This window comes from Thioclava sp. SK-1, from assembly GCF_001705665.1.
GTDB lineage: Bacteria > Pseudomonadota > Alphaproteobacteria > Rhodobacterales > Rhodobacteraceae > Thioclava.
This window is the reverse complement of record NZ_MDHA01000025.1, coordinates 1-115343: the sequence shown is the minus strand read 5'-3', so window position 1 is coordinate 115343 and position 115343 is coordinate 1. Positions and strand designations below refer to the sequence as shown.

The following is a 115343-nucleotide window of genomic DNA, read 5'->3' as shown; positions in this document are numbered from 1 at the left end:
ACGGCCAGATGCGTTGGAATTCACCGGACAATCCTCCAGCTTTGATTTGTCGATTGCGGTGCTTCTGACCGCGCTTTCCAGCGCGCGCACACGGGTGCAGGTGGGCATAGACGTGCGTCCACGCACGCTGGGAGCACGGCTGATGTTGCAATCGGCCAAGCTGGGCCGGGCCAGCCTGGATCGCAAATTTGATCGCCGGATCGCCGCCTACGCGCGCGAGATAGAGGCGCGGCATCTGACGGCATTGTCGTAAGACAAACGCTGTTAGGGCCGGGGCCTTGCACGGCCCCGACCAGCGAAATCACCCGATTTCGGCGCGACGAGGATCTGCCGGATATGTGCCTAAAATTTCAAGGTAATCAGTGAAATATCCCAGCTCCTCTAAGGCGCGCTGAACCGCGGCATCGTCTGGATGGCCTTCAATATCGGCATAGAATTGTGTCGCGGTAAAATTGCCCTTCACCATATAGCTTTCCAACTTGGTCATATTCACGCCATTGGTTGCGAACCCGCCCATCGCCTTATACAGCGCGGCAGGAATATTGCGCACCCGGAACACAAAGCTGGTCATCATCCGCTCCGCCCGGCGTGACATATCCGGGGTCGGTGACATCACTAGGAAACGCGTGGTGTTATTGGCCTGATCCTCAATATGGCGGGCCAAGACCTCAAGACCATAGATCTCTCCGGCCAATTCAGAGGCCAGCGCGGCTGTGGACGGATCACCCAATTCTGCGACAATTTTGGCGGAACCCGCTGTATCGGCGCCCACGCGGCGCTTCAAATCATGCTTTTGCAGAAAGCCCCGCACCTGACCCAGCAAGACAGTATGGCTCATCGCGGTTTTCACCTGTGAAAGCTTCGTGCCGGGCAGGGCCAGCAGGTTCACATGCACCCGCACGAATCCCTCTCCGATGATGTTCAAACCAGATTCGGGCAGCAGATGATGGATGTCTGCGACCCGGCCATAGGTTGAATTCTCCACCGGCAGCATCGCAAGATCTGCGTCATTTGCGCGCACAGCTTCGATCGCGTCCTCAAAGGTCCGGCAGGGCAATGCCTCCATATGTGGATACGAATCATGGCAGGCCTGATGCGAATAGGCCCCTAATTCCCCTTGGAAAGCGATCCGGTTGGTGCTCATTTTTTGTTCCCCGATATGCGTCAATCGCGTGGTTTTACGGACAAGACTGCCTAACCCGTGTCTTCACACAAGAAAAGGCCGAAGGTGGGGGGTGACGTTTCCACATGTCCGCGCCATAATACAGCAAATACAGCAAATACGGCGGGGAGGCCGTAGAGGAGACCTTCAGGAGATTGCATCTGGTCCGCCAGAAAAATCACGTTTGTCAAACTTTTCTTGAAAGAAAGCTGACAAGCTGACTACATGCGATCAACTGAACAGCCAATCAGGGACGAGCCATGTTCAATTCTACCAATTTCCTCAAAGCAGCGGGTGCGTTTCTGAGCGCTTTCCTGTTCTATCTTCTAAGCAGCTGGGCGGCGAGCGCGCTGTTCGCCGTAGGTGGTGGTCATGACAGTGGCCACGAAGGGGAGGACCATGCCGAAGTTGCCATGATGACGGATGCACCGGGCGATTTATTGGCCGTCGCAGATGATACCGCCGAGGCGGAGGACGAAGGACCGCAAATCGCACTTGGGACCGGCGATGCTGCCAAGGGTGAAAAAGTGTTCAACAAATGCAAAGCCTGCCACAAGATGGATGGCAGCAATGGCACCGGGCCGCATCTGGACGGTGTTGTGAACCGTGCAATCGGCGGTGTGGATGGCTTCGCCTATTCCGACGCGATGGCCGGGCATGGTGGCACTTGGGATTATGCAGCGCTGGACGCATGGTTAGAAAAGCCGAAAGACTTTATCCCGGGCAATAAGATGTCTTTTGCAGGTCTGCGTAAACCCGAAGATCGCAATGACCTGATCGCCTATCTGGAAAGCGTGCAGTGACATCGTCCCTGATTTAGGGAGGGGATGCACCGCGATTTTGGGCCATGCCGCAAGGTGTGGCCTTTTTTCCATCGCCAAGCTTTGGTCGCAGCTGCGGCCAAAGATCGAAATTTCATAGAAATGTCGCGATCACGGGCCTGTTCACGCAGAAGCAACTTGAAGCTTTGGCCATTGGGCCTTTACCTATTCCCGACAAGCGGAAACGCGTGCAGTTACAATAGGGGACGCCAAGGATGACATCACAGGCAATCGCGACGGCCAAACAGCTTGACCATTCCGCAAGACGACAACGGATGGGGCTGGGCCTTCTGGTTTCTGTGGGTCTGATGGTGGCGGGCGGACATGTTTGGGCGCAAGACACCACTGTGGCCTCTGGCATCGCGACGCTGGGTGAACCAAGCTACGCCGATGATTTTGCGCATCTGAACTATGTGAACCCTGATGCGCCCAAGGGCGGTGAACTGTCGGAATGGACCACTGGGAATTTCGATACATTCAACCCCTATACCGTGAAGGGGCGTCCTGCCGCCTTGGCCACTCTGCCCATCGAAGCGATGATGGAGGGGACCGCTGACACGGTCGGTGAAACCTATTGCCTGCTGTGCAAAACCCTGGAATATCCTGACAGCAAGGATTGGGTGATCTTTACCCTACGCGACGGCATTACCTTTTCAGACGGCACGCCGATGACCACTGCCGATGTGCTGTTTTCCTATGAACAGTTGCGGGACAAGGGGCTGTCATCTTTCCGGCAGGTCATCACTCAGATGGTCGATACGGCCGAGGTTCTTGATGATAAGCGGATCAAATATACTTTTCACGAGGGCTATCCTCGGCGCGATATTATTCAAACGGTGGGCAGTTTGCCGGTATTCTCTCAGGCGCAGTTTGAAGCCGAAAATATCGATCTGGAAGACAGTCTGAATACCGCGTTTATCGGCTCTGGCCCCTATGAATTTGACAGCGCGCGCGATGGCCGAATGGTCGCATGGAAACGCAATCCAGAGTATTGGGGTGCGGATCTACCGATCAATCAGGGCCGGTATAACTTTGACCGGATCCGGATTGAATATTTTGGCGATTATAATTCCGCCTTTGAAGGGTTCAAGGCGGGCGCCTATACGTTCCGTAACGAAGCCAGTTCGATCAACTGGGCGACCGGGTATAACTTCCCCTCCTTTGAAAAAGGGCAGGTGGTGCGTGCAGAATTGCCTAATGGCAATGTCGCGTCGGGTCAGGCCTTTGTGATCAACCTGCGCCGGGAGAAATTCTCGGATCCTAAAGTCCGCGAGGCGCTGGGCCTGATGTTCAATTTCGAATGGTCGAATGAAACGCTGTTTTACGGCCTGTATGAACGCGTTGAATCCATTTGGGAAAACTCTGAGCTAGAGGCCAAAGGCGCGCCATCCCCGGAAGAGCTGTCCATTTTGCAACCTTTGGCCCAGGAATTGCCCGAAGGCACGCTGGATGATGCGCCAGTGATGGCGCCCGTGTCAGGGGCGCGGCAGCTGGACCGTAAAAACATGCGTAAGGCGGCCGCGTTGCTGGACGAAGCGGGCTGGAGCGTGGGCGATGACGGCCTGCGCCGCAATGCCGATGGCCAAACCCTGCGTGTAGAGGTGATTGACGACAGCCAAAGCTTTGACCGTGTGGTGAACCCCTATGTTGAAAACCTGCGCGCCATCGGCGTGGATGCGGTTTACAATCGGATTGATGATGCTGAACTGGAAAACCGCCGCCGTAGCTTTGATTTCGATATGATGACCACGCAGTTGGGGCAGGGGCTGTTGCCCGGATCCAACCTGCAGCAATATTTCGGGTCGAAATCGACCAATGACGTTTTCAATTTGATGGGCTTTGCCAATGAGGGCGTGGATAAGCTGATCCGACTGGTTGAAGAGGCACATACGAAAGAGGAACTGGTTCCACGCGTGCATGCATTGGATCGGGCGTTACGCGCAGCGCGGTTCTGGGTGCCGCAATGGTATAAAAACACCCATACCGTTGCCTATTACGATATGTATGAGCACCCGGAAACCTTGCCCCCCTATGCGTTGGGTGAGATGGATTTTTGGTGGTATAACGCTGATAAGGCTGAAAAATTGCGGGCGGAAGGCGCGCTATAATTGCGCCGAGCTGATGTCATGAACCTGCACTAACAAGAAGGGCAAAACCCCCATGGGCGCCTATATCCTCAGGCGATTGCTGCTGGTCATTCCGACCTTGATCGGCATCATGATCGTCAATTTCACCCTGACACAATTTGTTCCCGGCGGACCAATTGAACAGATTATCGCCCGTGTTGAAGGCGGCGCGGACAGTTTGCGCAACATCGCAGGCGGCGGTGATGCCGGCGGCGGACAGGGCGGTGTAGATGACAGCGGCTATGAGGGGGCGCGCGGGATCAGCCCTGAACAGCTGCGTCAGCTAGAGGTTGATATGGGCTTCTCGCGGATCGTCTGCGAGACAGGCTTTACCGGGGCCCCATCGGTGCGCGCGCCCGAATGCACCACGGAAAAGATCCCGGCAGTCACACGATTTTTCATCATGATGGGCAATTACCTGACATTCGATTTCGGTGAGAGCTATTTCCACAGCCAATCGGTGATGTCGCTGGTTATGGATAAAATGCCCGTATCGATCACTTTGGGCCTGTGGTCGACGCTGCTGGCCTATCTGGTGTCGATCCCCTTGGGCATCCGCAAGGCGGTGAAAGATGGAACGGCCTTTGATACATGGACCTCTGGCGCGATTATCATCGGCTATGCCATCCCCGGCTTCCTGTTCGCGGTTGTGCTGATGGTCCTGTTTGCGGGGGGATCCTATTGGAAAATATTCCCTTTGCGCGGGCTGACCTCGGATAATTTCGATCAGCTTTCGCTGCTGGGTCAGGCCAAGGATTACCTGTGGCACATTATTTTGCCGGTGGTCGCCACGACCATTTCCAGCTTTGCGACGCTGACGTTGCTGACCAAGAATTCATTCCTGGATGAGATCAACAAGCAATATGTCACCACCGCGCGCGCGAAGGGCCTGACCGAAGGACGGGTGCTGTATGGTCATGTGTTTCGTAACGCGATGCTGATCGTGATTGCAGGCTTTCCAGCCACATTCCTTGGGGTGTTCTTTGGTTCATCCATCATTATCGAAACGATCTTTTCGCTGGACGGGCTGGGGTTGTTGGGCTTTCAGGCCGCGGTAGAGCGCAACTATCCGGTGATTTTCGGCACGCTTTATGTGTTTGGCCTGATCTCACTGGTCGTGGGGATCTTGTCAGATCTGATGTATATTTTTGTTGATCCCAGGATCGACTTTGAAAAGAGGGCAGGTTGATGGCGCTCTCCCCGCTGAACCAGCGTCGCTGGGACAATTTCACCGCCAATCGCCGTGCTGTGTGGTCGCTTGGGATCTTCATCGTGATCTTTGCGATTTCGCTTCTGGCAGAGGTGGTGGCGAATGATAAGCCGATCGTGGTGAATTATCACGGTAAGTATTTCTTTCCCGCCTATAATTTCTATCCTGAAACTGCCTTTGGTGGGGATTTCAAAACCGAAGCTATTTACCGCGATCCGGCGGTGCAATGTCTGATCATCACCGGCGGGCGCGAAGAATGCTGGGATGACCCCGAAGCCTATATCCAAGAGGCCGAGACCAAAGGCACGGTTGAGGGTGAGAAAATTGACAAGGGCTGGATGATCTGGCCGCCGATTCCCTATCATTATCGCACGATCAACAACGTTGGCACCGCGCCATCGGCCCCTGATGCGGCGCATTGGCTGGGCACGGATGATACGGCACGCGATGTTTTGGCGCGGGTGATCTATGGGTTCCGAACCTCTATTTTATTCACCTTGATTGTCACTACCGTGGCCTCTGTTATCGGCATTGCGGCGGGTGCGGTGCAGGGCTATTTCGGTGGACGGACGGATATCATCTTCCAGCGCGCGTTAGAGATATGGGCCTCTACCCCATCGCTTTATGTCATCATCATCCTATTTGCGATTTTGGGGCGCGGTTTTTGGCTGCTGGTGTTTGTGTCCATCCTGTTTGGCTGGCCTGCGCTGGTCGGTGTGGTCCGGGCCGAATTCCTTCGGGCGCGTAATTTTGAATATGTGCGCGCCGCGCGGGCCTTGGGCGTGTCTGATAAGGTCATCATGTTTCGGCATATATTGCCCAATGCGATGGTCGCGACATTGACGATGCTGCCCTTTGTCATCACCGGCACGATTTCGATGCTGGCTTCGCTTGATTATCTTGGTTACGGCCTGCCGTCTTCCGCCCCATCCCTGGGGGAGCTGGCGTTGCAGGGCAAACAAAACCTTCAGGCGCCTTGGCTGGCATTTTCGGCCTTTTTCAGCTTTGCGATTATGTTGTCCTTGCTGGTGTTTATCTTTGAAGGTGTGCGCGATGCCTTCGATCCCCGAAAGGTCTTCAAATGAGCGATGCAATTTTAGATGTGCGCGATCTGAAGATCTCCTTTCAGCAGGGCGGCGCAATATCACCTGCGGTCAAAGGCGTGACATTTTCCGTTCAGCGGGGACAGACCGTTGCCTTGGTTGGTGAATCTGGGTCCGGGAAATCCGTCACCGCTTTGTCGACCGTGCAGCTTCTGGGACCCAATGCGCGCATGGAAGGCTCTGTGATCTACGAAGGTCAAGAGATGGTTGGCGCCAGCGACAAAATGCTGCGCAAGGTGCGCGGGAATGACATCAGCTTCATCTTTCAAGAGCCGATGACGTCCCTTAACCCGTTGCACACGTTGGAAAAACAGCTGGGCGAAAGCCTGGCCTTGCATCAGGGGGTGCGCGGATCCAAGGCGCGTGGCCGGATCATTGATTTGCTGAACAAAGTCGGCATCCCTGACCCCGAAACGCGGTTGGATGATTATCCGCATCAACTCTCGGGCGGCCAGCGTCAGCGCGTGATGATCGCAATGGCTTTGGCCAATGGGCCAGATCTGCTGATCGCAGATGAACCGACCACCGCATTGGATGTCACGATCGAGGCGCAGATCCTGGAACTTCTGGCCGATTTGAAACGCGAAATGGGCATGAGCCTGTTGTTCATCAGCCATGATCTGAACGTCGTGCGCCGCATCGCAGATCATGTCTGCGTCATGAGCCAGGGCGAGATTGTGGAACAAGGCCCGGCAGAGGAAATTTTCTCAAACCCGCAGCACCCTTATACCAAGAAACTGCTTAATGCCGAGCCGCAGGGCCTGCCTCAGCCGGTGGATGCCAGCGCGCCAGAGCTGGTCCGGACCGACGATCTGAAGGTCTGGTTCCCGGTGCAACGCGGATTGCTGCGCCGCACTGTGGGCCATGTGAAGGCGGTTAACGGCGCAAGCCTGTCTGTCCGTGCGGGGGAGACGCTGGGTATTGTGGGCGAATCTGGATCGGGGAAAACGACGCTGGCATTGGCTATAATGCGGTTGATCCAATCGGATGGCCCGATCCTGTATCAAGGCGATGATATTTCGCAATGGGGATCGGGGAAGCTGCGCGATCTGCGCCGCGATATGCAAATCGTATTCCAGGATCCCTTTGGCTCGTTAAGCCCGCGTATGACGGTCGAGCAGATCATTGCAGAAGGTCTGACGGTGCATGGTGTTGAACCTGGCCGCGACCGCAGTGAAATGGTCACTCAGATCATGCAAGAAGTCGGCCTTGATCCACAGGCACGCCATCGTTACCCGCATGAATTTTCGGGCGGTCAAAGACAGCGGATTGCCATCGCGCGGGCGATGATCTTACGGCCCAAAGTGGTCGTTCTGGACGAACCGACGTCGGCGTTGGATATGACAGTGCAGGTGCAGATTGTTGATCTGCTGCGCGATTTGCAAAAACGCTACGGTCTGGCCTATCTGTTTATCAGTCACGATCTGCGCGTGGTCCGGGCTTTGTCGCACAAGGTAATGGTGATGAAACGCGGCGATGTCGTCGAAGCAGGCGCCGCCGTACAGGTCTTCAATTCGCCACAAACGGCCTATACCCGGGAGCTATTGGCCGCCGCCCTCGGAGAGACCGTTTGAAGATCTTATTCGTGCATCAAAACTTTCCCGGTCAGTTCCCACATCTGGCCCCGGCACTGGCGCAGCGTGGGCATGATGTTGTGGCATTGACGGCAGAAACCAATATGCGTCAATCTCCGGTCCGGGTCGTCAAATACCGGACACCGGCCGAGGTCACACTGTCCTCCCCGCTGACAAACATGTATGCCAAATCTTCGGAACGCGGTCTGAAGGCGGCACGGGCCGCACGTCAGATGCGCGACACGCATGGCTATCATCCAGATGTCATCTTCGGCCATTCCGGTTGGGGCGAAACGCTGTACCTCAAAGAGGTCTGGCCGCAGGCCAAACTCCTGGTCTATGCTGAGCTGATGTATCAGACCGCCGGGTTGGATACAGATTTTGATCCTGAATTTCGCCGTAAAAACCCGCTCGATACGCGGATTTCAACGACGGCACGCGCGGCCCATCTTATCCAATCCATGGTACAGGCGGATGCCGCCCTTTCGCCCACCGCATTTCAGGCCAGTACCTTTCAGCCGGAATTTCAACCCAAGATCACCATCTGCCACGATGGCGTGGATACAAATGTGGTGTGCCCCAATCCCAACGCACAGTTCACCGTACCTAACGGCCCGACCTTTCACACAGGCGACGAAGTGCTCACCTTTGTGAACCGCTCTTTGGAACCCTATCGCGGCTATCACATCTTCATGCGGGCGCTGCCCCAGGTTTTGAAAAGCCGCCCCAACGCGCATGTGTTAATCGTGGGCGATGAAGGTCAAAGCTACGGTGCCGCCCCGCCTGGCGATAAAAGCTGGAAGCAGATCTTTCTAGAGGAGGTCCAACAAGACCTCGACCTGTCACGCGTGCATTTCCTTGGCCGTATCCCCTATACAGACTACGTGTCGATGCTCCAGGTCAGTCGCGCACATGCCTACCTAACCTACCCGTTCGTCCTCAGCTGGTCGCTGATGGAAAGCATGAGCGCAGGCTGCGCGGTCATCGCCTCGAATACCCCCCCGGTGCAAGAGGTCATCAACCACGGCCAAACTGGTCAGCTGGTGGATTTTTTTGACATCAATGGCTGGTCCCAGGCACTCAGCCGCGCATTGGCAGATCCCAAATCCTTTCAGGCAATGCGCGGCGCAGCCCGGCGCAAAATCGTTGACACCTATGATCTGAAAACGATTTGCCTGCCCAAATTGATCGAATTCGTTGAATCCGCTGGCAATGCCGCGCCAACGCGCCCTATTCATCTTGCCAAAAATATCCCGGGGTGAATGGGGCCAAAGGCCCCAAAGGGGCAGCGCCCCTCGTGTCCCCGACACCATCAGATTGCCAGGCTATGACCAGCCTGCGCCATATCATAACAATCGAAGTGCTGTGCAATGATCCGGGTCAAGGGGCGCGCTTTGGGCGGGAGTATCAGACGCCTGTTACTCAATACCACGTAGTCGCCAAACCGTGCTTGACACTGTTCGAATATCCGGCGCAGGCGTATAGGGTCTGCGTTAAACCGCGCCTGTAGCTCGTCCAGATCCACGGCGAAATCACACATCAAGGCTTCGATAATCCGCCCGTGGATATGGTCCGCAGGCGTGAAAATATGGCCCTTCGTGGTTGAAAATCGTTGCTGCTCAATGGCGGTGATATGTGCCCCGGTGGCGGGCGCATTTTGTGCATATCCGTGTGGAAAACGGGAAATGGCGCTTGCTCCCAGCCCAATCAGCACCTGCGATTGATCATCAGTATAGCCTTGGAAATTGCGCCGTAACTGCCCCGCGTTTTGGGCGTGCATCAGCGCATCTTCGGCAAGGGCGAAATGATCAATACCAATCGCGTGATATCCATCGGCGTGAAACAGGGCCGCGGCGGTGTCAAACAGGGTCAATCGATCTTGTGCGCTGGGCAAATGCTCTTGCGGGATCATCACTTGGCGCCGCGCCATCCAGGGCACATGGGCATAGCCATACAGCGCCACACGATCAGGTTCTAATGACAACAGCTTTTGCACCGATTGCGACATCCGATCCGGGGTCTGATGCGGCAGCCCGTATAGAATATCGGCGTTCAAACTGGTGATACCGCGCTCTCGGATCAGATCTACGGCGCGGCGTGTCATTTCATAGCTTTGGCTGCGCCCGATCACGGTTTGGATCTGGGGATCAAAATCTTGCACACCGATAGAGGCCCGCGTTAGCCCGCAGTCGGCCAGAACATCCATACGCGCGGCGTCAATCTCATTCGGATCGATTTCAATTGAAAATTCGGCGCCTCTGGCCAGCGGAGCGGTCTCTAACAGTGCTTCCGTCAATTGGCGCATCAGGTCTAGGGGCAATAATGTTGGTGTTCCACCACCCCAATGCAACCGCGACAGCTGCACCCCCGCCGGAAGCCGCGCGCGCAGCAATGCGATTTCCGCCAAAAGCGTTTTGGCATAGGCTCGCACGGGGGCGTCGCTTTGCGTCCCTTGGGTACGACAGGCGCAAAACCAGCATAATCGGCGGCAAAATGGCACATGCAAATATACCGAGATTTGCGCCCCTGCCGGGATCGCCTCAACCCATTGTTCAAATTGCGCCGGACCGACCGCATCACTGAAATGCGGCGCGGTCGGGTAGCTGGTGTAGCGGGGCACCCGTGCATCGAAAAGTCCAAGCCGGGTCAGTTGCGAATGAATGTCCATGGGGCTAGGATATAGGAATATATCCCCGCGGAAATTGACCCAAATCAAATGCCCATGGTTCCTGATCTTGCCGCTGCTGCACCGCCTGCCTGTGATGAGTGCCCGATCCGGCACCGTGCCGTATGTGCACGCTGCGAAGCGGCCGAACTTACCCAGCTTGAGACGATCAAATATTATCGCAGCTATGAGGCGGGGCAGACCATTATCTGGTCAGGGGATCAGATGGATTTCGTGGCCTCGGTTGTGACGGGGATTGCGACACTGACGCAGACATTGGAAGATGGGCGTACGCAGATGGTTGGCCTGTTGCTGCCATCGGATTTTGTCGGGCGCCCGGGGCGCGACCGCGCGGCCTATAATGTTACGGCGACCACAGATGTGATGATGTGCTGCTTCCGGCGTAAGCCTTTTGAAACGTTGATGGAAACTACCCCGCATATCGCCCAGAGGTTGCTACAGATGACCTTGGATGAACTGGATGCCGCGCGCGAATGGATGCTGCTTTTGGGGCGCAAGACCGCACGGGAGAAGATTGCCTCCCTATTGTCAATTGTCGCGCGCCGTGATGCGGCATTGAAAACCGAAGCTGCACAGGTTGTCGCCTTTGATCTCCCCCTGACACGAGAGGCGATGTCAGATTACCTGGGGCTGACCTTGGAAACCGTCAGCCGCCAGATTTCCGCCCTTAAACGCGACGGTGTGATCGTCTTGCAAGGCAAGCGCCATGTGACCGTACCAAATATGGACCGCCTGTTGCACGAGGCCGGGGACGATTCGGATGGCGGCTATCTGATGTAGCCCCAATTGGGGTGGAAGCGCTGCGCTGACTGCCCAGCCCCCCAAAAAAAGCCCTGTCACACAAGTCCCACCACCCAAAACCGTGATCCTTGGGTGGTTTAATGCGCCATCAGCACCGGCACTTCGGCCATTTCCAACATATGCCGGGTTGCGCCGCCCAAAATCGCCTCGCGGAAGCGCGAATGGCCATAGGCGCCCATGACAACCATATCGGCATTGGTGTCGCGGACATGGCGGTTCAAAATATCCGACACGCGCGGCATGGTTTTGGCAAGGACCGAAACATCTGCCGCGACACCGTGGCGAACCAGCATTTGACACAGCCGTCCGCCGGGGTCTGACCTTTCTGGCCCATGTGCAGGCGGATCAATCACCGTCAGGTCCACGTGTTCGGCAGCTTTCAACACAGGCAAGGCCTGGCGCAGCGCGGTCAGGGCCTCATCCGACTGGTTCCAGGCGGCAACGATGCGCCGTCCACCCAGTTTTCCGTTGAATGTGTCGGGCACGATCAGCACAGGGGCGCGCCCTTCAAATAGCGCCGCTTCGACCACCGCCTCGTCTTCTTGGTCGCGGCCGATGCCATAGGGGCGGGCCTGCACGATGATGTCGCAAAACCGTGCCTGCATTGCTACCGCAGGGGCCAAAGCGCCAAGCTGGGTCACAAGGCTATCGCAAGACCAGCGGATATCTTCGGCCTGTAACCGCTGTTTGACCATGGCTGTGATCGCCTCCGCCTCCGCTTGCGCATGATCAAGCGTTTCTTGCTGCACAAAGGCCGTGGCCCCGGCGTAGTAGTATCCCGCCTGAGTGCGATCAAGCCCAAGGCACAGAACCTCAAGGTGGGCATTCCCATGACGGGCCATTGCCACAGCCGCATCCAGCTGTGCGGTGGGTGTCTCGACCTTGGTCAAAATGGTCAGAATGGATTTATAGGACATTGTGTCGCCTCATATGGTCATCACCTGCCATCAGCCTAAGCCGCGCCACCCGACGGCACATTGACCGAGGTCAAACCGAACAAATTTATCAAACCTGCGCCGCCAACGAATATTTGATGCAGATCAAGGCGACGATTGCGGCAATCGCGCACAAGCACCCCTAGCCAAGCCCCGACGCGCAATCTGCGCCGGGCAGCGGACAGGACGAAGGGATGCATTATGTGGGATTATATCAAGCTGGCACTGCTTGGTCTGGTGGCGGTGCTGGCAGCAATAGCCGCCAGTTATGGCCGCGATCTGGCCTTTAGTGTGAATGCGATTGAGGTGTTCATCGCAGCGATGATCGCCTTTATTTGGGTTTTGCGCGGGATTGATGTCCCAAACACAGATCCACAGAACGAATACCTAGATGGCGTGATCCGCGCGGGCGTGGTGGCAACCATGCTTTGGGCGTTGGTCGGTTTTCTGGTGGCGGTGGTTATCGCTTGGCAGCTGGCCTTTCCGGTGCTGAATTTTGAATGGGCCCAAGGATATCTGAACTTCGGCAAATTACGCCCGCTGCATACATCCGCCGTGATTTTCGCCTTTGGCGGGAATGCCCTGATTGCATCGTCATTCTATGTGGTGCAGCGCACCTCTGCCGCGCGGCTGTTTGGCGGCGCGGGTCTGGGGTGGTTCGTGTTCTGGGGTTATAATCTGTTCATTGTTTTGGCCGCCACAGGCTACATTCTGGGCGCGACCCAATCGAAAGAATATGCCGAGCCGGAATGGCATGTGGATCTGTGGCTGACGATTGTTTGGGTCGCCTATCTGGTGGCCTTCTTGGGCACGATATTCAAACGGCGCGAGCCCCATATCTATGTCGCTAACTGGTTTTATCTGGCGTTCATTGTGACCGTCGCGATGCTTCATATCGTCAATAATATTTCGATCCCCGTATCGGTATTTGGATCGAAATCGGTGCAGGTTTTTGCCGGCGTGCAAGATGCGATGACGCAATGGTGGTATGGCCATAACGCGGTGGGCTTCTTTTTGACGGCAGGTTTCCTTGGGATGATGTATTACTTCGTCCCCAAACAGGCGCAGCGCCCGGTCTATTCCTATAAGCTGTCGATCGTGCATTTCTGGGCCTTGATCTTTCTGTATATTTGGGCCGGTCCGCACCATCTGCATTACACCGCGCTGCCCGATTGGGCATCGACCCTGGGGATGGTATTTTCGATCATGCTGTGGATGCCCAGCTGGGGCGGGATGATCAATGGCCTGATGACCTTGTCTGGCGCGTGGGACAAGCTGCGCACAGATCCGATCATTCGCATGATGGTTGTGTCGATCGGTTTCTATGGCATGTCGACCTTTGAAGGTCCGATGATGTCGATCAAGGCCGTCAACTCGCTAAGCCATTATACCGACTGGACCATCGGCCATGTGCATTCAGGCGCATTGGGATGGAATGGAATGATTACCTTTGGGGTGATGTATTTCCTTGTGCCACGCTTATGGGGGCGTGAGCGGCTGTATTCGCTGCGCGCCGTCAATTGGCACTTCTGGTTGGCGACGATTGGGATCGTTTTATATGCGGCGTCAATGTGGGTCACCGGCATTATGGAAGGTTTGATGTGGCGTGAGGTCGACAGCCAAGGCGCCCTGGTAAATGCCTTTGCGGACACGGTGTCAGCCAAATTCCCAATGTATGTCGTGCGTGCTTTGGGCGGGGTTTTGTATCTGGCCGGGTCGATGATCATGGCTTGGAACCTGTGGGCCACCGTTGCGAAACAGCCGTTGGCCACGCCTCAGGGCCAACCCGTTCCTGCACAATAAGGAAAAAGTCACATGTCACTTTTGGATAAGCACGGTGTCATTGAAAAGAACGCGACGCTTTTATTGGTCGGTTCCTTCCTTGTGGTCACCATCGGCGGGATTGTTGAAATTGCCCCGCTGTTTTACCTGGAAAACACGATCGAAAAGGTGGAAGGGGTGCGCCCTTACACCCCGCTAGAGCTGACCGGCCGCGACATCTATATCCGCGAAGGCTGTTATGTCTGCCACAGCCAGATGATCCGCCCCATGCGCGATGAGGTCGAACGCTACGGCCATTACTCATTGGCGGCAGAATCGATGTATGACCACCCGTTCCAATGGGGGTCCAAGCGAACGGGCCCGGATCTGGCACGCGTTGGGGGGCGATATTCCGACGCGTGGCATGTCGATCATCTGACCGATCCGCAATCGGTTGTTCCCGAATCCGTGATGCCGAAATATGGCTTTTTGTCTAACCAATTGATTGATGCCCGCCATGTGACAGAGCGGGTGCGGACAGATGCCCAAGTTGGTGTGCCCTATACCTCAGATATGATCGCTGCAGCGCGTGAGGATTTCACCGCACAGGTCGATCCATGGGCCGATACAGATGGGCTGTTCGACCGGTATGACGACCGGGTGAATGTGCGCAATTTCGATGGGCAGCCCGCGTTGACCGAGATGGACGCGCTGGTCGCATATCTGCAAGTGCTTGGAACAATGGTTGATTTTTCAACCTTTGAACCCGCGGCAAGCCGGTAAGGGGGCCGACATGGATTATCATATTTTCCGCGAATTTGCTGACAGCTGGATGTTGCTGTTTTTGACCTTGGTGTTTTGCGGCGTTGTGCTGTGGGCGTGGCGGCCCGGCTCTCGCGCGGTGCATGACGACAGCGCCGACATCCCATTTCGCCACGCAGATAAACCTGCCGCCAAGCACCGTTAAACGCCTCGGCGCGACCACGACGACAGGAGGCGTGGACCGATCATGACCAAAACACCAAAACAAAGCCAACAGCCAGATGTCCAGACCACCGGACATTCTTGGGACGGTATTTCCGAATATAATAATCCGCTGCCGCGCTGGTGGTTGTGGACTTTCTATGCCTCGATCATCTGGGCGCTGGGCTATACGATTGCGATGCCCGCGTGGCCGTTGTTGAACGGTGCCACGCCGGGAATTTTGGGCAAATCGACCCGCGCGGATGTTGCGGCAGAAATTGCCCGGTATGATGCGGCCAATGCTGGCATTGAGGCCCGGCTGATGCAAACCGATCTGGCAGCGGTTCCTAATGATCCAGAGCTGGTAAACTATACCCAGAATGCTGGACGTGCGGTGTTTCAGACATGGTGCGCACAGTGCCACGGTGCAGGTGGGGGCGGGCAGCAGGGCCTGGGTTATCCCAACTTGTTGGACAGTGATTGGCTATGGGGTGGCACGGTGGATGACATTCATTTCACTATCACCCACGGCATCCGCAATGAGGATGATCCAGACGAAGAGGCCCGCTTTAGCCAGATGCCGGCCTTTGGCACCGATGATCTGTTGGACAATACGCAGATTGCGCAGGTTGTGCATTATGTTCGCCTGTTGTCGGGGCAGGGCTATGATGCGGATTTGGCCACTCCGGGTGCGGCTGTATATGCTGATAATTGTGCAAGCTGTCACATGGAGGATGGCACAGGGGACCGCGCACAAGGGGCGCCGAACCTGACCGATGCGATTTGGCTGTATGGCGGTGATGTCGCTACGCTGACCAAGACTGTGCATGATGCGCGATTTGGTGTGATGCCGAATTGGAACACCCGCTTGTCTCAGGCCGAGATCCGCGCTGTTGCAGCCTATGTCCACGCGTTGGGCGGGGGCGAATAAGTTTCTGGCGGGCAGTCATGCCCGTTGGATCGCACCGGTGCCTGGTCCTGTTCGCGCAATCCTTGGGGCACCGGTGCATTTCTATCTTGCACAGCGGTCCATGGCCTAGGTGGTGCAATGTGCCACAGCATTCGTCGCATGACGTTCAGATGGTGCCGTGCAGCCCAACCGTCCGTTGGACGCCTGGATAAACTTACATCACAAAACTGCCTTTCTTGACGTAGGTCAAAGCCCGATGACGCAGGCTCAGGCAAGAAGGGGGCATAAACGACGTCACCGGAGACACTTATCGTGAGCCAGCCATCCGCCCCGCCGCCGCTGTATGCCCCGCGAGAGCCGATATTTCCGCGCCGCGTCCAAGGGAATTTCCGCCGCCTGAAATGGTATCTGATGGGGCTGATGCTGGGAATTTACTATCTTACGCCTTGGCTGCGTTGGGATCGTGGCCCGGAGTTGCCCGATCAGGCGGTCTTGGTTGATCTGGCCCATCGGCGCTTTTTCTTTTTCATGATCGAGATCTGGCCGCATGAGTTTTACTTTGTCGCGGGTCTGCTGATCATGGCGGGGCTTGGGCTGTTTTTATTTACCTCCGCGATGGGACGTGTGTGGTGTGGCTATGCCTGCCCGCAAACAGTGTGGACGGACCTGTTTATTTTGGTGGAACGCTGGGTGGAGGGCGACAGGAATGCCCGCATACGGTTGCTGCGCCAACCTTGGACTGCGCAAAAATGGCGTAAGCGTTTAACGAAATGGGCCTTGTGGCTGTTGATCGGCTTGGCGACCGGGGGGGCGTGGGTGTTCTACTTTACCGATGCGCCGCAGCTGGCCCGCGATCTTGTGACCGGGCAGGCGCATCCGGTGGCCTATGTCACGATGGCGGTGCTGACGCTGACCACTTTTGTCTTTGGCGGTTTCGCGCGCGAACAGATCTGTATCTATGCCTGCCCCTGGCCGCGTATTCAGGCTGCAATGATGGACGAGGACACGCTGACAATCGGCTACCGCGACTGGCGCGGAGAAACCCGTGGAAAGCGGGCGAAAGGGAAAAAGCTGACCACCGCACAGGGGGACTGCATCGACTGCTATGCCTGTGTGAATGTGTGCCCGATGGGGATCGATATTCGCGATGGCCAGCAGATGGAATGTATCACCTGTGGCCTGTGCATCGATGCGTGCAATGATGTGATGGACAAGATCGGTGCGCCGCGCGATCTGATCGGTTATTTGGCGTTGAAAGATGAAACGGCAGAGCGTTTGGGTCAGGCCCCGACACCCCCGTTACGCCATATTCTGCGCCCGCGCACGCTGATGTATTTTGCGCTTTGGGCCGGGATCGGGATCGCGTTGGTGGTCGCATTATTCTTACGCCCGGCGATTGAATTCAATGTCACCCCCAACCGTGACCCGCTGTATGTGATGCAGCCAGACGGGGCGGTTCGCAACATCTACACGCTTCGGCTGCGCAACAAACAGCCGCAAGCGGCGGTGTTCATCATCTCTGTGCAAGACGAGGACGGGCAGACATTGCCGGTGTCGCTAGAGGGTGCGGCCCAAGCCCAAGCGCATATACCCGCGGATGAGACATTGACCCAACGGCTGTATGTGGAGGCCCCGGCGGGCTCTGATCTGGCCAATCACGATCGAAGCACTGTGCGGATTTGGATCCGCGATGCGCAGGGCACCGAACGTGTTTCCAGCGATACGGTTTTCAACGGTTTAGGACGCGATGACGCGCAAGGAGAAAATTGATGCGAGAGCTTACAGGAAAACATGTTCTGGGTGCGATGATCGCGGCCTTTGGTGTGATCATCGGGGTGAATCTTGTGATGGCCTATCAAGCCGTGTCGACCTTTCCGGGGCTAGAGGTGCAAAATTCGTATATCGCATCGCAAAAATTCAATGCTGCACGCGCCGCGCAGCTGGCACTGGGCTGGCATGTTGAGCCCCGCTACCACAATGGAGAGCTGTCCTTTGTCATCCGCGATGCCCAGGGGCTGCCAGCGCCGATTGCTGATTTGTCCGCGCTGGTGGGGCGCAAAACCTATGCCGGTGCCGATCGCAGGCCGCAGTTCTCCAATCAGGGCGGCGTGTATAGCGCGCCGATCACATTGACGCCCGGCGCGTGGCTTGTGCATCTGAATGCCACAGCGAAAGACGGCACTCAATTTCGACAACGTATTGATATGTTTGTGAAAGGTTAAGGAGATGGTCGATGTTGCAGCTGATATGCACTTGCCCGTTTCAGCATGTCCCGCCTGTGCTGCCGCCCCTGCTGCATGCGCCGTGGCGCAGCAGGCCGCGAGGGGCGGCCTGTTGCTGTCGTTGCCCGCGATTCATTGTGCCATCTGTATCTCGGATGTGGAACGTGCCCTGAGCCATCATCGCGGTGTGCGCTCTGCCCGGGTGAATTTGACGTTGAAACGGGTCAGTGTCGTGGCAGAGCCTACCGTGACGGCGACAGAGCTGATCACCTGCCTGGCGCAGATCGGATATGAGGCGCATGAGCTGGATCAGACGGTGCTGTCCCTTACCCAAACTGACAAGGCCGGGCGCGACTTACTGATGCGAATTGGCGTGTCGGGCTTTGCGATGATGAATATCATGCTCTTGTCGGTTGCGGTTTGGTCGGGGGCCGATCATGCCACGCGCGATCTGTTCCACTGGATCTCGGCGGCCATTGCCCTGCCCACAGTGATTTTTGCAGCCCGGCCCTTTTTCGCCTCGGCCCTGGGTGCCTTGCGTGCGCGGCGTCTGGGGATGGATGTGCCAATTTCGCTGGCGATCATTTTGGCCACGGGAATGTCGTTTTATGAAACAACACAGGCTGGGCATCATGCCTATTTCGATGCGGCGGTGATGCTGACCTTTTTCCTGCTGGTGGGGCGATATCTGGATTTCCGCACCCGTGCCGTGGCGCGTTCGGCTGCACAGGAGCTTGCCGCGCTGGAGGTGGCGCGGGCCACCCGGTTGCGTGATGACGGTGCAGAAGAAGATATCCCCGTGGCCGATTTGTGCCCGGGGGATCGGTTGCGATTGCGCCCGGGCGCGCGGGTGCCTGCGGATGCTGTCATTGAAACGGGCCGCTCAGAGATGGATCGCTCTGTCCTCAGCGGTGAGACCTTGCCGGTTACGGTCGGCCCCGGTGACAGCCTATGCGCGGGAGAGGTGAACCTGACCGGGCCGATGCAACTGCGCGTGACCGCTGCGGGGCGCGACAGCGCGTTACACCGTATGGCTGATCTGGTGGCGCATGCGGAATCGGCGCGGTCGAAATACACATCCTTGGCAGAGCGGGCGGCGCGGGCCTATGCCCCGATCGTGCATCTTCTGGCCCTATCCAGCTTTGCGGTGTGGCTGTGGTTCAGCCGCGATATGCGCCTGTCGCTGAATGTGGCGTCTGCGGTGTTGATCATTACATGCCCCTGTGCCTTGGGGCTGGCGGTTCCGGCGGTGGTGACATCGGCCTCTGGGCGATTGTTCCGCCGTGGGATGTTGATCAAAAGCGGCACCGCGCTGGAACGTTTGGCGCAGGTGGATACCGTGGTCTTCGATAAAACCGGGACGCTGACACTGGGTGAGCCGCAGCCCGTGGATCTGCCCAAGCTTGATCCGCGCGCCCTTTCGGTGGCGGCGGCCTTGGCGCAAGGCTCGGCGCATCCTCTGGCCCGCGCTGTTGCATCGGGTGCCAGCGCGCTTGGCGTGGTGCCCGCCCTCTTGGAAAATCTGCATGAGATCGCCGGCGATGGTATTGCCGCCACTTATCAGGGCCAGCCGGTGCGCTTGGGCCGGGCGCAATGGGTCGGTTGTGACAGCGTGGCTGCGACGGCAACCTATCTGCGCGTCGGGCAAGCGTGCCATGTGATCCGCTGCACCGACCAGCTGCGTGAGGGTGCAGCCGAGGTCGTCTCGGCGCTGATCAATCAGGGTATTCATGTGCTGTTGGTGTCAGGTGATGCCCCGGCGACAGTGCAGGATCTGGCGCAGAAATTGGGGATTGCCCAGTGGCATGGTGCCGCGCGCCCCGAAGATAAAGCACGGGTCATTGCCAATGCGACCGCAAACGGGGCGCATGTGCTGATGGTGGGCGATGGGTTGAACGATACCGTCGCCCTTAGCACAGCCTATGTTTCGATTTCACCGGCTTCGGCCTTGGATGCGGCGCGCGCGGCCTCCGATATTGTATTGATGGGTGCGTCCTTGATGCCGGTGGTTCAGGCGCTGCATGTCGCGCGTTCGGCCCGCCGCCGGATTAAGCAAAATTTTGCGATTGCAGCGGGTTATAATATGATAGCTGTGCCGGTTGCATTGGCGGGACTTGCCACGCCGCTTGGGGCGGCATTGGCGATGTCGGCATCATCCATATCGGTATCACTGAATGCGCTGCGCCTGAAATCGGGGCGATAAAGGGAAAATAATGGCGATCCTGAGCTATCTTATTCCAGTATCACTGCTGTTGGGCGGTGCGGGGCTTGCGGCGTTTTTCTGGGCCCTGCGGGCGCGCCAATATGAGGATCCGCAAGGTGATGCGCAACGGATCTTATCCTCTGATTACGACAATCATCCAAAGCCGTAACGCATGTCCCGCCTAAAAAAGCGCGCATGCGCCCCGGAATTTCAACCGGGGCGCATACTTTCTCTCATATATTGGACTAGGTCAAAGCAGGGCGCTTGGCTTAGGGCCCGACCACAGCGCAGTTCATGTCGCGCGCGGCAAGACGCGCACAGGCTAGCGATGCCATATCCTGTGTCAGACCGACAAAGTTCGCCTCATAGCCGCGGGTGCGCTTGGCCACTTTGCGCAAGGCATCGCCCAGGGTTTCCGACTCCATCAATGCGGTTTTTAACAGCGCCTGCTGTGCATGAAATTCCGAATTGTGCAGACCCAGGGTTATGCTCCAGTTACGGCCACCCGAGCTGGACCCACGCGCCACAACGCGTGGCTTTTGCGAAGGCGCCGCCGCAGGCGGGTTCAGCGCCGCTAAAATCATCGTGTCGGAGGGTTTCGTGCGTTCCAGCATCGCCAATGTTTCTGGTTGAACGGTAGAGGATTGCGCAAAAATCGGCCCGTCAGAGGGCGCATCGCCTTCGGCTACAGCATCGTCGAAGATGGACTCGTCAGGCTCACCTTGTGCGATCTCGATGGTGCTGGATTCTTCCTCAGGCTGTGGGGCAGGGGTTACAGCGGCCACGCGGATCGAGGATGCACGATTTGGGGCGCGCAGTGGACGCGGGCTGCTGTCCAGCGCATTGCTTGCAACCGTGCTGGCCAATTCGACGGCCTCTTCGGCAACCTCGGCCAATGGGGTCAGGCTTTCGGCCACGGCAGCTGCCGTCTGAACCGGCGCAATTGGGGCGGCCTGTGCGGCCTGCAACGCCAGTTGGATCGCATCCGCATCATGAGTGGCGATACCAGGGCGGGGCAGGGGGCGTGGGCTGGATTTCACCGCAGCTACGCGTGCCACAGATCCCGATTGCGGCGCAACCGCGATCAAACCCGGTTCGGCCGGTTTTTGCACCCGTGCACGGTCTGGCGCACGCTTAAAGCCCAGGTCCATCAGCTCGGCCATTTTCGCGTTCCGCTGTGCCGTGGATGTGCCACCAAACACGGTTGCAATGATCCGCTTGGAACCGCGCTTAGCCGAGGCTGTCAGGTTGAACCCTGCCGCCGAGGTATAGCCGGTCTTAATCCCATCCGCGCCCTCATAGGCATCCAGAAAACGGCGGTTGGTGGAGTAGACAGTCTTGATCCCAGCATCGGCAGAGCGACGCGAGAACAGGTTATAATATTGCGGAAAATCATAGAACAGGTGCCGGCCCAACAAGGTCATATCACGGGCGGTCGACATATGGCCCTGTGTGGTCAGCCCGTTGGCATTGCGGAACGTGGAGTTCTTCATGCCCAAAGCCTTGGCAGTCGCGTTCATCCGCGCGGCAAAGCCGGCTTCACTGCCGCCCAACGCATCGCCGATGGCCGAGGCCGCATCATTGCCCGATTTTAACGCAGCGCCACGGATCAGGTAGCGCAGCTTAATTTTTTGTCCGGTTTTCAGCCCCAGCCGCGATGGCGGCTTTGACGCCGCATTGGCCGAAACGGTAACAACCGAATCCAGACTGATTTCGCCATGCTCAATCGCCTGAAAAGCGATGTACAACGTCATCATTTTGGTCAAAGACGCCGGATGCAATCGGGTGTCTTCGTTCTTGGAATAAAGGACCTCACCGGTGCGCATGTCCATGACGAGCGCCGCATAGGGCGCAGCGGCCGCTAGAATCGGCGCGCACATGAGCATTACTGCGAATAGCCCGGATCGGACCCAGCATGAAAGCGTGGTCACGGTTCTTGTCCTTAATCTGCCTCAGGTGCTCCGCATTTTTTTTGACAGTCGGAGCTTATGAAGATCACGTTAACACGGCCCTTCATCCGTGAAAATGGCGGAATTTCAAAGACATTCGCTGCGACATTCATGCAATACCGCAAGATGTAGTGGCGGCGTTTCGCCCGATCCGCGACCTATAGGCGGGCTTGGCCTGTAACCTTATGTAACGCTGCCGTTACGGCAAGTGATGGCTGACGTTGCGGCAGATCAAGGGCGGGCGTTATGTGATTGGTTCGGATATTTTTGCGACCAAATCCGGCAAATCGGCCAATGAGTCGATTTCCGCGAATCGTGTGTGGTTTTCAGGGTGTTCGGCAAGTTCATAGCCCCATGTCAGCTCATGCGGGACATAGATCCCCCAGCCCCCCGCCGCGATCATCGGCAACACGTCAGAGCGCATCGAATTGCCGATCATCGCGCCCATCGTAGCGCCATCCGCATGGCGGTTGAAAACCGAGCGATAGGTGGCCTCGGTTTTATCGGACACGATCTCGACGGCATCGAACAGATCACCCAGACCCGATTGCGCCAGCTTGCGCTCTTGGTCCAGAAGATCGCCTTTGGTCACCAAAATAATGTGGAAATCGCGCGACAGGGTCTCGATCACGCTGCGGGCATGGGGCAGCAAATCGACCGGATGGGCCAGCATTTCGCGCCCAGCCGCTATGATGTCGCGGATGACCGATCCTGGGACGGTGTTGTTGGACACCTCCAGGGCAGTTTCGATCAGGGACAGGGTAAAGCCCTTCACGCCAAAACCGTAATGCGCGATATTGCGTCGCTCGGCGGCAAGAAGACGGCTGGACAGGTGTTCGGGATCGGCATGCGGTGCCATCAGGTCGTGAAATCGGGCCTGAGTCAGATGAAAGAAGCGCTCATTGTGCTATAAGGTATCATCTGCATCGAAGCCCAGAGCGGTAAGTTTCTCCATGTTTTCATCCTCTTTAACCCATTGGTGGCAAACTGGCTGTGGATTCCGCTATGTGAAAGGGTTTTCATATCTGAGGATACCCCTATATTCCGCCAGATGAACATCAGCGATTCAAACGAGATTATGCGCGTGCGCGAGCCTGTATATATGATGGCCGATGACGGCGACAAAAATGGTGACAACCATGACGGCGATGCCGGTCTGGCGACGAAAACACGTCCCAAGACCCAGCGTCCGCCCATGTATAAGGTTCTGCTGCTGAATGATGATTACACGCCGATGGAATTCGTCGTGCATATTCTGGAGCGGTTCTTTGGAATGACACATGCGCAAAGCTTTGAGATCATGCTGACCGTGCATAAAAAGGGTCTGGCGGTTGTCGGCGTCTTCTCGCATGAGGTTGCCGAAACCAAAGTGGCGCAGGTGATGGATTTTGCCCGCCGCCACCAGCATCCTTTGCAATGTACGATGGAAAAGGAATGACCCCGGCGGTGTTGCATAAGGTGATGCCATGACCCATCCGCGTTTATCGCTTGTGCTGGATACCGTTCCTTTGCCGCCAGAGGGTCGGATCGTGGTGTTTGGCGCTGACGCCGGGTCGGATCTGGGGGATCTGCCTCGTGATCGGCTTGATGTGATTTGTGGCTTTGCGCCCGATCACGCAGCGCTGACGGCGCGGGGCTATAGTGTTTCGTTTTATCCGCAAGACGGTTACAGCGCGGCGCTGGTGTTTTTATCACGATCAAAACAGCAGATCCGCAATTGCCTTGCTGCTGCTGCGACATGCGTAACGCCCGGCGGTATGGTCTATGTTGATGGCGGCAAACATGACGGGGTGGATTCAGTTCTGAAATCCCTGCGTGATGCGGTTGCTTTGTCCGCACCCTTGTCCAAAGCCCATGGAAAGATCGCTTATTTTGCCGCGGCACCGCAGCTGCTGGTCGATTGGGTTGTGCCGCGTTTGACGCCCGCCCCGGGGTTTTTGACCGTGCCCGGCGTGTTCTCGGCGGAAAAAATAGACGAGGGTTCGGCGCTGTTGGCGCAGGCCTTGCCGGATAAACTTCCTGCGCGGATTGTGGATCTGGGTGCCGGCTGGGGCTGGCTGTCCGCGCAAATTTTGGCCAAGCAGGGCGTTGAGTCGCTGGAGCTGATCGAAGCCGACCGCGCTGCATTGGATTGTGCGCAGGCCAATATCACCGACCCAAGGGCCAGGTTTACTTGGGCGGATGCCACACAATACACACCAACCGAACGCGTATCGGCGGTGATTATGAACCCGCCGTTTCATGTCGGGCGTGCGGGCGATCCATCATTGGGGGCGGCCTTTATTGCGCAGGCCGCAAAAATGCTGACACTGTCGGGTAAGTTGTGGATGGTCGCCAACCGGCACCTTCCTTATGAGGACAGCTTGGCAGTGCATTTCCATCATGTTGAAGAAATCGGCGGCAACGGGCGGTTCAAACTGTTGCGTGCCGAAAAACCCATGACCGCCAGTGCCAGCGCACGGGCGATCGCACAAAATTCCGGCACGGCGGCACAGGGCGCGGCACGGCGGGGCAAAGCCTCACGCGCGCGTCGCTGATCTTTCTGGCAATAGCAACTCACGTCCACGGTTTACGGAGCGAATATGTCTCTTTCCATTTCTGGCAAGACTGCCATCGTTACAGGTGCGGCGCATGGGATCGGCCTTGCGGTTGCCCGGCATTTTCTGGACCGCGGTGCCAATGTCGTTTTGGCCGATATTGATGAAACCCGGTTGAAAGATGAGCTGGGCGATATGGCCAATGACGATGGCCCGGCGCGGTATTTCGCAGGTGATCTGTGTCAGAAGCTGACCGTTAAGAACCTGCTGTCCGCAACGATTGATGCCTTTGACCGTATCGATATTTTGGTCAACACCACACGCAGCTTTCAGCCCTGTGATCCGCTGGACCCATCTGAAGATGTGTTGGATGCAATGCTAAGCCAGAATCTGAAATCCAGCCTGCGGATCACCCAGATGACTGCCAAGCGGATGATTTCCCAAGCAGAGAAAGACGGGCGCACGGATGGTGAAATCGGTTCGATCGTCAATATCTCCAGTCTTGCGGCGCGCCGTTCGCAGCCTGAGCTACTGGCCTATTCAATTTCTTGCGCCGCACAAGAACAGGCGATTCGCGGATTGGCCGTGGCGCTGGCACCGCATCGGATCCGGGTGAACGGTGTGTCTTTCGCGTCGGTTATGAGCCGGTCGTTGCAGGATTCCCTGGCAGAACATGACGATTGGCGCGAAGCGATCATCGCCGGCACGCCCTTGGGCCGTATCGCATCGCCCAGCGAATTGGTGGAGACAGTGCAATACCTGGCGTCAACCGGTGCAAGTTTTACCACCGGGCAGATCGTTACGGTTGATGGCGGGCGCGGGATTATGGATGGCGTTCAGGTCCCTGCCTATTGATTGCAGCCGCGCGTATGATTTTCGGATTGAGCGGTGTTGGGCCAGGGTTTCTTTTGCGTCGCGTCAGGCGCTTTCAGGATAGGTCATTTTGCACGCCGCGATATTTGCGGCCGCTTGTTGTGACAATTGCTGGCTTTTGGCGATCAGCCCGTCACGTTTGCGAATCTCGGCTGCTGGATCAATCGGTACGCGCCGGCGCTCGGTCTCGGTATAGCGTTCCAGACAGCGTTTTTTGCGCCGCTCGACCGTGCCATCGGGATGAGTGATTTCTTCCACGGCGCAGGTTGACCAGCGACGACGCGTGACCTCATATTCTTCCCATGCATAGCCGCGGGCTAAATTCGCCTGAACTTCGTCCAACAAACGTTCAATTGTGCGCAATTCGCGGGTGGAGCGGTTGATACACCGCTCTTGCGGGGTGCCGCAGGCCGCGACGATGGCAAGCATCGGCAATATGAACAAAAATTTCGGCATGGGATCCTCCGTCATGGTGATCGTAACGTGGGAACGGAACGGGGGGAAGGGGGCCTGCCCTGCGTTTGTTTAGGCCTGCGTTCGTTGGGGCCTGAGCGTTTGGTCTGGCTTGCTGTTATGGGGTTAGGGCTGATAAGACGCGCCTGCGCAACCCAAAGGAACCTCGTCGATGTCCAATTCCGCCCCTGACAGTGATTTCACACAGCGCAAGGCGCAGGCCAGCGCATGGTTTTCGCAATTGCGCGATCAGATTGTTGCCACGTTTGAGGAGTTGGAAGACACGCAGCAGGCCGGCCCCTGTTCAGATCGCCCCGCTGGACGGTTTGAGGTCACACCGACCGCCCGCACGGGTCCCGATGGGGAAGATCATGGTGGCGGCAAGATGAGCGTGATGCGCAACGGCCGGGTGTTTGAGAAGGTGGGGGTGAATATCTCAACGGTTTGGGGGGAATTGCAGCCACCTGCGCAAAAGGCGATGGCGGCGCGCGGTGTGCCGGGCATTGAAGCGGATCCGCGGTTCTGGGCCTCGGGTATTTCTTTGGTGGCGCATATGCAAAACCCCCATACGCCTGCGGTGCATATGAACACGCGGATGTTTTGGACGCCGGGTACATGGTGGTTCGGCGGGGGGGCGGATCTGAATCCCTGTATCGAATATGAGGCGGATACGGCGGCATTTCACGCAGCGCTGCGTGGCGCATGCGACGCGCATAGCGGGGACTATTATGCGCGGTTCAAAGCCTGGGCAGATGAATATTTCTATATTCCGCATCGTGGGCGAGCGCGTGGCGTGGGCGGGATCTTTTACGATGATCTCAATACCGGGGGGTGGGAGCGGGATTTCGCCTTTACCAAAGCGGTCGGCGAGGCGTTTTTACCTGCCTTTGTGCCGGTGACACAGCGGCGTCGTGATCAGTCATGGAGTGAGGCGGACCGCGAAGTGCAGCTCCGCCATCGCGGCTTATATGCAGAATATAATTTAGTATATGATCGTGGCACGAAATTTGGACTGGAATCTGGTCATAATGCGGATGCGGTTTTAATGAGCCTGCCGCCCATTGCAAAATGGTATTGACGCAGCTGTTTCAGGCATGGGCCGTTATTTAGGGGCGCTGCCCCTTTGGGGCCAAAGTGGCCCCATTCACCCCGGGATATTTATCGCAAGATGAAAGGGGCCGGGTGGCGGGCGCATTTAGCTGTTGCGCACGGTGTCGATCATCAGTTGAACGTTTTCGGGATCGGCATCGGGGGTGATACCATGGCCGAGGTTGAAGATATGCGGCCCGTTGCGGAAGGTTTCTACGATGTGGCGCGTGTCGTCGATCAGGGCCTGGCCACCGGTGACCATATGGCGTGACGCAAGATTGCCCTGCACGCAGCCTGCGGTTTGCACATGTGCGGCGCCCCATTCCGGGCTGATCGAATTGTCCAGCGCGACGCAATCTGCCCCGGTTTTGGCGTGAAAATTGATATAGCCATTTGAGGCTTCGCGCGGGAAGGCGATGATTGGCAGGCCGGGGTGGCGGTGTTTGAGCGCGGCGATGATCTTTTTTGTTGGGGCGACGGCGAAATCTTCAAAATCTTGCCCAGTAAGGGAGCCGGCCCAACTGTCAAACAGTTTGATGACCTCGGCGCCGGCATCGACCTGTTTGGACAGGTATTCGATTGTGGCCTCGGTGATCAGGTTGATCAGGGCCGTGAAAGTGGCGCGGTCTGTGTCTTTAAGATGATGTGCCGGGGCTTGATCCGGTGTGCCGCGGCCTGCGATCATATAGGTTGCCACGGTCCAAGGGGCGCCTGCGAAGCCAATCAATGTGGTGGTTTTGGGTAGCTGTTGTGCAAGGCGGCTGACCGTTTCATAGATCGGTGCAAGGTGGTCATGGATGTCGTCCTTGGTTTTAAGACCGCGTATCCCGTCCGGTCCGGTGATGGTGGACAGTCGCGGGCCTTCGCCGGTGACAAACCATAGATCGGCACCAAGAGCCTGGGGTAGCAACAAGATATCTGCGAAGAGGATGGCTGCATCGAACCCGTAGCGGCGGATCGGCTGAAGCGTGACCTCGGTGGCCAATTCAGGGTTGTAGCACAGCGATAGAAAATCGCCCGCTTGGGCACGGGTGGCGCGATATTCGGGCAGATACCGTCCCGCCTGACGCATCATCCAGATGGGCGGGGTTGGCAGGGTTTCGCCGCGAAGGGCGCGCAGGATCGTCTTGTCGCTCATGTCTGTCTCCTGTGGATGCGCTTTACTTTGCGTGCGGGGGCATAATGTCAAGCATTCCAAGGTCGAAGAATTGCGACATATTGGCCAGAGGTGAGGGGCGTCTTGCGCTTGCACCGCCCTTCTGACGCAGCTAAGGCTGGGTGTATGACACAGGTTTTTGCTGATATGCCCTCCGCCCAATCGCCCCTGAAAATTGGCACGCGCGGCTCGCCGCTGGCGCTTGCGCAGGCGCATGAAACCCGCAACCGGCTGATGGCGGCGCATGGCTTGCCGATTGAGGCGTTTGAAGTGGTTGTGATCAAGACCACAGGTGATGATCGCGCGTTGATTGCAGCAGATGTTGCCCTGAAAACATTGGGCGGCAAAGGGTTATTCACCAAAGAGATCGAAGAGGCCCTTTTGGAGGGACGCATTGATATTGCAGTTCATTCGATGAAGGATATGCCGGTCGCGCAGCCGGATGGTTTGGTGCTGGATTGTTATTTGCCGCGTGAAGATGTGCGTGATGCGTTCGTGTCGCTGGAATGCGACGGAATTGTGGATTTGGCTGATGGGGCGGTTGTGGGCTCCTCCAGCCTGCGCCGGCGCGCGCAATTGGCGCATCGTCGACCGGATCTGAAGATGGTCGAATTCCGTGGCAATGTTCAAACGCGCATGCAAAAGCTGCAAGATGGCGTGGCACAGGCGACGTTCTTGGCGATGGCCGGTTTAAATCGTTTGGGTATGGATCATCTTGCGCGTGGGGCGATTGAACCCGAAGAGATGCTTCCGGCGGTTGCGCAGGGGGCGATTGGTATCGAACGGCGCAGTGACGACAGCGTGGTTGCTGCCCTTTTGGTGCCGCTGCATCATGGACCGACCGGGGATCGGCTGGCATGTGAACGGGCATTTTTGGCGCGATTGGACGGGTCATGTCAGACACCGATTGCGGGGCTTGCGATCTTGCAAGGCGACCAGATCTGGATGCGCGGACAGATTTTGCGCCCCGATGGATCTGAGGCCTTGTTTGATGAGGGCCATGCACCTGTCGCCCAAGCCTCAGCCCTGGGTGAGGCGATTGCCGAGCGGCTGTTGGCACGTGCCAGTGATGATTTTTTTGACTGGCGTGACTGACCTGCCGCGGATGGGTTTGGGCGCTGTGGTGAAAGTGATGTGATGACCGATATTTTGGATCAGTTGCGCAGCCTTATCGGCGCGGCCCATGTTTTGACCGGGGCGGATGCGGCGTCTTATGGGGCAGATTTTACGGGTCATTATCGCTGGCAGCCGCTGGCGGTGTTGCGCCCGGGATCGGTGGAGGATGTGTCGGCCATTATGGCGCTTGCCAGCCGGACGGGAACACCGGTTGTCCCTGTATCTGGTGGGACTGGCTTGAATGGCGGGCATGAGGCCCAGGGCCGGTTGATGCTGTCATTGTCGCGGCTGAACAAGATCACGCAGATCAACCCTGCGGCCCGCACTGTCGCGGTGGAAGCCGGGGTGATTTTGGAAACCTTGCACGCGGCGGTGGCGGAACATGGTCTGATGTTCCCGCTGTCTTTTGGGGCAAAAGGCTCTGCGCAGGTGGGGGGATTTTTGTCCACCAACGCCGGAGGGTCCAATGTGGTGCGCTATGGCAATGCACGCGCCTTGTGCCTGGGGCTAGAGGTTGTGCTGGCGGATGGCCGGGTGATGAATCTGATGACCGCGCTACATAAGGACAACACCGGCTATGATCTGCGCAATCTGATGATCGGTGCTGAGGGCACATTGGGGATTATCACGGCTGCGGTGCTAAAGCTGGTGCCTGCGCCGCGTGAGCGTGCCACGGCTTTGTTGGGGATGACCGGGTTTGATGCGGCTTTACGCCTGTTGAACCGGCTGCAAGAAGGGACAGGGGGCGCCGTTGAGGCATTTGAATATCTGCCCGATATCTTTTGGCCCCGATTGACGAAATATAAGCCAGATCTAAGCTGTCCGATCACACCGCAAAAGGTCAATATTTTGTTGGAAATCGCCACTACGGTGCCCGGCGATGATCCGCAGGCGCGTTTGGAAGACCTGTTGGAAGGCCCGATGGAGGCTGGTGAGATCGTCGATGCGGTTTTGGCCTCGTCCGAGGCACAGCGGGCCAAGCTGTGGCATATTCGCGAATCTGCGGCGGAAGTCACGCTGAACGAAATGCCGATTGTCGATACGGATGTGGCCTTGCCACTGGATCAGATCTCGCCTTGGCTTGATCACATGGGGGGCGTTCTGGATCGGTTGGATCCGAAGGCCCGGTTGATGGTGATCGGCCATTTGGGGGATGGCAATCTGCATTATACTGTCTTTCCCAGCGATGAGACCCTGGTGCAGCCGATCCGCGATGCAATCTCGCGTGAGGCGGTGGCGATGGGTGGAACCTTTTCCGCCGAACATGGGGTCGGACTGTCCAAGCGTGCCTCTATGGGGAAATACAAAGATCCGGTCGCGTTGCAGGTGATGGCCGCGATCAAATCCGCGCTGGATCCGCAAAACATCCTAAACCCCGGAAAACTTTTGCCATAAACGCTTGGCTGCCCTAGCGGCAAGTTCCAACAATTAACACTTCGTTAAGATCTTGGGGCCACCACGAACATATGTGTAGTGAGGGGCCGTGATGCGAGTGTTTGCGCCATTTCAACCGATTTTTCGGGATCCGGCCCTTGGGCTGGCGGCGGGGTTACTGATCCTGTTTGGCGCGCATATGGCCAGCATGCTGCCGCAGATGTCAGCCATGGCCGTGGCGGTGTTCGACCTCAGCGATCAGGCTTATTCGGTTATTTTGCTGGCGGCGGCGGTCGTGGCTGTGTCCAGCTCTGTCGTGTTTGGGATCGCGGCGGATCAGCGTGGGCGGCGCCGTGATATTGCTTTATTTTGCGCAGGTGCGATGACATTGGGCAATGCGATTGTGGCGCTGATCCCATCGCCGGCAGCCTTTGTTGTGTCGCAGGCGCTGTTGCTGCCTTTGGCCAGTTCATTGTTTGGGCAGTTGTTCGCCTTAGGCCGGTTAGCGGCGTCGCTGCGACCACAGGCCGAACGTGGCACGATCCAGACCACATTGCGGGCGCTGTTCGCATTGCCTTGGGTTGTTGTCTTGCCAATCTGGTCAGTGGTTTTTGAACGCGGTGCCGATCAAATGGTGATCTTCCCGATCTGCCTTGCCATTTCGGGGACGATGTTTTTGCTGGTCATTGCTTTTTGGCCGCGCGACGGGGCGACGCGCTGGCCAGATCCGAAATCGGGCCTGAAATTTCGCGATGCGCTGGCAGAGATGGCGGATCGCCGGATCATCGGTCGGGTTATCGCTCTGGGCGCGATCAACAGCACGATTGTGCTGTATATGGTTTTGGTTGGCTTGGTCTTTTTGCACCTGCCCAATCGCGGGGCCAGTGATGTTGCGATTTATGCCGGGGTGATCGCAGGGCTAGAGGTGCCCTTGATGCTGGCGCTGCCCGTGGTGGCGGCGCAGCTGTCGCGGATGACGCTGATCTTATGTGGCACGATCTTATATGCGTTGCATCTGGCACTGCTGCCAATATTGGCGGCAACAGATTGGGTCTGGGCGCTGACGATTTTGGCAGCCGCAGGCGGGGCGGTGATCTTGACCCAGCCGATGGCCTATCTGCAAGATCTGCTGGGCACGCGACCGGGCGCAGGGGCGTCGTTATTATCCTTGCAGACGTTGATCGGTGATACGGTGGCTGCGGCTATTTTTGCCATAGGCGCAGGTTTCGCGGGCTATGGTGTCGTCGCTATATTGGGGGCCAGCGTCGCCGTTCTGGCCTGTGTATCACTGTGGAGCGTGGATCGCCAAAGCACCGCGCTGGCCTAAGCGCGGCGCCCTTAGTGACTGCGGTTCCAGCATGTGACTCACGGTTGGTCGACACGCGACAATAGCTGCAGCACCTTTGGCCCCAAATCCTCGACAATCAGGGCGACGCCATCCGCGCTGGGATGTATGCCATCGTCTTGGACCAGTTGCGCCTGATCTTGCGGGCGCGCCATCACCGGCGCCAATAGGTTGGGCACCAGAACCGCATCATATTGTGCGGCCAATTCGGGATAAATCGCCAAAAACTCGGCGCGGTATTCGGGGCCGTAATTCTCAGGGACCGGAATCCCGGCCAGCAGAACAGGCAGCTCGCGTGCCGTGATCTGATCCAAGATCTTGGTCAGATTGGCGCGTGATTGGGCCGGGGGCAGGCCACGCAAAACGTCATTGCCGCCAAGCGCAACCATCACCGCATCGGTGTCATTACTCAGCGACCAATCCAGACGCGAGAGCCCGCCTGCGGTGGTATCGCCCGACACTCCGGCATTTACGATTGTCACATCTGCGTCATGTGCATCCAGCCAGGCTTGAAGCTGTGGCACCAGCCCCTGGGCCGGATTAAGCCCGTATCCTTGGGTCAAACTGTCGCCTAACGCCACAAGTTGCATCGGTTCTGCCTGTGCACGCGCCCCAAACCCAACGCCTGCGAAGGCAATTAGAACAATCGCAAGCTTGTGAAGCGCATATTTGCCCACATATGTCGAAAGTGACTTAAAAGTTCGATGGCTGGAAAAGTGGGGCAACATGGCGGATACGGTTCTTTCCTTGCAGGACGCAGAATTGACATTGGACGGCAATGCCGGTCCGGTTGAGATTTTGCGCCGTGTGACACTTCAGGTCAAACGCGGCGAAAGCGTGGGGCTGACGGGTCCGTCGGGGTCTGGAAAATCGTCATTGTTGATGCTTATGGGCGGGTTGGAACAGGCAACGGGCGGGGCGATTACGGCATTGGGTCAGGATCTTTCCGCCATGTCCGAAGATGCTTTGGCGAGGTTCCGTCGTGGTAATATGGGGATCGTGTTTCAAAGTTTCCACCTTGTCCCAACAATGAGCGCCGTGGAAAACGTCGCGCTGCCGATGGAAATCGCAGGCGTATCAGATGCGTTTGAACGTGCGCGTGCGGAGTTAGATGCTGTTGGGCTTGGCCATCGTATGGGCCATTACCCTGCAGAAATGTCGGGCGGGGAACAACAGCGCGTGGCCCTGGCGCGGGCTGTGGCCCCACGCCCTGCGATTTTATTGGCCGATGAACCCACCGGAAACCTGGACGAAACCACCGGAGCGGCCATCATGGATTTGCTGTTTGGGCTGCAAGACCGGCATGGCGCGACGCTGGTGCTTGTGACCCATGCGCGCGAATTGGCACAGCGGTGTGATCGGGTTATCCGCCTGCGCGATGGGCAGCTGGATCTGGCGGCAACATCGGTGGAGGCCACCGCATGAGCCTGTCTTGGCGGATCGCCCGGCGGGAGCTGCGCGGCGGCGTTAAAGGGTTTCGTGTCTTTCTTTTATGCTTGATGCTGGGGGTTGCGGCGATTGCCGCGGTGGGATTGGTGCGCGGCGCCATTCGCGGCGCTCTGTCGGATCAAGGTGCGATCCTGCTGGGCGGGGATGTGGAATATGAACTGACCTATCGCCGGGCCACGCCAGAAGAACGCGATTGGATCACCAGCCGCTCTACCGCCGTATCCGAGATTGTTGAATTCCGCTCCATGTTGGGCGGCAGTGGCGCAAACGCGGGCCGGATGCTGACACAGGTGAAAGCTGTGGATGGGGCTCACCCTTTGTTGGGCGCGGTGCAGCTGGATCCACCGGTAGGCATGCAGGCGCTGGACGTCGTTGACGATATGCCGGGGATTTTTCTGGCCCCGGCCCTGGCTGATCGGCTGAATCTGCGCATTGGTGACCGGGTCAACCTTGGGGGATTGGACTTTGCTTTCCGCGCCCGGTTGATCCGCGAACCTGATGAAACCGGCGGAGGGATCGGGCTTGGCCCGCCCTCTATGGTGGGATTGGCGCAGATTGAGGGCACGCGCCTGCTGGCGCCCGGTGCGTTATTTGAAACAGAATATCGCGCGCAGGTCGCGCCTGGCACCGATCTGGATGCGCTGCGCACCGAGGCGCGCGCCTTCTTTGACGGCAAGGGCATGCGATGGAGCGATTTGCGCCGCGCCTCACCTGGCGCGGACCGCTTCGTCAATCGTCTGGGGTCCTTTCTTGTGCTGGTTGGGCTTGCCGGATTGGCGGTTGGTGGGGTTGGGATCTCGGCTACGGTCAACGCCTGGATCGCGCGCAAGGCAGAAACTATTGCGACATTGCGCGCAATGGGGGCCGAAAGCGCGACGATCCGCTGGGTGTTTTTGTGGCAGATCCTGGTGCTGGGCATTGCGGGCATTGTTGCAGGATTGGCATTGGCGGTGGCCGTGGTTTTGGGCCTGTCCGGGCTGATCGAAGCCAGTCTGCCGATCCCGGTGCAAATCGGGCTGCGCCCCATCCCCCTGTTTGAAGCAGCGCTTTATGGTGCGCTGGTGGCCGCAATCTTTGCGCTTTGGCCAATTGCGCGGATGTCGGGGCAGCGTGCGGCACGGCTGTACCGCGATACCGATCGGCGCAAGAGGGGTGTGCCGGGGAAGGCCGCGATGGCCCTGATTGCGGGGCTGGTGCTGATTTTGGTTGTCTCTGCCGGGGCGTTTTCGGGGCTGTGGTTGCTGACGTTTGGTACATTGGGCGGCATTGTGCTGGCGCTTGTCGTCCTTTTGGCGGCAGCGACCGGGCTGAAGGGTTTGGCACGTTGGGGCGCGGGACGGGTGCGGGGGTATCCTGTTGTGCACACGGCGCTTGCCGCCATTGGTGGCCCACGATCCGAGGCCGTGGCCGTGATCTTATCACTGGGGTTGGGCCTGTCTGTTCTGGCGGCAGTGGGGCAGGTGGATAACGGGCTGCGCCGTGCCATCGCCGAAGATCTGCCCGCCGAAGCGCCGGCGTTTTTCGTCATTGATATCCAACCAGATCAGCTGGACCCATTCATGGCGCGGATGCAGGCCATCGAGGGGGTACGCAAGATTGAAACCACGCCGATGATGCGCGGCGTGGTGACACAGATCAACGGCGCCCCTGCGCGAGAGGGTCGGCCAGATCACTGGGTGTTGCGTGGTGATCGCGGTGTCACCTATGCTGCCACGCCACGCGAACGCATCACCGAAGGCACGTTTTGGCGACAAGACTACAGCGGCGATCCACAGATCAGTTTCGCGGCAGAAGAGGCCAAAGAGATCGGACTGAAACTGGGCGATCGGCTGACGGTCAATATACTTGGCCGTGATATCGAAGCGCCGATTACCTCATTTCGGGATGTGGATTTCGCGACGGGCGGGATCGGCTTTGTGATCACCTTTAACCCGACCGCGCTGCAGGGGGCGCCGCACACGCATTTGGCGACCGTCTATGCCCCGCCACAGGCCGAAGCCGATATCCTGCGCGCCCTTGGCGAGGAGTTCCCAAATATCACCGCAATCGGTGTGCGCGATGCGGTGGATCGCATGTCCGAGGCTTTGGCGACGATTGCGCGCGCCACATCTTTGGCTGCAGGGGTGACGTTGATCACAGGGTTTGTCGTGTTGATCGGTGCTGCTGCGGCTGGCGAAGGCGCGCGCGCATGGGAGGCTGCTTTACTGAAGACCTTGGGTGCGACGCGGCGTACCATCTTGCTGAGCTTTGCGCTGCGTGCGGCTTTGATGGGCGCGGCGGCCGGCGTGGTGGCAATCATCTTCGGTGGTTTGGCAGGCTATGCGGTGGTGGAATGGGTCATGGGGGCGCAGTTCCACTTCGCGCTGATACCAGCGGTGGTGATCGTTCTGGGCGGGGTGATCGCGGTGTTGGCTGCGGGGCTGATATTCGCCCTGCGCCCCTTGTCACAACGGCCGGCGGGTATTTTGCGCGCCCGCGATTGAACTGCCATTCTGTTCTAGCCGGTGGCACGCGCCGGGTTGGGGATTGACCCCACCCCGGCGCAGTCGAAGGCCGCTGATGCGGCCATCGACGGGGCGTGCGTGTGGGGTGGGGCCATCTGGGCCTAGGTGCGCAACCCGGTTTCAGTCAAGATGCCCCTGCGTTTGGCTTCGTAATAATAACCACGGGCATACCAGCCCACGGCGGCCTCTTCCGAACCATCTGCACACATCCAAGCACCGCGCAGGTATTTCACCGCCCAGCGGAGGTTCTCCTCTGCATCCAGAAGCTCATGCGCCTCGCCTTGAAACCCCATGCCACGCGCTGTTTGCGGCAAGATTTGCATCAACCCATAGTAGGGGCCATTGCGTGCCTTAGGGCGGTAATCGCTTTCGCGTTGCACCACGCGGTGGACCAAAGTTCGCGGTACCTGATACTGGTCCGCATAGCGGTTGATCAGCTTGCGCAGCTGCGCCGTTTCATTCGGGTATAATGGCAGTTTTGCGCTTGGCGTTTTTGACGCCATCCGGGCACGGTCTCCGCAGGCGCTCAGGCCAAGGCTGGCACCCAGCAGTGCTAGCATATGACGACGCCCGTAGCGACGCGGGCCACAGGCGGGATCAGAGGAGGGCGGTTGAATCATAGGGCGGGATCCGAATGGTTTCCGTTAGGTTAATACCCAATGGTGAGTAGCAGCGATCCGCCGGCATTGCCAAGCATGCGCATCGTCGCGCCGCGAGCGATTGAGCGGTTTCCTGCCCAAAACGGCGGGGCTGCGGCGAAACAAAAGACGGGACAGTGGTTGGACGCGTGGCACCCCGGCATCTGCGCCACCATGCGGTTGACGGATGCCAAGAAGCCCCTGTCATGTTGCGCAAAACCTTGGCGTGCTACCCGATGGATCCGTCAATCAAACCCAAAATATGCCAAAGCGAGCACATGAGAATGGCGCCCCACGAATGGGGCGCCATGAGCACAATCAAGGATCTGCAGATCAATTCGCGTTTGCGACCTGCAATAGATCGGTGATGCGGCGCACAGTCGCGCGGCGGTTTTGTTCCTCTGCTGATTGGGTGGCAATTTTTAAATATTCCTCGCCATAGCCTTGAACCACTAGGTTTTCAGCCGGGACGTTGAAATACTCGGTCAAAGCCAGAGCAAGCGATTCTGCGCGCCGATCTGACAGGGCCAGATTATAGGCGGCATTGCCGACCGCATCTGTGTGACCTTCGACCAAGAACAGCTCCCTTGGATTTTGTGTGATCCGCTCACGGATCGCTCCGCCCAGGCTGGCCAGCTCCTCCGCCTGTGCGGGCAAGATTGCCGCCGAACCACTGTTGAACGTTACCGTTTCAACAGACACTGCCGGGGCCAAGGCCCGGACCTGTGAGATCTGCCGCACCTGTGCCAACGAGAAACTGCGGTTGGTGTCGGCTTGACGTGCCAGCGCGGCGCGCAGCGCATCCTCATTGGTTGAAGTCTGCGTCGCATTCACGTCCGCGCGCGGTAGGTCATCCACAACCACCGGCTCATAGGTCTGGGAATCGTCGACCAAGATATATTGATCGCCGTTTTCCTCAATCCGGGTGCGTTTCACAATACGCTTCTGGTTGTCATATACGGTGACAATCTGTGCGCCATCGGCACGGGTCGATACCGTGCGGCTTGACCCATCATCATAGGTTTGCGTGCGCACGGTGGAGCCGGGCTGACGCAAGAGTGCGCCGTCATCCTTGATCACACGGTAAGTGCCGTCGGGCTGCTGCACCACGACACGGTCACCCGAGTTTACCGCAACCGAACTGCCATTATTGAGCACCGCGCCAACTGCCAGCGCACCCAGACCGGCAATGGCAATTTTTGCTGCGTCAGACAGACCATCATCCTTGTCTTTGGCCTGAGCCTGAGCCTGAGCTTGCGCCTGTGGCGCCGCGGCTTGGGAGACACCGTTCTGGAAATCCTCAGCCGAGCTGCGCGCTGTGTCTTCGGTCACGACCTCTTCGGTCGCATTTTCCATGTCGGCTTGCGCATTATCGGCGAGGGCGGCGTTTTCAACAGCGCCACCGGCTTCGATATCGGCATCTGCTTCAAGCGCCTGTTGCAGACGTTCTTGTGCGGCCTCTTGCTCCGGTGTCGGGGCTTGGGGTTCGGCTGCGGCTTGTTGCGTGGCGTCAGCTTGGGACGAGCTGGCAGGTGCGTCTGCGGTTTGGTCCGCACCGGTCTGATCTGCACGGGCGCCCTGTGCAGGTGCGGTTTGGTCCGCTTGGGCTGATTGCGTGTCGGTGGTGTTTGCACCGGCTGCTTTACGGGCATCCGTGTCAGCGGTCATGCCTGCGGCGGCGGGGGCTTGCGTGTCAGTCGCAGCGTCTGCTTCTGCTGCAACTGTTGGGTCCGTGATCGCAGCGCCGTCAGCCGCAGTTTCGGCCGCAGCACCGACAGGGTCCTTAGACGCTTCATCTTGTGCTGGTGCGGCTTCGGGTGCCGCGGCGGCTTGCGGTGTTTCGGTGGATTCGGCCTGTGCGGCAATCGCTGCGGCTGCGGCCTGCGCATCGCTCATCTGGGCGACAGGCGCGGGGTCTGCATCTGCAGGCGCTCCATCTGCCACGCTCTCTGGCGAGGCCTCAGGCGCGGGTGGGGTTTGCGTTTTTGCATCCGCAACAGGCGGCGTTTGCCCAGTCTCCATCTGCACGTCAGCCCCGCTTTGGGCCTGTGCCGCGTCAGAGCTTGCAGCAACATTACCCTGCGCAGGCATCGCCGCATCGGGCATTGCATCGGTTAGGTCTGCCTGGCATTGCGCGGCGGCGTCGGCCTCTTCTTGGCCCGTGGCACGGGCGGCGGCAATGCAATCGGCCAATGAAACCTGCTCGCCCCCCTGAGCGCGGGCACCGGTTTCCACTTGTGCTGCGGTCTGGGCGGTGGTCAGGGTCGGGGCCAATGCCGCCAGGCCCAACGCCAACGCGGTAGAATTTCTAAGATTGCGCATAAATCTCTCCCATTGTGGCGGTCTTTTGACCTGCCGTTGCCGGAGAAACCCCTTGCCATGCGCTGTGGTTCCTTGGGCATTGCCCAAACGCCCCATCACGTTGGTGTTATAAGATGCAAATATTTTCTGCTGAAAGCCTGAAAATTACGCAAGCTTATCTGATCGCCAATGCACGTGGCACCACGAAAAAGCCGGGCGCTAGGCCCGGCTTTGACAGGTGATATCACACCGGATTATTTCGGCAATTCTGCCGTGATCCCTTCTAGATAGAAGTCCATCGATGCCAGCGCGGCATCATCGGCCACTTCGCCATCTGCCAGCCACACGGTGCCATCTTGCTTTTTCAGCGGGCCGGTGAACGGGTGATATTCACCTGCGGCAATCGCGTCTTTCATTGCGGTGGCTTCTTCAATCACTTCGCTTGGCAGCGCATCGGTCATCTCACCGATTTCGACCATGCCTGTGTCGATGCCACCCCATGTCGCGGTGGAGGACCATGTCCCGTCCAGCATCGCCTGCACGCGTTCAATATAATAGGGCGCCCAGTTGTCGATGGTGGAGGTCACGCGCGGCATCGGTGCAAAGCCCGACATATCCGAGGCCTGCCCAAACGTGATAACGTTACCGGCCTCTTGTGCTTTCGCCTGTGGCGCGGTGGAATCGGTGTGTTGCATCAGCACGTCAACGCCATCGGCGATCAGGGCTGCGGCGGCGTCTGCCTCTTTGGCTGGGTCAAACCAGCTATAGGCCCAAACCACGGACATTTCGACATCCGGGTTGACCTTTTTCGCATGGATGTAAGCGGCGTTGATGCCCTGAACCACCTCTGGAATCGGGAATGAGCCAATATACCCGATTTTGTTCGATTTGGTCATGCGCCCTGCAATCGTGCCCTGAATCGCGCGGCCTTGGAAGAATTTCGCATCATAGGTCGCAACGTTATCGGCGCGCTTGTAGCCCGTGGCATGTTCAAACATCACATTTGGGAATTTTGCCGCGACATTCATCACTGGGTCCATATAGCCAAATGAGGTCGCGAAAATCATCGTGTTGCCTTCCAGCGCCAGCGAGGTCAGCGCGCGTTCGGCATCCGGGCCTTCTGGAACGGATTCGATGAATTTTGTCTCAACCTGATCGCCGAATTTTTCGACGATCGCACGGCGGCCTTGTTCGTGCTGATAGGACCAGCCCATGTCGCCAACCGGGCCAACATAGATAAAGCCGATTTTCAGCGGGCCGTCTTGGGCCAAAGCTGGAAGGCCTGCCGTGGCGAGCACAGTCGCAGCGGCCGAGGTTGTCAGAAAGGATCTACGTTTCATGGGTGTTCCCCTTGGATAGCGAGCGTCTTAAAGATTGCGCCCTGAGATAATGCACTTCAACTTGAGGCGTGGAAAGATTTTCCTAACGCCGCTGGTCCGGCCTGCGCGTTGCGGCCATGCACAGCAGACAGCACGACCAGCGCGAGGATCGTGATGATATAAGGCGCCATCGACAGCAGATGCACCGGGATCGCATAGCCTGCCGCCTGCAACTGCAATTGCAAGGCCGTGATGCCACCAAACAGATAGGCCCCAACCAGAACGCGCTGGGGCTTCCAACTGGCAAAAACCACGATGGCCAGCGCGATCCAGCCGACGCCGGCGGTCATGCCCTCGGTCCATTGCGGGACGCGCACAAGGCTGAGATAGGCGCCGCCCAAACCCGCACAGGCACCGCCAAAGGTCAGCGCGCCAAAGCGGACAGCAATTACCCGATATCCCAACGCATGGGCCGCATCATGGCTTTCACCCACCGCGCGTAAGATCAGGCCGGCACGCGTATATTTCAAAAATCCCCAGACCAGCACGACCAGCACGAGTGACAGATATACAACCCAATCATGCGAAAACAGCACCGGACCCAGCACAGGAATGTCACTTAACGGACCAAGGTCCAGTTTCGCAGTCGCCGGGGGGCGCACGCCTTCAAACCCTTTGCCAAGCAGCGCTGACAGGCCCAGTCCAAACAACGTCAATGCCAGACCGGTTGCGACCTGATTGGACAAAAACACCTGCGTCAACACGGCGAACAGCAAGGCCAGCGCCGCGCCAGAGACGGCACCACCGATGAACCCTAACACTGGGCTGCCGGTCATGACCGCAATGGCAAACCCGCCAACCGCACCACAGATCATCATCCCTTCAACCCCAAGGTTGAGCACGCCTGCGCGCTCTGCAATCAGCTCTCCGATCGCGGCCAGCAGCACCGGGGTCGAGGCCACCATCAGCATCGCGGCCAACGTGGTCAGATCAATTCCACCAATCATAATGCGGTCTCCGACAAAGGGGTGGGGGAGGGCGGGCGAAGCGGACCGGTGATCGGCCCGAGGATCAGATAGGCCAGTCCTAATCCGCAAAGTAACATCGCGCCAAATATTGTAATTTCGCTGCGGCCTATGCGTCTTTGCTGAAGCGGTTGTTCTGCCGGTGTGGCCGGGTCGCGCATGGCTGCGCGATCCGCCCGCGGTAGAAGACGCGGCACCCAGCGCAAGATCACGCGGCTGATCTCCCATACCAGTAGCAATGCGATAGCGGCGGGCAGGTAAATCGCCAGCATTCCGATGGCGCTGCCTGCGTAATACAGGCCCAATCCGGCCAATATCCCGGCCAATGCAATCACCGGCAGATGCAAAGATGGCAGCATCAGGCGGCTCCTGCGAATTTGACGCGGTAATTGGTCAAGACATCAAAACCCAGCAGAAAGAACAGCAGCATGCCTTGAAAGCATTGGATCGCGGCCGGGGGCAGTTGCAGCCGCAGCTGCGCGACATCGCCGCCAATATAAGTCAGCGCCATCAACAGCCCGGCCAACAAGATCCCCACCGGATGCAAACGGCCCAAAAACGCCACGATGATCGCGGTGAACCCATAGCCTGCATTGAAACTGTCGGTGATTTGTCCCGAAGGCCCGGCGACCTCAAATAACCCGGCGACGCCGGCCAAGGCCCCTGACAGGCCAAGGCAGATCACCACAAGCCGCGTGGGCACAACGCCGGCAAACAAGGCGGCACGCGGGGCTTCCCCGGCGACACGGATACGAAACCCTGCGATATGGCGATGCAGCAAAATATAGGTGAAGATGACAGCGATCAGCGCCGCAACCACCCCCCAATGCATTCCGGTCCCTGCGATCAATTCTGGATTATGGGCGGCGTCATATTGCTGCAAATTGCGCGATCCGGGCATACCAAAGCCATCGGGATTGCGCAGCGGCCCAAAGGCCACATAGGCAAGCAGGTTCTCCGCCACATAGACAAGCATCAACGAGACCAAGATCTCGGACACACCCAAAGTGACCTTCAATACTGCGGGGATCAGGGCCCACAGCAATCCACCCAAAGCGCCCAATGCGATCATCGCCGGGAATAACCACGCGCTTTCTGCCGGATATACCCGCAGCGCCAGCCATGCACCGCATATCGCGCCGATGATATACTGCCCCTCGGCGCCGATATTCCAGATGCCGGCGCGAAACCCGATCGCCAATCCGCAGGCAATCAGGATCAACGGTCCGGCCTTCACCAGAAGCTGACTGCGGAAATAACCGGCGTTCTGCCCTAGGATCGGATCCCAGAAAATCGCTTTGATTGCCTCTATCGGGTCTTTCCCCAAGGCGGCAAACAGCAATCCGCCAGCGATCATAGTGGCGATCACCGCAAGGATCGGCGTGGCCCATGACCAAAATTGCGAGGGCTGAGGGCGTTTCACAAGGGTAATCATTGCAACACTCACTGCAAGGCGGCTTCGGTTTGGGGCGCGGGCGGATCCATATCTTGGGCACCGCCCAACATCAGGCCGATTTGCTCCATCGTCAGATCGGCGGTGGAGCGCGGCGCAGACAGCCGCCCTTCATTTAGTGCTGCGAAATTGTCGGAAATTTCCATCAGCTCATCCAGATCCTGGCTGATAACGATAACCGCCGCACCTTCCGCCGCCAGATCCAGCAGCGCCTGGCGGATCGCCGTGGCTGCAGCGGCATCAACCCCCCAGGTCGGCTGATTGACCACCAGCACATCAGGCGATTGCAGCACTTCGCGGCCGATGACATATTTTTGCAGGTTCCCCCCCGACAGGGCGCGGGCGGCCACATCGGGGCCGGGCGTGCGCACATCAAATTGCGCAATGATATCTTGGGCAAAACGGCGTGCAGCTGCAAAGTTGACAAATCCGTTTCGGGTTAGTGGTTTGCGCACTGTTCCTGTCAAAATGGCATTATAGGTCAGGCTCATTGCCGGGGCTGCGGCATGGCCCAACCGTTCTTCTGGCGCGGCCAGAATTCCATGTTTACGGCGCGGATTGGGCCCAAGGCGCGACAGATCCTGATCGCGCAGCATAACGGTTCCCGGCGGGCTCAGCCGTTCGCCTGACAGCGCGGCCAGCAGTTCTTCTTGGCCGTTGCCCGCCACACCGCCAATTCCCAGAACCTCACCCTTGCGCAGGGTCAGATGCACCGATTTCAACGAGGGGCCAAATTGCGTGATCGCTGGTAGATCCAGATCGGTCACCCGCAGCAATGGCTCGCCCAACACACGGCCCGCGCGGTCGGTCACTTTCAGCTCGGCACCGACCATCAGTTCAGCCAGTTCTTTGGCAGTTTTCGCGCGCGGATCGGCATGGCCCACAACCTTGCCTCCACGCAGCACCGTGGCACGATCGCAAAGCGTGCGGATCTCTTCCAGCTTATGGCTGATATATAAGATTGCTGTGCCTTCGTGGGACAGTTGATTGAGCGTGCGGAACAAAATCTGCACCTCTTGCGGGGTTAAAACGCTGGTAGGTTCATCCATGATCAGCAATTTCGGATCTTGCAAAAGGCAGCGCACGATTTCTACGCGCTGGCGCTCGCCCGCTGATAAATCGCCCACCCGGCGGGCCGGGTCCAAAGGCAGGCCGTATTGGGTGGAAATCTCGCGGATGCGCCGGGCCAATTGCCCCAGCTGCGGCGGGCTCTCCATCCCAAGGGCGACGTTTTCGGCCACGCTAAGTGCCTCAAACAACGAGAAATGTTGAAACACCATCGCAACGCCTGCACTGCGCGCGGCGCGCGGCTCTGCTGGTGTATAGGCCGCGGCATTCAGCATCATGGTGCCGCTGTCAGGTTTGACCAACCCGTAGATCATCTTCACCAGCGTTGATTTTCCAGCGCCGTTTTCGCCCAACAGCGCGTGAATCTCACCCGGAGCAATCTGCAAAGACACCGCATCATTGGCCAAGACGCCGGGATAGGATTTGGTCAGCCCGTCAAGACGTAGCAACATATGGCTCACAATGCGCCTCCTTGTGTTACGGTAGCTGATGCGTGATCGGGCGCACCTGTGCAAGACATCCGTGTCAGTAACGCGGCTGTGATGGAAACCGCAATGGCCTGAGGATGCTTCCCAAACGTCGGATCACCAATTGGGCAGTCGATCTGGTCGATTTGCGTATCGCAATGGCCCAATACGGCAAGCTTTTTGCGAAATCGTGCGCGTTTGGTGGCCGAGCCAATCAAACCCAGCCGCCCAAACCCGTGACATAGCATCCTGTGGCACAGCTCCAGATCCAGCGCATGCGAATAGGTTAAAACGAAATGCTGGGCGTGTTTGGGCGCCAGCGACACCAGATCGGGCAGGTGATGCGCCGTGACAGGTCGCACGTTGTCAGGCATCCGAGGGGGGAACCGCTCTGACCCGGTATCGGCCCATGTCACCGCGATCCCTGGCAGTGGGGCCAGCACCTGAACCAGTGCACGTCCGACATGGCCCGCGCCCCACACCCAAATCGGCAGATGCGGCGTGACCTTGGGCTCAATCAACCAGCCATCCAGCAGGCGCGCAGGGGTATCCCCACGGTCGCGCGCGCGCGCCAAAGCACGGTGGACCGACAAGGGCATTGGCCCATCGCATAGCGCGGTCAGCTGATAGCCCGCACTTATGCTGCTCTGCGCAGTCGGGGGGACAAAGGCCAATGTTACGGATCCACCGCAGCATTGCCCCATCGCCGGACCCAGAGGGATGCGCTGCACCTGGGCCCTAGAGATCCGCCGGGCGGTCGAAATCGCCTCATATTCCAGCTGCCCGCCGCCGATTGTGCCCTCGATACGATCCGGCCAGACCAGCATCTCGGCGCCAATTTCGCGCGGGGCAGAGCCACGGCTATCAGCCACAATTACGCGGGTGTATGGAACCATCGCTTCGCTAGGGCCTGAAATCTTGTCGCCTAAACTCATGCATTGGCCCCACATGCTCGGCTTACGGCTGCTAAAATCGCCTCCGGCGTGGCCGGCGCACGCAGTGCAGGATAGCCTGGACCACAGGCGGCACAGGCATTTTGCAGCGCCAAAAAGGCGGAAATCGCCAGCATGAACGGCGGCTCCCCAACGGCCTTTGATCGATAGATCGTGTCTTCCCGGTTTGGTTGATCCCAAAGCGTCACATTAAATACTGCCGGACGGTCTGAACAGGCAGGGATCTTATAGGTTGATGGCGCATGTGTGCGCAGAACCCCGTCTGTATCCCACACCAATTCTTCGGTCGTCAGCCAGCCGGCACCTTGAACATAGCCACCCTCGATTTGCCCGATATCAATCGCCGGATTCAGCGATGTGCCGGCATCATGCAAGATATCGGTGCGCAAAATCCGGTTTTCCCCGGTCAGCGTGTCAATCGCCACCTCCGTGACTGCCGCGCCATAGGCAAAGTAAAAGAACGGTCGCCCCCGCCCCACCGCTGTATCCCACGCGATTTTCGGCGTGGCATAAAATCCAGTTGCTGACAGGCTGATCCGCGCCTGATAGGCCAGCAATGCGGCCTCGGCAAAGGTCCATCTGCTGCTGCCAGCGTGGACTGAGCCGCCCACAAAGACCACCTCCGACACCGCACAATTGGCCAGCGTCGCAATATGGCCGGAAATACGGTCGCGTAAAGTGTCACAGGCGGCCTTCACGGCCATCCCGTTCAGATCCGCGCCCGAAGATGCAGCCGTGGCAGAAGTATTGGGAACCTTGGACGTGTCCGTTGCCGTGATCCTGATGTCTCGCGCAGCCAGCCCAAAAACCGAGGCCGCCACCTGACAGCATTTCAAATGCAAACCCTGCCCCATTTCGGTGCCACCGTGATTGATCTGCACAGTGCCATCTTGATAAATATGAACCAAAGCACCTGCCTGATTCAAATGGGACAGCGTGAAGGAAATCCCGAATTTCACTGGCGATATGGCGATACCGCGCTTCACAACATCATGTGATGCGTTCCACGCCGCTACCGCAGCCCGGCGCGCGACAACATCTGCACGCGTTTCAAGGCGCGCGACCAAGCCGTTCAAGATGAAATCTTCAACCGGCTGCCCATAATGCGTCGCCTGAGGGGCTGCTTTCATCTTGCCCGAAATATCCTCGGGGGAGAGGACGGCTTCGCCGTCATCGGGGGCAGACGCCCCCTCTGGCATCATATCCGCATAGAAATTGCGCTTACGCAGCTCCAGCGGGTCCAGCCCCATTACAAAGGCCAGATGCTCCATCGCCGCTTCACATCCCAACATCCCTTGCGGCCCCCCAAACCCACGATAGGCGGTGTTGGACACAGTATTGGTCCGTAGCCGGTGGCTTTGGATTCGCATTGTGGGGAACAAATACGCACTATCGGCATGCAACATCGCCCGATCACAAACGGGGGGCGATAGATCCAAGGCCCAGCCGCAGCGTGCCAAATGGGTGAATTGAGCCCCCAATACCCGCCCATCTGCATCCGCCCCGATCCGGTAAAGGATCTTGAAATCATGGCGCTTACCTGTGATCACCATGTCATCATCACGATCATAGCGCATCTTGCACGCCCGGCCAGTTAGGCGGGCGGCCACCGCACAGGCAATGGCCAAATGGTTGCCCTGGCTTTCTTTCCCACCAAACCCACCGCCCATCCGGCGCATCTCAACGCGGATGTCATGCATATGCAGGCCCAAAGCCTCTGCCACCTTATGCTGGATCTCGCTAGGATGCTGGCTGGAGCAGCGGATGATCATCCCCTGATCTTGCGGCTCGGCCATAGCGGCCTGACCTTCCAGATAAAAATGTTCTTGCCCGCCGATCTCAATCTCACCCTCGGCCACATGCGTGGCCTGTGCCAGTGCGGCCTGCGAGTCACCATTTTCCCAGATCACCGGGCCACCTTGGTGATGACTGTCCGCTGCCAGCGCCTGCTCCACAGTAAGCACGGCGGGCAAGGTATCATAGGTCACGTTTGCGGCCCTTGCGGCGCGCCGCGCCGCTTGATGGGACCGTGCCACAACCAGGAAAATCGGATGGCCGACGTAATGCACCGTCCCTTCGGCCAGGACGGGTTCCACAAATGTCGGATTGCACGAGGCGTCGTTATGGCCGGGGATATCAGCATATGTCAGCACGGCGACCACATCGGGGCAGGCACGCACCGGTTCCAGATCCAGATGCTTAATTTGGGCATGAGCCTCGCTGGACAGGCCAAAGGCCAGATGCAGGCAGCCCTTTGGCTCGGGTAGGTCATCGACATATCGCGCCTGTCCGGTCACATGCAACCGCGCGGACTCGTGTGGCAGGGGTTTTCCGATGCTCATGGTTGGATCTCCAACACGGAAACAGGTTGCCCCAATAGATCTGCGATATAGCGTCGCGCCAGGCCCTGCGCGGCCTTGGTGCGATAGGCGGCAGAGGCACGCATATCGTCAAGCGGTGTGTAATCCTGCGCCAGGGCCGGCAGGGCGGCGAGGATCGTCTTTGCTGTCAGGGGCTGTCCGGTCAGCGCAGCTTCAAACCCTCGGGCACGGGCAGGAATGCCTGCCATCCCGCCAAACGCGACCCGAGCAGAGCGTATCTGCCCCGCCTGAACGTCAAAGTTGAAACATCCGCACAGCGCAGAGATGTCCTGATCAAACCGTTTCGAAAGCTTATAGCAGCGCAGGCCCGGTGCATGGATCGGCACGCTAAGCGTCTCTACGAACTCCCCCGGGTTGCGGTCTTGCTTGCCATAGGCGTGAAAGAAATCTTCCAGCGCGATCACGCGGCGCTGCGCCCCGTGGCGCAATGTCAAACGCGCGCCTAAAGCGATCAGCGCAGGCGCGCCATCGCCAATCGGCGAACCATTGGCGATATTGCCGCCGATGGTTGCAGCTTGCCGGATCTGCTCTGAGGCAAAGCGGCGCAGCAATTCCGACAGGCTGGGATGATAAGGGGCGATCACATCGCGCAGGGAGGCAATTGTCACCCCCGCCCCGATATGCAGCGCATCGTCGCGTAATTCGGTTCTGCTCAGCGCCTGCAATCCGTTCAAGAACACAACCTGATCCAGCGTGCGCATCTGTTTGGTGACCCATAGACCAACATCTGTGGCCCCGGCAATCAGTTGCGCGTCAGGGTTTTGCGCATACCAATCGGCAAACTTATCCAGATCGGTGGGGCGCATGGGCGTGGGGGCAGCGCTGGTCGCGGGCAGGGCGGCGCGGTCATCCATATGGGCGGGCACGGGCTTTTGTGCAGCAGCCTTGGCGGCCCGAATGATCGGCGCATAGCCTGTGCAGCGGCACAGATTGCCCGCCAAACGGTCATCATAATCCGTTGCGCCCAGCAGATGCCCCGCCGCCATCGAGGCCACAAAACCAGGTGTGCAAAATCCGCATTGGCTGCCATGTTCGTCAACCATTGCCTGCTGCACCGGATGCAACTGGCCGTCAGGTGCGGCGATACCTTCGACGGTGCGCAGGGCACGCCCATCCATTTGGCCCATAAACAAGATGCACGCATTCAGCGGTTTGACCGTACCGCTCGCCTCTGTGACGATCACAGTGCAGGCACCGCAATCGCCCTCATTGCAGCCCTCTTTCGTTCCGGTCAGCCCGTCCTCGCGCAGCCAATCCAACACTGTCTGCGTCGGGTCGGTCAAAGTGACCCGGCGGGTTTCTCCGTTGAGAAGAAACGAGATGTCCATACGAAGATCTTTCGCCACGATACCTTAGTCTTGCGCAATCCATTGCCCGATGTGGCGGAAAGCAACGGACGCCGCAGGGCCGTGGCCCCATGCTTGGCCTAAGAAGACCGGGTTGGCGCAGCCTTGGCAAGATAAAACCGCGCGACTTTCGCTTTGAAATTGCCCAAACGGTTAGATTTTGGGCAGGTGCCGTCCGTAACCCACCGTTTAGGCGGCATGGACGGCATCCAAAGTCCGCGCAAGTGCTTCAAGCTGCTTGGCAACGGCGGTCCAGCCCGTTTGAAAGCCCAGCTTGGCGTGGTTATCCGCTGTAGCGTCATCTTTGTGTCGCGCAATAACACGGTATTCGCAGCCACCGTCTTTGGCAGTAAAGCGGATATCTGCGGTGAAAAAACCGCTACCTTTGGGGCGGAACCCTTCCGATAGGCTGTCGGTGAAAATCAATCGCCCTGGCCGGTCTGGCGTGGGGCGGCTGGCGTGTAGAATACAGCCCTCATCTGCGATTTCTCCATGCACATCAAACAGCATTTTGGTAAAAAATCGCCCGCCCGGGCGCGGTTCGATCACCGCCTCCAGCGTGCGCCCCGGGGCAGGGGCAAAGAATTTTTTCAACAGGTCTGCTTCTGTCCAGCAGCGATAACACGCAAGCGGCGTCGCTTTCAGTTGGCAAACCAGCAAGAGATCGCGCGACACGGGAGCCCTCCTTTTTCGATCATGCTGCGGTTGCATGGCGCGTGCGTCAAGGCCAGAGTTGATCATCCATGCCGTTTTCGCCCCTTCCGCGTCACAGCCGCCACGCCTATTATATGGCGCATGAGCCAAACGCGATTCATCCACCTCCGCATTCACACCGAATATTCGCTTCTTGAAGGGGCGGTGCCGGTCAAAAAACTTATTAAGATGTGCGAGGATGCGGGAATGCCCGCCGTGGCTGTCACCGATAGCAATGCAATGTTCTCTGCGCTGGAGTTTTCGGTTACGGCACAGGGCGCGGGATTGCAGCCGATCATGGGCTGTCAGGTGGCGGTGGCCTATGATCCTGCACGCCCGGGTGAAAAACCGCGTTTGCCCGCGCCGATCGTGCTTTTGGCGCAAAATGAGGCAGGTTATGAAAACCTGATGAAACTGTCGTCATGCCTTTATATCGGCAAACATGGCGATCTGGTGCAGGTCACGCCTGACCAATTGGCCGCGCACAGCGAGGGGCTGATATGTTTGACAGGCGGGGCCGAGGGGCCGGTGGGCAAGTTCTTGCAAAATGGCCAGCAAGATCGGGCGCAGGCGCTGATGACCCGTCTGGCGCAAATTTATCCTGATCGGTTATATGTCGAATTGCAGCGCCATCCTGGGGACGGCGGGCAGCTGATGGCCGCCGAGCGGGCGACTGAACGCGGCTTTGTCGAAATGGCCTATGCGATGGACCTGCCCTTGGTGGCGACCAATGATGTCTATTTTCCAAAATCCGAAATGTATGAGGCCCATGATGCGCTGATCTGTATCGCAGAAGGCGCATATGTAGACCAAAACGATCCGCGGCGCCGTTTGACGCCGCAGCATTATTTTAAATCAGAAGCCGAGATGATCGCGCTGTTCGCGGATTTGCCAGAGGCGATTGATAACACCATTGAAATCGCCAAGCGTTGTGCCTTTGGCACCTATCGCCGCGATCCGATCTTGCCGAAATTTGCGGATGATGAGGTCGAAGAGCTGCGCCGCCAGGCCTGGGCGGGTTTGGATGCGCGCCTAGATGTCATCGAGGCGGTGGCACCACGCGCCGAATATGAAGCGCGCCTGAAGTTCGAGCTGGATATCATTGAGCAGATGGGCTTCCCAGGTTATTTCCTGATCGTTGCGGATTTTATCAAATGGGCCAAGACGCATGACATTCCCGTAGGGCCGGGGCGTGGGTCGGGCGCGGGGTCTTTGGTGGCCTATGTGTTGACGATCACGGACCTTGATCCGCTGCGCTATTCTTTGTTGTTTGAGCGGTTCTTGAACCCCGAACGTGTGTCGATGCCTGATTTCGATATCGATTTCTGCATGGATCGCCGCGAAGAGGTGATCAAATATGTGCAGCAGAAATATGGCCGCGAAAAGGTTGGTCAAATCATTACCTTCGGGGCGTTGCTGTCCAAGGCGGCGGTGCGCGATATTGGTCGTGTGCTGCAAATGTCCTTTGGGCAGGTTGATAAGTTGTCCAAGCTGATTCCCGTGGAAGGGGTCAAGCCTGTCTCTATTGTACAGGCGCTGACGCAGGAGGAACGGCTGCGCGAAGCCGCGCGTAATGAACCTGTTGTGGATCGGCTGCTGACCTATGCGCAGCAGGTCGAAGGGCTGTTGCGCAATGCCTCCACTCACGCGGCGGGCGTGGTGATCGGGGACAGGCCGCTGGATGCTTTGGTGCCATTGTATCAAGATCCGCGCTCTGACATGCCTGCCACGCAGTTCAATATGAAATGGGTGGAACAAGCCGGGCTTGTCAAATTTGACTTTCTGGGTCTGAAGACGCTGACTGTCGTGCAATCCGCGATGAACCTGATTTTCAAATCGGGGCGTCCGCTGCATGTCGATCCGGCGGGCACGCGGCTGTATGAGCCCGCAGCGGGCGGCGAGAACCAGATCAACCTGATCCCGTTGGATGATAAAAAGACCTATGATCTGTATTCCGACGCCAAGACGGTTGCGGTGTTTCAGGTGGAATCGGAGGGGATGAAATCCGCGCTGCGGCAGATGAAACCCACCTGTATCGAAGATATCGTGGCCCTTGTGGCGCTGTATCGTCCTGGCCCGATGGAAAACATCCCAAGCTATTGTGAGGTCAAACACGGGCGCAAACCCTTGGAATCCGTGCATCCCACGATCGACCATATTCTGGCCGAGACCCAGGGCATCATCGTGTATCAGGAACAGGTGATGCAGATCGCGCAGGAAATGGCGGGATATTCCCTGGGCGGGGCGGATTTGCTGCGTCGTGCAATGGGCAAAAAGATCAAAGAGGCGATGGATGCCGAACGCCCCAAATTTGAAACCGGGGCAGCCAAGAACGGCGTTGATAAGAAGAAAGCCTCTGAGGTTTTTGACCTGCTTGAGAAATTCGCCAATTACGGCTTCAACAAATCCCACGCGGCGGCCTATGCCGTCGTCAGCTATTACACCGCTTGGCTAAAGGCCAATCACCCAGTGGAATTCATGGGCGGCGTGATGAATTGCGATATTCACCTGACCGAGAAACTGGCAATCTATGCGCATGAGGTCAAAAAAGGCCTGGGCGTGAAGATTGTCGCCCCCTGTGTGAATCGGTCGATGGCCGGGTTTGATGTGGTGGATCAGGAATTGATCTATGCGCTGGGCGCGTTGAAAAATGTTGGTATGGAGGTGATGGAGATGATCGTCACGGCCCGTGCCGACAGACCATTTGTGGACCTGTTCGATTTTGCGCGGCGTGTTGATATGAAGCGTATCGGCAAGCGCCCGCTTGAAATGTTGGCGCGTGCAGGGGCGTTTGATGCGCTAAACCCGAACCGCAAACGTGTGTTTCAATCGTTGGATCGATTGGTGGCATGGTCGGCTGCGGTGATAGAGGCGAAGACCTCGGCTCAGGTGTCGCTTTTTGGTGAGGCGGGCGATGATCTGCCGCCGCCGCGTCTGGCCGATACCGATGATTGGTTGCCCGGGGAACGACTGGCAGAGGAACATAAGGCAATTGGCTTTTACCTGTCGGGTCATCCGCTGGATGATTACCTGCCTGCGCTGCGGCGCAAGAAAGTGCTGACGCTGGATGATATCATGGAGAAGGCGCGCGCGGGATCGCCCTTTGTCACGAAAATCGCCGGCAAAATTGATGCGGTGCGTGAAAAGATGTCGGCCAAGGGCAACCGTTTTGCCTTTGTGCTGTTTTCGGAACCCTCCGGCCCGTATGAAGCAACGATGTTCTCGGACACGTTGGAGGCTGCGCGCCCCTGCCTGGAAGCCGATAGCCTTGTCGTGGTCACGGTCAAAGTGGAGCCCGAGGGTGATTCCGTTCGGATGTTGGCCCAGGCCGTGCAGCCAATGGATCAGGTGGTGGCCGATGCAGGCAGCGCGGGCCTGTTGATCCATATAGACACGGCTGACGCCATCCCATCGGTCGCGTCATTGTTGCAGCGGCTGGAAGATGAGGGGAATATTCGTTCGCGCGGGCCGATCAGTTTCTTGGTTTTCGATGCCGAAAAAAACTGTCGCTATCAGCTGAGCACAGAGCGCGAATTCCCTGTCAATCCGCAGATCAAAGGGGCACTTCGCAGTCTGGACGGCGTGTCGGCGGTGACAGAGATCTAATCTGTCACAACGACAGTTTCTTGAAGAGCGCCTCGGGGATCGCACAGATGATCAGCATGATCAGCCGCCATTTCGCGCGGACGTAAAGAATGTCTTTGCCCTTGGTGACCGCGTTGAAAACGGCATCGCCCACTTCAGCGGGTTGCGCGGTAAGCTTGGACGGCAGGTCCATGCCTTGTGTCATTTTGGTGGCCACGAAGCCGGGCTTGACGGTCAGCACATGAACGCCCTTGCGAGCCAGGCGGTTGCGCAGCCCCGATAGAAAGGCTGTAAATCCGGCCTTGGCAGCGCCATAGACATAATTGGCCGCGCGCCCGCGGTCCCCGGCCACCGAGGAAATACCGACAATCGTGCCCGATCCGCGCAGGGCCATCCGCGTGGCAATCTGACCCAAGATCAGGGCAGGGCCTTCAAAATTGGATCGAATATCGCGGGTGGCGGCGACTAGGTCGGTTTCATTCACCCCCTGATCATTCATCGTGCCCACTGCACAAATTGCGATATCGGGCAGCTGCGGCAGGCCATCCAGAAACCCCTCGAACCCCTCGGTTTGCAGCACATCGAAATCATGCAGCGTGACTGGCTGGCCCGACAAAGTGGCCAGTTCGGATTGCACTTCGCTCAGGCTATCAGGGCAGCGTGCGGCCAATCGTATGCCATACCCTGCCTGTGCAAAGCGGCGCGCAATGGATTGCGCCATGAGCGAGCGCGCTCCAAGAATAAGAACGGTTTTGGACATCGATCCTCCGAAAATCGGTTACACAGACGCGGGGGTAAATACAAACCGCCGGTCCAGAAAATATTTCACGATATAGCCGATGCTCAGGCCCAGAACCGCGCCCAATTCACGCATGGTTTCTGTGCTGAAAATCAGCCAAAAGGCGGTTTCGGCGCCCCAGAAAATGGCCGTGGTCACCAGACCCATCGCGCTATATAGCCCGAATTTGCGTGAATGATTGGCCAGCCCGGTATCGGTATCGGCAAAAATCCAACGTTTATCGAGCAGGTATTTCGCCACTAGCCCGGCCACAGTGCCCAGAAAAACCGCCGCGGCAAAGATCACAACGCCATCGCCCTGACTAAGCACCAGCCGTTGCGCACCAAGGTTGATCACCGTCGCTACGACTGCAAACAGCGCATAAAGCAGTCCAATGTTCAGCGCGCTCATAACACGGTGCCTGCGACGCCTAGGGCCAGCATCAGCAACGCGCAGATCTGGCTGACACGGTCTTTCGCGGCAAAGACGACAGGGTCATCATGCATCTTGCCACGGTGGGTGATCATCACCATCCGGCTTAGCCAATACAGCAGCACAAGGCAGATCCCCCATAATGCGGCTGGTTGATTGTAAAACACCGTAACCTGCGGTGAATTTACATATAACGCCATCACCAGCACCGAAACGAACCCCGATGAGATGGCCATATTGGTAACGATCGGCAGGTCCTCGATCATATAGCCTCGACCATGCGCCTTGGATTTGCCCGAGGCCTTGCCATCCACCAGCTCGGCTTGACGCTTTACTGCCGCAAGAGAGAAGAAGAAGAAGATTGAAAACGCCAAAAGCCAGACAGATAGGGGCAGGCCTGTCGCTGCGGCCCCTGCGGCGATACGCATGGTATACAGCACGGCCAAGGTGCAGATATCCACGATCAGCTGCCGCTTAAGCATCAGCGAATAGGCCATTGTGACGATGTAATACAGCACCATGGTTCCAAGGAATGTCCAAGACACCAGCCAGGCCAGGCAAGCCCCGACTAACAGCAATACAGGGGCCATCCAGGTGCCATCCTGAATGCGCAGCGCACCGGAGGCAAAGGGTCTGCGCCGTTTGCGTGGATGCGCGCGGTCCGCCCCAAGATCCAGAAGATCGTTCAGTACATAGACGCTGGATGCGACAAGCGAGAAGGACAAAAACGCCATTAGCGATTGCATGAATGTCAAAACGGCAATGTCATGCGCTGTCAGCATCGGAATGAACACCAACAGGTTCTTCAACCATTGATGCGGGCGCATTGCTTTCAGATGTGGGCGCAGATTGCCTTCGGCGCGCGGGGCCATATGCACTGCTGGAACATCCAGACGCGAGACGGCACGTCGCAGGCGGCTGTCGGATCCGACACTGAGCGCGCGATTGGCGTGTTTCCATATATGCAGGTCGACATCGGTATCCCCGATATAATCAAACCCTTTGTCACCATAGCGTTGGATCAAGAACTCGGCTTTGTGCGTGCCTTTCAGGTTCAGATCGGCGGTGGTGCCAAAGACCTCATCAAACAGCTGCAGATGGTCGGCAATGCGTTGCGCGACCTGCGCGTCGGAGGCGGTGACAAGTGCAGTGCGCCCACCTGCGGCCCGCCATTCGCGCAACAGGTTCAGCACGTCGTCGATATAAGGCAATGTGGTGACGTCAATATCAGCGCGTTCCAGCATCGCGCGCTTTAGCGCAGGCTTCCCAAGCGGCAGGGCCTTGACCGCCGTCAGTGGTGTGCGCCAATCCTTCGCGAAAGATGCCCAAAAGCTTTCATACAGCATATCTGTCGCCAGCAAGGTATTGTCCAGATCGGCGACCAAGACAATGTCGCGCATCTGTTGCTGTGTCGTGCAGCCTTCAAGCAACTGCGCGGATGTATGGGCCAAATGGGCGGTCATTGTGTCTCTTTCATCGTCACGGCGCCGGGCGGGCTTTGTTGCCGAGTTATTCAATCATTCACAAGCAGGGCAAGAATTGGGCACTAAAACGGCAACAATAATTTTATGCCTAAGGCTTAGGGCACAGGCTGTGGGCATGGCCTGACAGATTTTTGCGTCAGGTTGGGGGCAGGCATGTATTTCGATGCTTGCCATGATCAAAGCATGAACATAAAATGAACAAATGGCAGTTAAAAACCTTGAACAGAAATTGGCCATCCTTTCGGATGCGGCGAAATATGATGCCTCCTGCGCGTCCAGCGGGGGGCAAAAGCGAAACAGTCGTGATGGGACTGGTATCGGGTCGGTCACCGGGTCGGGGATTTGCCATGCCTACACGCCCGACGGGCGCTGCATCAGCCTGTTGAAGATCTTGATGACCAATTTTTGCATTTATGATTGTGCATATTGTGTGAACCGGGTCAGTTCAAACGTCGAGCGCGCGCGGTTCACCCCCGAAGAAGTGGTCAGTCTGACGCTGGAGTTTTATCGCAGAAACTACATTGAAGGGCTGTTTTTGTCGTCAGGGATCATCCGCTCTCCTGATGATACGATGGGGGATATGGTGCGTATCGCACAAATGCTGCGACACGATCACGGATTTCGCGGCTATATTCACCTGAAAACCATTCCTGATGCCGATCCAACTTTAGTTGAGCAGGCCGGGCGGTTTGCGGATCGCTTGTCGATCAATGTGGAATTGCCCACGGATGCCGGCGTAACCGCCTATGCGCCAGAAAAATCACCGCAGCAAATCCGACGTTCGATGGCCGATGTGCGCAATCTGCGCGATGCGGGCAAAGACAAAAGCCACACGGGGCGGCGTGCACCGCGATTTGCGCCGGCGGGGCAGTCGACACAGATGATCGTTGGCGCGGATGGTGCCAACGATGCGGTAATCTTGCAAAGTTCAACCCGGTTATATTCTAACTTCAAACTGCGTCGGGTGTATTATTCGGCGTTTTCACCGATCCCCGACAGCTCCGTCGCGCTGCCCTTGATCCGGCCGCCATTGATGCGCGAGCATCGGCTGTATCAGGCGGATTGGCTGATGCGGTTTTACGGGTTTGATGCGCATGAAATCACGCAGTCCGCGCGGGGCGGTAATCTGGATCTGGAGATTGATCCGAAACTGGCCTGGGCTTTGCAAAACCGGCATATCTTCCCGGTGGATGTGAACCGCGCCAGCCGTGAGATATTGCTGCGTGTTCCCGGATTTGGCACGCGGTCGGTGCAGCGCATCTTGGCGACACGCAAACATCACGCCCTGCGCTATGGTGATTTGCAAAAGATCGGAGCGAATTTGAAAAACGCCCGACCGTTTATTGTGACACTGGATTGGTCGCCGCGCGGGCTGACCGATGATGCGGACCTTCGCGCGCGTTTTGCCCCCGCGCCGCAGCAATTGTCGTTATTTTAATGGTAACGGTTGTTCTGCCCACCGTCGGCACATTCACCGCATGGCGCAAAGCCGCACGAGAGCTGGCACAGGCCAATGTTCCGCCGCAGTCCGTGTTGTGGTCGCGCGGGGAGGACACGGTGGATCTGTTTGCCGACACGCCGCTTGTCACCGGGTCGGCGCGGCAGATTTCTGTGCCCAAAGGGTTTTTGGAACTGGCGCAGCGCGCAATCTGGCACGCCGACCCAGAGCGGTTTGCGCGGCTGTATGGCGTTCTATGGGCGCTGCAATCCAACCCCGTGCTTATGCGTGACCGCACACATCCGATGATTGCGCGGCTGTATATGATGGCCAAAGAGGTCAATCGTGATCAGCATAAGATGAAAGCCTTTGTCCGGTTCCGCGAGATTGACACCACTACCACCGACACGGCCGCGTCGCCGCGTCGCCGCTTTGCCGCCTGGTTTGAACCTTCGCATTTTACCTTGGAACCTGGGGCGCAATTCTTTGCCAATCGATTTGGCGATATGGATTGGGCGATTTTCACCCCGGATCTAAGCGCGCATTTCACTCAGGGCCGGCTGCGGTTTGAACCCGGCGCTGCCCGCCCCGAACTGCCAGCAGATGCGACTGAAGATCTGTGGCGCACGTATTTCCGCTCTATCTTCAATCCGGCGCGGGTGAAGGTGCGCGCGATGCAATCGGAAATGCCGAAGAAATATTGGAAAAACTTGCCAGAGGCCGATCTGATCCCCGACATGTTGGCCAAAGCACAGGAACGAGCCAATGCGATGGTGGCGTCGGCTCCCAGTTTGCCCCCCGTTCGGGCGCAAAAACTGCGTGACAGGGTGCGTGCGACCTATCCGCTGCGACCCGGCTCAAAGATCCAAGATCGTACACAAGACGATCTCTTTGAATGATCACTTTAAATTCAGCCGGTCCCCTATCAGCCGCGCCACTGTCACCGTCCATACGATACGCATGGCATGATGCACGGTAACATATAGAATCGACATCTGTAATGAGAGCGCGATCAGCGACATCTCGATCAGGCCACCGGGCGCAAAGGCCAAGAACACGGCCGCGCGTGGTTCGTCAATCAGCGGGCCCAGCACATAGGCGCAGGCAGTGGCCGTGCCGATCGACAGCGCCGTGGACACGCCTGACAGCCGCAGCGCCAGGCCAATCCGTGACAAAGGCATGCCGTTGAACCGGGTGCCAAGGCTGATGCCAATTACCAGCTGCGTGGCCGACACCAGATATGCAGGCGGTGCGCCCTGCACCAATCCCAAAAGATGCGCGATGCCCGACAGCACAATAGGGCCGGTGATCATCCCGGCAGGCAGGTTCAATCGCCGGCCCAAGATCCAACCCAAAACGCCCACGACAATCAGGATCGGCCAATCTTGCCAGCGTAGCGGCACGGTGTCCAACGTCACCCCCCCGCCAGAGCCTACGGCATGACCGGTCATCACCGTGAAGAAAATCGGAACGGACACCACTGTGATAATCAACCGCAGAAACTGCATCATCGTTAGAATGACCGGATCGCCGCCGCGCTCTTCGCCCATTTGCACGCTTTCGATCAACCCGCCCGGCGCAGTGCCGAAAAAGGCAGTGACCTTATCGGTGCGCCCCGTCGCCATGACCGACGCATAACCAAGCAGATGGATGATGGGAATGAAAAGGGCCAGCACAAGCAGGGATGGCCACCATTGCGCCACGGCATCCACGATTTCGGGTGTGAAATTCGCTCCGATCGCAACCCCGATGACCGGAATGACAAAACCGCGCCATTTCAGCGGCACCTGCATCGCGTGGCCCAGCGGTTTCCACCGGGTAAGCGAAATCCCCGCAACCGCGATCAACGATCCCAACAACATTGGCAGCGGCAGATGCAAGGCGCGCGCCAAGAAGGCACCAACCATCCCGATTGCGCAGGTCAATGCGACGGAGGGCCAGTGATAGGGCGCTTTCATCGATGGCGGGGCGGGGATGGGCATAGGATCCTCCGAGCGTGGCTGAACTGCAGAATAATTTTGTATACCGTTGCATACAAAATGACGCAGGCAAAGCCGTAACGCGCTGTCAAGGATCTAACGCTTTCGTGATCACGCTTAGTAATGTGGAGGTTTTTGATCCGCCAATGGGACAGAGCCACCAGCCGCGAATTCGCGCTCGGCCTCGCGTTCCATCAACATCTGCACCCGGCGCGACAGTTTCGCCAGATCCAGATCCTGACGCGCGGCGACCTCGGATAGATCATCATAGGCGCGGGTGAGATAAGCGAGCTGCTCTTCCAGCTCGGTGATACGGTCGGTCATGGAGGGCTCCGCTGCGGCTGTATTAGGGGTGCTTAGGCCGAAATAGCGATGAATGCGAGCCTGCAATCGCGCAAAATGGCCAGGCAGGCGGATGGATTGGCCTACGCGCCTTGCTGTTAGGACAGCAAGGGGCTATTCGGAGCCTTGAATTTCAGCAGTGGAACAGACCATGGCCAAGCAGAAAAAACAGCCCCGGCCCAAGGCCGAACCGCCGAAAGGCTTTCGCGATTACTTTGGTGCCGATGTCACCGAACGGCAAGAGATGCTGTCGGCCATCGCGCAGGTTTACCATGCCCATGGGTTTGATCCGCTAGAGACATCGGCTGTGGAAACAGTTGAGGCATTGGGGAAATTCCTGCCTGACGTAGACCGTCCGAACGCGGGTGTCTTCGGTTGGCAAGAGGAAGATGACGGCAAATGGCTGGCGCTGCGCTATGATATGACTGCGCCGCTTGCACGTGTGGCGGCGCAGTTCCGCAACGACCTTCCCAGCCCGTACCGGCGCTATACAATGGGTCCGGTTTGGCGCAACGAAAAACCGGGGCCGGGCCGGTTTCGCCAATTCTATCAATGCGATGCCGATACGGTCGGGTCTGCATCCGTTGCGGCTGACGCGGAAATCTGCGGCATGCTCTCTACCGCATTAGAGGCTGTAGGGATCGCACGCGGCGATTACCTTGTGCGCGTTAACAACCGCAAAGTCTTGAATGGCGTGATGGAGGTCGCAGGCGTTCTGGACCCTTCTGACCCGACCAAATTCGAAGACGAGCGCGGCATCGTTTTGCGCGCCATCGACAAGTTCGATAAATTCGGCGAAGAGGGCGTGCGCCTGCTGATGGGCGAAGGCCGTCTGGACGGGTCGGGAGACTTTACCAAAGGCGCAGGTCTGTCGGTCGAACAATGCGATATCGTCATGGGCTTCATGCAGGCCAAACGCGATAGCGGTTCGGCCACGGCGGCGCGGTTGCGTGAATTGGTCGGTGGTTCGGTGATTGGTGCAGATGGCGTCAATGAGCTGGAGCAGATCGCAGAATTGCTGGACATTCAGGGCTTTGGCGCGGATCGCATTGAAATTGATCCGGCTGTCGTGCGCGGCCTTGGCTATTACACAGGCCCTGTGTTCGAAGCCGATCTGACCTTTGAAATCCTTGATGAGAAGGGGCGCAAACGCTCCTTTGGTTCCGTGGCCGGTGGTGGTCGCTATGATGATCTGGTCAAACGGTTTACCGGGCAGGAAGTGCCTGCGACCGGGGTCTCTATCGGTGTGGACCGGTTGCTGGCGGCGCTGCGTGCCAAAGGACAAGCCGGCGCCAGTCACCAAGGCCCGGTGGTGATCACCGTGATGGACCGTGATCGAATGGGCGATTATCTGGCGATGGCCGCGCAGTTGCGCGCCGCTGGTATCCGTGCCGAAGTATATCTGGGAAATCCCAAAAATTTCGGCAACCAGTTGAAATATGCCGATAAACGCGAAAGCCCCATCGCGGTCATTCAGGGCTCTGATGAGGCCGCGCGCGGTGTGCTTCAGCTAAAAGATTTGGTGTTGGGCGCGAAGCTGGCTCAAGATGCCAGCCTTGAGGAATGGAAAACCCAGCCCGCGCAAATCGAGGTCGCCAGTGCCGATCTCGTGGCCGAGACCCGCAAGATGCTCGCCCGTTACGGAGACAGATAATGGCCACCAAAGCCCAAGCGCGCATCACCGGGCGGCGCCTGCTGCAATCTTTCGCAGCCGCCGGAGCGCAGGAAATCGAACCCGATATTATGCAACCGGCCGAAGTCTTACTGGACCTATACGGCGAAGACATCCGTGCCCGTGCTTATGTTACCCAGGATCCGACCTGCGGTGAAATGATGCTGCGGCCAGATTTCACCGTGCCCGTCGTTCAGGCGCATATGTCGCAAGGCGCGGAACCCGCCCGCTATTGCTACATGGGCGAAGTGTTCCGCAAACAAGATCATTTCGGCCAGGCACGGGTGAATGAATACACTCAGGTCGGGTATGAGGTTTTCGACCGTGAAGATCCGGCCAATGCCGATGCAGAAGTCTTCGCACTGTTTTCGTCGCTGCTGCGACCGCATGGGCTGCAGGCGACCATGGGCGATATGGGGCTGCTGCGTGCCGCCGTTGTCGGGCTGGAAACGACACAGGCGCGCAAGGCGGCGCTGTTGCGTCACATCTGGCGCCCTGTGCGCTTTCGCAAATTGCTGGAACGGTACTCTGGCCAGACCCCGATGCCACAGGCGCGTCGCGATCTTTTGGCCGGGGCGCGGACCAAAGGCCCTTGGATTGGTCTGCGCAGTCCAAAAGATATGGATCAGCGCATCGCCAGCCTCCGCGAGGATGCCAAAGCCCCCCCGCTGCCCGCCCAAGATGTTGCCCGGATTGAGGCGCTTTATACCCTGACTTGTCCTGCCGCTCAGGCGTCTGCACAGCTTCGCACGCTGAACATGCCCGTGCTTGACCCAGCGATCGATCTGTTAGAGGCCCGCTTGGCCGCGCTGCGCACCCGCCGCGTGGACCTGGAAGCGTTGCGCTTCGATGCAAGCCATGGCCGGACCACGATGGAATATTACGATGGCTTCACCTTCACCTTTGAAACCAGTCGCCGTGATTGGCCTGCGGTGGCCTCCGGCGGGCGGTATGATGCGCTGACGCGCGTGCTGGGGCAGGGACGCGAAATCCCGGCAGTAGGCGGTGTGATCCGCCCGGGCTTGCTGGCCGATCTGGAAGGAGCCGCGCAATGACACGGATTAAACTCGGTGTGCCCTCCAAAGGCCGTCTGATGGAGAAAACCTTCGATTGGTTCGCCCGGCATGACGTCACCCTCAAACGCACAGGATCAGAGCGCGAATATGCCGGCGCGGTCGAAGGGATCGGCGGGATCGACCTTGTCTTGCTTTCTGCCGGTGAAATTCCACGAGAATTGGCGGCAGGCCGTATCCACCTTGGCGTGACCGGCTCCGACCTGGTGCGCGAAAAATTGGCGGATTGGGACAATCAGGTGGCGTCATTGGCGCTGATGGGCTTTGGCCATGCGGATTTGATCATTGCTGTGCCTGATTGCTGGTCAGATGTCGATACGCTGGAAGATCTGGACGCGGCGGCCCATGCCTTCCGTGACACCCACGGGTTCCGGCTGCGCATCGCAACCAAATATCACCGGCTGGTGCGTGATTTCCTCACCCGTGAGGGCGTAGCAGATTATCAGATCACCGACAGCCAAGGCGCAACCGAGGGCACAATTGCCAACCTCACCGCAGAGGTCATTGCAGATATTACCTCCAGCGGCGAAACGCTCTCGGCCAACCACCTGCGCGTGCTCTCAGATGGGCTGATCCATCAAAGCCAGGCCAATCTCTTCGTGACCCGCGCTGTAGATTGGCTTGGCACGAATGCGGCGTTCCAGACGCTTGTGCAACGGCTAAACTTGACGCCACCAACGCTTTAAAGCGTTACTATTTCATCTTGCTAAAAAATATCCAAACCGGAACGCCAGCCAAAGGTCTTCCGGTTTGGGTCAGATGCGCCCTGCCACTTTGACATCAAACCTCAATGCCCAAAGACATCGGCAACGCCAATCACGCAAGCACCAAGCTCGGTCAACGCAGGATGACTCTGTGATAGAAAGCATAAATGGCAGCCCGTAGGGGAATCGAACCCCTCTTTCCAGGTTGAAAACCTGGCGTCCTAACCGATAGACGAACGGGCCGCAGATCGCGGCATATGAAAGTGGCAGCCCGTAGGGGAATCGAACCCCTCTTTCCAGGTTGAAAACCTGGCGTCCTAACCGATAGACGAACGGGCCACACTTGCGGCGTGGGGCGGTTCATAAGGCAGGCTGTCTGACCGCGCAAGGGCTTTTTTCGAGTTTCCGACAACTAAATGAAAGCATTGTGAAAACCCATAAGAAAACAAGGGTTATTCCGCGATTGCGGCATCTTCCAGCCGCAGCTGCACCTTCGTGCGGCCCCCCCAGGTGTTGATCTCCAGCCGGCCTGCCAAATGGAATCGTTGCGCACCGGGCTGCAACAAGGCGGGGCCAAGCGGGCCGTCAAAAGCGCCAAAGCAAATCGCCTCTAAACGCGGCCCCATCCCGTCGCTGAAGGAAAACCGCAAATGCTGCTCTCCAACGCGTTTGGCAAAGCTGATCGCGACCGATGGGAAGGCAAACCGTGGCGCAGGGGCACCCTGACCAAACGGGCCGGCCTGCTCGATATGCTCGATCAGATCTGGTGTGGCGGCTGCTGGCATCAACAGGCTATCCAGGCGCAGATCTCTTGGGCCGTGGCTGCCGGCGCCTTGTTTGGCCAGCAGGGCGCTCAGCCGCTCCATCGCAGCCTCCAGCTGGCCTTCCTCTACCGTCAGGCCGGCAGCCATCTTGTGCCCGCCGCCTTTCACAAATAACCCCTCTGCTGCAACCCGCTGCACACAGGCGCCCAGATCCACCCCCGTGACCGACCGTGCAGAGCCTTTACCGATTCCGTTCTCCAGCCCGATGACGACCGCAGGGCGGTTGGTGGCCTCTTTCAGGCGTGCGGCCACGATGCCCACCACACCGGGGTGCCAGCCCTCTCCTGCCGCCCATACCAGCGGCCCATCCAATCCTCGCGCCTGCGCCTGTTCCAGCGCCGCCTCACGGACACGGTTTTCAATGTCGCGGCGGTCGGTGTTCAGCTGGTCTAGACGCTCTGCCAGGGCTTCGGCCTCATGCGGGTCATTGGTGGATAGCAATCGCGCGCCCAGATCGGCCGCCCCAATCCGTCCGCCTGCATTCACCCGCGGCCCCAGCATGAACCCCAGCGCATATGAGGTGGGCGCCTTATCCATTCGTGACACATCCGACAGTGCCCGCAGGCCGGGACGGGCGCGCCGTGCCATCACCTTCAGCCCTTGTCGCACCAAGGCCCGGTTGCAGCCAATTAACGGGGCAACATCGGCCACAGTGGCCAGCGCCACCAGATCCAGCAAGGCAATCAGATCGGGACCTTTGTGGCCCTGACCGCGCATAAGCCGATTGACCTCCACCAACAGCAAAAACACGACCGAAGCCGCGCATAGATGCGCCAGATCACCGGTTTCATCTTGTCGGTTCGGGTTCACACAGGCCACACAATCGGGCAGGGTTTCTGCGCCAAGGTGGTGATCAAGAATAATCACATCCGCGCCTTTGGCTGCTGCAATCGGCTCATGCGAGAGCGTGCCGCAATCAACACAGATAATCATATCATGGTCCGCTGCCAGCGCCTGCATGGCGGGGACATTGGGGCCATAGCCTTCGTCGATACGGTCGGGGATGTATAAGGTTGCCTGCAGGCCCATATCGCGCAACCAAACCAGCAGCAACGCTGCCGAGGATCCCCCATCCACATCATAATCCGCGAAGACTGCGATACGTTCTTTGGCCTGCACAGCATGCAAGAACCGTTCGGCGGCGCGGTCCATATCCAATAATACGCGCGGATCGGGCAACAGATCACGCAGGGTGGGTTCCAGAAACTGTGCCGCCTCCATCGGGGTCACTCCGCGTGACACCAAAACGCGCGCCAGCGGCGCGGGAAGGCGGGTTTCCTGCACCATCGCCTCTGCCAGGCGCTCCGCCTCTAACGAGGGGCCGCACCAGCGACGATTTGTCAGGGATTGCTCAACACCAAGAAATGCGTTCATCCTCTTGCCATACACAGTGTCACGCGATCAGGCCAGTGGGGGCGACGTCAAAACCTGATCACGATGCCTCTTCTCGCTGTCCAAAACTGCGCCGCGAGATGGGCGTATTGACGGCGTCAGGGTGCGGGTTCGGGTGTGTGGCACACGATGCATAATTTGTTCCCATCCGGGTCACGCAGATAGGCGCCATAATAATCGGGGTGATAATGGGGCCGCAGCCCCGGTGCGCCCGCATCCGTGCCACCCAATTGCAGCGCATGTGCGTGAAAGGCGCGAACCGTGGCGTGGTCATGGGCCTGAAAAGCCACCATGGGGCCGTTACCCGGGGCGGGGGCGTTGCCATCAAACGGGCGTGTGACGAAAAAGATCGGACGGTCGGCTTTGGGCAGGGACCAACCGATCCAACCCGGCGTTGGTGCATCGAATCGCACGCGATAGCCCAACATGGCCATCAGCGGATGATAGAAAGCGCGGGCGCGTTGCAGATCCGAAATCCCAAGGCTGATATGGCTGAACATCATTCGGTCCTGTGTGGTGCAAGGATGGCCATAGCACCCAAGCGCGCATGAAATGGCAAGGGCCATCACGGCGCGGATAGGCCAGTAGACAGAACAGCGGGGCCCGCAGGCCCCGTCGTCTTAGTGCGCAGTTCTAGCTTTGATCAGACCTCTTCAATGCGCAGTGCAATCGGATCGCCCTCAACCACGCCGGTGGCGGGGAAGGCATCAATTGCATGATCAATCGCGTCGCGCGTGGTTTTATGGGTCACGATCAACACCGGCGCTGCCATATTGGCATTACCATATTGCCGCATCCGCGAGATCGACACGCCCGCCGCCCCAAGTGCCGCTGCGACCTTCGCCAATGAACCGGGCTTATCCGACAGGTTGATCCGCAGATAATAGGCCGCCGGGGCAGAGGCGATTGCCGGGGTAGCGCTGTCCAATGTATTGGCCGGCTGGCCAAAGGTTGGCAGGCGCAAACCACGGGCAATATCCATCACATCGCCCATTACCGCGCTGGCCGTCGGGCCCTCACCTGCACCTGCGCCACGCAGCACGATCTGGCCAACGCTGTCGCCCTCCAGCACCAGCATATTCGTGCCGCCAGACAGCTGTCCCAAAGGTGAGGTCGCAGGCACCAAACAGGGGGTCATGCGCTGCTCCAGCCCGCGGCCAGTTTTCTGCGCCACGCCTAACAGTTTGATTTTATAACCCATATCACCGGCGCGGCGAATATCGTCGATCGAGATCCGGCCGATTCCTTCCAATTTGACATCGTCAAAAGCCATCCGGGTGCCAAAGGCGATAGAGGCAAGGATCGCCAGCTTATGCCCGGCATCAATGCCGCCCACATCCAGCTGGGGATCTGCCTCCAGATAGCCAAGCTGATTGGCCTCTTCAAAGACGGTGTCATAGGGCAAGCCGGCCTCTTCCATCCGGGTTAGGATGTAGTTGCATGTGCCATTCATCACACCCATTACGCGGCGGATCTGGTTCCCGGCAAGCCCTTCGGTCAGGGTTTTGATCACCGGGATGCCGCCTGCAACGGCGGCTTCAAACCTGATCACACGGCCAAGGCTCTCAGCGGTTTCGGCCAAGGCCTGACCGTGATGGGCCAATAAGGCCTTATTGGCGGTGACAACATCTTTACCCGCCGCCAAAGCGGCCTCGGTTGCGCGTTTTGCCACGCCTTCATGCCCGCCCATCAATTCGACGAACACATCGACATCCTCACGGCGTGCCAGCGCCACGGCATCGGTTTCCCACGCATAGCCCGACAGATCTGCATCGCGGGCCTTGTTTTGATCACGTGCGCAAACGGCAGAAATGGTGATCGCGCGACCGGTGCGTGCGCTGAGCATCTGCGCGTGGCGCTGAATAATTTTTACGACACCAATACCAACTGTGCCCAGACCGGCAATGCCAAGACGCAGCGCGGGGCTTTCGAGAGCAGGGCGGGACATAGGAACCTCTTCGATGTCAGATCAGTCGCGACCTGTTAGCCGAGAAGCGGTCCGCTTGCAACGCGCCGTGGTGGTTTGGGCCAAGATTTGGACAGATGCGTGTGGCGCGCCACGCTGTGCAATGCCGCAAGATGCGCTACTGTGCGGCCTGATCGGGTGTGACTGTGCGTAAAACGCTGGCGCGAGCGCGCAGCGCATCGGCGCGGCGTTCAAGGCTCGCTGTTGGATCCGGCGTGCCCTCAGGTGCCTGTGCCAGGATTTGATCAATTGGGGCAAGCGGGGGCGTGGTGTCAAACGCGGGGTCATTGCAACCCGCGACACCCATCAACGACACCCCAAGTAAAAGAACAGACAAAAGACGCATCAGCCCACCACATCCGACATCAAGGTGCTTAGAATAGGGCGCAGGGGCAGGGTTTACCACCCCCTCGCGGCCGCAAGGCGTTTCAAACGCGTCAGGCGTCATCGCTCCATGTAACGCGCGTGACCCGTGGGCGGGTCACAACAAAATTGGTGTATTTGATTGTGCCCGCCAGTCCGATCCATGCCGCTTTTTTTGCGGCTTCTGGGCTGGAGCTGGGGAAATACAGCCCGCGGTCGCCAATGTCGAAAAGGGGGGCGTAAGTGTAGATCGTTTCCACCAAAACAGCCATATCCCCCGCCGCCATGCGCGGAATGCGGGAATGTTCATCATTGAAAGAGCCGTCATCATAGACCTGCATCTTTGTAGTATCTGTGGAATAGGGCTGTGTGACCGTAAATTTCTTATCCACACCGTCACAAGGGCGGGTGTCTACCGTAGCGCCGTTATCGGTTGTGCTGGCGCAGTTGAACAAGGTCACGCGGATGACCGTTTGTTCTGCATCGCGCGCATCAGAGACATAGTTGAACACTTTGCGCAGGCCGTGGATGTATTCCGGCCCGATCTCATTGTTCTCGCGTGAGATCATGTCGCTGATCGTATAGGCGGCCTTGGTGACAGTGGACCGGGTGCGAAAGGCATCCCAGAACTGAAATGCGACCACATACCACCCCAGCAGCAGCAAGGCCCCCATGACACCTTCGATTGCGGCACTGCCGCTTTCGTCGTCACGCAGTGCCTTGAACGAACGTATGCGAAAGCTTTTCATATTGGGCCTCAACCTGGCTCGTTGATGTAAAATGTGGTTGTCGTCAGGGTTGCTTCGCCATTCATATCGGTCAGCAAATAAGCGCCCAGCGGGTTCATTTCCCAAATGTAGTTTTTACCATCTTCGGTTTGTGACCCCGTCGACATAGGCCGAATTTTTAGGCAGGCGCGCAGCAACATCATTTGATCGTCATTGCCGCCATCAACCGTGGCCACCTGTGTGCTGTCGGGATCACGATCCACACAGCGCATGCCGGGATCGGGGTTAACCGTCGCCCATGTGTTTGTGTCAACTGCGTGGACCTCAACAAACAGATCGTCCATGCAATTGTGCAAGAATCCGATGTTTTCGCAAATGCTGCGCTTTAACGTCTCGGCAGAGGGGGTTTTTTCAATGCCAAGGCGTAGGATCCGCGTGCTCATATCCACGCCACGTTCCAGCATCGTCTGTTTCACGCTAAGAACCAGCAGCTCGACCGAGCTGACCATGATCATCAAAAAGAACGGCAACCACAGCAATGTCGGTAGCGTCACCGCCCCGGTTTCGCTGCGGCGCAAATGGCGCAACCAATTGCGCCGTCTGCGATCCATAGGTGGGGTTTGCGGGGCAGTCATCATGATCGCCCCTTTAATTCGTCAGACGCAAGGAGTTGATGGACGACGCGATTTCCGCAAACGCATTCAGCACTTCGGAGCTGTCGACATCATAGACGTAATCCGCACCTGACGCACATTGCTTCAAGATCTCCTGGCCGGCTGTCGGCGCGCTGACGGCGACGGTAAAGACCTTAATGTCATGGCTTTTCGCGGTTTTGCACAGCGCCTTCAAATCGGTGTCTTTATCTGCAAATTCCGACTGATTGGCGAAGTAGTCATATAATGTGGCTTCAGTGACATTGCTATTGAGCGATTGCACCGGCGCTTTGATATAATTGCGCAGAACATATTGCAGGGTATAGTTCGACGACCAGACATTCTGCCATGAGATATTGTTCAGGCTTATGCCGCAATTGTTGATCTGTGACAGGGTGTACCAGCTTTCTTTGCTGTAGGAATAATATTTGTCAGCATAGTCAGACCGGCCCAGAATATTGGCGACAGCGCTACTGTGGAAGAAACGCGACCCAAGGCTGCATGATGTGTCCTGATAGCCACCTCCGCCGCCACCGCCGCCTTTGCCTTTGGTATGGCGGATGTCGCTTAGCTCATTGGATGCAAGCGTGTAGCCATTGGCGGAATACAGCCAGGATTGGCCCGTGCGGAAGGCCGCTTTGGTCGAATAGGATCGGGTATTTTCACCATCCGTCATCAACACCAACACTTTCATCGCGGTGTTAGAGACATCTTGAGTCCCGTCGTCATAGTTGAACGGACGGTTTTCGATGCCACCGCCGGAACGGCCCAGCCCGTCAAAAATCGGCTGCGAGGCAGGGTCCAGAAGCGCCATACCCCAGCGTGCACCCACGTCAATTGCCGTATCGCCACCGGGCGTCAATTTGTTGATCGTGTCCACAATCGTGGCTTCGTCATTCGAAAAGGCCAACACATTCGCCATGGCGTTTTCCTGGCAGTTTTGGATATTGGTCGTTGTTGGGAAACCAAAGTTCAGACCATTCGCGGCTTGTCCGATGTAGTCGAAACTATCGCCAAACATCGTGCGCTGCAGTGCAGTCTTGTCACTGATGGCAATGGTATTGGTGGGCAAGATCATGACGTCTGCACAGGTATTCTGGCTGTGATCCGCTGACAGGTCATATTGCGCTGCCAATTGGTTCCCTAACACCACGTTTTGATTATAGGGGACCACCGAAATCATCAGCCGCCCTGCGGGCGCGTCCGGTGGCTGCACGGCATCGAACATACGATTGACGAAATTGGTTGCGGCTGGGCGCAGACGCTCCATCCGGGTGGGCGAAACCCCCGATTGGGCAGAGCCGGGATTGTTGATATTGTAGTTCATCGACCCGGAGATATCGAGCACGAGCGCAATTTCGACATTGCCCACGCTTTCCTCCGCCTGGCTGCGCCCATCTGAAGACAGCGAGGTCACGCCGACCAACGGGCCAAAGATTGTTGGCATGTCGTCATCAACCGTGATTGTCACGCGCCGCCATGCGCCGATATCACTTTCCTCTACATTCGTGACGTGTTTCAGATCCCCCAAACCGGCCTTGAGCATGTAATCGTCAACCACATCATAGGGGTCCAGATCTTGACTCAGCGACGCTGCAGCAAGGGCGGCACGGTCCAGTGTCGCCTGAATTTCCGTCCGGCGTTCTTCATGGCGCACAAGGTCAATCGCGATCCCGGTAGTGACCAGCATCAAAATGAACAGTTGCAGGCTTAAGATCATCAAGGCCCCATCTTCATCGGAGCGCAGTCGATGTAACGACAGGCGCTGACCGAAAGGACGGGTCGACCATTTTGGGCTCTTGAGACCGAACATTTCACTTCTCCACACTGGTCAAACGCCCCGGATACGAAGGGCTATAACTCACGGCTTAATTAGCACGGGCTTTGGGGCGGAAATGCGGCATTGAGCGGGCGGGATTGGTTAATTGTTCCGTGGACTTGCCGTAAACGCGGCCAAGGCGGGCCGTTCGTTTTCATTTCGTCAACAAATTGTGGGTCCTGCGGTTTCGACTGTTAAGTTTTCACAAATTATTCAGGACGATTCCGTGGCATCGCGTGGACCGATTCGCAGGCCGTGGTATGTTGGAACCCCTTGTGAATAAGGATAATGCCCGAAAATCGGCCGCTGATCACATCGCGAAGCCGGGAGACGGGGCCGCCATAATTGTTAATTTCGCCGTAATTCTTCTTGAAAACCTTGGTCCGGGACATAGTGACGGGTTTGGGGCGCGGGCCCTTGCACCCAGATGTGTATCTTCCTATCTCGCGGAGTCTGGACTTCGCCACCTCTAGGACCGATACCTGTTTCATGAGCTTGCCCGATGGTTTTCTTGACGAACTGCGCACCCGTATCTCGATCTCTCAGGTGGTCGGGCGCAAAGTCATGTGGGACATGCGCAAATCCAATCAGGGCAAGGGCGACATGTGGGCACCCTGCCCATTCCATCAGGAAAAATCTGCATCATTCCATGTCGATGATCGCAAGGGGTTCTATTACTGCTTTGGATGTCATGCCAAAGGTGACGCGCTGACCTTTGTGCGCGAAACGGAAAATGTAGGCTTTATGGAGGCAGTGGAGATTCTGGCCCGGGAGGCCGGGATGCAAATGCCCGCACGCGATCCGCGTGCCGCGCAGAAGGCCGATCGCCGCTCTGAGCTGGCCGATGTGATGGAAGAGGCGGTGAAATATTTCCGCATGATGCTATCCACCGGGGCCGGGCAGGGCGCGCGTGATTATCTTGCGGGGCGACGTTTAGGGCCCAAGGCGCTGGACCGGTTCGAGATCGGCTTTGCCCCCGATGCGCGACAGGGCCTGTTTCAGGCGTTGAGCAATAAGGGCATCGCGGCGGAGAAAATCGTCGATGCCGGACTTTGCGCAAAACCTGATGATGGTGGCGCCCCCTATGACCGTTTCCGGGGCCGTATCATCTATCCGATCCGTGACCAGCGGGGACGCTGTATCGCCTTTGGCGGGCGGGCAATGGATCCCAATGCACGGGCGAAATATCTGAACTCGCCCGAGACAGCGTTGTTCGACAAGGGAAGGTCCCTGTATAATCATGGCCCCGCACGCGAGGCCTGTGGCAAGGGGGCGCGCCTTGTGGTCAGTGAAGGTTATATGGATGTTATTGCGCTGGTTGAGGCGGGGTTTGGCGGGGCGGTTGCGCCGCTGGGCACAGCGATCACAGAAACGCAGCTGCAGCTTTTGTGGCGCATTCATGACGAGCCGATCATCGCGCTGGATGGTGATACCGCAGGCATTCGCGCGGCAATGCGGCTGATCGATCTGTCCCTGCCGCTGCTGGAGGCCGGCAAGGGGCTGCGCATCGCGATGTTGCCGGGCGGGCAGGATCCCGATGACCTGCTGAAGGCATCGGGATATGACGCGATGGAACAGGTCCTGGCGCAGGCTAAACCGATGGTCGATCTGTTATGGCAACGCGAGACCGAGGGTAAGCAATTCGACAGCCCAGAGCGCAAAGCCGCGCTGGACAAGTCCTTGCGCGCAGCGATATCCAAAATCCGCGATCCGTCAATCCGCAGTCATTATGGGCATGAAATCAAAGAAAAACGTCTGGCGCTATTTGGGCAGGGCCGGTCCTTTGATCGCGGCGGTTACAGCGATCGTGGCTTTGGCGGACCGTATCAGGCGGGTGGGGCCCGGCGTGGCAGCTATGTGAATGGGAAATGGACCCCCGCGCTTAGCCAGCCGCTGGCACAGACGCGCAATTCGATGCTGGCGATGGCCGAAGATGCCGCTGTCGCGGAACATTTGCGTGCGGCGATGGTCTTGGCAATCTGCCTGACCCACCCTACGTTGATCGCTGAACATGAATCACAGCTGTTTTCAGCCCCGCTAAGCGACCCGTTCCATGATGATCTGCGCAATCGGATGCTGCGCCATCTGGATCTGCCACCCGATGATTTGCTGGCAAGATTGCATGAGGACATGGGACGAGACCTTGAAACCTTGCTCAATCTGCCCCATGTGCGATCTGCGCCGCCTGTTATGAAGCGTGCCGATACCGCGCTTGCCCGGATGTGCCTGATGGAGGAGCTGGCAAAGCTGGATGCGGAACGGGCTGTGCGAGCGGAGGTAGAAGATGCAAAACAAGATCTGGAAGGGTTGGCCGATGAAGGTGTGACTTGGCGCCTAAGCCAGGCGACGCGCCGTCGGCAAAATGCAAACAGTTCAAAGATTACAGATACAAGTGATATGGGCGAGGACAGAGAGGCGCTTTCAGCGCTGTTGCAATCGGCCATAGATCAGCAAATCTGGCGAAAGAAAAAATAACCCCGGTGAAAGCTACGAATTGTGGATAATTTGGGGATAAGTTGTCGTGTGAATGCAACGTGTTGCGAATCATCGCTCCACCCTCTGTGATTCGCCGTGACGATTCGATAATACTGCAGGATGTGATTCGATCCTGCCAAAGCAGTGCTTGATGCCAAGCCGATCAAGGAGCGCCCATGGCCGCCAAAGACATCGACGATAACAAGCCGGACTCCGCGAATGACGAGGACACGTCCTTCGACATGTCCAAGACCGCGGTGAAGCGGATGATCGCCGAGGCGAAGGAACGTGGGTTCATTACCTACGACCAGCTGAACAAGGTGATGCCACCTGATCAGGTCTCGGGCGATCAAATTGAGGATGTCATGTCGATGCTCTCCGAAATGGGCATCAACGTGATCGAAGGCGACGATTCCGACGACGATCAGGCGCAAGAGAACGCGTCGGGCGGGGAATTGGCGACGACGGGCGGCAGCAATCGTGACGTTGCCGTGTCCAGCGGATCATCGGAAACATTGGACCGCACTGATGACCCGGTGCGGATGTATCTGCGCGAGATGGGCTCGGTTGAGCTGCTGTCGCGCGAAGGCGAAATTGCGATCGCCAAGCGCATCGAGGCGGGTCGCAACACGATGATCGCCGGGCTGTGCGAAAGTCCGTTGACCTTCCAGGCAATCACCATCTGGCGCGACGAACTTCTTAGCGAAGATATTTTGTTGCGCGACGTGATCGATCTGGACGCCACCTTTGGCCGGACCATCGATGGCGAAGAAGATGATGACGAAAGCGTCGTGCCCGGGGTTGCCGCCGGTGCGGGTGTTTCTGGCGATGATACATCCGCATCCGACAAATCGTCCGAGCAAGAGCTGGATGCCGATGGCAATCCGATCCAATCTGATGATGATGACGAAGATGACGCGCCCAATATGTCATTGGCGGCGATGGAAGCTGCGCTGAAACCGCAGGTTCTGGAAACGCTTGAAGTCATCGCGCATGATTACGAATTGCTGGCCGAAATGCAGGATCAGCGGATGTCTGCGACGCTGAACGAAGACGGCACTTTCTCGAAGAACGAAGAAGCCGAATACCAGCATCTGCGCAGCCAGATTGTTGAAATGGTGAATTCGCTTCATCTGCATAACAACCGTATCGAAGCGTTGATTGACCAGCTGTATGGGATCAACCGCAAGATCATGTCCATCGACAGTGGTATGGTGAAGCTGGCCGATCAGGCCCGTATCAACCGCCGTGAGTTTGTCGAAAGCTACCGTGGGTATGAGCTGGACCCGAATTGGGTTGAACGGATGATGGAAAAGCCGGGTCGCGGCTGGCAGATGTTGTTTGAAAAATCCTCTGATAAGGTAGAGAACCTTCGCTCTGATATGGCGCAGGTCGGGCAATATGTTGGTGTCGATATTTCTGAATTCCGCCGCATCGTGGCACAGGTTCAGAAGGGCGAAAAAGAAGCCCGCGCCGCCAAGAAGGAAATGGTCGAAGCCAACCTGCGGCTTGTGATCTCGATTGCTAAGAAATACACCAACCGTGGTTTGCAGTTCCTGGATCTTATTCAGGAAGGTAACATTGGTTTGATGAAAGCGGTGGATAAGTTCGAATATCGCCGTGGTTATAAATTCTCGACCTATGCGACATGGTGGATCCGTCAGGCGATCACGCGGTCCATCGCGGATCAGGCGCGCACCATCCGTATTCCGGTGCATATGATCGAAACGATCAATAAGCTGGTGCGGACAGGCCGCCAGATGTTGCACGAAATCGGCCGGGAGCCAACGCCGGAAGAATTGGCCGAAAAGCTTCAGATGCCGCTGGAGAAAGTGCGCAAGGTAATGAAAATTGCCAAAGAGCCAATTTCCTTGGAAACTCCGATCGGCGACGAAGAAGACAGCCAACTTGGCGATTTCATTGAGGATAAGAACGCGGTTCTGCCGTTGGATTCCGCAATTCAGGAAAACCTGAAGGAAACCACGACCCGCGTTTTGGCCAGCCTGACCCCGCGCGAAGAGCGCGTTTTGCGGATGCGCTTTGGCATTGGTATGAACACCGACCATACTTTGGAAGAGGTGGGGCAGCAGTTTTCGGTGACACGCGAACGGATCCGTCAGATCGAAGCAAAGGCGCTGCGCAAGCTCAAGCATCCGTCTCGCTCGCGCAAGTTGCGGTCCTTCCTGGATCAATAAGCCAATCAATATTGATGCAAATGCCCTCAGCCACGCTGAGGGCATTTTGCTTTTTGCGGGCTGTTTTGCGCAGGGGGCTTTTCACGCTTGGGCGATCCCTGCTAAGCCAAGACAACCCAAAGCTTTGAGGCCTTTCATGACCCGCATTTCAGTTATTCTTGCCGCCGTTGCCCTGACTGCCTGCACGGTGGATGAGAACGGAAACATTATCATGCCACCACCACAGGGGCAGGCGGCCGCGCCGCGCATGGATCAGGAGGGCACCTGTTTTATGTATGTTGAAGATCAGGGCGAAGGGCGCTACCGTCTGGTGAACGGGGTGGGCGACGGCACGCGCACTCCGCTTGCGATGGTAAAATCCGATCTGACCTCAGCCCAGCTGGACGCGCGCTATACCAAGGAGCGCGCGATCATGGATATCAATCCCGAATGTCTGGCAATCGTGGCCAAAGACCGCGCACAGGCGCGCCCGGTGCGCAAACCCAAAGCCCCGATGGGGGGGTGATGCATTGCAATTTTGACATCGCGACACAGGGGCAGGGGCTGTATGAATTCACCCGGCAGGTGCGCAGTTGGGCCGAAGGAAGCGGACAAGACGAGGCCGTTTTAACCCTGTTCATTCGTCACACATCTGCCAGTTTGCTTGTGCAAGAAAATGCCGACCCCGAAGTGCAGGTCGATATGCGTGAATTCTTTCATCGCCTTGTGCCGCCATCCAACGCGCCCTCGATGCGCTGGATAACGCATACATATGAGGGGCCGGATGATATGCCTGCTCATGTGAAGGCTGCGCTGCTGCCTGTAAGTGTTCAAATTCCGATGATCGGGGGCCGTTTGCAGCTTGGGACATGGCAGGGGCTGTATGTTTTCGAACATCGTTCGGCGCCCCATGTTCGGCAGGTCAGTGCGCTACTGCGCTGAGTCCTTGGTGCCACAATTTTGCTCAAGATTTGGTGGCTGGGCTTTTATGCTACCCAAAATCACGATGTATGCGTATGATTTGGTGATAAACGGGGCATAAGACCCCAAACTGAGGCGGTTTTATTAGAGAAGGGGGACGCGATGCGCTGCCCGTTTTGCGGAAATGTAGATACTCAGGTGAAGGATTCTCGCCCGGCCGAGGATCATGTGGCGATCCGGCGCAGGCGTTTTTGCCCGGCATGTGGCGGGCGTTTCACAACTTACGAACGTGTTCAGCTGCGCGATTTGGTCGTGATTAAGACCTCGGGCAAGCGCGAAGAGTTTGATCGCGATAAGATGGAGCGTTCGATCCGGATCTCTATGCAAAAACGTCCGGTTGAGCCGGAACGGATTGATCAGATGATTTCAGGTATCGTGCGGCGGCTGGAATCGATGGGGGAGACGGACATCCCGTCCAAAGCCATTGGTGAGATTGTGATGGAGACTTTGGCGCGGATCGACACCGTGGCCTATGTCCGATTTGCTAGCGTTTACAAGAATTTCCAGGCTGCGGATGATTTCGATAAATTCGTATCGGAACTGCGCCCACCAGAGACCGATCTGCCCTGATGATGGCCGATCAGCGCTATATGGCGCTTGCCCTGTCGCTTGGGCGGCGGGGCCTTGGAAATACATGGCCCAACCCGGCCGTGGGGTGTGTGATTGTGCGTGATGGTCGTATCGTCGGGCGGGGATGGACCCAACCCGGCGGTCGTCCGCATGCCGAACGCCGTGCCCTGACGCAGGCGGGTACACAGGCACGCGGCGCCACCGCCTATGTCACGCTGGAACCCTGTGCGCATTTTGGACATACCCCGCCCTGCGCACAGGGGTTGATCGACGCAGGTGTCATCCGTGTGGTGTCCGCAATGGTTGACCCCGATCCAAGGGTCGCAGGAAAAGGCCATGCGATGCTGCGCGCTGCTGGAATTGATGTCACTATTGGAACATTAGAGGCGCAGGCCCGCGCAGATCAGGCTGGGTTTTTGTCACGAATCGAACATGGCCGACCGTTTTTGGCGCTAAAGCTTGCGACATCTTTCGACGGGCGGATAGCGTTGGCCAATGGGGAAAGCCAGTGGATCACAGGCCCGCGCGCACGTGCCCATGTCCATAGTTTGCGGGCAAAATTTGATGCGGTCATGGTCGGGGCCCAGACTGCGCGGGCTGATGATCCATTGCTGACAGTGCGTAATTTTACACCCTTGCGCCAGCCGGTGCGCATTGTCGTGTCGCGCAAGCTTGACCTGCCGCGCGACCGCCTTGCTGGATCCATCGCACAGGCGCCACTGTGGTTGGTACATGGCGCGAATGCGCCGCATGACGACCGCGCCTATTGGCAAGAACGCGGTGCGGTTTTGATCCAATGTGATACCACTTCAGACGGGTTGGATCCGCACCACCTGATGCAGGTTTTGGGAGACGCCGGCCTGTCACGGGTGTTTTGCGAGGGCGGTGGGCGGTTTTCGGCCGCGCTGATGCAAGCTGGGGTGGTCGATGAACTGATCGGATTTACTGCTGGCGTTGCCCTTGGGGGGGACGGTCGGGCGGCACTTGGTCCGATGGGGTTGCACAGGTTGAAAAATGCGCCGCGATTCACATTGACGGAAAGCCGCGTCATTGGCGGCGATTTGATGCATCGCTGGCAGCGGAGTTAACGCCAGAGCCGCGTCCAGGATGCGGCGCGATCTTGCAGCGTCGACACGATTTTTAACGGCCAATACTGTCGCTGCGCGGCCCGATCTGCCAACCGCTCGATCACCAGCTCTGGTGGGCAGGAGCGCTGAGACACCGGATCAAAATAGCGTGGGTAGGCGATCAGCACCGCATGGACCAGATGCACCAGATCGGGGCGCGCGGTACGGCGCGCAGGCGTCGGGGACAGATCATGCGTCAAACCCCACCCCGCATAGAACGGCGCGCCAAGACAGGTTGTGGGCTTGCCCCGCAGTAATGCCTCAAACCCCATCAATGAAGTCATGGTCCAGACCTCATCACAGGCTGCGATAAGTGCAACTGGATCGGTATCTTCGCTGATGTAATCGGCGTATCTTAACGCAATATCAGAGGGGATGGCGCCGGGACGCAGCCCGGCCTCTACATCCGGGTGAGGTTTGAAAATGATTACTTTGTCGGGGTTTTCTGCCCGGGTCTTGGCAAGTAATGCCAGATTTGTACTGGTTTGGGCGCAGCCAAGCCGGATGGATGCATCGTCTTCTACCTGACCGGGAACCAAAATGCGATGTCCCGCAGGCAACTCTGGTGGCGGCGAGCCTTGGTTATATTTCGACAGTCCAGATTGGCGCAGTTTGCGTAGCAATTTGTCAGCCCGTTCACGTCCCCCTGGGGGGAGCGGCGCGGCAATCAGCGCCTCCAGTTCGGATGGGGTCGTCGGGTCATAATAGATCCCTGTGGTATCAGTGACCAACGACAGCGGCGGCACTAAGCGCGCACCCAACCCGCGCGAACGTAGAAAACCGTCTTCAACACGAATGGGCGTGGCCTGCGCGTCCGGTAAGGGCTTGGCCGACCAATGCAGCCAATCCTGACCATTTATCGGTTTGGCACGAAACCGAATAGGCGCGTGTTGCCCGAAAAAGGCCCGCATATGGCGGTGTTTCCAGCGGCTTATCCCCGTTGCAACATAGCCGTGCCGATCGGCCCGCCAACTGCGCAGATCGGCCTCTATCTGATCCAATGCGACTTCAAAGCTGCAGATTTCTTTGCGGCAGGGATCAAACCATGTGGGAGCCAGAATGTGGCTGACGGCAAAAAGCTGCGCGCGGGTCAGGCGACGCCGGCGCCGATCCACCGGATTTTCATCCTGGGTCAGCCCCCAACTGGCATAGAAGGGCTGGCCAAACACCCGCGGTTTATGGCCTGCCAAAATCGCCTCATACCCCAGTAAGGATGACACGGTGTAGACTGCAGTCGCGCCTTCTAACAATGCCCAAGGAGAGATGGGCTCGCGGAATAGGAATGTACGCTCGTCACAATGCTCGGGGCCGTAATGGCCCGGCCGATATCCGGCCTGTGTTTCGGGGTGGGTTTTGATCAAGATCCTTGCACCGGGGTTCTCGATCTGGGCCACGCCCAACATTTCGCGGAACAGCCGGGCAGAGGCACCGCCATAGGTGATCGACGCGTCGCCGCGTGTTTGATCAATCACCAGAACATAGCCCGGTGCAGGTGGCGCCGCGTTCGGGTCAAAATTGTTGTATTTTGATATGTGCGAGTGGCGCAGCCGGGCCATTCCATCGCGCGAACGTTGTAAAAGTGCTGTGTCGTCTAGCGGCTCTGACATCGCCAGATGCTCAATTAACGATGGGGTGCTGGAATCAAAATGTACGCCATAAGGATCGATCAACAGGCCCAACGGAGGTTCCTTGGCCCGGCCTGGATGGACTGAACGCACAAAGGCATCCTCAACGCGGATCAGCCCAAGCCCGCGTTTTTGCGCCACAGCCTCGCCGCGCTTGGCATAGGGGGAACGGCCCCAGACGGCCACATGATCACCGCATGAGGGCAAGCCCAAACGCAGATCCCAGCCCGCCGCGCCCAAAATCGCACGCAGCGGTTTTTGGCGCAAAAAACCTGCGTTGTAATAATACAGCCGCCGGGTTTCCCCGGCGGCTTGAATACGGTCTGGCCCTGACATCAGCGGTCAGTTTGCTAAGCTGTTCAACGTGTTCGCGGTGCCTAAAGGTGCGGTCATCGCGGACAGAACCTTTTGCCACTGCACGAAGGGTGCCTCGGTCACATAGACCGTGTCCCCATCGCGGATCGCAAAATCTCGGGCCATAAACATGCCGTTGGGTTCGGTCAGGTCCAGCACATAGATCAGGCGTTGATCGCCAATCAGGTCATTACGCCCCAAGACGACGGATGCAATTTCGACCGGTTCATTGCGGAACACAAAAACGCCCGTGGGGTCGGCCATGCCGCTTTGCAATCCGCCAACCGTGGCAATGGCTTCAAGTGCCGACAAGGTCTGGGTTTCAAACGGCACACGCGCTTGCGCACCTGTCGCGCCAAGGGATGTAAAGGCGCGGGTGTCTTGTTCTACCAAGATCACATCGCTGGGCCGCAGCGCGATGTCCATTTGTGGATTTTCATACAGGTCTTTCAACCAGACCGTTCCGGATTTCCCGGCCCGCTTTACGGTGATTTTGGCGATATCGGGGGTTACGGTCACGCCGCCTGCGCGCGCCAACATGGCCGACAGGGTACGGGTAGGACGTTCGATCGCATAGACGCCTTGCCCTGTCACAGTGCCCATCACCGATACGGTCGCGCCATCACCGGCCAAACGCGAGACAGAAACCTGCGGATCGGGCGTTTGCGCGTCCAGTTTCTCGGTGATGATCTTGCGCAGCCCATCAGGGGTGTTGCCCGCGGCTTTGATCCGTCCGGCGTAGGGAACAAAGATATACCCCGACCCATCCACCTGCACTTCGGACAATTGCGTGGCATTGGCACCTTGTTGTACCAACAACCCGTCATCCACGTTCTCCCAGATCGTCAGGGACAGCGTGTCACCGGGGGTGATCGTATCAGATCCCATCACACCCGCGTTGCGCAGTGATGCGGCAAACCCTAATGCGGGCTGCACGGCGGTGGCACGTGTGACGTGATCATTGACTTCGACGACAAAGGCATCGCCTTGCCGCATGACGGAACCGGAGAAAATTTCACGTTTGTTGGGGCCCGACCGTGGCAAGCCACATGATGCGACACCTAACACAAGCGCCGAAAGCGCCAAGATTTTGGCGCTACGGAAAATATTCATAGACACTGCTCGAGCTCCTCTTACCGGGATGCTACTTTTACATTTAGAGATAAGTTTACAGAAACATGGCTGAAAAGCCAGTTGTTCTATTTGATGACCCGCAACTGTTGCCGTGGGGACGCGTTCCCGTCGCGCAACGCATCATAAGGGTCTTCAGGGGACAGGATCATATCCACCACCTGACGCAGCAATGTGCGCCGGCCCTTGGCCGAATAAAACCCGCCCGGCACCTGGCTGGTTTCCAACAGATAATGGCGGTAATCGCGATAGGCGCGGCTGTCGGGGCGGGCAGGGGCGGCGAAAAACTCTGCCAGGGGCTGCGAGGAAACAAACTCTGGCTTATCGAATACCGCGCGGCCAAAGGCCTTGAGCGGCAGGCCACGCCACAAGACCTGCTGAGCGGCGGTTGAATTGACCGTGACGGCAGAACGGGCTTGTGCCAACAGATTGGCCAATTTTCCACCGCGCACGAAGCGCACCCGTCCCGTCAGTCCATGATGCAGCGTGGCTTTGCGGATGACATCGGTAATTGGCGCACGGCCATCTTCCAGCGGATGCGCCTTGAACACCAGGTGATGATGGGGCGGCGCGCCCTTGGCAAAGGCCTCCATCACCATTTCGACAAATTCGGTTTGGCTGTTGAAATTGGAATGCATGCGGAAGCTGGCGTCATGTTCCAACTGCAATAGCACGAGATGATAGGGGAAGCCGCCATATTTGATCGCACGGGTTTCCAGCCACCGCTGGATCATATGCGCAGGCATCAGCAGCAAACGCCGTAGATACAGCCGGAATTCCTGGACCACCGTCACGCCACGATGGGGGCGAAACGCACGGTAGCGCCCGTTTCGGATCATCACGAACAGATGATAGAGAGCGCCGTAAAAGACATGATGGCGCATATCCCCCCAGCGCGGCGGGGCATCGGGGAATTCGATTTCGGATTGTTCCAGCGCGCGGCGCATCTGCGCGACGGTCATCTCCATCAGCCGGGAATGGCCGTTGGACCCACCGCGTTCATAGCTGATCCAATAGGGCCGCAGATATCCTTCTTCAAACACATGCACGGTCACGCCGGCGGCGCGCGCGGCGTCGATGGCCTGGGCGTGGATGGAGCGTGTATCCCCATATAGCACAAGATCGGTAACATGTTTTTCGGCCAAAATCGCGCGCAACCGTTCGGGCCATTGCTCTGGTGTATCAGTATAGGGGATATAGCTGGCGCGGTCGGGCCAGAAGACCTCATCCCCGCGATTAAAGCCTACACGCCAGACCTGCGCGCCAGTGGTGCGCAACATTTTGCCAAGCTGATGAAACCACGGCCCATGTGGGCCTTGCAGCAGCAAGAAACATCTGTCGCGGTAATGGGTCATCAAAAAACTGTCCTGATCTGGCCCCAAAACGCCGGGCACGCCATCTATACTCTTGTCTATCGGGGTGCAAAACCACGGCAGCAATAGGGCGAGCCTATGACATATCGCGGTCGTGTCGCATAGAAAATGCACAAATTGACCGGTTAAGCCTGCGTCGGCTGCGCTTGCACGATGGGCAACTGCGGGCTAGGTGATGTTGACCGAAAAAGGAGATGTCGATGTTCACCGGGATCATCACCGATATTGGCGAAGTGCTTGCGCTGGAACAGCAGGGCGATTTGCGGGCGCGGATTGGCTGTCATTATGACATGGATGGCGTGGATATCGGGGCATCCATTGCCTGCGGTGGCTGCTGCCTGACCGTGATTGCCAAAGGAACGGACCCGCAGCCCTGGTTTGATGTGCAGATTTCGGCGGAAAGCGTCGCGATCACCAATCTGGGCCGCAAGATGTGGACCGTTGGCCAACCGCTGAACCTGGAGCGCGCGTTGAAGGTCGGGGATGAGTTGGGCGGACATATCGTGTCGGGCCATGTGGATGGGGTCGCGGATCTAATCGCGATGCATGATGAGGGTGACAGCACCCGCTTCACCTTCCGCGCGCCGCAAGCCCTGGCAGGATTTATCGCGCCTAAAGGCTCTGTTGCGCTGAACGGCACGTCTTTGACGGTGAATGAGGTGAACGGGACGGATTTTGGCGTGAATATCATTCCCCATACCAAAGAGGTCACGACATGGGGCACGGCGCAGGTTGGCGATGCGATCAACCTGGAGATTGACACCTTGGCCCGCTATGTCGCCCGTCTACAGGAGTGGCAGAAATGACGAAGACACCGGTGGATAAATCTGGCCTTCATGATGTGCCCGGCGCCGTGGAAACCAGCTATAGCGACGCAATTTCTTCGATCGAAGAGATCATCGATGACGCACGCAACGGCAAAATGTATATTTTGGTCGATCATGAAGACCGCGAAAACGAAGGCGATTTGTGTATTCCCGCGCAGATGGCCACCCCAAATGCGATCAATTTCATGGCGACCTATGGGCGCGGTTTGGTGTGCCTTGCGCTAAGCTCTGCACGGGTAGATGCGCTGGGGCTGCCGCTGATGGCGTCGTCGAATTCTTCGCGTCAGGAAACTGCCTTTACCGTGTCAATTGAGGCGCGCGAAGGAATCTCCACCGGGATTTCGGCGGCGGATCGGGCGCGCACCGTGTCTGTGGCCATCGACAGCGCTACCACACCTGCTGATCTGGCCTCGCCGGGGCATGTGTTCCCGCTGCGCGCGCGTGACGGCGGTGTCTTGGTGCGTGCAGGCCATACGGAGGCGGTGGTGGATGTGTCGCGTTTGGCCGGGCTGAACCCCGCAGGCGTGATATGTGAAATCATGGGCGATGACGGTGAAATGTCGCGCCTGCCGGATCTGATTGCCTTTGGTCAGCGTCATGGCATCAAAATCGGGACGATTTCTGATTTGATTGCCTATCGCCGTCGTCATGACAGCCTGGTCAAGGAAACCTCACGCGAGGAGGTGCATTCTGGCCATGGTGGCGATTGGACGATGCGGGTCTTTACCGATCAGACCGAGGGTCAGGACCATATCGTTTTGACCAAAGGGGATATGACCTCTGATCCTATGTTGACCCGTGTTCATGTGCTTGATCCCAAAGCCGATATGCTGGGCCTTGTGCCGGGGCGTGAAGGTGATCTGGGCCGTGCCATGGATGCCATTGCCCATGAGGGGCGCGGGGTTGTCGTCTTGTTGCGCGATACCGAAGGCACGATGCCCACCGCCGAAGATTACCACAGCCGCACCCTGCGCCAATATGGTTTGGGGGCGCAGATCCTTGCGGCCCTTGGGTTGTCACAATTAGAGCTACTGACCAATTCCGGCTTGCCCAAGCTGGTCGGGTTAGAGGGTTACGGGCTCGAAATTTCCGCCACGCGCGGTTACTGAACGGAGAGTATCATGGCCGAAGCCGAAGCGCATTACACCCTGCCCAACCCAGAATTTGACCGCCCCGTGCGGATGCTGCTGGTCGTTGCGCCCTATTACCGCGACGTGGCAGATAACATGATCGCAGGCGCGCGTGCCATGGCGCAGGCCTGTGGTGCTAGCGTGGATCTGGTCGAAGTGCCCGGCGCGTTGGAAATTCCTACGGCGATCAAACTGGCCGCGCGAATGGCCGATTATGATTGTTTCACTGCGATTGGCTGTGTGATCCGTGGTGAAACCACACATTACGATACGGTTTGCAACGACAGCTCTCGTGCGATTCAGCTGATGGGGCTGGAAGGGATTTTGATCGGTAACGGTATCCTTACGGTTGAGACCAAAGATCAAGCAGATGTCCGTGCGGACCCGAATGGTGCAAACAAAGGTGGTGGTGCGGCGCACGCGGCCTTGCATCTTTTGGCGCTTTCCCGCAAATGGGCCAATCGGACGAAAGGGATCGGCTTCCGCCCCAGTGGTGAGTCGTTTCGGATTGCCGGTGATAGTGAAGGATCGACGACCGCATGACTGACGACACGCCCCAGACTGACAGCAACGAAGAACCCGTTGCCCGCAAGCGCAAGCTAAGCCTTGAGGAAAAGCGCCAGCGGAAATCCGCAGCGCGGCTGTTTGCTGTTCAAGCGCTGTTCCAGATGGAGGCCGCGGGCCAAAGCGTCGATAATGTGCGCATGGAGTTCGAAACGCATCGTTTTGGCGCCGTCTACGAAGGCGATGAAATGGCCGAGGGGGATCCCAAGCTGTTTACCCGCATTCTTGATGATGCCGTTATGTGGCAGGGTAAGATTGACCAGGCCACAGATCGTGCGCTGGTCGAAGCATGGCCGATCAGCCGCATTGACCCGGTGCTGCGCGCATTGTTCCGTGCTGCGGGCGCAGAGCTGGTGACACCAACAACCCCGGCCAAAGTGGCGATTAACGAATATGTTGACGTGGCACGCGCCTTTTTCCCCGATGGAAAAGAGCCGAAACTGGTCAATGCCGTGCTTGATCACATGGCGCGTGCTCTGCAACCCGATGCGTTTTAACCGATACGCTTCTGGCCTCCTGCTGCAAGGATGCTGTGGGACGGTGTGCCGGGCGCCCCAAAGGGGGGGTGCCCTGCCGCTTACTGGGTTCGATGCCCAGAAAGCGGCATCCCCCCAGCCGTATTCTTGCGCAACGACGTAACGTTTTTTTACATCAATTTGACGTTCTCCCCCTTTGAAACTGCCACAAAACGATTACATTGATGCTGACACAGGAGAGTCTCCATGCCAGCACTTGTTCGCTTATTCATCCGCAGCATCGCTATTGGTTTCGCACTTGCCATTCTGTTCTTGGGGCTTGTGATGGTGTTTGACACTGCAGGACTTCGACAGCAGATTTTAACATCGGGCACGGGATATATGACCGCCGCCGTCTTGCTGGGCTTGACCACAGTCTTGTTTTCGGTCGTGCAATTCGCGCGTGCTCTGCTGTGCCGAAATGATGATGATGACAATGATGGCAACGGGCGTGGTGATCGCTTTCCACCGTCTTTGCACCATGAGCTGGTGCCGATCCCTGTGCGCCGTGATGAACAGCGCCGTCGTTGATCCCACGTTGACGATTTTGACGCAGCGCCAACAGCCGCTGACCCTAGGGTTGGCGGTTTCTTATTTGTAAATTGCCGCATTCAGCGCCATATGCACGTGACGCAAGGCCGATACCCCCTAAAAACCCGGCATTTACGATAGTTTTCCCTTTACCTGCGCAGGGCAAGGGTATATCTGCCGGGCTTCTTTAGCGCAGGACCACTCTGATGGAGAGGATGCGCTTGATGGGCGAGACAGGGACACAATCGCCCGTAACCGGTGCCTAACTGCACCCTCTCATTACGGATATACTTGCGTGAAACAGACTATTAGCGCTGCGCTTGAAGCGCGCGGATACACATCGTTGACACCCGTTCAGGAAGCTGTCAGCGACCCAAACCTTAGCCATCAGGATCTTTTGGTGTCGGCACAGACTGGCTCGGGTAAAACCGTGGGCTTCGGTCTGGCAATCGCGCCTACTATCCTTGGCGATTCCGATACATTCCAACGTGCGGCTCAGCCCTTGGCGTTGGTCATCGCCCCCACGCGGGAGCTGGCATTGCAGGTGCGCCGCGAATTGGAATGGCTGTATCGTGAAGCTGGTGCGATCATGGCGTCCTGTGTGGGCGGTATGGATGCCCGCGCCGAACGTCGCGCGTTGGAGCGTGGCGCACATATCGTCGTCGCCACCCCGGGCCGTTTGTGTGATCACCTGCGCCGCGGCGGTATTGACCTGTCGAAGGTTCGCGCCGTTGTGTTGGACGAGGCGGATGAGATGCTCGATATGGGCTTCCGCGAAGATCTGGAAACCATTCTGGACGCGGCCCCCGAAGACCGTCAGACACTTTTGTTCTCGGCCACGGTGTCGGCAGATATTGCGCGTTTGGCCAAGCGTTACCAGAAAGACGCGCAGCGGATTTCCACGATTTCGGGCAAGAAACAACACAGCGACATTGAATACCGCGCCGTGATGGTTGCCGATCGCGACGAAGAAAACGCAATCACCAACCTGTTGCGGTTCTATGAAGCGCCCAATGCGATTGTGTTCGCCAATACGCGTGCCACAGTGTCGCGCCTGATGTCGCGCCTGACCAACCGTGGGTTCAATGTTGTGGCCTTGTCCGGAGAGCTGAGCCAGCAAGAACGTAGCCATGCGTTGCAAGCGATGCGCGACGGTCGCGCGCGCGTCTGCGTGGCGACCGATGTTGCCGCACGCGGGATTGATTTGCCCAATCTGGACCTGGTGATCCACGCAGATTTGCCACAATCAGAAGAGGCGCTTTTGCACCGCTCAGGCCGGACCGGCCGCGCGGGTCGTAAGGGTATCTCTGCGCTGATCGTGCCGCCAAAGGGCCGCAAAAAGGCAGAGCGCCTGCTGCGCGGTGCCAAAGTTGAAGCCACATGGGAGGCAGGCCCCTCTGCCGAGGCGGTTTTGGCCAAGGATGAAGAGCGTTTGCTGGCCGATCCAATCTGGACCGATTCAGCAACCGATGTCGAAGCCAAAACCGTTCGTGAGGTTCTGGCCGCTCAATCCCCCGAGGCCATTGCGCTGGCGATGGTGCGTATGTGGCGCGGTCAGCGCTCTGCGCCAGAGGATCTGATGTCGGTCGCGCCGCGCAATGACAGCAGCGGCCCATTCGGCCCAAGCCGTTGGTTTGCAGTGTCAATTGGCCGCGGAGGCAATGCCAGCCCGCGCTGGTTGATGCCAAAAGTCTGCGAAGCAGGCGGCATCACGCGTTCGGAAATCGGCGCAATCCGTATTGGTGCGACAGAGAGCTTTGTCGAAATTTCGGAAAAAGCTGTGAACCACTTTCTTGACGCATTGGGTCCGGAAATGGAAATCGGTGACAATCTGACGCTGACGATGGTTGATGGTGTGCCCGCTGAAGTGCGCAACAAAACCGGGTTCAAGCCGGGCGGACGTGGCCCACGGCCCGAGCGTTTCTCGGGCGGCCCAGGCGGTAAGAAATTCGGTGGTAAGCCAAAGCGTGACTTTGATGATCGTGGTGGCCCCAGCGATGGCAAGCCGAAGGCCAAATACGGCGCCAAAAAATCGTTCAAGGATAAAAACGCCGGCGCGCCCAAAGGCAAACGCTTCAAAGACTAAGCCTTAGACGAATATGTGAATATTACGGCCCTCCTGATGGCCTCAGGGGGGCTGTATGTATTTTGGGCTGGCCGTGCGATTGTATGTCGAAAATTGTTGGCTCTGATCCCGGAAAATCGCGCCATTTGACGCTCAAATGTTCGGCTGTGAGTAAGCGTTCGCTGGCCCTCACCTTTTGCCCGCTTGTCTGACCTGCGATGCCATGTCCGATGGAGATCGGTGCAGGAGTTTCGCGATGGCGACTACGTTGGAGTTTCTCCGGGATTACGGGGTGGAGATAAGGACCAACGGACAGCGACGCTGGCCGGATGAGATAAAGGCGCGGATCGTTGCTGAGAGTTTGCAGCCGGGTGTGTGAGCGTGAATGCAGTTGCGGCGCGGTATGGGCTGCGGGCGAACCATTTGTCGGAATGGCGTGGTCGTGCGCGTGATGGCCGGTTGGTTTTGCCTGTGGTTGAAGATGACGGTCTCTGTTTTGCACCGATCGTGATGTCGGATGGTAGCGGCAGGGCGCATGTGCCAGCTGTTGCGGGGCAGCCAGTCACGCCCGCAGCACCACCCTAAGCATCGATCGAGATTGCAATGGGCCAAGTCACGATCCGATTGGACGGGGTGATGGCGCTGAACCATGCCCAGTTTGAGGCCCTGTTTGCCGGTCTGGACTGGCGTAAGGTAAAGGCCTTAGAGGCGCGCCCACCTGCTGCGGCAGAATGAACCAACCATATGTTTTTGCGTGATTTCACTGGGGTATCTGTGTAGATATGGCCCATGTAAACTGCCCCGTCACTTAATCTTTCCGCCATCCCGGCTGCGCAACGCGCGGGCGGGATGGCGTTGATCGAAAAGGTCGCAGCGCTCACAGAAATAACCCAACGGCAAGAGCACCTGATCGCCGAGCTGAACCATGCCCTGCATGGCAAACGGTCGGAAAAGCTGACCGAGGATGAGCGGCAGTTGGCGTTCGAGGATCTGTCGATCGCACTGGCCGAGGTCGAGGTGCAAAAGGAACATCTGGCTGACAGGTCAGGTGACAAAACGGCAACCAAACCTGCGCCAAAGCGCACCATCGGCAATCTCCCGGCCGCACTGCCGCGCATCGAACAGCGCATCGAGCCCGACAGCCTGATCTGCCCCTGTGGCTGCGGCGTCATGCACAAGATCGGTGAAGACCGCAATGAGCGGCTGGATATCGTGCCGGCGCAGTTGCGTGTCATTGTCACCGTGCGCCCGAGATACGCCTGCCGGACCTGCAGCGATGGCGTGACCCAAGCCCCCCCCCATCGCATCTGATCATGGGCGGCCTGCCGACCCAGGCGACCATCGCCCATGTGCTGGTCAGCAAGTCGAAGGGGACCGTGGCTCCAGTGGGGCCGCGTAAGCCCCGAAGACGCCGACCACCTGCCACTCTGCCGCCAAAGCCAGATCCTGGCGCGGGCGGGTCTTGATCTGCACCGCGCCGTGCTGGCCGATTGGGTGGGTAAGGCGGCGTTCCACCTCAAGCCCGTCGTTGACCGGCTTGCCGAACACCTGAAACGATCCAGCAAGCTGTTCATGGACGAAACCACGGCCCCGGTGCTGGATCCGGGACGCGGTAAAACCAAGACCGGCTATCTTTGGGCGCTGGCCCGCGATGACCGGCCATGGGGCGGAGAGGATCCGCCCGGTGTGGTCTACGTCTATGCACCCGGTCGGGCGGGGCAGAATGCCGAAACATTCCTGACGGGCTTTGATGGCATCCTGCAGATCGACGGATACCAGGGGTATAACCGGCTGACCAAGCCTACCCGAAAGGGCGGCGATCCCGTGCAGGTCGCCCATTGTTGGGCGCATGCCCGGCGCAAGCTAAAGGAAGTCTTCGACCGCGATGCATCAGAGATCGCCGCCGAAGGTCTGCGCCGCATTGCCGAAATCTATACCGTCGAAGCCGACATCCGTGGCATCTCCCCCGGCCAGCGATTGTCTGCCCGCCAGACCCGCAGTGCCCCGCTGATCGCGGCCTTCGGTGATTGGCTTCAAGCTGAGCGACGCAAGGTCTTTGCCAAATCCCGCTTGGGCGAAAAGCTGACTTACATCCACAATCACTGGGATGGGCTGCAGACCTTCCTGGCTGATGGTCGCGTCGAAATCGACAACAACCGCGTCGAAAACATGATCCGACCGATCGCTTTGAACCGCAAGAACGCACTCTTTGCCGGTCACGACGAGGGCGGCATCGCTTGGGGCCGCATCGCCTCACTGATCGAGACCTGCAAGATCAACGGCGTCGAGCCATTCGCCTATCTCAAGGCAACTCTCACAGCGATCGCAAACGGACATCCGCAAAGCCGGCTCGATGAACTCCTACCGTGGAACTTCAAGCTGTCAACCTAAGCCGTCAGTGTTGTCCAGCGAACGCTTACGGTATACGTCAGTGACAGCCTGATGGGATGGGCTGACCAGTAGGGCATGGCTCTGGTGCTACAGTATTGAATGCCCGAACATGCGCAACGGCCGTATCACACCCGTTCAGAAACTGGGAATGGCTGCGTAAACTCTACGTTCACGCTCTGGCAACATATGGGTAATACACCGTGTCCGGCGCGCGCACGTCTTGTGACAAACGTAACTGTTTTAGATATTGGACAGAAGGGGCGGCCGACAGCGGTGCTTTCGTCAGGTGAACATGCCACACAATGCTGGCAAATCAGTAGGCCAGAGATTGTGGCGTGATATTTTGGACAAATGCACCATTGGTGTCGCTGCCAGGCGCATCCGTGTGCGAGGCGTTTTCGATGAAACGTTGTAGCAAATAGGAGAAAAAGCCCATCTCATCACGCAGGCTATCCAGCCGTTCCAAACGTGCCAGAACCTGATCTGATACCTTTGGGTCTTGGATCAGATCCCGATCGGCGTCCAGCAGGTGTAAGCATGGCTGCAACAGCGCGGATAAGGTCTGCGCAGCCGTGGTTTCAAGCGCCTCAAGAGTGTGATGCTCTGTTCGATGGCCGGGGGCGAGAAGCGAATGCAACGCCCCCAGCGCTTTGGAAAAACGAACTGTCACGGCCTGTGTTCCGCTCCAGATTTTTTGGGTCAGGATACGCACCCCGCCAAGGATCAAACCGGGCAGTTCGATTACCAGCGTCGGATCGCTGAACACCTGAAACTCAAAACTCTTGGGTAAAACTTTGATCAGGTTTTCACGAAATTCATCTGTGAAGGCGTTGTTCAAGGGAACAGGCTGCGAAAATTGCACATTGTGGCTTAAGTTTTCGCGCTTAAAAACCGTTCTTTCCACAAACCACTCATGTGTTTCTTCGTCCCTAATAAGGGAAATGGAGACTTGTGACAGATCACAAGATTCCGATTGCCCGTCCTCGTACATCAAACAATCCTTCTACTCTACTCGGAACTCTAAACTAGATATCTCGCCAGCGTGTTAACAGAAGGTTAGTACTGGATATGCGCCAGACCATAGCATGTAGTTATGATTTTACATAGTCTCCCTACCTTAGATCAGCGAAATGGCGCCGTAAACATAGCGCGGTTCACCTTCGCTTGAGGCCGCGATATGGGCCGAAACGCGGCAAGGTGCCTGTGTTCCATTTGCCATTTGCACTGTTGAGTCAATGTCAAACCTGCGTCCGGCTTCAATCGCGGCGGAAAATTGCGCCTGCAGCGCGTCACGGTCGTGGTCCACCAGCTGTTCAATGGTCATCGCCAGCGTCGGCACCACCGATTTGTCTGTTCTCAGCAATTCATACAGCCGCGGCTTCCAGAACATCAGATCGTTGTAGATGTCATAGGTAAAGAAGCCAATTTCCTGATCTGCGGCCAGTTGGTTGTAATGCTGCATTAACAGCTGTTCATTGCGCATCTTCGAGAAGTCGCGGAAAACACCGACCAGCGCCACCGGCTCTTGCTGATCATTATACATCGCCGAGCCGGCGCTTTCTACGACGATAATCTGACCATCTCCGCGTTTCAGCCGCGCGTAGAAATGAAAGCTTTCGCCGGATTGAATCGCATGTTCAATGGCGGCTTTCACCTTGGGGCGGTCTTCTTCAAGATAGAAATCGATGCCGTCGGCCATGACCAGGGCGCGCTCTTGCTGGTCGATCCCATGAATGCGGTAAGTCTCATCGGACCAATCAACGGCACCGGTCAACAGATTAACCCGCCAGCTGCCAATCTCGCCAAAACGACGCAGCGTTTGGTTCAATACCGCATCGACCGACATATCGACCTGCTCCAACAACACGATCAGGCCAATCAACCCGTTATGATCGGTGGTCAATGGCGACACGGTCAGGGTGCATAAAACACCGTTATCTTCGAATTGGCGGGTGTGGTTTTTCCTGTCCAGAAGGGCTTGTGAACACAGATCGACCAAGGGCGGGAAATTCGCCGGCAAATGGCATTGCGACAGATGGCCAAGCGATGTCCCGCGTTCCCGAATATCGAATTGCCGTACCGCGCTTTTAGAGGCCTGACGGATCAAAAGCCCCTGATCCAGCATCATCATAACCGTGGGCAAACCCTTAATAAGCCCAGCCAGTTCTGCCGAGATCCGTTCCAACTGAGAGGTATTGACCAGCAGCTCTTCATTGACAGTGATCAGTTCTTCATTAGTGGATTGCAGTTCTTCGTTGGATGTTTCCAATTCTTCATTGGTGGATTGTAATTCTTCGTTTGAACTTTGCAGCTCTTCGTTCAGCGATTGCAATTCCTCGTTCGAGGTCTGCAATTGCTCGATCGTCACCTGCAATGTGTCGCGGGTGCGGGCCAATTCTGCTTCCAGATAGTCAAGGTAATCTGTCCGCTCGGTCGCGCTGGGGTCGGGGGCGGTGCGCATCTCGGTCTCAAATCCGATCAGCACCAGCGGGTCAGAGCCGTCATCATCAATGATCGGCCAGGCCGTCATCCGCACCGTGTTGAAATCGCGCCCGTCAAGCTCATGCCATTGCCCGGCGCGGCTTTCCTTTTGCTTTAAGGCAATCAGCAACATCGAATTGGCTTCGTAGGACAAGACCTTGCGCAGCACATCCAATGTCAGCCCGCCGTTGATCGGGTTGGTCATCTCGACGAACGGGGCGATATCGCCATAAATCTTGACGATTGTGCGATCGCGATTTGTCAGGAAGCCAACTTTACACACAGATCGCGCAAGGGAATCAAACCGCCACAGGTCGGTGCGATCCGCCGCAGCCGCTCGCGCCCGATGTCCGCCCGGACGCATAGGAAGGTTGCTTGCAATCGTGGTTTCAGGGGAAAGGGCATTGCCCATCTTGGCGGAGCGTTTGCGGAAAATCTTTGCGTATTGCTGTGTCGGCACGAAATAATTTTCCAACAATCCCGTGGTTTCAGACGTGCCAAGAAACAGCAGCCCGTCAGGGTTCAGCGCATATTGGATACGGGTCAACACCCGTTCTTGCAGCTTGGATTCAAAATAGATCATCACGTTGCGGATCGACACAAGGTCGATCGAGATGAAAGGCGCATCTTGAAACACGTTGTGACGTGAGAACAGCACAAAGGATTTCAGTCGTTGGCGCACCGTGTAATGATCATCGGCAAGATCGAAATAACGGGCTTGAAATTCTTCGGGGACATCATTGATGGCCGAAGACGGATATTGCCCCTTGCGTGCAATCGCCAGTGCACGGTCATCAATATCGGTGGCAAAAATCTGAAGCTGTTCTTTTTCAACATTCTCCAACCCGCCAAGCGCCTCAACAGCCAGAATGGCGATGGAATAGGCCTCTTCGCCCGTGGCGCAACCGGGGATCCAGATCCGGATCGGGTCTTTGTTATCTTTCAGTTTTTCAGCCAGCGTATTGCGCAGGGTATTGAATTGATCGGGATCGCGGAAGAAATGCGTGACAGAGATCAGCAAATCGCGATACAGCGCCTCGACCTCTTCAACAGAGCGGCGGCACAGTTCAACGTAATCGTTATAATGTTCAATGCCTTTGGCGATCATCCGGCGATGAATGCGGCGATTGATCGTGTTTTCCTTGTAGTGCCGGAAATCAACCAATGTATGCGCCAACAGGATATGGAACAGATCAGAGTTCTTGCCGTTCGGGGTGTTGATCTCTTTCAGCTCACCAAAATCGCGGCGCCGTTTCAAGATATCTTCCAGATGTTCGCCGATCTGGCGCGGGGTCAGGCACAGATCGACACAGCCGGTGCGCATCGCTGAGACGGGCATGGAATCATATTTGCACGAAGAGGGCTCTTGCGCGATGGTGATGCCGTCGGCCTCACGAATGGCCTGGACCCCGTAGCTGCCATCCGATCCCGTGCCAGATAAAACCACCCCTACCGCGCGTTCGCGCAGCTCCAGCGCGATAGATTTGAACAGCCGATCCGCAGAGGGTTTTGGCGCAACCAGATGCCCCTCTGGTGGGCGCAACTGCAACATGCCGTCTTCCAAAATGACATCGAAGCCGGGCGGTGGCACATAAATCGTATCAGGTTGCGGCAGTTCATGATCTTCAATTTCGCGCACGTTCAGCGTTGTTTCGCGCGCAAGTAATTGTACCAGCATGCTTTTGTGACTGGGTGACATATGCTGCGCCAGAACATAAGCGGCGCCCAATTTCGGGGGCAGGTTCTGCGCTAAGATCGACGTGGCTTCCAACCCACCAGCAGAGGCGGCAACACCGACAATCACCATTTTTTCAGTTGGCGCCTGTTCATTGCTGCTTGTGTTATCCTGATCGACCATCACAGTAATTTCTTTCCGAGAATACGAGTGAATATGCTCAACCTATGGGTAGCGTATAACGCGCTCAAATTACTAGAACAAACTCAACAGAGTTTTCCCGCTTATGGGACAAAACGCACAATATTCAATGAATGCACAAGTCAGAAAATTTGGGTCACAGACAAGTATACCCATCGGATTTTCAGAGGCCACGCGCTTTGCCGCAAATGCTGGCAGTCGGTGGTGGATAGGGGGCAAGCAGGTGCTTGATATGGTATATGGGCGGCGTGCGGGGCTATCCCAACACGCCGCCCATATAGCAATTTCATAAAATACCGTGGATTACAGCTCTGATTTCCAAGGCGGGTTGGCCCCTGCGCGCGACACGGTTATCGCGGCAACCTTTGCGCCGTTTTCCAAGGCCTGAATGGCGTCTTCAGGTGCCAATTTACGCAGGCCTGCTTTGGACAGGCAGCCCAACTCTGACAACATCGCCAATACGCCTGCGTTGAACGTATCGCCTGCACCGACTGTATCGACCACATCGACTTTTTTCGCGATGACTTCGATCTCAACGCCGTCTGCCAGCCAGGCCGAGGCCCCCGCACCGCCACGCGTGACAATCACCATCGCGGGTCCAAGTTCACGCAGACGGGCAACTTTCTGTGCAATGGAGTCTGCGCCAGGATAGATCCAGTTCAGATCTTCATCAGACACTTTGACAATATCGGAATGACGGACCATCTGTTCCAACCGCACGCGGTAGCGTTCGATATCGCGGATAAAACCGGGGCGGATATTGGGATCAATCATCACCGCGCGGCTGTCATGGGTATTGCCCAGCAAGGCGGCATATGTATCTGCGCCCGGTTCCACCGCAAGGCTGATACCGCCGAAATACAACGCGCTCACATCGTCGGGCAGGGTGGGCAGATCCTCTTGCGTAATCATGCGCCCGGCAGAGTTTTCATCATAGAACGTATAGGTTGCGTGGCCGTCGGTCAGTTTCACAAAGGCCAAGGTGGTGGGCCGATCCGATCGGATTGCCAAAGACGTATCGACATGGCTGGCCGTTAGCCCCTCGGCCAATTGCTGGCCGAACAAATCATCCGACAAGCCTGTCAACATCCCGGTTTGTTGTCCCAACCGCCCCAAGGCAATGGCAGTATTGAAAATCGCTCCGCCAATATGGGGCACATAGCCCATTGGCCCTGCGGCCGTGGGCGTCGGGATCATATCAATCAGGGCTTCACCGCAACACAGGATCATGGTCGATTTCCTTGGAACTATAATATGGGAAGGTGCGCTATTGAATGGCGCGAATGGCCGGGTAGGCGGCCTTAAATGCGTGATACTCGTCGTCGAAGGCCGCGTGCAAGGCGGTATTGGGGGCGATCACTTCGCCCAGCTCTGGCGGGGTTAGAACTGTGTTTGCATCGGCCTTTGTGGCGGCGATCAACCCAAGGCGCGCGGCGCCAAGGGCAGCGCCGAACTCTCCGTCTTTGGGCAGGGCCAGCGGGCAGTTCAGCACCGTGGCGATCATCTCAACCCATAATTTAGAGCCAGTGCCACCGCCAATCGCCAGCAATTGACCAAGCTCCGCCCCGGTCGCACGCAGCGCCTCTGCACTGTCACGCAGGCCATAGGCCACACCGGCCAAAACCGCACGCGTCATATGGTCGACTGTTGTATCAGTGCCCAATCCGGTAAAACTGCCCCGGATCTGCGCGTCATTATGCGGTGTCCGCTCACCCGAGAGATAGGGCAGGAAGCGCTCTCGACCCGGCGCCTGTAATTGTGGCAATGCGCGGGTCAGCTGCGCCGGTGTCTGTCCGGTGATCCGGGCCAGCCAATTCAGGCTGTCGGTCGCTGATAGCATCACACCCATCTGATACCAACGCCCGGGTACGGCGTGGCAAAACGTATGCAGCGCGGTTTCTGGGGCAGGGGCAAAGCCACCGCGTGCGGCAAGCAACACACCGGAGGTCCCAAGGCTGACAAAACCCTCGCCTTCATTCATCGCGCCAATGCCAACGGCTGCTGCGGCATTGTCACCCGCGCCCCCGGCGACAACCACGCTGTCGGCCACGCCCCAACGTGTGGCCACTTCGGGGCGCAGTGCGGCAGCCGCCTGACAGCCTTCGATCAGGCGCGGCATCTGTTCCCGGCGCAACCCGGTCGCAGACAGCAGCTCATCAGACCAATCCCGCGCTCCGGTATCCAGCCAGCTTGTGCCTGCACTGTCGGACATATCCGCCACATATTCGCCCGTCAGGTAATACCCCAAATAGGCCGCGGGCAGCAGAACCTTGGCGATTTTCGCGAATACTTCTGGCTCATGCTGGCGTATCCATGCCAATTTTGGCGCTGTGAAGCCAGGAAAGACGATATTGGCGGACAGTTCGCGAAAACGGGGCTGTGCGTCCAGTTCTGCGGCCTGAATATGGGATCGGGTGTCATTCCACAAAATACATGGGCGCAGAACATCGCCCGCCTGATCCAACACGGTCGCGCCATGCATATGGCCCGAAATCCCCACACCTTTCAGTGCAGAAAATGCCGGATGTGCGTTGCGCAGCGCGGTCACGGCTGTTTCCAGCGCGGTGATCCATTGCGCTGGGTCTTGTTCGGACCAGCCTGGAGCAGGGTTCGACACTGTGTAATGTGCCTCTGCCGCGCCAATGGCGGTGCCGCCCTCATCCATCAGCAAGGCGCGAAGACCCGATGTGCCCAGATCGATCCCAAGATACATGATTTGCCCCTTAGCCTAAATATGCGCTTAGGGCGGCATCCATGCCCTGCGTATGCATCAGCGTCAGCCATGTGCAAAACGGTTTGGCAAAGCGCGGCTCATCCGCCAGGTCACCATATAGAACACGGTTTTCCAGCCAGACCATCGGCGTATCTTTCGCTGTTATCGCCAAGGGTTGCAGGTCGGCCCAGAATGGGTCGTTGGGCTCTACCACGGTTCCATCATCGCGGGTGCCTGTGCAATAGCGCGCCCATGCGGCGGATACAAACGCCAGCCCTTCGACCGACACGCCTTTGGCCAGCCCTTCACGCACCGATGGCAAGATAAAGCCCGGATGACGCGATGACCCGTCAAAGGCCACACGACGCGTGGTGTCAACGATCATCGGGTTTGAAAAGCGCGTTTCGATCAGCTGCACATATTCCGCCGGTGTCATGCCCGGAACATCATGCACATGCGGAACGATTTCATCCTGCTCCACCTTGGTGAACAGCGCAGAGATTTTGGGATGCTGCATGCAGCCCGAAATGGATGGAACAGAGAGAACCTCCCCCACATCCGAAATCACCTGATGTCCGCCGTTCAAAATGCGGATTTTCATGGTTTCAAACGCATGCACATCATCCGAGAATGTCGCGCCCGCCTTATCCCAATCCGGACGCCCTGCGCAGAAATCATCCTCAATGACCCATTGGCGAAAATTCTCATGCGTGACCGGGCAATCATCTTCGATCCCGTAATCATCGCGCACCAATTGCAGCTCTTTCGGCCCAGTTGCGGGGACAATGCAGTCAACCATCGCATTAGGGAAGCTGCAATTGGTATCGATCCAATCGGCCAGTGCCGGGTCGGACAAGCGGGCAAGGGACACAACGGTCTGACGTAAAATCGCCCCATTGCCTTGCAGGTTATCGCAGCATTGGCCAGTGAAAGGGCCGGTGCCCGCGTCACGGCGCAGTTTCAGCGCAGCGACCATCGCCCCGAAGGCGGTTTTGGGACGCGATGGGTTGGCCGCATCATGCTGGATGTCAGGGTGGGTGGCATCAAAGCCCTTTGTCGCCGGATCGATGAAATATCCGCCTTCGGTCACGGTCAGCGCGACGATACGGATTTCCGGTTTGGCCATTGCCGCGATCAGGCTGGCGTTGCCTTCCTCAATCGGAATGTAATCGATCATTGAGCCGACAACCTCTGCGGATTGGCCCTTTGGGTCCAGCTCAATCAAGGTCGTCAGGCAGTCTTGCGCCAGCAATTTATCGCGCATCACGGCGTCAGGGGCGCGCACACCCGCGCCAATAATCGCCCAATCTAGGTAAAGCCCTTGCTGAAATAAGCGGTGCAGATACCAGCTTTGATGAGCGCGGTGGAAATTCCCAAGACCGATATGCACAATACCGGGTGTCAACGCAGACCGATCATAGGTCGGGCGTGTCACGCTTGCGGGAAGTTGATCCAATGTCGCAGTTGACAGACGTACCATAGCGGCACCTTTTCCATAAGTGGCAGCCCCGAAGGCCCGATGCAGGAGCGATGTTAGCGCTCCCATAGCTGTTTATACGATAAAATCCGGCGTATCCAGTGACCCCAAGCATCAAATGTCGGGGTTTGGGGGCAGGTCGGGCCAATATGGCCAGCCCGGTGCCGTGATTGGGTAGAATTGGCCCCGGCCATTACATCAGATACCGGGGCCTTGGCCGTTTAAAGCGTAATCGCCAGACCGTCTTCACCGAAACGGTGCAGGTTATGCTCTTGCGGTTGAAGATAGACGGTGTCGCCTGCGTGGATATCGGCCTCGCCCGACACACGGACATTCATCAGGCCGATCCCCTCACAATGCACATGGGCGAAAGTGTCCGACCCCAAATGCTCTGACACGCCGATCTTGCCGACAATCGCCCCCTCAACAGGATCGACGGACAGATCGATATGTTCAGGACGGATGCCAATCGTATGCGCGCCCCGTGATGCTGCCCGTTCCCCTTCGATGAAATTCATCTTGGGCGAGCCAATGAACCCGGCGACAAATTTGTTGCGTGGGTTGCGATACAGCTCCAACGGGGAGCCAACCTGTTCAATATGCCCCGCACGCAGCACCACGATCTTATCCGCCATTGTCATGGCTTCGACCTGATCATGGGTCACATAGACCATCGTGGTTTTTAACGTCTGGTGCAGCTCTGAGATTTCAAGCCGCATATTGACACGGAGGGCGGCATCCAAATTCGACAAAGGTTCGTCGAATAAGAAGGCCTGTGGTTCGCGCACAATTGCCCGGCCGATGGCCACTCGCTGACGCTGACCGCCGGACAGTTGACCGGGTTTGCGATGCAGATAATCGGTCAGGTTCAAGGCCTTGGCAGCCGCTGCAATGCGTTCCTCCTGCTCTGCGACCGGCATGCCCGCCATTTTCATCGGAAAGGCGATGTTCTTTTTGACCGACATATGCGGATACAAAGCATAGCTTTGGAACACCATCGCCAAACCGCGCTCTGACGGGCGTTTAGATGTGGCATTCACGCCGTCAATTTCAATCGCGCCCGAGGACACGTCCTCCAGCCCCGCGATCAACCGCAAAAGGGTAGATTTACCGCAGCCCGACGGGCCCACAAAGACGACAAATTCGCCATCTTCGATTTCCAGATCCAACGGCGGGATAACTTCCACCTCTCCGAAAGACTTGCGGACTTTATTAAGTACAATACGTCCCATGGTGTCTCGTCCCTGTTCTTATTTCACCGCGCCGAATGTCAGGCCGCGGACAAGTTGTTTTTGGCTGAACCAGCCCATGATAAGGATCGGTGCGATCGCCATAATCGACGCTGCCGAAAGCTTTGCGTAGAACAGCCCCTCGGGTGAGGAATAGCTGGCGATGAACTGGGTCAAAGGCGCTGCCGCCGTTGTCGTCAGGTTCAGCGTCCAAAATGCCTCATTCCATGCAAGGATGATGTTCAACAGCACCGTCGAGGCCATGCCCGGAATTGCCATAGGCGTCAGAACATACAGCACTTCTTCCTTCAGCCCGGCACCATCCATACGGGCCGCTTCCAAAATTTCACCGGGGATTTCCTTGAAATAGGTATACAGCATCCACACGATGATCGGCAGGTTGATCAAGGTAAGCACCACGACCAGACCGAAATGCGTATCGGTCAGCCCCAGCTTATTGAACAACAGCACCAGCGGCACCAGAACGCCCACCGGCGGCAACATTTTGGTCGACAGCATCCACATCAAGATATTCTTGGTGTGTTTGCTGGGCACAAAGGCCATCGACCACGCAGCCGGCACGGCGATAATCAGCCCCAAAAGGGTGGAGCCGACTGCCAGGATGACAGAGTTCATGAAGAACCTGAAATAGTTCGACCGCTCCATCACCAGGCCATAGCTTTCCAATGTCCAGCCCGAGAAGAACATCTTCAGCGGGGTGGCAATTGCGTTGCCTTCGGTTTTGAACGACAGGATAAAGATCCACAGGATCGGGAAAAAGATAGCAATCCCAATGGCCCATGCCACGGCTGTATTGATCGTCTTGCGACGGTTGGTAATTGCGCGTGCCATGTTACGCCTCCAGGTTCTTGCCGATCATCCGCATCAGGAAGATCGCAACAATATTGGCAAGAATGATCGCGATGACACCGCCGGCAGAGCCGCCACCCACATCAAACTGCAGCAAGGATTGCACATAGATAAGGTAGGTCAGGTTGGTTGATGCAACGCCCGGACCGCCATTTGTGGTCACCAGAATTTCCGCAAAAATCGACAGCAAGAAGATAGTCTGGATCAAAATCACAACAGTGATCGCGCGCGCCAGATGCGGCAGCATGATATACCAGAATCGCGACAGTGCGCTTGCACCATCCATCTCGGCGGCTTCCAGCTGCTCTTGGTCGAGCGATTGGAACGCGGTCAGCAAGATCAGCGTCGCAAAGGGCAGCCATTGCCATGCGACAATCCCGATGATCGATGCCAGTGGTGCCTGACCCAGAAAATCATAGGCAGGCAGGCCCATGAACCCTGCGATATGCGCAAATAACCCATTGACCGGGTTCAAAAACATATTTTTCCATACCAGCGCCGAAACGGTGGGCATGACAAAGAATGGCGCAATTACAAGGATCCGGACAATCCCTTGGCCAAACATCGGCTGATCCAGCAGCAGCGCCAGCAGCGTGCCACCGATGACGGTGATCAACAACACCCCGCCCACCAAAAGCAACGTGTTCAGCAATGCGGTAAAGAACGCCGGGTCTGTGACAAAAAATTCGTAATTCGTCAGGCCCGTCCATTCCTCCATGCCGGGCATCAAAAGATTATATCGTAGGAATGAGAAATAGAGCGTCATCGCCAACGGCACGATCATCCAACCCAGCAGCAAAAGCACTGCGGGCGAAATCATCAACCTTGCGGCGGCGCGGGAATGCTTTGTGGCCATCGGCTACCTCGGCGCGCGTTGTTTCGGATTGGGGTGTAGGATTGGAAAAGGCCCCCTCGGGGGCCTTTAGTGGGCGGGCCAATCATTTGGGATCGGCCCGCGCCGCAGTCAATTACTTGATGTAACCGGCTTTTTTCATTTCACGATCGGTCAACGCCTGTGCAGCTGCAAGGGCTTGATCCGCGTCCATTTGACCGGCAAGCGCGGCAGAGAAGACCTGACCGACTGCTGTGCCAATGCCCTGGAATTCCGGGATCGAAACGAATTGCGCACCAACATAGGGGGTTTCTTGGACCGACGGTGTTTCAGGCGTTGCTTCGTTGATCGTGTCGATTGTCAGCTTGGCAAACGGGGCCGCTGCGGTGTAATCGGCATTTTCGTAAAGCGACGTCCGCGTGCCGGGAGGGGCTGCGCGCCAGCCTTGTTTTTCCGCCACAAGCGCGGTGTATTCTTTCGATGTTGCCCATTCCACGAAGGTTTTTGCAGCATCCATTTTCTCGGTCGAGGCTGGGATTGCCAGGTTCCAAGACCACAGCCAGTTCCCGTGGTTATCAACACCTTCTTTGTTCGGGAATACTGCATAGCCGACATTGTCTGCCACAGTCGATTCCGCCGGATCGGTCACGAAGCCCGCCGCAACAGTTGCGTCAATCCACATGCCACATTTACCCTGCTGGAACAGCGACAGGTTTTCGTTGAAGCCATTCGACGACGCGCCGGGCGGGCCGTAATTGGTCATCAGATCCAGATAGTCTTTGAACGCATCTTGCCACGGTGCGGTGTCGAATTCCGGTTCCCAGTTCATATCGAACCAGCGCGCACCGTATGAATTCGCCATGGCCGAAATGAATGCCATGTTCTCGCCCCAGCCGGGTTTGCCGCGCAGGCAGATACCATAGATGCCATTGTCTTTGTCGGTCATCTTGGCGGCCGCGTCTTTAACGGTGGCCCAATTTGGCATTTCGCCCATGTCCACACCGGCTTTTTCAGCCAGATCGGTGCGATACATGATCATTGCAGATTCGCCATAGAACGGTGCCGCATAAAGCGTGCCATCGACCGACAACGCGCCGCGCATTGCGGGCAGAAGATCGTCGACATCATAGTCAGCCGGCAGGTCTGACAGCGGAGCCAGCCAACCACGTTCGCCCCAGATCGGAACTTCGTAATTGCCGATCGTCATCACGTCGAACTGTCCGCCCTTGGTGGCGATATCTTGCGTAACGCGCTGACGTAGAATGTTTTCTTCTAGGGTCACCCACTCAACTTTAATGTCGGGATGTGCTTCGTTAAATGCATCCATCATGCTTTGCATACGCACCATGTCGCCGTTGTTCACGGTGGCAACAGTGATGGTGGTTTCTGCTGCAGCTGCGGTTACAAGCGCGCCAAAAGCGCACGCGCCCATCAGGGCACGGATCGTCGTGTTCATGGTATTCCTCCCATTAGATGCGAGCATTTGCCCGCGTCATGGGCAAATATTCACTCGAACCTGGATTTAAGTCAAGAGCCTTGATTGACGAAATTTACACCTTGCATGAAATCAAGGCATCTCACGGCGAAACAGGCCGGAATTGCACCGACCTGCCGAACCGAACTGTCCAATGTGAATATGAACTCTGGGTTAAAAATCGATCTGTAGCAGAGTTTTCGCAGTCGATTCGTCGGTGATCAGATGTGTCATCAACCGCCCCTTTAACGCGGCTGTCAATGCGGGGATCTTTTTTGGCCCGCCTGCAATGCAATAGATGGGCATCACATCGTTATTCACCTGCACCCCAACAATACGGCGGTTCATCGCGTGATCCAAATAGCGCCCCTGCGCATTAAACGCATGGCCGCAGATTTCCCCTACCGCGCCGGCCGCGACCCAATCGGCATGTTCTTGTGCGGTGATAAAACCGTCCACCAGCAAGGGTGCATCAAGCGACATCTGTCCAATGCCCACAACTGCCAGATCCGCAGATTGCGCCAATGCCCGCGAGGAATTCACATGCGGCAGGGCGCGATACAGCTCCAGCTCTGTTTCGGATCCTGCGACCACCGGGATCGACATCGGAAAATGTGGCGCCGAGGTTTTTTCTGCCAGGCGCACAATCACCTCGTAAAGCGAGGCCGAGCCATCGGGTGCGACATTGCCGATCAATGACACCAGCTTATGATGGCTGCCGTCGATCTGTTGCATATGTTCAGCGATTTGGCGCAGTGTCCGCCCGGTGCCAAGCGCGATAACCTGTTGCGCGGGTACCTCGAACAGGCGCTCGATGACCGGCGCTGCGAATGGCGCAAGCCCGGCAAGCGGATCAATGCCACGCCCGGCGCAGGGGGCAACCCATGCGCCATCCAGATTGAACCGGTCAATCAGGCGGCGCTCCAGTTCCATGCAGGCGGCGATCGGATGATCAATACGCACCCGGATCAGGCCTTCCGTGGCCGCACGGGCCACCAAACGCTGCGCGCGCTGGCGTGAAATGCCCAGTTCTTGCGCGATCTGGTCTTGGGTCATGCCCCCGACGAACGACAGCCATGCAGCCCGTGCGGCCATATCGCGTGCGGCGCCGTCGGTCTCGGTTGTTTTGTCGTTCAAAATCATATCGCGCGATGTCCATTCGGCTGCAAACGGGGATCAAGATGATAGAAATCATCGAATGAGGCAAATGTTCTATGTGCCACCGCCGCAGGGTCATCGGGAATGGACAGGCCCGTCAGGTGACTGCCGCCGGTGAACCGCCACACTTCCATCCCTGCGGCAAGACCCGCGCGGATACCCGCAAAGCTGTCCTCGATTACCAGGCAACGCTCTGGGTTCACGCCACATTTCCGCGCCACATGCAGGAACAGATCTGGCGCGGGCTTGCCATGTTTGACCTCGCTTGCCGTGCTTGTCCGATTTGCGAATAGCTCGGCCAAGCCGGTGATCACCAAAGACTGCGCCAGACGCGGCGGACTGGAAGACGTGGCCAGATGATAAGGAAGCCCCATCGCGGATATTGCGCGGTGGACATGGGGCACCGGCTTCAGCTCTTTTTGGAACGCGGCGATCAGCCGGGCACGGTAATCGGCCTCAAACCCGTCTGGCAAGACTACGCCAAATTCATGACGGATCTGTTGCAATACGACTGGATAGGACCGGCCCAGAAAATGGCGCGCGATATAGGTCATGTCGACATGGATGTCATGCTTCGCCAGCTCTGCAATCAGCATTTTGGCTGAAATTACCTCACTGTCGACCAACACCCCGTCGCAATCGAAAATCACCAGATCAAAGCCTGACATCTGCCCCCCTAACGGACCCAATCACGGTCTATCTTGCTGCGCTTCTGGCCTGATCCGAAAGACAGCACAATAGAGCGCGGGCGCAAAAAGCAGTGTAATCAACGTGCCCGCCATGATTCCCCCCATCATTGCATAGGCCATCGGCCCCCAAAACACCTGTCGCGCAATCGGGATCAACGCCAGGCTGGCCGAGCCTGCGGTCAGCAAAATCGGCCTCGCGCGCTGGTCAGAGGCCTCAAAAATTGCTTGCCAGCGGCTGTGCCCTATGGCGCGCAGATCCTCGGCGGCCTGTATCAAGATGATGGAATTGCGGATCAAGATCCCCAGCAGGGCCAGCACGCCTAGAATGGCGACAAACCCTAAGGGCGCGCCAAACGGCAGCATCGCAGCGACCACGCCGATCAACCCCAGTGGTGCCACCGCCAGCACCACGAACAGCAGACGAAAGCTTTGCATCTGCATCATCACTAATGTCAGTAGGATCAACAGCATGAACGGCACAACGGCGATAATTGGTGCCTGTGATTTGCTGCTTTCTTCGACGGCCCCGCCCAACGCGATTGTATATCCCTGCGGTAGGGTTTGCCCGAAGGCTGCGATCCTATCCGATAACGCTGCGACGATCGTGGCGGGCTGATCCGCCGTCAAAACGGCGGCGCGCACAGTCAATGTGGGCACCCGATCGCGGGCCCGGATGATCGGCGGCTCTGTCGTATATTCGAGCCGCGCGATAGAGCTGAGCGGGATCGGCACGCCCGAAGTGTTGGCAAATTGCAGGTTTTGCAATGCCTCAATCGAACGGCGCTCCGCCGATTGTCCGCGTAGGGTGACATCGATCAAATCGGTGTCGTCGCGCAGCTGCGTGATGGTTTGGCCTTGATACAACGTGGTCAAAACCTGCGCGACATCGGATTGCGTCAGGCCCAATTGGCGCAACCGCGCCTGATCCAAGACCACCCGGACCACCCGCACCGGTTCGTTCCAATCCAAATCAATCGCGCCCAGGCGGCTGTCTTGTGCCAGGACCTGTGCCAAATTGCGCGCGTAATCCGGCAGCGATGCTGCGTCAGGGCCGGAAAGCCGGTATTGCACAGGCTTACCTACGGGCGGTCCCAGCTCAATCGATTTGGCAAAGAATTCAACGCCTGGACGGCTGTTACTATATTGTGTGATCTGTGCAATCAGGCGATCACGCGCGGCCAGACTGTCGGTTTCGATCATCACCTGCCCAACATTGGGTGTGGCGGTGGGCAAATTCAGCGTCAGCACAAATCGCGGCGAGGGCGTCCCGATATAACTTGCCCAGAACGCGACCCCGTCACGGTTGGCCAGCCACGCGTCAAAGGCCTGCACTTCGGCGTCCGTGGCCTCAATATTCGCATTTTGGCGCAGCGTGACATCAACCATGATCTGCGTGCGGTCGGAATTGGGGAAGAACTGTTGCTCAACATGGTTCAACCCCACCAATGACACAGCAAATATTGCGATTGTCAGCGTGATCGTCAGCCAGCGATGCACCATCGACCAGCGCAGCACCCTATGAAACCCGCGCCGCATCCGTCCCGGCTCGGCCGTGTGGCGTGACCATTTCGGCGGCAGGAATGTCGCGCCCAGAACGGGGGCAAATAGCACGGCCACCACCCAACTTAGCAGCAGTGAGATCGTGATCACATAAAATAGCGACCGGGTATATTCGCCGGCCTGACTGGCATTCAGCCCAATCGGTATGAACCCTGCCACCGTAACCAATGTGCCCGTCAGCATTGGCCACGCGATAGAGGTCCAGGCATGGGATGCCGCCCGCGCAAGGCTGTCCCCAACTTCCAAACGCGTGATCATGGTTTCAATCGCGATCATCGCATCATCTACCAGCAGACCCAGCGCAATAATCAACGCGCCAAGCGAAATCCGCTGTAGCGTAATCCCGATCATATCCAGCACAACAAATGTCAACGCCAGCACCAGCGGGATGGTCAAAGACACCACAAACCCTGCGCGCATGCCAAGGCTGATGAAGCTGACCGCCAGCACAATCGCCACCGCCTCGGCCAGGGCACGCAGGAAATGGGTGACGGAGTCTTCCACCACCCTAGGCTGATCTGCGACCTTATGCATGGTGATGCCCAGAGGCAGCTGCGCGGCCATCGTGGCCATCAGGGCATCCAGATCTGCGCCGAAATTCAAGATATTTCCGCCCTCTCGCATGCCCACGATAAGGCCAATTGCCGGCATCCCATCAAAGCGAAACAGCGCTGACGGCGGGTCGGCATAGCCTTGCGATACCTGTGCCACGTCGCTTAGCGTGTAAAAAATATCCCCTGATCGCAGCGGCGCCTTGGCCAGCGCGGTGGCGGAATCAAACTGCCCTGTAACGCGGATCACTACCTGCTCTTGCCCGGTCTGGATCACGCCTGATGGCACAATAGCATTTTGTGCCGAAAGCGTATTGATCACGGTCTGCCCATCCAGTCCCAGCGCGGCCAGACGCTGGGCCGAAAACTCGGCAAAGACTACGCGTTCACGCGTGCCGATCAGATCCACCTTTCCGGCCTGATCCAGCCGCAAAACCGCATCGCGCATATCCTCAACATAGGACTTCAGCGTCTGCGGTTGGAAATCGGGTGCAGTAAACGCATAAATATTGCCATAGACATCGCCGAAATCATCATTGAATCCAAAGCCCTGGAATTCATTTGGAAAGTCGGCGCGAATGTCCGACATCATCTGTCGCACACGGGTCCATGTTGGCGCGATCTGATCGTTGGGCGTGTCAGAGCGCAGCTCGACATAGACCACCGAACGGCCCGGATAGCTTTCAGACCGGGTGTAATCCAGCACATCCAGCTCTTGCAGCTTGCGTTCAATCCGGTCGGTTACCTGCGTCGCCGTTTGCTGCGCGGTCGCGCCGGGCAGGGAGGCGGACACAACCATCGTGCGGATCGTGAAGCTGGGATCTTCTTCGCGCCCCATAGAAATATAGGCGAAAATTCCTGCAATCATCGACACCAGCATCAAAAACCAGATGAAGGATTTATGGTGCAACGCCCAGTCAGACAGGTTGAATTTCATGGCAAACGCTCCCCAAGGGGCAGACCTTCGGTTAGGGCGGATACCCCGCGCAAGATGATTTCGTCGCCCGCGCTCAGCCCTTGGGTGACCGTGCGCCGGGTGCCATTGGGGGTCGACACCTTTGGCCCGGGTGTGATCGCGATACGCTGCGCGATGCGGCCTGGCCCGACACGCCAGACATAGCTTTGCGCGCCCTGCGTCACGATGGCGCTTTCAGGAACGGTCAGGCTGGGGCCGGTGCCCGGTGCAGGGCGCGTCTGGATCAACGAGCCGATACGAAAATCTGCTGGCGGGTCGCGCAGCACGATCCGCGCGCGCCGTGTGTCGATGCTTGTCTCGGTCAGCGGCTCGATCAACCGCAAATGTCCGGTAACGACGGGCAGGCCGGGGCTGCTGTGACGGATTTCAAATACCGCGCCGGGCGCAAACAGCATGGCCAGATCTGCGGGCAGGTCAATCACCGCCTCGCGCGCGTCATATGAGGCAAGCGTGGCGATCTCGGTCCCGGCAAGAACCAATGTCCCAACCTCCACCGAGGTGCTTAGGACGATGCCATCGCGCGGCGCGGTCAACGTGCCGTAACCGGCTGCATCGCGGGCCTGTGCCTGTTGGGCGCGGGCGCTGTCTTGTTGCGCATTGGCAGCGTCGCGATTGGCACGTGCCTGTTCCAATGCTGCGGTCGACGCAACACCGCGGTCAAACAATGTCTGCACACGGGTGAATTGCTGCGCTGCCAACTGCGCATCCGCTTGCGCGGCATCGACTGCCGCATTCGCGCTTTCCAGATCCTGCTGTAAGGTGATCTGATCCAATTGCGCCAGAACCTGCCCCCGTGTCACACGATCGCCCGCCTCCACCGTCAGCGTTGCCACACGCCCCGCCGCACGAAAGGCCAGTGCCGTTTTCGTGCGCGCCTGCACTGTTCCTGCGAAGGACCGCTGCACCACCGGATCAGCCGCGACGATTTCACTAACCACCGGATGCAGTGGCTGCGCGGTGCCGGGCTGAGAGATCAGCACAAGCATCAGCGAAAGGACAAGGGCGAAACAGCGCGGCATCACTGGGTTTCCTCCACCACACGGCCTTCATACAACTGATGCGCGCCTGCGCCCACAATCCAGTCACCCGCCTCCACCCCGTCGCTGATCTGCATCTGCGCCGAGGTATACCCGGACACCGTTATCTGTCGCAGATGTGCGGTCATATCCTGCGGGTCGATGATCCACACTGCCGGCCCCTGCGCGGAGGCCATAAGCGCGGTCCAAGGTAGGGTGATCTGCGCCGGCACTGGGGCGATGATCTGCCCGCGAACGCTTGCACCGATCGGCAATTGCTGCGTGGCATCGTTCAGCGTCAGCTTGACCCGCACCGTGCCCGTCTCGCTTAAGATCGGTGCGACCTCAGTGACAACGGCGTCCAGCGGCGGGTTTTGCCCCATTGTCACCTGGGCCTTTTGCGCGCGCAGTGCAGCAAGACCTGCAATATCAGGCGCTTGAACGATTACGACACGTTGCCCATCTGTGGCCAACGTTACCACGGCCTGTCCGGCAGCGACAATCTCATTGGGGTCCACATCGCGGGCGATCACCGTGGCAGGTTCCAACGCATGTAGTGCCGTATCCTCTAACCCTTGCTGGGCTGTTTCAAAGGCGGCTTGTGCCTGGGCCAGGGCGGATGTCACACTTAGCCATGTCTCAGTCGCTGTGTCCAACGTTGCCTGCGTGCCAGAGCCCGCATCCAGCAGCCCCTGCGCCCGGTCACGTGCCTGACGCGCCTGTTCCAATCGCGCCTTTGCAGCTTGCAATGACGCAAGGGAGGAGGCATGCGCGCTGTCCGCAACCGTCCGATCCAAGCGTGCGATCAACGCGCCCTGTGGCAGATGGTCGCCCACCTCAACCGCCAGCGTATCAACCCGGCCGGCGGTGCGAAAGGACACCGGATAGCTTGTTTGCGCCTCAACCGTTCCGATCAGGCTAAGGGTCTTACTGCTGGATCCCGGATGGGCGCGGATGATTTCGACAGGCAGCGCCGCTTGTGCAAAGACCAATGCGGGCCATGCAAATAAGCAAAGATACAAAGGGGCAACCCATCGCATGATGTGCGTTCCTGATACTATTTGGTCCACAGATGGGCGGCCATATATATCGCAACCCTTGCATGTTATGGGGGTGCGTTCACGCGCGCGTCAACCATGATCCGCGCGGTGTGACGCCATGTTGCACCCCAAGGTATATAATGTGCTGTCGTCTCAACGATGATATGTATTGCAAGGGCTTATGCGCCAATCAGATGCCGCGCCTGCGCCAATAGGATGCGTGCGCCATTGCCCAATGACACCCCGGTTTGATTGACCAAAACCGCCCGGGTAAGCACAGGATCCTCCAACGCCAAGGGCACCGCGCGCAGGCCCGGCCCGTGATGGCGATCCGCGCTATCGGCGCGGGCGGCGATCATGCCAAAGCCGCGCCCGCGTGCCACAGCGGCCCGCACGCTATCCAAATCCGGCAGATCAGCCCCGATATGCAGGTCCACCCCGGCCCCCTCTAACAGGTTGGGGAAATAATCCCGCGCAGGCGGACAATTGAGCGATATGAACGGCTGACCTGACAGCGCCTCTGGCACGATGCCGGGCGCATTGGCCAGCGGGTGATCAGCCGTTAGCAGCACATATGGCACAAGCGACAAAAGCGGGGCGACCGATAGCGTGGGCGGTAGGTTCACATCATGCACAAGCCCCAGCTCAATTCGCTGCGACAACACCGCCTGTATCACCCCGTCTTGGTCAGCATAGGTGATTTTTGGCGCAAGCCCGTCAAGCCCGACCAACAATTCCGGTAGCAGCCAGCTTGCGAATGTGTCCAGGCATCCCAAGTCCAGCGCCACCTTGTCGCCCGTCAGGTCAGGGGCGCGATCAAAGGTATATTTGCGACTGTAACCGCGCAGCGCCATTTGTATTGGTATGCCCAGCTCCCCCAGATTGGCACGATCCGGCATCGGGCTCATGCGCTCCACCGGGGCGCGGTCTGCGGCGCGGGTGTCGGGGCCGCGCGGATCACTGCCGCGCTCTGTCATATTGGGACGTAGGCTGTCTTCGGCCAAGGGCGGCACGGCGGTGCGCTGGGCAACATAGGCGGCTGCGACACCGGCAGTGGGGGGCGAAGGCAGACCAGATGGCGGGTTGGATGCGCGCAACATCGCCTCTGTCGGTGGGGCAGGGTGGCGCATATCCGGCGCGGCGGGTGTCGCACCTTGTGGTGAGCCCATTGCTGCGCTTGCGGCCATAGCGGCCGCAGTGCCGGTTGGCACAATCGATGGCGTGGCAGAGGCAGCTGAACTGGCCAAGCCGGGCGATGTGGCAGGGGATGGCGCAGCCGCGCGCAAGGCTGCGGCGGCAAAACTGGTGGGGGCGGGCTGTTGTGCCGCCAGGGCGGCCACCACGCCGTGTCCCGGGGGCGGTGCCGCTGTAGCCCCGGGCGTAGGTGCTCCCGCAGGGCGCACCAGCTTCGACAGGATCGACATGGCATCGGCCCGCAGGGAGGGGGGAATCATCGGGCCCCCGCCATCAACGTTCCGGGACAAAAGGATGAAAAGATCGCCACGCCGGGCTCCTGAACAGCACATAGATGACGCAAGAGACTGGCAAAAGAAGATTGAGGATTGGCAAAGAAAAACCGTTCAATTCTATCGGTTCTTCATGCCACGATCCGACATGCAAAAGGGCCCGTCGCGGGGCCCTTTCGTGACAAATCAATCCGATACGGCTGGTTACAGCGCCCCTTCGCGCTGCTTGATCATCATGAATGTGTCGTAATTATATTCCGACAGCTGCGCCCACAGATAGGCATCTTTCTTGAACTCTGTCTGGCTGTCATAGATTTTCTTAAAGTTCTCATTGCTTGAGGTCATCTCGGCATAGGTCTCTTGTGCGGCGTTGAAGCACGCGTTGAGCACATCGGCCGAGAACGGACGCAGTTGCGCGCCCTGACCCAGAAGCGACTTCAATGCGGTTGGGTTTTTATGGTCATATGAGGCCATCACATCGGCATTTGCGGCCTTACAGGCCACTTGCAGCGCCTCTTGGTAGGTGGCGGGTAGCGCATCATATTTATCCTTGGCAAAGAAGGAATGCAGCACTGCGCCACCTTCCCACCAACCGGGATAGTAATAATATGGCGCGACTTTTACAAAGCCCAGCTTCTCATCATCATAGGGGCCGACCCATTCGGTCGCGTCAATCGTGCCCTTTTCCAGCGCCGCATAAATATCACCGCCAGCAATCTGCTGCGGCACTACGCCCAGCTTTTCCAACACCCGGCCCGCAAAGCCGCCCAAACGCATTTTCAACCCTTTCAGATCGTCCACGGTGTTGATTTCTTTGCGGAACCATCCACCCATCTGCGCGCCGGTATTACCTGTGGGGAAGCCCACCGCATTATACCCGGCGTAAAATTCATTCATCAAATCGACGCCGCCGCCGTAATACATCCATGCATTTTGTTGGCGGGCATTCAGGTTGAACGGCACAGCCGTGCCCAAAGCGAATGTCGGATCTTTGCCCCAGAAATAATAGGAACAGGTGTGGCAGGCCTCGACAGTGCCATTTGATACGGCATCCAGTGCTTGCAGACCGCCGACGATCTCGCCCGCGGCAAACACCTGAATTTTGAATTTGCCGTCAGTGATTTCCTCGACATATTTCGCCATCGTCTCGCCGCCGCCATAAATCGTATCCAGCGATTTCGGGAAGGACGATGTCAGGCGCCAGTTGATGCTGGGCGTCTCCTGCGCAATGGCGGGTGCCGCAAGTGTTGTTGTCGCGGCCGCTGCGGCACCCCCAAGGGCACCCTTACGGATGAATGAACGACGATCCATGAAATCCTCCCAAGTCGTCAAAATTGACTGCGAAACCCATGTCCTCCGATCACGCAGTTGGGGCGATGTTACTTTACCAACATAACTTGTCTAGGGTGGTCGTATGAATTTCTAAGGATGACGCCACAGGGCGTGACGTAAAAAGCCCCGGGGATACCCCAGGGCTTTGGATCGGCCTGCCATTTCGGCATATGCCTGATTTCAGATCAGATTTACAGGGCGCCGCCGCGCTGCTGGATCATCATGAACGTGTCGTAATTATATTCCGCAACCTGCGTCCACAGATAGTGCTCGTCACGGAAGTCTTTGACCGATCCCCACATTTTTGCAAACCATTCATTTTCGGCTTCCATTTCCGCGTAGATATCTTGCGCGGTGTCAAAGCAGGCTTTCATGATTTCTTGTGAGAAGGGACGCAATTGCGCGCCTTCGCCCAGCAACGTGCGCAGCGCCTTGGGGTTTTCATAATCATATTGCTGCAACATATTCGCATCGATCCCCTGACAGATCGAACGTAGCAGCGATTGATAATGCTCTGGCAGGCCCTCAAACGCGTCCTTGTTGAACATGAAGTGGACCGAGGCACCACCTTCCCACCAACCCGGATAGTAGTAATACGGCGCGACCTTCACAAAGCCCAGCTTTTGGTCATCATAAGGGCCGACGAATTCGGTTGCGTCAATCGTGCCCTTTTCCAGCGCAGCATAGATGTCGCCGCCGGCCAATTGCTGTGGCACAACGCCCAGACGTTCCAAGATTTTTCCGGCCAGACCGCCGACGCGGAATTTCAGGCCTTTCAGATCATCGACCGTATGAATTTCTTTCCGGAACCAACCGCCCATCTGGGCACCAGTGTTTCCACCAGGATAGGCCACTAGGTTTTTGTCAGATAGGAATTCGTTGAACAGCTCGATCCCGCCGCCAAAATAATGCCAGGCATTCATGCCGCGCGACGACAAACCGAAAGGCAGGGTGGTCGGGATCGCCCATGCTGGATCTTTACCCCAGTAGTAATACGATGGGGTATGTGCGACCTCGACTGTCCCGATGGCCGCGGCATCAGCGGCTTGCAGGCCGCCGACGATCTCACCGCCGGCAAAGCTTTGGATCTGGAATTTGCCATCGGTGGCCTCGGATACACGGCGGCCCAGCTCTTGGCTGTTGCCATAAAGCGTCGCGAGCGAATTAGGGAATGACGAGGTCAAACGCCAATTGATCTGCGGGTTTTCTTGCGCAATCGCTGGGGCGGCAAGCGTCGTAGCAGCGGTGCCAATGGCAGCGGTCGAAAGGAAGGAGCGGCGGTCCATCATACTGTCCTTAATCGTCGGGATTTATTCGCGCGCGAGACATACATGTCTGACAGGTACTGTCCAGAGCATATGATTGCGCAACCATTGTGCGCCCGCACTTTAACGCCGTTTTCGGACGTTAAAGCGCGTTTACCGCTGTTTGTGTTATTTAGCTTTTTGTGTTTGCGATTTGGTCTCCGCGTTCGAACCATAATTGGCGCAGGGCGTTGGCCATTTCATCGATGCTTTCGCTGCCTGTAAGGTCTGAGGCATAGACATCCAACCCGACCGAGGCATAAAGGTT

General features: G+C 57.8%; 96 protein-coding genes, 2 tRNA genes and 1 pseudogene (1 of these 99 running past the window's edge). 46 read left to right on the top strand and 53 right to left on the bottom strand.

Annotated features, from left to right (window positions below; genetic code table 11):
• Positions 1 to 253 carry the 3' portion of an SRPBCC family protein gene (locus BFP70_RS03400; RefSeq protein WP_066009963.1) on the top strand. The gene continues 218 nt to the left of window position 1, outside the view, so only the last 253 of its 471 coding nucleotides appear in the window; the start codon falls outside the window, past its left edge; the stop codon is at positions 251 to 253.
• Between the two features lie 48 nt (positions 254 to 301).
• Here BFP70_RS03400 and BFP70_RS03395 read toward each other — a convergent pair whose 3' ends face one another.
• Positions 302 to 1144, bottom strand: coding sequence for a prephenate dehydratase (locus tag BFP70_RS03395; RefSeq protein WP_066009962.1), 843 nt, complete (start codon positions 1142 to 1144; stop codon positions 302 to 304).
• A 278-nt stretch (positions 1145 to 1422) separates the two neighbouring features.
• Here BFP70_RS03395 and BFP70_RS03390 point away from each other — a divergent pair, with 278 nt between their 5' ends.
• The 6 genes from BFP70_RS03390 (at position 1423) to BFP70_RS03365 (ending at position 9258) form a co-directional block, all read left to right on the top strand.
• On the top strand, positions 1423 to 1965 hold the full coding sequence (locus tag BFP70_RS03390; protein ID WP_066009961.1) for a cytochrome c family protein: 543 nt from the start codon (positions 1423 to 1425) through the stop codon (positions 1963 to 1965).
• Positions 1966 to 2198: 233 nt separating this feature from the next.
• On the top strand, positions 2199 to 4091 hold the full coding sequence (locus BFP70_RS03385) for an extracellular solute-binding protein (protein WP_066009960.1): 1893 nt from the start codon (positions 2199 to 2201) through the stop codon (positions 4089 to 4091).
• A 52-nt stretch (positions 4092 to 4143) separates the two neighbouring features.
• Entirely contained in the window at positions 4144 to 5298 is a 1155-nt protein-coding gene (locus tag BFP70_RS03380) for a microcin C ABC transporter permease YejB (RefSeq protein WP_066009959.1), read from the top strand.
• Complete coding sequence (locus tag BFP70_RS03375) at positions 5298 to 6404, top strand: ABC transporter permease (RefSeq protein ID WP_066009958.1); 1107 nt, start codon at positions 5298 to 5300, stop codon at positions 6402 to 6404. Before BFP70_RS03380 ends, BFP70_RS03375 begins: the two co-directional genes overlap by 1 nt.
• Positions 6401 to 7996: an ABC transporter ATP-binding protein gene (locus BFP70_RS03370; protein WP_066009957.1), complete on the top strand. Its 1596-nt coding sequence runs from the start codon at positions 6401 to 6403 to the stop codon at positions 7994 to 7996. The genes BFP70_RS03375 and BFP70_RS03370 overlap by 4 nt, the downstream gene beginning before the upstream one ends.
• Entirely contained in the window at positions 7993 to 9258 is a 1266-nt protein-coding gene (locus BFP70_RS03365; RefSeq protein ID WP_066009956.1) for a glycosyltransferase, read from the top strand. The genes BFP70_RS03370 and BFP70_RS03365 overlap by 4 nt, the downstream gene beginning before the upstream one ends.
• Before the next feature lie 50 nt (positions 9259 to 9308).
• On the opposite strand, the gene hemN is transcribed toward BFP70_RS03365, so the two are convergent.
• Positions 9309 to 10664, bottom strand: coding sequence for an oxygen-independent coproporphyrinogen III oxidase (gene hemN, locus BFP70_RS03360; protein ID WP_066010104.1), 1356 nt, complete (start codon positions 10662 to 10664; stop codon positions 9309 to 9311).
• 54 nt (positions 10665 to 10718) lie between these two features.
• On the opposite strand from hemN, the gene fnrL reads away from it, so the two are divergent.
• Entirely contained in the window at positions 10719 to 11462 is a 744-nt protein-coding gene (gene fnrL, locus BFP70_RS03355) for a transcriptional regulator FnrL (RefSeq protein WP_066010103.1), read from the top strand.
• 98 nt (positions 11463 to 11560) lie between these two features.
• Here the strand turns inward: fnrL and BFP70_RS03350 are convergent, their stop codons facing one another.
• Entirely contained in the window at positions 11561 to 12400 is an 840-nt protein-coding gene (locus BFP70_RS03350) for a universal stress protein (RefSeq protein ID WP_066009955.1), read from the bottom strand.
• A 219-nt stretch (positions 12401 to 12619) separates the two neighbouring features.
• Between BFP70_RS03350 and ccoN the strand changes: the two genes are divergently transcribed.
• From ccoN to ccoS, 8 genes are all read left to right on the top strand, one after another.
• Positions 12620 to 14221, top strand: a complete 1602-nt coding sequence (gene ccoN / locus BFP70_RS03340) for a cytochrome-c oxidase, cbb3-type subunit I (RefSeq protein ID WP_066009953.1) — start codon at positions 12620 to 12622, stop codon at positions 14219 to 14221.
• 12 nt (positions 14222 to 14233) lie between these two features.
• Positions 14234 to 14962 carry a cytochrome-c oxidase, cbb3-type subunit II gene (gene ccoO, locus BFP70_RS03335; protein WP_066009952.1) on the top strand — a complete coding sequence of 243 codons (729 nt, stop codon included), beginning with the start codon at positions 14234 to 14236 and terminating at the stop codon, positions 14960 to 14962.
• Positions 14963 to 14972: 10 nt separating this feature from the next.
• The gene (locus tag BFP70_RS03330) at positions 14973 to 15146 is read left to right on the top strand and encodes a cbb3-type cytochrome c oxidase subunit 3 (protein ID WP_066009951.1); all 174 of its coding nucleotides are present in this window, start codon (positions 14973 to 14975) and stop codon (positions 15144 to 15146) included.
• Between the two features lie 42 nt (positions 15147 to 15188).
• Positions 15189 to 16073, top strand: coding sequence for a cytochrome-c oxidase, cbb3-type subunit III (gene ccoP / locus BFP70_RS03325; protein WP_066009950.1), 885 nt, complete (start codon positions 15189 to 15191; stop codon positions 16071 to 16073).
• A 291-nt stretch (positions 16074 to 16364) separates the two neighbouring features.
• Positions 16365 to 17822: a cytochrome c oxidase accessory protein CcoG gene (gene ccoG, locus BFP70_RS03320; RefSeq protein WP_066009949.1), complete on the top strand. Its 1458-nt coding sequence runs from the start codon at positions 16365 to 16367 to the stop codon at positions 17820 to 17822.
• Complete coding sequence (locus tag BFP70_RS03315; protein WP_066009948.1) at positions 17822 to 18274, top strand: FixH family protein; 453 nt, start codon at positions 17822 to 17824, stop codon at positions 18272 to 18274. Before ccoG ends, BFP70_RS03315 begins: the two co-directional genes overlap by 1 nt.
• Before the next feature lie 4 nt (positions 18275 to 18278).
• Complete coding sequence (locus tag BFP70_RS03310) at positions 18279 to 20477, top strand: heavy metal translocating P-type ATPase (RefSeq protein ID WP_066009947.1); 2199 nt, start codon at positions 18279 to 18281, stop codon at positions 20475 to 20477.
• Between the two features lie 10 nt (positions 20478 to 20487).
• Positions 20488 to 20646, top strand: a complete 159-nt coding sequence (ccoS, locus tag BFP70_RS03305) for a cbb3-type cytochrome oxidase assembly protein CcoS (protein WP_066009946.1) — start codon at positions 20488 to 20490, stop codon at positions 20644 to 20646.
• A gap of 100 nt (positions 20647 to 20746) precedes the next feature.
• Here the strand turns inward: ccoS and BFP70_RS03300 are convergent, their stop codons facing one another.
• Together BFP70_RS03300 and BFP70_RS03295 are read right to left on the bottom strand one after the other, a co-directional pair.
• Positions 20747 to 22363, bottom strand: a complete 1617-nt coding sequence (locus tag BFP70_RS03300) for a D-alanyl-D-alanine carboxypeptidase family protein (protein WP_083217344.1) — start codon at positions 22361 to 22363, stop codon at positions 20747 to 20749.
• Between the two features lie 307 nt (positions 22364 to 22670).
• Entirely contained in the window at positions 22671 to 23285 is a 615-nt protein-coding gene (locus BFP70_RS03295; RefSeq protein ID WP_369820178.1) for an HAD family hydrolase, read from the bottom strand.
• Between the two features lie 243 nt (positions 23286 to 23528).
• Between BFP70_RS03295 and clpS the strand changes: the two genes are divergently transcribed.
• The 3 genes from clpS to BFP70_RS03280 are packed head-to-tail and all read left to right on the top strand — an operon-like array spanning position 23529 to position 25818.
• Positions 23529 to 23864 carry an ATP-dependent Clp protease adapter ClpS gene (clpS, locus tag BFP70_RS03290; RefSeq protein ID WP_369820181.1) on the top strand — a complete coding sequence of 112 codons (336 nt, stop codon included), beginning with the start codon at positions 23529 to 23531 and terminating at the stop codon, positions 23862 to 23864.
• 28 nt (positions 23865 to 23892) lie between these two features.
• Positions 23893 to 24963, top strand: coding sequence for a class I SAM-dependent methyltransferase (locus BFP70_RS03285; protein WP_066009944.1), 1071 nt, complete (start codon positions 23893 to 23895; stop codon positions 24961 to 24963).
• Between the two features lie 45 nt (positions 24964 to 25008).
• The gene (locus BFP70_RS03280; RefSeq protein WP_066009943.1) at positions 25009 to 25818 is read left to right on the top strand and encodes an SDR family NAD(P)-dependent oxidoreductase; all 810 of its coding nucleotides are present in this window, start codon (positions 25009 to 25011) and stop codon (positions 25816 to 25818) included.
• 63 nt (positions 25819 to 25881) lie between these two features.
• Here the strand turns inward: BFP70_RS03280 and BFP70_RS03275 are convergent, their stop codons facing one another.
• On the bottom strand, positions 25882 to 26292 hold the full coding sequence (locus BFP70_RS03275) for a hypothetical protein (protein ID WP_066009942.1): 411 nt from the start codon (positions 26290 to 26292) through the stop codon (positions 25882 to 25884).
• Positions 26293 to 26461: 169 nt separating this feature from the next.
• On the opposite strand from BFP70_RS03275, the gene hemF reads away from it, so the two are divergent.
• Positions 26462 to 27367, top strand: a complete 906-nt coding sequence (gene hemF / locus BFP70_RS03270) for an oxygen-dependent coproporphyrinogen oxidase (protein WP_066009941.1) — start codon at positions 26462 to 26464, stop codon at positions 27365 to 27367.
• Positions 27368 to 27484: 117 nt separating this feature from the next.
• On the opposite strand, the gene hemE is transcribed toward hemF, so the two are convergent.
• Positions 27485 to 28516 carry a uroporphyrinogen decarboxylase gene (gene hemE, locus BFP70_RS03265; RefSeq protein ID WP_066009940.1) on the bottom strand — a complete coding sequence of 344 codons (1032 nt, stop codon included), beginning with the start codon at positions 28514 to 28516 and terminating at the stop codon, positions 27485 to 27487.
• A 144-nt stretch (positions 28517 to 28660) separates the two neighbouring features.
• On the opposite strand from hemE, the gene hemC reads away from it, so the two are divergent.
• The 3 genes from hemC to BFP70_RS03250 all read left to right on the top strand — a co-directional run bounded on the left by hemC (position 28661) and on the right by BFP70_RS03250 (position 32351).
• Complete coding sequence (hemC, locus tag BFP70_RS03260; protein ID WP_066009939.1) at positions 28661 to 29629, top strand: hydroxymethylbilane synthase; 969 nt, start codon at positions 28661 to 28663, stop codon at positions 29627 to 29629.
• A gap of 42 nt (positions 29630 to 29671) precedes the next feature.
• Entirely contained in the window at positions 29672 to 31045 is a 1374-nt protein-coding gene (locus tag BFP70_RS03255; protein ID WP_066009938.1) for an FAD-binding oxidoreductase, read from the top strand.
• Positions 31046 to 31136: 91 nt separating this feature from the next.
• Positions 31137 to 32351 (top strand): MFS transporter, encoded by a 1215-nt coding sequence (locus BFP70_RS03250; RefSeq protein ID WP_066009937.1) that lies wholly within the window; start codon positions 31137 to 31139, stop codon positions 32349 to 32351.
• Between the two features lie 38 nt (positions 32352 to 32389).
• Here BFP70_RS03250 and BFP70_RS03245 read toward each other — a convergent pair whose 3' ends face one another.
• Positions 32390 to 33046 (bottom strand): arylesterase, encoded by a 657-nt coding sequence (locus BFP70_RS03245; RefSeq protein ID WP_369820177.1) that lies wholly within the window; start codon positions 33044 to 33046, stop codon positions 32390 to 32392.
• A 49-nt stretch (positions 33047 to 33095) separates the two neighbouring features.
• Here BFP70_RS03245 and BFP70_RS03240 point away from each other — a divergent pair, with 49 nt between their 5' ends.
• Positions 33096 to 33794, top strand: a complete 699-nt coding sequence (locus BFP70_RS03240) for an ABC transporter ATP-binding protein (RefSeq protein WP_066009936.1) — start codon at positions 33096 to 33098, stop codon at positions 33792 to 33794.
• Positions 33791 to 36301, top strand: a complete 2511-nt coding sequence (locus BFP70_RS03235; protein ID WP_066009935.1) for an ABC transporter permease — start codon at positions 33791 to 33793, stop codon at positions 36299 to 36301. The genes BFP70_RS03240 and BFP70_RS03235 overlap by 4 nt, the downstream gene beginning before the upstream one ends.
• Before the next feature lie 122 nt (positions 36302 to 36423).
• Here BFP70_RS03235 and BFP70_RS03230 read toward each other — a convergent pair whose 3' ends face one another.
• The 11 genes from BFP70_RS03230 to BFP70_RS03180 form a co-directional block, all read right to left on the bottom strand.
• On the bottom strand, positions 36424 to 36942 hold the full coding sequence (locus BFP70_RS03230) for a lytic transglycosylase domain-containing protein (protein ID WP_255356580.1): 519 nt from the start codon (positions 36940 to 36942) through the stop codon (positions 36424 to 36426).
• 351 nt (positions 36943 to 37293) lie between these two features.
• Positions 37294 to 39282, bottom strand: a complete 1989-nt coding sequence (locus BFP70_RS03225; RefSeq protein WP_066009934.1) for an OmpA family protein — start codon at positions 39280 to 39282, stop codon at positions 37294 to 37296.
• Between the two features lie 233 nt (positions 39283 to 39515).
• Complete coding sequence (locus BFP70_RS03220) at positions 39516 to 40601, bottom strand: BMP family ABC transporter substrate-binding protein (RefSeq protein WP_066009933.1); 1086 nt, start codon at positions 40599 to 40601, stop codon at positions 39516 to 39518.
• Positions 40602 to 40657: 56 nt separating this feature from the next.
• On the bottom strand, positions 40658 to 41587 hold the full coding sequence (locus tag BFP70_RS03215) for an ABC transporter permease (protein WP_066009932.1): 930 nt from the start codon (positions 41585 to 41587) through the stop codon (positions 40658 to 40660).
• Positions 41584 to 41964, bottom strand: a complete 381-nt coding sequence (locus BFP70_RS03210; RefSeq protein WP_066009931.1) for a hypothetical protein — start codon at positions 41962 to 41964, stop codon at positions 41584 to 41586. The genes BFP70_RS03215 and BFP70_RS03210 overlap by 4 nt, the downstream gene beginning before the upstream one ends.
• Complete coding sequence (locus BFP70_RS03205; protein ID WP_066009930.1) at positions 41964 to 43040, bottom strand: ABC transporter permease; 1077 nt, start codon at positions 43038 to 43040, stop codon at positions 41964 to 41966. The genes BFP70_RS03210 and BFP70_RS03205 overlap by 1 nt, the downstream gene beginning before the upstream one ends.
• A gap of 8 nt (positions 43041 to 43048) precedes the next feature.
• A complete protein-coding gene (locus tag BFP70_RS03200) occupies positions 43049 to 44578 on the bottom strand; it encodes an ABC transporter ATP-binding protein (RefSeq protein WP_066010099.1) in 1530 nt (509 codons plus the stop codon).
• Between the two features lie 5 nt (positions 44579 to 44583).
• The gene (xdhC, locus tag BFP70_RS03195) at positions 44584 to 45528 is read right to left on the bottom strand and encodes a xanthine dehydrogenase accessory protein XdhC (RefSeq protein WP_066009929.1); all 945 of its coding nucleotides are present in this window, start codon (positions 45526 to 45528) and stop codon (positions 44584 to 44586) included.
• Positions 45525 to 47888, bottom strand: a complete 2364-nt coding sequence (xdhB, locus tag BFP70_RS03190) for a xanthine dehydrogenase molybdopterin binding subunit (RefSeq protein ID WP_066009928.1) — start codon at positions 47886 to 47888, stop codon at positions 45525 to 45527. The genes xdhC and xdhB overlap by 4 nt, the downstream gene beginning before the upstream one ends.
• A complete protein-coding gene (gene xdhA / locus BFP70_RS03185) occupies positions 47885 to 49255 on the bottom strand; it encodes a xanthine dehydrogenase small subunit (RefSeq protein WP_066009927.1) in 1371 nt (456 codons plus the stop codon). Before xdhA ends, xdhB begins: the two co-directional genes overlap by 4 nt.
• A gap of 207 nt (positions 49256 to 49462) precedes the next feature.
• Positions 49463 to 49948, bottom strand: coding sequence for an SRPBCC domain-containing protein (locus BFP70_RS03180; RefSeq protein ID WP_176715480.1), 486 nt, complete (start codon positions 49946 to 49948; stop codon positions 49463 to 49465).
• 120 nt (positions 49949 to 50068) lie between these two features.
• On the opposite strand from BFP70_RS03180, the gene dnaE reads away from it, so the two are divergent.
• Positions 50069 to 53572, top strand: coding sequence for a DNA polymerase III subunit alpha (gene dnaE / locus BFP70_RS03175; RefSeq protein WP_066009926.1), 3504 nt, complete (start codon positions 50069 to 50071; stop codon positions 53570 to 53572).
• Between the two features lie 4 nt (positions 53573 to 53576).
• Here dnaE and BFP70_RS03170 read toward each other — a convergent pair whose 3' ends face one another.
• Genes BFP70_RS03170 through BFP70_RS03160 form a run of 3 tightly spaced genes read right to left on the bottom strand, consistent with a single transcriptional unit; the run spans position 53577 to position 56224 of the window.
• Complete coding sequence (locus BFP70_RS03170) at positions 53577 to 54311, bottom strand: SDR family oxidoreductase (RefSeq protein WP_066009925.1); 735 nt, start codon at positions 54309 to 54311, stop codon at positions 53577 to 53579.
• 18 nt (positions 54312 to 54329) lie between these two features.
• Positions 54330 to 54740, bottom strand: a complete 411-nt coding sequence (locus tag BFP70_RS03165; RefSeq protein ID WP_066009924.1) for a GtrA family protein — start codon at positions 54738 to 54740, stop codon at positions 54330 to 54332.
• Entirely contained in the window at positions 54737 to 56224 is a 1488-nt protein-coding gene (locus BFP70_RS03160; protein WP_255356578.1) for a UbiA family prenyltransferase, read from the bottom strand. Before BFP70_RS03160 ends, BFP70_RS03165 begins: the two co-directional genes overlap by 4 nt.
• A gap of 223 nt (positions 56225 to 56447) precedes the next feature.
• On the opposite strand from BFP70_RS03160, the gene BFP70_RS03155 reads away from it, so the two are divergent.
• Both BFP70_RS03155 and BFP70_RS03150 read left to right on the top strand, forming a co-directional pair.
• Complete coding sequence (locus tag BFP70_RS03155; protein ID WP_066009923.1) at positions 56448 to 57683, top strand: putative DNA modification/repair radical SAM protein; 1236 nt, start codon at positions 56448 to 56450, stop codon at positions 57681 to 57683.
• Positions 57683 to 58582: a TIGR03915 family putative DNA repair protein gene (locus BFP70_RS03150; RefSeq protein WP_066009922.1), complete on the top strand. Its 900-nt coding sequence runs from the start codon at positions 57683 to 57685 to the stop codon at positions 58580 to 58582. The genes BFP70_RS03155 and BFP70_RS03150 overlap by 1 nt, the downstream gene beginning before the upstream one ends.
• On the opposite strand, the gene BFP70_RS03145 is transcribed toward BFP70_RS03150, so the two are convergent.
• Together BFP70_RS03145 and BFP70_RS03140 are read right to left on the bottom strand one after the other, a co-directional pair.
• Positions 58583 to 59665: an AbrB family transcriptional regulator gene (locus BFP70_RS03145; protein WP_066009921.1), complete on the bottom strand. Its 1083-nt coding sequence runs from the start codon at positions 59663 to 59665 to the stop codon at positions 58583 to 58585. It abuts the gene before it with no gap.
• Positions 59666 to 59779: 114 nt separating this feature from the next.
• Positions 59780 to 59986, bottom strand: a complete 207-nt coding sequence (locus tag BFP70_RS03140) for a SlyX family protein (RefSeq protein ID WP_066009920.1) — start codon at positions 59984 to 59986, stop codon at positions 59780 to 59782.
• 169 nt (positions 59987 to 60155) lie between these two features.
• Between BFP70_RS03140 and hisS the strand changes: the two genes are divergently transcribed.
• The 3 genes from hisS to hisG are packed head-to-tail and all read left to right on the top strand — an operon-like array spanning position 60156 to position 63435.
• Entirely contained in the window at positions 60156 to 61658 is a 1503-nt protein-coding gene (gene hisS / locus BFP70_RS03135; RefSeq protein ID WP_066009919.1) for a histidine--tRNA ligase, read from the top strand.
• Positions 61658 to 62731, top strand: a complete 1074-nt coding sequence (locus BFP70_RS03130) for an ATP phosphoribosyltransferase regulatory subunit (RefSeq protein ID WP_066009918.1) — start codon at positions 61658 to 61660, stop codon at positions 62729 to 62731. Before hisS ends, BFP70_RS03130 begins: the two co-directional genes overlap by 1 nt.
• Entirely contained in the window at positions 62728 to 63435 is a 708-nt protein-coding gene (hisG, locus tag BFP70_RS03125; RefSeq protein WP_066009917.1) for an ATP phosphoribosyltransferase, read from the top strand. The genes BFP70_RS03130 and hisG overlap by 4 nt, the downstream gene beginning before the upstream one ends.
• Before the next feature lie 186 nt (positions 63436 to 63621).
• Here hisG and BFP70_RS03120 read toward each other — a convergent pair.
• The 9 genes from BFP70_RS03120 to BFP70_RS03080 form a co-directional block, all read right to left on the bottom strand.
• A tRNA-Glu gene (locus BFP70_RS03120) sits at positions 63622 to 63696 on the bottom strand.
• Positions 63697 to 63717: 21 nt separating this feature from the next.
• Positions 63718 to 63792: transfer RNA gene (locus BFP70_RS03115), tRNA-Glu, on the bottom strand.
• Between the two features lie 113 nt (positions 63793 to 63905).
• Complete coding sequence (gene recJ / locus BFP70_RS03110; protein ID WP_066009916.1) at positions 63906 to 65651, bottom strand: single-stranded-DNA-specific exonuclease RecJ; 1746 nt, start codon at positions 65649 to 65651, stop codon at positions 63906 to 63908.
• A gap of 116 nt (positions 65652 to 65767) precedes the next feature.
• Complete coding sequence (locus tag BFP70_RS03105) at positions 65768 to 66169, bottom strand: VOC family protein (RefSeq protein WP_066009915.1); 402 nt, start codon at positions 66167 to 66169, stop codon at positions 65768 to 65770.
• Positions 66170 to 66312: 143 nt separating this feature from the next.
• Entirely contained in the window at positions 66313 to 67617 is a 1305-nt protein-coding gene (locus BFP70_RS03100; protein ID WP_066009914.1) for a homoserine dehydrogenase, read from the bottom strand.
• A 136-nt stretch (positions 67618 to 67753) separates the two neighbouring features.
• Complete coding sequence (locus BFP70_RS03095) at positions 67754 to 68083, bottom strand: hypothetical protein (protein ID WP_066009913.1); 330 nt, start codon at positions 68081 to 68083, stop codon at positions 67754 to 67756.
• Positions 68073 to 68747: a TadE/TadG family type IV pilus assembly protein gene (locus BFP70_RS03090; protein ID WP_066009912.1), complete on the bottom strand. Its 675-nt coding sequence runs from the start codon at positions 68745 to 68747 to the stop codon at positions 68073 to 68075. The genes BFP70_RS03095 and BFP70_RS03090 overlap by 11 nt, the downstream gene beginning before the upstream one ends.
• 8 nt (positions 68748 to 68755) lie before the next feature.
• Positions 68756 to 69361: a TadE/TadG family type IV pilus assembly protein gene (locus tag BFP70_RS03085; RefSeq protein ID WP_141693076.1), complete on the bottom strand. Its 606-nt coding sequence runs from the start codon at positions 69359 to 69361 to the stop codon at positions 68756 to 68758.
• A gap of 13 nt (positions 69362 to 69374) precedes the next feature.
• A complete protein-coding gene (locus BFP70_RS03080; protein ID WP_066009910.1) occupies positions 69375 to 71192 on the bottom strand; it encodes a pilus assembly protein TadG-related protein in 1818 nt (605 codons plus the stop codon).
• Between the two features lie 495 nt (positions 71193 to 71687).
• Here BFP70_RS03080 and dnaG point away from each other — a divergent pair, with 495 nt between their 5' ends.
• From dnaG to ribD, 6 genes are all read left to right on the top strand, one after another.
• Positions 71688 to 73673: a DNA primase gene (gene dnaG, locus BFP70_RS03070; RefSeq protein ID WP_066009908.1), complete on the top strand. Its 1986-nt coding sequence runs from the start codon at positions 71688 to 71690 to the stop codon at positions 73671 to 73673.
• Positions 73674 to 73849: 176 nt separating this feature from the next.
• A complete protein-coding gene (gene rpoD / locus BFP70_RS03065; RefSeq protein ID WP_066009907.1) occupies positions 73850 to 75868 on the top strand; it encodes an RNA polymerase sigma factor RpoD in 2019 nt (672 codons plus the stop codon).
• A 136-nt stretch (positions 75869 to 76004) separates the two neighbouring features.
• Positions 76005 to 76373: a hypothetical protein gene (locus tag BFP70_RS03060; protein WP_066009906.1), complete on the top strand. Its 369-nt coding sequence runs from the start codon at positions 76005 to 76007 to the stop codon at positions 76371 to 76373.
• A complete protein-coding gene (locus BFP70_RS03055) occupies positions 76373 to 76789 on the top strand; it encodes a secondary thiamine-phosphate synthase enzyme YjbQ (protein WP_066009905.1) in 417 nt (138 codons plus the stop codon). Before BFP70_RS03060 ends, BFP70_RS03055 begins: the two co-directional genes overlap by 1 nt.
• Positions 76790 to 76930: 141 nt before the next feature.
• Positions 76931 to 77398, top strand: coding sequence for a transcriptional regulator NrdR (gene nrdR / locus BFP70_RS03050; RefSeq protein ID WP_066009904.1), 468 nt, complete (start codon positions 76931 to 76933; stop codon positions 77396 to 77398).
• Entirely contained in the window at positions 77398 to 78486 is a 1089-nt protein-coding gene (gene ribD, locus BFP70_RS03045; protein ID WP_255356576.1) for a bifunctional diaminohydroxyphosphoribosylaminopyrimidine deaminase/5-amino-6-(5-phosphoribosylamino)uracil reductase RibD, read from the top strand. Before nrdR ends, ribD begins: the two co-directional genes overlap by 1 nt.
• On the opposite strand, the gene BFP70_RS03040 is transcribed toward ribD, so the two are convergent.
• The 3 genes from BFP70_RS03040 to BFP70_RS03030 all read right to left on the bottom strand — a co-directional run bounded on the left by BFP70_RS03040 (position 78483) and on the right by BFP70_RS03030 (position 82990).
• Complete coding sequence (locus tag BFP70_RS03040) at positions 78483 to 80486, bottom strand: capsular polysaccharide biosynthesis protein (RefSeq protein ID WP_066009903.1); 2004 nt, start codon at positions 80484 to 80486, stop codon at positions 78483 to 78485. The genes ribD and BFP70_RS03040 overlap by 4 nt on opposite strands.
• Before the next feature lie 6 nt (positions 80487 to 80492).
• Positions 80493 to 81617 carry a polysaccharide biosynthesis/export family protein gene (locus tag BFP70_RS03035; protein ID WP_066009902.1) on the bottom strand — a complete coding sequence of 375 codons (1125 nt, stop codon included), beginning with the start codon at positions 81615 to 81617 and terminating at the stop codon, positions 80493 to 80495.
• 86 nt (positions 81618 to 81703) lie between these two features.
• A complete protein-coding gene (locus BFP70_RS03030) occupies positions 81704 to 82990 on the bottom strand; it encodes a capsule biosynthesis protein (protein WP_066010095.1) in 1287 nt (428 codons plus the stop codon).
• Positions 82991 to 83208: 218 nt separating this feature from the next.
• Here BFP70_RS03030 and BFP70_RS03025 point away from each other — a divergent pair, with 218 nt between their 5' ends.
• The 9 genes and pseudogenes from BFP70_RS03025 to BFP70_RS02990 all read left to right on the top strand — a co-directional run bounded on the left by BFP70_RS03025 (position 83209) and on the right by BFP70_RS02990 (position 91031).
• On the top strand, positions 83209 to 83814 hold the full coding sequence (locus BFP70_RS03025) for a riboflavin synthase (RefSeq protein ID WP_066009901.1): 606 nt from the start codon (positions 83209 to 83211) through the stop codon (positions 83812 to 83814).
• On the top strand, positions 83811 to 84944 hold the full coding sequence (gene ribB, locus BFP70_RS03020; protein ID WP_066009900.1) for a 3,4-dihydroxy-2-butanone-4-phosphate synthase: 1134 nt from the start codon (positions 83811 to 83813) through the stop codon (positions 84942 to 84944). The genes BFP70_RS03025 and ribB overlap by 4 nt, the downstream gene beginning before the upstream one ends.
• Before the next feature lie 12 nt (positions 84945 to 84956).
• Entirely contained in the window at positions 84957 to 85508 is a 552-nt protein-coding gene (locus BFP70_RS03015; RefSeq protein ID WP_066009899.1) for a 6,7-dimethyl-8-ribityllumazine synthase, read from the top strand.
• Positions 85505 to 86026 carry a transcription antitermination factor NusB gene (gene nusB / locus BFP70_RS03010; RefSeq protein WP_066009898.1) on the top strand — a complete coding sequence of 174 codons (522 nt, stop codon included), beginning with the start codon at positions 85505 to 85507 and terminating at the stop codon, positions 86024 to 86026. Before BFP70_RS03015 ends, nusB begins: the two co-directional genes overlap by 4 nt.
• Positions 86027 to 86251: 225 nt before the next feature.
• Positions 86252 to 86575: a hypothetical protein gene (locus BFP70_RS03005; protein WP_066009897.1), complete on the top strand. Its 324-nt coding sequence runs from the start codon at positions 86252 to 86254 to the stop codon at positions 86573 to 86575.
• A gap of 295 nt (positions 86576 to 86870) precedes the next feature.
• The gene (locus BFP70_RS03000) at positions 86871 to 88661 is read left to right on the top strand and encodes a DEAD/DEAH box helicase (RefSeq protein ID WP_066009896.1); all 1791 of its coding nucleotides are present in this window, start codon (positions 86871 to 86873) and stop codon (positions 88659 to 88661) included.
• A gap of 354 nt (positions 88662 to 89015) precedes the next feature.
• The gene (locus BFP70_RS21300) at positions 89016 to 89225 is read left to right on the top strand and encodes a hypothetical protein (protein ID WP_255356575.1); all 210 of its coding nucleotides are present in this window, start codon (positions 89016 to 89018) and stop codon (positions 89223 to 89225) included.
• A gap of 18 nt (positions 89226 to 89243) precedes the next feature.
• Entirely contained in the window at positions 89244 to 89375 is a 132-nt protein-coding gene (locus tag BFP70_RS21295; RefSeq protein WP_141693075.1) for a transposase, read from the top strand.
• Between the two features lie 114 nt (positions 89376 to 89489).
• Positions 89490 to 91031 (top strand): annotated as a pseudogene (locus tag BFP70_RS02990) (IS66 family transposase).
• Between the two features lie 313 nt (positions 91032 to 91344).
• Here the strand turns inward: BFP70_RS02990 and BFP70_RS02985 are convergent.
• The 17 genes from BFP70_RS02985 to BFP70_RS02905 all read right to left on the bottom strand — a co-directional run bounded on the left by BFP70_RS02985 (position 91345) and on the right by BFP70_RS02905 (position 115057).
• Complete coding sequence (locus BFP70_RS02985; protein ID WP_141693074.1) at positions 91345 to 91869, bottom strand: hypothetical protein; 525 nt, start codon at positions 91867 to 91869, stop codon at positions 91345 to 91347.
• A gap of 279 nt (positions 91870 to 92148) precedes the next feature.
• Positions 92149 to 95370, bottom strand: a complete 3222-nt coding sequence (locus BFP70_RS02980; RefSeq protein ID WP_066009894.1) for a chemotaxis protein CheB — start codon at positions 95368 to 95370, stop codon at positions 92149 to 92151.
• 321 nt (positions 95371 to 95691) lie between these two features.
• Positions 95692 to 96618: a carbohydrate kinase gene (locus tag BFP70_RS02975; protein ID WP_066009893.1), complete on the bottom strand. Its 927-nt coding sequence runs from the start codon at positions 96616 to 96618 to the stop codon at positions 95692 to 95694.
• Positions 96619 to 96655: 37 nt separating this feature from the next.
• On the bottom strand, positions 96656 to 98101 hold the full coding sequence (gene xylB / locus BFP70_RS02970; RefSeq protein ID WP_066009892.1) for a xylulokinase: 1446 nt from the start codon (positions 98099 to 98101) through the stop codon (positions 96656 to 96658).
• A 10-nt stretch (positions 98102 to 98111) separates the two neighbouring features.
• Positions 98112 to 99581 (bottom strand): mannitol dehydrogenase family protein, encoded by a 1470-nt coding sequence (locus BFP70_RS02965; RefSeq protein ID WP_066009891.1) that lies wholly within the window; start codon positions 99579 to 99581, stop codon positions 98112 to 98114.
• Positions 99582 to 99799: 218 nt separating this feature from the next.
• On the bottom strand, positions 99800 to 100810 hold the full coding sequence (locus BFP70_RS02960; protein WP_066009890.1) for an ABC transporter ATP-binding protein: 1011 nt from the start codon (positions 100808 to 100810) through the stop codon (positions 99800 to 99802).
• Between the two features lie 18 nt (positions 100811 to 100828).
• Positions 100829 to 101659 (bottom strand): carbohydrate ABC transporter permease, encoded by an 831-nt coding sequence (locus tag BFP70_RS02955; protein WP_066009889.1) that lies wholly within the window; start codon positions 101657 to 101659, stop codon positions 100829 to 100831.
• A gap of 1 nt (position 101660) precedes the next feature.
• Positions 101661 to 102533: a carbohydrate ABC transporter permease gene (locus tag BFP70_RS02950; protein WP_066009888.1), complete on the bottom strand. Its 873-nt coding sequence runs from the start codon at positions 102531 to 102533 to the stop codon at positions 101661 to 101663.
• A gap of 112 nt (positions 102534 to 102645) precedes the next feature.
• The gene (locus BFP70_RS02945) at positions 102646 to 103965 is read right to left on the bottom strand and encodes a sugar ABC transporter substrate-binding protein (protein ID WP_066009887.1); all 1320 of its coding nucleotides are present in this window, start codon (positions 103963 to 103965) and stop codon (positions 102646 to 102648) included.
• Positions 103966 to 104157: 192 nt separating this feature from the next.
• Complete coding sequence (locus BFP70_RS02940) at positions 104158 to 105126, bottom strand: sugar-binding transcriptional regulator (RefSeq protein ID WP_066009886.1); 969 nt, start codon at positions 105124 to 105126, stop codon at positions 104158 to 104160.
• Positions 105123 to 105809: an HAD family phosphatase gene (locus BFP70_RS02935; protein ID WP_066009885.1), complete on the bottom strand. Its 687-nt coding sequence runs from the start codon at positions 105807 to 105809 to the stop codon at positions 105123 to 105125. The genes BFP70_RS02940 and BFP70_RS02935 overlap by 4 nt, the downstream gene beginning before the upstream one ends.
• Before the next feature lie 21 nt (positions 105810 to 105830).
• Complete coding sequence (locus BFP70_RS02930) at positions 105831 to 108878, bottom strand: efflux RND transporter permease subunit (RefSeq protein ID WP_066009884.1); 3048 nt, start codon at positions 108876 to 108878, stop codon at positions 105831 to 105833.
• The gene (locus tag BFP70_RS02925) at positions 108875 to 109936 is read right to left on the bottom strand and encodes an efflux RND transporter periplasmic adaptor subunit (protein WP_066009883.1); all 1062 of its coding nucleotides are present in this window, start codon (positions 109934 to 109936) and stop codon (positions 108875 to 108877) included. Before BFP70_RS02925 ends, BFP70_RS02930 begins: the two co-directional genes overlap by 4 nt.
• Positions 109936 to 110973, bottom strand: coding sequence for an efflux RND transporter periplasmic adaptor subunit (locus BFP70_RS02920; protein WP_066009882.1), 1038 nt, complete (start codon positions 110971 to 110973; stop codon positions 109936 to 109938). Before BFP70_RS02920 ends, BFP70_RS02925 begins: the two co-directional genes overlap by 1 nt.
• A gap of 179 nt (positions 110974 to 111152) precedes the next feature.
• On the bottom strand, positions 111153 to 112427 hold the full coding sequence (locus tag BFP70_RS02915) for a LysR substrate-binding domain-containing protein (RefSeq protein WP_066009881.1): 1275 nt from the start codon (positions 112425 to 112427) through the stop codon (positions 111153 to 111155).
• Positions 112428 to 112643: 216 nt separating this feature from the next.
• Complete coding sequence (locus BFP70_RS02910) at positions 112644 to 113750, bottom strand: TRAP transporter substrate-binding protein (protein WP_066009880.1); 1107 nt, start codon at positions 113748 to 113750, stop codon at positions 112644 to 112646.
• 212 nt (positions 113751 to 113962) lie between these two features.
• Positions 113963 to 115057, bottom strand: coding sequence for a TRAP transporter substrate-binding protein (locus BFP70_RS02905; RefSeq protein ID WP_066009879.1), 1095 nt, complete (start codon positions 115055 to 115057; stop codon positions 113963 to 113965).
• Positions 115058 to 115343 lie beyond the last annotated feature (286 nt).

Coding starts and splice junctions, on each gene's coding strand:
- BFP70_RS03005 (WP_066009897.1), top strand. CDS start 86,252: ATGCCAGCACTTGTTCGCTTATTCATCCGCAGCATCGCTATTGGTTTC.
- BFP70_RS03310 (WP_066009947.1), top strand. CDS start 18,279: ATGGTCGATGTTGCAGCTGATATGCACTTGCCCGTTTCAGCATGTCCC.
- hisS (WP_066009919.1), top strand. CDS start 60,156: ATGGCCAAGCAGAAAAAACAGCCCCGGCCCAAGGCCGAACCGCCGAAA.
- nusB (WP_066009898.1), top strand. CDS start 85,505: ATGACTGACGACACGCCCCAGACTGACAGCAACGAAGAACCCGTTGCC.
- BFP70_RS03250 (WP_066009937.1), top strand. CDS start 31,137: ATGCGAGTGTTTGCGCCATTTCAACCGATTTTTCGGGATCCGGCCCTT.
- dnaG (WP_066009908.1), top strand. CDS start 71,688: ATGAGCTTGCCCGATGGTTTTCTTGACGAACTGCGCACCCGTATCTCG.
- BFP70_RS21295 (WP_141693075.1), top strand. CDS start 89,244: ATGGGCCAAGTCACGATCCGATTGGACGGGGTGATGGCGCTGAACCAT.
- BFP70_RS03090 (WP_066009912.1), bottom strand. CDS start 68,747: ATGAAAAGCTTTCGCATACGTTCGTTCAAGGCACTGCGTGACGACGAA.
- BFP70_RS02980 (WP_066009894.1), bottom strand. CDS start 95,370: ATGGTCGATCAGGATAACACAAGCAGCAATGAACAGGCGCCAACTGAA.
- BFP70_RS02935 (WP_066009885.1), bottom strand. CDS start 105,809: ATGTCAGGCTTTGATCTGGTGATTTTCGATTGCGACGGGGTGTTGGTC.
- BFP70_RS03060 (WP_066009906.1), top strand. CDS start 76,005: ATGACCCGCATTTCAGTTATTCTTGCCGCCGTTGCCCTGACTGCCTGC.
- ribB (WP_066009900.1), top strand. CDS start 83,811: ATGACGAAGACACCGGTGGATAAATCTGGCCTTCATGATGTGCCCGGC.
- recJ (WP_066009916.1), bottom strand. CDS start 65,651: ATGAACGCATTTCTTGGTGTTGAGCAATCCCTGACAAATCGTCGCTGG.
- BFP70_RS03015 (WP_066009899.1), top strand. CDS start 84,957: ATGGCCGAAGCCGAAGCGCATTACACCCTGCCCAACCCAGAATTTGAC.
- hisG (WP_066009917.1), top strand. CDS start 62,728: ATGACACGGATTAAACTCGGTGTGCCCTCCAAAGGCCGTCTGATGGAG.
- BFP70_RS02960 (WP_066009890.1), bottom strand. CDS start 100,810: ATGGGACGTATTGTACTTAATAAAGTCCGCAAGTCTTTCGGAGAGGTG.
- BFP70_RS03275 (WP_066009942.1), bottom strand. CDS start 26,292: ATGCCGAAATTTTTGTTCATATTGCCGATGCTTGCCATCGTCGCGGCC.
- BFP70_RS02905 (WP_066009879.1), bottom strand. CDS start 115,057: ATGGACCGCCGCTCCTTCCTTTCGACCGCTGCCATTGGCACCGCTGCT.
- BFP70_RS03395 (WP_066009962.1), bottom strand. CDS start 1,144: ATGAGCACCAACCGGATCGCTTTCCAAGGGGAATTAGGGGCCTATTCG.
- BFP70_RS03095 (WP_066009913.1), bottom strand. CDS start 68,083: ATGACGCCTGACGCGTTTGAAACGCCTTGCGGCCGCGAGGGGGTGGTA.
- BFP70_RS03375 (WP_066009958.1), top strand. CDS start 5,298: ATGGCGCTCTCCCCGCTGAACCAGCGTCGCTGGGACAATTTCACCGCC.
- BFP70_RS03285 (WP_066009944.1), top strand. CDS start 23,893: ATGACCCATCCGCGTTTATCGCTTGTGCTGGATACCGTTCCTTTGCCG.
- ccoN (WP_066009953.1), top strand. CDS start 12,620: ATGTGGGATTATATCAAGCTGGCACTGCTTGGTCTGGTGGCGGTGCTG.
- BFP70_RS03230 (WP_255356580.1), bottom strand. CDS start 36,942: ATGATTCAACCGCCCTCCTCTGATCCCGCCTGTGGCCCGCGTCGCTAC.
- BFP70_RS03080 (WP_066009910.1), bottom strand. CDS start 71,192: ATGTTCGGTCTCAAGAGCCCAAAATGGTCGACCCGTCCTTTCGGTCAG.
- BFP70_RS03155 (WP_066009923.1), top strand. CDS start 56,448: ATGGCAGTTAAAAACCTTGAACAGAAATTGGCCATCCTTTCGGATGCG.
- BFP70_RS03295 (WP_369820178.1), bottom strand. CDS start 23,285: ATGGCACCGCATGCCGATCCCGAACACCTGTCCAGCCGTCTTCTTGCC.
- BFP70_RS03370 (WP_066009957.1), top strand. CDS start 6,401: ATGAGCGATGCAATTTTAGATGTGCGCGATCTGAAGATCTCCTTTCAG.
- xdhC (WP_066009929.1), bottom strand. CDS start 45,528: ATGAGTTTAGGCGACAAGATTTCAGGCCCTAGCGAAGCGATGGTTCCA.
- BFP70_RS02925 (WP_066009883.1), bottom strand. CDS start 109,936: ATGCCGCGCTGTTTCGCCCTTGTCCTTTCGCTGATGCTTGTGCTGATC.
- hemN (WP_066010104.1), bottom strand. CDS start 10,664: ATGGACATTCATTCGCAACTGACCCGGCTTGGACTTTTCGATGCACGG.
- BFP70_RS03215 (WP_066009932.1), bottom strand. CDS start 41,587: ATGATTGGTGGAATTGATCTGACCACGTTGGCCGCGATGCTGATGGTG.
- BFP70_RS03035 (WP_066009902.1), bottom strand. CDS start 81,617: ATGAATATTTTCCGTAGCGCCAAAATCTTGGCGCTTTCGGCGCTTGTG.
- BFP70_RS03380 (WP_066009959.1), top strand. CDS start 4,144: ATGGGCGCCTATATCCTCAGGCGATTGCTGCTGGTCATTCCGACCTTG.
- BFP70_RS03385 (WP_066009960.1), top strand. CDS start 2,199: ATGACATCACAGGCAATCGCGACGGCCAAACAGCTTGACCATTCCGCA.
- BFP70_RS03255 (WP_066009938.1), top strand. CDS start 29,672: ATGACCGATATTTTGGATCAGTTGCGCAGCCTTATCGGCGCGGCCCAT.
- xylB (WP_066009892.1), bottom strand. CDS start 98,101: ATGTATCTTGGGATCGATCTGGGCACATCGGGTCTTCGCGCCTTGCTG.
- hemE (WP_066009940.1), bottom strand. CDS start 28,516: ATGAGCGACAAGACGATCCTGCGCGCCCTTCGCGGCGAAACCCTGCCA.
- rpoD (WP_066009907.1), top strand. CDS start 73,850: ATGGCCGCCAAAGACATCGACGATAACAAGCCGGACTCCGCGAATGAC.
- hemC (WP_066009939.1), top strand. CDS start 28,661: ATGACACAGGTTTTTGCTGATATGCCCTCCGCCCAATCGCCCCTGAAA.
- BFP70_RS03210 (WP_066009931.1), bottom strand. CDS start 41,964: ATGCTGCCATCTTTGCATCTGCCGGTGATTGCATTGGCCGGGATATTG.
- BFP70_RS03315 (WP_066009948.1), top strand. CDS start 17,822: ATGCGAGAGCTTACAGGAAAACATGTTCTGGGTGCGATGATCGCGGCC.
- BFP70_RS03170 (WP_066009925.1), bottom strand. CDS start 54,311: ATGTCCAAAACCGTTCTTATTCTTGGAGCGCGCTCGCTCATGGCGCAA.
- BFP70_RS02945 (WP_066009887.1), bottom strand. CDS start 103,965: ATGAACACGACGATCCGTGCCCTGATGGGCGCGTGCGCTTTTGGCGCG.
- BFP70_RS03030 (WP_066010095.1), bottom strand. CDS start 82,990: ATGACCCATTACCGCGACAGATGTTTCTTGCTGCTGCAAGGCCCACAT.
- BFP70_RS03160 (WP_255356578.1), bottom strand. CDS start 56,224: ATGACCGCCCATTTGGCCCATACATCCGCGCAGTTGCTTGAAGGCTGC.
- BFP70_RS02940 (WP_066009886.1), bottom strand. CDS start 105,126: ATGATTTTGAACGACAAAACAACCGAGACCGACGGCGCCGCACGCGAT.
- BFP70_RS02915 (WP_066009881.1), bottom strand. CDS start 112,427: ATGATTCCCCCCTCCCTGCGGGCCGATGCCATGTCGATCCTGTCGAAG.
- BFP70_RS03205 (WP_066009930.1), bottom strand. CDS start 43,040: ATGATTACCCTTGTGAAACGCCCTCAGCCCTCGCAATTTTGGTCATGG.
- BFP70_RS03150 (WP_066009922.1), top strand. CDS start 57,683: ATGGTAACGGTTGTTCTGCCCACCGTCGGCACATTCACCGCATGGCGC.
- ccoP (WP_066009950.1), top strand. CDS start 15,189: ATGACCAAAACACCAAAACAAAGCCAACAGCCAGATGTCCAGACCACC.
- BFP70_RS03145 (WP_066009921.1), bottom strand. CDS start 59,665: ATGCCCATCCCCGCCCCGCCATCGATGAAAGCGCCCTATCACTGGCCC.
- BFP70_RS03100 (WP_066009914.1), bottom strand. CDS start 67,617: ATGTCCCGCCCTGCTCTCGAAAGCCCCGCGCTGCGTCTTGGCATTGCC.
- BFP70_RS03225 (WP_066009934.1), bottom strand. CDS start 39,282: ATGCGCAATCTTAGAAATTCTACCGCGTTGGCGTTGGGCCTGGCGGCA.
- BFP70_RS03390 (WP_066009961.1), top strand. CDS start 1,423: ATGTTCAATTCTACCAATTTCCTCAAAGCAGCGGGTGCGTTTCTGAGC.
- BFP70_RS02950 (WP_066009888.1), bottom strand. CDS start 102,533: ATGGCCACAAAGCATTCCCGCGCCGCCGCAAGGTTGATGATTTCGCCC.
- BFP70_RS02955 (WP_066009889.1), bottom strand. CDS start 101,659: ATGGCACGCGCAATTACCAACCGTCGCAAGACGATCAATACAGCCGTG.
- BFP70_RS03280 (WP_066009943.1), top strand. CDS start 25,009: ATGTCTCTTTCCATTTCTGGCAAGACTGCCATCGTTACAGGTGCGGCG.
- BFP70_RS03235 (WP_066009935.1), top strand. CDS start 33,791: ATGAGCCTGTCTTGGCGGATCGCCCGGCGGGAGCTGCGCGGCGGCGTT.
- ccoO (WP_066009952.1), top strand. CDS start 14,234: ATGTCACTTTTGGATAAGCACGGTGTCATTGAAAAGAACGCGACGCTT.
- BFP70_RS03300 (WP_083217344.1), bottom strand. CDS start 22,363: ATGCTCATGTGCGCGCCGATTCTAGCGGCCGCTGCGCCCTATGCGGCG.
- BFP70_RS03240 (WP_066009936.1), top strand. CDS start 33,096: ATGGCGGATACGGTTCTTTCCTTGCAGGACGCAGAATTGACATTGGAC.
- BFP70_RS02965 (WP_066009891.1), bottom strand. CDS start 99,581: ATGGTACGTCTGTCAACTGCGACATTGGATCAACTTCCCGCAAGCGTG.
- hemF (WP_066009941.1), top strand. CDS start 26,462: ATGTCCAATTCCGCCCCTGACAGTGATTTCACACAGCGCAAGGCGCAG.
- BFP70_RS03140 (WP_066009920.1), bottom strand. CDS start 59,986: ATGACCGACCGTATCACCGAGCTGGAAGAGCAGCTCGCTTATCTCACC.
- BFP70_RS03085 (WP_141693076.1), bottom strand. CDS start 69,361: ATGACTGCCCCGCAAACCCCACCTATGGATCGCAGACGGCGCAATTGG.
- BFP70_RS02975 (WP_066009893.1), bottom strand. CDS start 96,618: ATGATCCTGTGTTGCGGTGAAGCCCTGATTGATATGATCCCGACGCCC.
- BFP70_RS02910 (WP_066009880.1), bottom strand. CDS start 113,750: ATGGATCGTCGTTCATTCATCCGTAAGGGTGCCCTTGGGGGTGCCGCA.
- BFP70_RS03330 (WP_066009951.1), top strand. CDS start 14,973: ATGGATTATCATATTTTCCGCGAATTTGCTGACAGCTGGATGTTGCTG.
- BFP70_RS03165 (WP_066009924.1), bottom strand. CDS start 54,740: ATGAGCGCGCTGAACATTGGACTGCTTTATGCGCTGTTTGCAGTCGTA.
- xdhA (WP_066009927.1), bottom strand. CDS start 49,255: ATGGACATCTCGTTTCTTCTCAACGGAGAAACCCGCCGGGTCACTTTG.
- BFP70_RS03040 (WP_066009903.1), bottom strand. CDS start 80,486: ATGTCAGGGCCAGACCGTATTCAAGCCGCCGGGGAAACCCGGCGGCTG.
- clpS (WP_369820181.1), top strand. CDS start 23,529: ATGATGGCCGATGACGGCGACAAAAATGGTGACAACCATGACGGCGAT.
- BFP70_RS03105 (WP_066009915.1), bottom strand. CDS start 66,169: ATGTTCAGCCATATCAGCCTTGGGATTTCGGATCTGCAACGCGCCCGC.
- BFP70_RS03055 (WP_066009905.1), top strand. CDS start 76,373: ATGCATTGCAATTTTGACATCGCGACACAGGGGCAGGGGCTGTATGAA.
- BFP70_RS02930 (WP_066009884.1), bottom strand. CDS start 108,878: ATGAAATTCAACCTGTCTGACTGGGCGTTGCACCATAAATCCTTCATC.
- BFP70_RS03350 (WP_066009955.1), bottom strand. CDS start 12,400: ATGTCCTATAAATCCATTCTGACCATTTTGACCAAGGTCGAGACACCC.
- ribD (WP_255356576.1), top strand. CDS start 77,398: ATGATGGCCGATCAGCGCTATATGGCGCTTGCCCTGTCGCTTGGGCGG.
- BFP70_RS02920 (WP_066009882.1), bottom strand. CDS start 110,973: ATGCGATGGGTTGCCCCTTTGTATCTTTGCTTATTTGCATGGCCCGCA.
- ccoS (WP_066009946.1), top strand. CDS start 20,488: ATGGCGATCCTGAGCTATCTTATTCCAGTATCACTGCTGTTGGGCGGT.
- fnrL (WP_066010103.1), top strand. CDS start 10,719: ATGGTTCCTGATCTTGCCGCTGCTGCACCGCCTGCCTGTGATGAGTGC.
- BFP70_RS03025 (WP_066009901.1), top strand. CDS start 83,209: ATGTTCACCGGGATCATCACCGATATTGGCGAAGTGCTTGCGCTGGAA.
- BFP70_RS03220 (WP_066009933.1), bottom strand. CDS start 40,601: ATGAAACGTAGATCCTTTCTGACAACCTCGGCCGCTGCGACTGTGCTC.
- nrdR (WP_066009904.1), top strand. CDS start 76,931: ATGCGCTGCCCGTTTTGCGGAAATGTAGATACTCAGGTGAAGGATTCT.
- BFP70_RS03200 (WP_066010099.1), bottom strand. CDS start 44,578: ATGTTGCTACGTCTTGACGGGCTGACCAAATCCTATCCCGGCGTCTTG.
- xdhB (WP_066009928.1), bottom strand. CDS start 47,888: ATGAGCATCGGAAAACCCCTGCCACACGAGTCCGCGCGGTTGCATGTG.
- BFP70_RS03130 (WP_066009918.1), top strand. CDS start 61,658: ATGGCCACCAAAGCCCAAGCGCGCATCACCGGGCGGCGCCTGCTGCAA.
- dnaE (WP_066009926.1), top strand. CDS start 50,069: ATGAGCCAAACGCGATTCATCCACCTCCGCATTCACACCGAATATTCG.